We start from the raw sequence: 115343 nt of genomic DNA, 5'->3' as shown, positions 1-115343 counted from the left end.
GGCCTTCATCGAGCGCCCGGTGCGCTGGCTGGAGTTGCTCGGCGACCACAACGCGAGCTGGAGCGCCGCCCCGAACTTCGCGTTCCACTACGCCGCGAGCCGGGTGCGCGAGGAGGACCGCGCCAAGCTCCGCCTCGACCGCGTCGCCGCGATCGTCAACGGCGCCGAGCCGATCAACCCTGGAGTGCTCGACCGGTTCCATGACACTTTCGCCGAGGTCGGGTACACCCCGGACAAGACGCGGCCCGCATACGGGCTCGCCGAGGCGACCGTCTTCGTCACCACCGGCCCCGGCGTCCCCCCGCGGGTCACCACGTTCGACCGCGTCGCGCTGGGTGCGGGAACGGCACGGCAGGCGGACGACGGGCTCCGGCTCGTCGCCTGCGGTGTCCCGGTGGGGCAGCACGTCGCGCTGGTCGAACCGGAAACCGGCGTCGCGCTGGAAGACGGCGCGGTCGGCGAGATCTGGGTCCACGGCCCCAACGTCGGCACCGGCTACTGGCAGAAACCCTTGGAGAGCACCGAAACCTTCGGCGCCCGGCTGACCGGCGACCACGGGGACCTGCCCGCGGGTCCGTGGCTGCGCACCGGCGACCTCGGCGTCCGGTACGACGGTGAGGTCTACATCGCGGGACGGATCAAGGATCTGCTCATCGTCGACGGCCGCAACCATTACCCGCAGGACGTCGAAGCGACCGCGGCCTCGGCCGACCGCGACATCCGCCCCGGCAGTGTCGCCGCGTTCGCCATCGAAGGCACCGACACCGAATCCGCGGTGGTCGTCGCCGAGCACCGCGGTCACACCGCGCTGACGACGGAGGACGAACGGGCGCTCGAAGCATCGATCCGGCGGCTGGTCTCCGACGCGCACGGCCTCGCTCTGCGTGACGTCGTGCTCGTTCCGGCGGGCCTGGTCCCGCGGACCTCCAGCGGCAAGATCGCGCGGAGCGCCTGCCGCGACCGCTACCTCGCCGGCGACTACGGAAAGGCCTTGGTGCGATGAGAAACCCGACGTTCGACGCCCCGGCGCTGCGCCGCTGGCTGCTCGACACCGTCGCCGGGCACACCGGCGTCGACGCGGCCCGGCTCGAAGCCGACCGCCCGCTCAGCGACTATGGCCTGTCCTCCCGCCAGGCCGTCGGTATCGCCGCCGATCTCGAAGATCTGCTCGGCACCCCGCTTCCGGCCACCCTGCTGTGGGAAAGCCCGACCATCGAGCATCTGGCGCGCTCCCTCACCGGCGGCACGGAGCCCGAACCGGAGCAGACGGGTACGGACCGTCGCCGGACCGACCCGGTCGCCGTCGTCGGCCTCGGCTGCCGCTGGCCGGGCGCGGACGGCCTCGACGAGTTCTGGGAGCTGCTGCGCAGCGGACGGGACGCCGTCCGGATCGCGCCGCCGGGCCGGTGGGACGCCGACGCGGCACCGATCGTCGGCGGGTTCCTCGACGACGTGGCCGGGTTCGACGCCGACCACTTCGGCATCACGCCGCGCGAGGCGTCCACAATGGACCCACAACAGCGCATGCTGCTGGAGGTCGCCTGGGCCGCGCTGGAACACGCCGGGATCGCCCCGGCCTCCCTGCGCGGCAGCCGGACCGGCGTGTTCACCGGGATCTCGACCCACGACTACGGGCATCTCACGATGTCGCGCGGTGGCGTCGATCTCTGGACCGCGACCGGTGCCGCCGGGAGTATCGCCGCCAACCGGCTCTCCTACGTCTACGATCTGCGCGGGCCGAGCATGGCGGTGGACACCGCCTGCTCCTCGTCGCTGGTCGCGGTGCACCACGCGGTGCGCGCGCTGCGCGACGGCGAGGCGGATCTGGCGTTGGCGGGCGGCGTGAACCTCATGCTGCTGCCCGGTCCGACCGCCGCGTTCGCCGCCGCCGGCCTGCTCGCCGGGGACGGCCGGTGCAAGACGTTCGCCGCGGACGCCGACGGTATCGCGCGTGCCGAGGGCTGCGGCGTCGTCGTGCTCAAGCGGCTGGCGGACGCCGAGTACGACGGTGACCGGGTGCTGGCGGTGATCCGCTCCACCGCGGTCAACTCCGACGGCCGGTCACAGGGTATGGCGGCACCGAATCCCGCGGCCCAGCAAGACATGTTGCGCACGGCGTACCACAGCGCCCGGCTCGATCCGTCTACTGTGGACTACGTCGAGGCGCACGGCACCGGCACGTTGCTCGGTGACCCGATCGAGGCCCGCTCGCTCGGCGCCGTGCTCGGCAAGGACCGCCCCGCCGACGCCCCGCTGCTGATCGGCTCGGTGAAGACCAACATCGCGCACGCGGAGGCGGCCGCGGGGATCGCCGGGCTGATCAAGGTCGTCCTCGCGATGACCAGGGACGAACTGCCGCCACAGCTGCACTTCACCGACCCCAATCCGCATATCCCGTTCGACGACCTGCGCCTGAAGGTGGTCACCGAGCCGACGCGATGGCCACGCCGCTCCGGCCGCGCCACGGCGGGAGTGTCCGCGTTCGGGTTCGGCGGGACCAACGCGCACGTCGTCCTCGAACAGGCGCCGGCGCTGGAACCGTCGCCGGATCGCGCCGACGTCCGGATCGGGCTGCTGTCCGCCCGCACCCGCGACCGCCTCACCGAACGGGCGACGCAGCTGGCGGACTGGCTGGAATCCACGTCGTCGCTTTCCCTCGCCGACGTCACCCACACGTTGTCCCGGCGTGACAACGGCGGACCGCACCGTGCCGCCGTCGTGGCGGGCGACACCGCCGAACTGGCGGTCCTGCTGCGCGCCGTCGGCTCCGGCGCCGATCCGCTGCCCGCGGGCGCCGTCACCGGCACCGCCGGAAGCACCGATGGCCCGGTCTTCGTGTTCTCCGGTCACGGCTCGCAGTGGCCGGGGATGGGGCAGGGGCTGTTGCGCGCCGAACCCGCGTTCGCCGCGCAGGTCGACAAGCTGCACGACCTGTTCACCGAGCACACCGGCCGCTCGTTGCGCGCGCTGCTCACCAGCGCGGATCCCCTGTCTTTGCCCGAAACCCAGACGGCCATCTTCGGGACGCAGGTCGCGCTGGCCGCCCAGTGGGAGGCGCTCGGGGTCCGGCCCTCGGCCGTCGTCGGGCACTCGCTCGGCTCCGCGGCCGCCGCCGTGGTGAGCGGCGTGCTCACCCCCGACGAGGCCGTCCACCTGGTCGCGACCCGCGCCCGGCTCCTGGGCACCCTCGGCCCGGGCGGCGCGATGGCGGCGGTCGAACTGGCGCCGGAGGAACTGGATCTGTACCCCGACATCGAACTCGCCGTCGAATCCGCGCCGGGGCAGCTGACCGTGGCCGGGGACGCGACCGTGCTCGACCTGCTCGTCGCGGAACTCGAAGCCGCCGGGCTGACCGCGCGACGGCTGCCGGTCGAGGTCGCCGGGCATTCCGCCCGCGTCGACCCGGTGCTGCCCGCGCTCCGGGAGGCACTCGTCGAACTGGGCGGCCGCCGCCCGACGGTGCCTTGGTACGACACGGTTCTGGCCGATCCCCGGGAATTGCCGGACTTCGACGCCGGGTACTGGGCCGCGCATCTGCGCCGTCCGGTGCGGTTCCGGCAGGCCGTGGCGGCCGCCGCCGCGGACGGGCACCGCGTCTTCCTCGAGGTGTCGCCGCATCCGATCCTGCGGGGCTCGGTGTCGAGGACGCTCGAAGCCGAGGGCGTCCACGACGCCGTCGTCACCGGAACCCTGCGCCGGGGCCAGGACGAGGTCCGCACTCTGGGCGCCGCCGCGGCCGAGTTGTACTGCGCCGGCACCCGGATCACGACCTCCGATCCGGACGACGGCGCCCGGCTGGTCGACGTCCCGCCGATGCCGTGGCGGCACGAACGCCACTGGTACACCGCCACCGAAGAAGCCCCGGCGTTCGCGGCACGCACACCGGAACCCGAACCGGCGCGGACCGCCGGAGGCGACCGGCTGACGGAGATCGTCGCCGCCGTCATGGGGCTGCGTCCCGAGCGCCTCGACGCCGACGTCCCGCTGGTGGAACTCGGGCTGGATTCCCTGATGGCGAACCGGATCAAGGAGGCTGTCCGCCGGGAGTTCGGGACGGAACCCGACGCCGTCAGCGTGCTCCGCGGCGCCACACTCGCCGATCTCAGCCGCGATCTCGCACCCCGTGAGGACGAGGAACCGCTGCCGTCCCGAGGCCGAGCCTGGGACGCGGCGGATCGTCTGGTCCTGCGGCTGTGGCAGGAACATACCGGGATCGAAGCGACCGGCACGCAGGTTCGGCTGACCGAAACCGGTACGCCGGACCGGCTGGCCGAACTGCTCGCCGAAGCGCTCAGCATCGAACTCGACACGCCTGTCACCGCCGCCGAACTCCGGCGGCACGACTCGCTCGCCGCCATCGCCGACGTCGCCCGCGCCGTCCTCGACACGCGGGAGGAGCGAGGTCCGGTGCACGTCCTCGCTCCCGGCGAAGCGGGAGTGGCGCCACTGCTGCTATTCCACCCCGGCGGCAGCACCTGCACCGTGTACCGGCCGCTACTGGACCGGCTGCCCACCTCGGTGCCGTGCGTCGGGTTCGAACGCGTTCCCGGGGTCAGCATCGAAGACCGCGTCGAGCAGTTGCTGCCGTTGGTACGGGAACAGCGTCGCGACCGGCCGTACCGGCTCGCGGGCTGGTCGTTCGGCGGGGCGCTGGCCTACGGCGTCGCCGCGCGGCTCGCCGAAGAAGGCGAAGAGGTCGAGTTCGTCGTGCTGATCGACACCATGCTCCCGCTCCCGGAGCCGGACCTCGACCCGCGGGCGTCGTCCGCCCGGCGGTTCCTGCGGTTCACCGGCTATGTCGAGGGAACCTACGGCCGCGAAGTGCGACTCGGTCACGAAGAACTGGCCCCGCTGCCCGAAGAGGAGCAGATCGAACTGACCATGCGGCGCGTCGCCGAGGCGGGCTTGCTCAGCCCCGGCGTGCTCCGGCACCAGCGTCAGTCCTTTTTGGACACGCTGGCGGCCGAACGCGGTACGCCCCGCCGTTACGACGGACGGGTCGTGCTCTACCGGGCGACCGAGCAGTACGCGGCCGGACTGGCGATGGAACCGCGGTATTCCCGCACCGATCTCGCGGCGGGCTGGGCGGAGTTGTGTCCTGGGCTGGAGATCGTGCCGGTCGAGGCGCATCACCTGTCGGTCGTCGACCCGCCCCACGTCGATGTGGTGGCGAGGCATCTGACGGGACTTCTGTGACCACGGCCCGGGCCGAGCGAGCGGTCGACCGCGCCTGGCCGCTGCTGGCGGTACTCGGCGCCGGGCTCTTCCTCGTGGCGGTCGACGCGACCGTGCTGCACGTCGCGTTGCCCGACCTCGTCCGGCAGTTGCGGCCCGGCGCGGCGGCTCAGGTGTGGATCGTGGCGATCTACCCGCTGACCGCCGCGCCGCTGCTGCTGCCGTTCGGCACCCTCGGCGACCGGTACGGACGGCGACGAGTGCTGATCACCGGGTATGTCGTGTTCGGGATCGCGTCGCTGGGCTGCGCGTTCGCGCCGAACGTCCCGGCGCTGCTGGCGTTCCGCGCCGTGCTCGGCGTTGGCGGCGCGATGATCATGCCGGTCACGATGTCGCTGCTCCGGGAACTGTTCCCGGACCAGCGGCGTCGCCGCACGGCGATCGCGGTGTGCAGCGGGATCGCGGGCACCGGATCGGTGTTCGGGCCGATCCTCGGCGGAGTGCTCGTCGAGGCATGGGGCTGGCGGGCGACGTTCCTGCTGAATCCGCCGGTGATCTTGACTGCGGTCGTCCTGGCGCTGCGGTGGCTCCCCCGCGCTCGGCCGGGCCGACGGCCGTGGGACGCGACCAGCGCCGCACTCGCCGCGGGCGGTGTCCTCGGGATCGCTTTCGCCGTCGGACATCCGGGCGCGTGGCCCACGGCCGTCGCCTCCGGCGCGACCGGCTGTGTCCTCATCGGACTGTTCCTGCGCCGCCAGCGCCGGACCGATCCGCCGCTGCTGGACCTCACCCTCTTCCGGCGGCCGGGAGTGCGTGCCGCGGTGGGCGGGGTCCTGCTGGTGATGAGCACACTCGTCGGGCTCGGCTTGCTGTTCGCCCAGTACCTCCAGGTGGTGCTCGGGCTTTCGCCCACCGCGGCGGCTGGTCGGCTGCTCCTGGTGCTGGGCGCTTCGGCGGTCGGCAGTGTCGTGACCCCGTCGCTGCTGGGACGCTTCGGCAACGCCCGGGTCCGCACGGCCGGATTCGCCGTGGCGGCGGTGTCGTTGCTGGTCCCGGCGGCGGGGTCGGCCGCGCTGACGTCACCGATACTGCTGGGCGCCGGGCTGACCGGGCTGGGCCTGGGGATGGCGCTCGCACTCACGTCGAGCACCGACACCCTGCTTTCGGCGACCTCGGCGGACCAGGCGGGCGGCGCCGCCGCGGTGGAGAAGACGGGCTACGAACTGGGCGCCGGTTTCGGGACGACGGTGTTCGGCTCCCTGGCCGCCGCGGTGTACGCGGGACACCTGGCCGTCCCGGCCGGCGTACCGGAACCGGCGCGGCAACTCGCCTTGTCGGGGCCCGCCCAAGCCGAAGCGGCCACGTCCGGTCTCACTTCGCGTTTAGCCGGCGAAGTGCTCGATGCCGCCAAGGTCGCCTGCACGACTGGGTTGCAGGTGTCGGCGGCAGTCGCCTGTGGACTGTTCGTGGTGGCGGTCGTCGTCAGCGCGGGAGCGCCTCGTCGGTGAACTGCTCGGCGAACTCCCCGGTCGGCGGGATCTCCTGGATCACGTCGATCAGCACGCCGTTGGGGTCGGCGACGATGAAGTGCCGCTGCCCGAAGTCCTCGCTGCGCAGGGAAAGCGCCTCGGGGAGCCCCGCCTCCACGACCAGCCGCCGGTGCTCGGCGTCGACGTCTTCGACCTCGAAGTTCAGCAACAGTCCCTGCACGGCTTTCCCGGCTCCGGCGGGAATGGTGTCGTGCCCCGGGGCGAGGATCGCGAGCTCCCATTCGCCGCGTTTGAGGCTGACGTACCAGCCGGCCTCAAAGGTGAGCTCGAAGCCGAAGTGGTCGCGGTAGAAGTCCCGGGTCTCGGCGATCTTCCCGGTCATGAGAACGGGATAGAAACTGGTCAGACGCATGATGCCACCTTGCTCACGAACAATACCGACCGTCGGTTTGTTTCTTCGAAGTTAGCCAACCGACGGTCGGTATGTCAAGATTCCGATCATGGCCCGCACGAAGCAGCAGCAACGCGAAGAGACGATGGAGGCGTTGACCGCCACCGCCCGGCGGCTGTTCGCCGAGCACGGGTACGGGAAGGTCGGACTGGAGACCATCGCGCAGACCGCGGGCGTGAGCAAAGGCGCGCTCTACCACCACTTCAGCAGCAAGGCGGAGCTGTTCCGGCACGTACTCGGCGTCGTGCAGCACGACGTCGGCGAACAGATCGCGCGGGCCGCAGACGCCGCGCCGAACTCGTGGGCCGGGCTGCTCGCCGGCTGCCGCGCGTTCCTCGCCGCGGCGACCGATCCGGAAACCCAGCAGATCATGCTGCTGGACGGCCCTTCGGTGGTCGGCTGGCAGGACTGGCGCGAACTGGACGCGGAGTCGTCCGCCCGGCACCTCGCCGAAGCGCTGACCGAGCTGATGACCGAGGGCGTCCTGGCGAAGCGCCCCGTCGAACCGTTGGTACGCCTGCTTTCCGGCGCGATGAACGAGGCCGCCGTCTGGCTCGCCCACTCCCCCGACCCGAAGGCCGACCTCGCCGCGACCATGGACACGCTGACGCCGATGATCGAGGTGCTACGGTCCCCGGCCGCGCTCACCCGAAGTACATGAAGGCCCCCTTCCTGTACCTAGGCGCAAGGAAGGGGGCCTTCATGTACTTGGGGGTCCTGCTGCCCGGCACCCCGGCCGCGCCCTCCAAGGCCCATCGCGCCGCTCTGGCTCACGAGACGCAAAAAGGCCCCACCCTCGCCGGGTGGGGCCTTCACTGCGGTGGGCGATACTGGGATCGAACCAGTGACCTCTTCGGTGTGAACGAAGCGCTCTCCCCCTGAGCTAATCGCCCGCGGTACGAACTCCGGTTCGCCGGGGAAGCGAACCTGGTGCGCGATACTGGGATTGAACCAGTGACCTCTTCCGTGTCAGGGAAGCGCTCTCCCGCTGAGCTAAACGCGCGTGGTGTGTCGTTCGTACTGACGATAGCTTAGCGGACCCCGTTTCCGGGCCGTCACAGGGGTTCCCCCTATCCGCGAAGCTCAAGGTTTCGGCAGCCGAGAGGCCACCGAGCCCGCGATCTCCTTCGCCCGGTCGCACGGGCTTCCGCTACCCTCGCGCGCCAGCAGCCGGACGGCGACGTGTTCGGCTTCGCGGTCCGGCAGCGGGCGATGCTGCCAGGTGATGGCACAGTTCGAGTCGCCGAACTCCCGCATGTCGCCGCTGACACCGCTGCCGAGGTCGACCGGCGAACCCTCCGGCGCGTAGGCACCGCGCTGCAACTCGACGGTCAGCGTGTCCCCGCCGCCCACCCATTCGCAGATCCGCAACGTCCGCGGGGCGGGCTGCGCGTTGGGCATGGTCTTGCCGAGCACCGCCGGATCGGCGATCGTGCACGGGTCGAGCGGGAGAAGGCTCGCCGGTTCACCCGTGCGGTCGACCTCGTGCGTGCGCAGCCGGGTGAGCGCGGCGGTCAGCATGTCGTCGGCGGCCTTGCACGGGTTACCTTCCCGGCCCGGATGGGAGACGACGACACCGAGCCGCCGGTCCGCCGGCAACTGGGCGACCGAGTCGCATCCGCCGCTGATGGTGCTGCGCAGCAACGGAAACCCTTCCGCCGTGCGATCGGTTCGTTCGAGACTGCTGGCGGACACACCTTCGCCGAGCCGCAACTCGAAGCTGACGCCCTTGAGGCCGGTGTACTTGCAGCGAGCCGGGTAGATCGGGCCCGTCTCCGGTTTCAGGGTGCCGAACTCCTGCACGAACCGGCCCGCGAGCACCTTGCACGGATCCACCAGGCGAAGGCGTTCCGCGCCGAGCGCGTCGGTCGCCGACAGCGACGTCGTTCCCGGGTTCTCCGGCTTGGCGTGGTCGGCGATGCTCAGGCCGAGCGCGACCATCCCCGAAACGACGAGCAGGACGACGGCGGCGAGCGAGCCGAACAGGATCTTCTTCGTCCGCGGCGCCATCTTCTTGGGCGGCGGACGCCAGATCGGCAGCGGCAGGGCCAGCACCGAGCGGACTTCCGTGTCCTGCTGCTGGATCCGGGCGTGCACGGCGAGCGGCCAGGGCGCCTTGCCCGGCGGCACGGGGCCGAGGAAGTCCAGGATCTGTTCCGGAGTCGGCCGCCGCGCGGGATCCTTGGCAAGGCAGGGCTCGGCGATCCGCCGGATCTCGTCCGGGACGGCGCTGAAATCCGCCGCGGCGTGCACGACGTTATACAGAGTCTGCGGCGCGGTCGGGCCGGTGAAGGGGCCGCGGCCGGTCGCGGCCATGACCAGGATCGCGCCGAGGGAGAACACGTCGCTCGCCCCGGTGATCTGGCCGCTGCCCGCCTGTTCCGGGGACATGAACGCGGGCGATCCGATGATCGCGCCGGTCCCGGTGAGATCCTGCGCGTCCTCCGCCACCCGCGCGATGCCGAAGTCGATCACCCTGGGGCCGTCACTCGTCAGGATGATGTTGCTGGGCTTGAGATCCCGGTGGATCAGCCCGGCACGGTGAATTTCGGTCAGCGCCGCGGCGAGCCCGGACGCCAGCAGCCGCACCGACTCGACGGGCAGCGGTCCCGCACCGTCGACAGCCTCCTTCAAGGACGGTCCGGTGACGAAGACCGAGGCCAGCCACGGGGTTTCCGCTTCCGCGTCGGCGTCCATGACGGCGGCCGTGTAGGCGCCGGAGACCAGCCGCGACGTGGCGACCTCGCGCCGGAACCGTTCGCGGAAGCGTGGATCGTGCGCGAACTGGGCGTGCAGCTGTTTGACGGCGACGAGCCTGCCGTCCGGGGCGAGGCCGAGCACGACGCGGCCCATCCCGCCCTCACCGAGTTCGGCGATGATCCGGTACGGGCCGATCTGCCGGGGTTCGCCGGGGTTCAACGGTTTCACTGGTCAGCCCTAGGGTTTCGGAAGTTTCGGCAGCAGCGCCCCGGCGAAGCCCTTCACCTTTTCGCAGGCTTCGTCGGCGGTCATCTTGGTACCACTGGTCCCGACCGTCAGCTCGACGTTCTCCCCGTCGCGGTCGCTGACGGACCGGTGCTGCCAGGTCAGCGAGCAGGTGGAGCGCGCGATGCCGTCGTCGACCTTGGCCAGGTACACCTTGGCGCCGCCGAGATCCAGGGTGGCGGTCGCCGTGTAGTACGAGTCCTTCGATTGCGTCGGCGGGTACGCGCGCACGAAGCTCAGGCGGACGTTGCCCACCGCGTCGTACCGGCATTGGTGCAGATGTTCGCGAATCGTTTCGACGACCGGGCCGATCAGCCGGTCCGTGGTCGCGGGGCCGAGCAGCGCGCACGGGTCCAGCGGAGCCAGTGTGCCCGCCGGGAGCTCGCGTTCGTGGCCTCCGGCGCGGATCCGTTTGACCGCGTCGGCGAGCGCGGCCTTCACGACCGAACACGCTTCATCCTTTGTGGACATCGAGTTGACGTCGACGCTGAGTTTGGTGTTCGGCAGGCCGCTGACCGGGACGGCGACCGCGCACGCGTCGTCGGAGCCCTTGATGCGCAGCGGAAGCCCTTCCAGCTCGCCGCCGGCTTCGCCTTCGATCAGGTCGCCGCCGACGGACAGCTCCAGCCATTTGCCCGCCGGCGAGGAGTACGTGCACGAGTCGAACTGCATGTCGATCTCCGTGCTCAGCTTGCCGAACCCCGGCACGTCGCGGCCCGCGAGCACCTTGCACAGATCGACCCGGCGGAGGTTGTCCGGGCCGAGCGGATCCTGGTTGACCGGGGTGGCGACCGGTTCGTCCGGCCGCGGTGACGAACTCGGCGCGATGGCGGCCGGCGGCGGGTCGTCCCCGGACAGCGAGATCGCCGCGATGGTGCCACCGGCCAGCAGCACCACGGCGGCCGCGGCCAGTCCCGCGTACAGGCCACGGCGGGATCGTTTCGGCGGTGGCGGGTTCAGCAACAGCCGGACCTCGGCCTGCTGTGTCTCGATGAGATGCGACACCACGGGCGGCCACGGGCTGGCCGTCGGCGGGATCGGACCGAGCCGCTCCAGCACCCACGCGGGTGACGGCCGGTCCGCCGGGTTCTTCGCCAGGCACGGTTCGACGATCTGCCGCAGCTCCGGCGCCACCTGCCGCAGGTCGGGCTGGAGGTGCACGACGTTGTACAAGGTGTGCGGAGTGGACGTCCCGGTGAAGGGGCCGCGGCCGGTCGCGGCCATCACCAGCAGCGCGCCGAACGAGAACATGTCGCTCGCCGGGGTGAGCGGTTTCCCCTCGGCCTGTTCCGGGGACATGAACCCGGGCGAACCGATGACCGCGCCGGTGTGCGTGAGTTCCGAGTCGCCTTCGACGGCGCGGGCGATCCCGAAGTCGATCACCCGGGGACCGTCGCCGGTGAGGATGACGTTGCTGGGCTTCAGATCGCGGTGGATCAGCCCGGCACGGTGGATGTCGCCCAGCGCCAGCGCGAGCCCGGCGGCGAGATGCCGGACCGCCATCGGCGGCAGCGGACCGCCGGCGGAGACCGCCTCCGACAGCGCCGGTCCGGGCACGAACACCGACGCCAGCCACGGTGTCGGCGCGTTCGGGTCGGCGTCCATGACCGGCGCGGTGTACGCGCCGGACACCAGACGGGACGTTTCGACCTCCCGCCGGAACCGCTCGCGGAAGCCGGGATCCTGCGCGAAACCAGGGTGGACCTGCTTGATCGCGACCAGACGTCCGTCGGCGGAGATCCCGAGCAGCACCCGGCCCATCCCGCCCTCACCGAGCGCGGCGAACACCCGGTAGCGCCCCACGCCGGTGGGTTCGCCGGTGTTCAACGGCTTCACGAAGGCCCCCCTTGTCCCGAGGGGCGATGGTACAAAACCACCCGCAAGTGTCACGCGGCGCGTCGGTCCGCCCGGCCGAAGTCCTTGAGCCGGAGGCTGTTGGACACGACGAGCACCGAGGACAGCGACATCGCCGCCCCGGCGATCAGCGGGTTCAGCAGCCCGAGCGCGGCCAGCGGGATCGCGGCGACGTTGTACCCGAACGCCCAGGCCAGGTTGCCCCGGATGATCCGCAGGGTGCGGTCGGCGAGCCGGATGGCGTCGGGGACCACGCGCAGGTCTTCGCGGACGAGCACCATGTCGGCCGAGCGCACCGCGATGTCGCTGCCCCGCGCCATCGCCATGCCGAGATCCGCGGTGGCCAGTGCCGGGCCGTCGTTGATCCCATCGCCGACCATCGCGACCCGCGCTCCCCCGGCCCGCAGTTCCTCGATGACCGCAGCCTTCTCCGCGGGCAGCACTCCGGCACGCACGTCGGAGACGCCGATCTCGTCCGCGACCACGCGGGCGGCGGCTTCGTTGTCACCGGTCAGCAGCACGGTCCGCAGGCCGAGCGCGTGCAGAGCGGCGACGGCGGCCCGTGCCGACGGCTTCACGACGTCGCGGATCGCCAGCTGCCCGGCGACCCGGCCGTCCACCGCGACGAGGATCGCCGTGGTGCCGTCCACCGACGTGAAGTCGTCGGGGACGGCGATCCCGCGGTCGACGAACAAGCGCGCGTTGCCGACGAGGACCTCGTGCCCCTCGACCTCGCCCTTCGCGCCAAGCCCGGGCAACGCGCCGAACCCCTCGACCGGGGGTAGATCCGGCAGTTCCGCCCGCGCCGCGGTCACCACGGCCGCCGCGATCGCGTGCTCCGAACCGGCCTCCACGGCCCCGGCGAACCGCAGCAACTCGCCGAGGGTGAACCCGTCGGCGGGACGGCACGCGGTGACGGTCATCTTCCCGGTGGTGACGGTGCCGGTCTTGTCCAGTACGACGGTGTCCACCGTGCGGCTCGCCTCGAGCGCGTCCGGCCCCTTGATGAGGATGCCGAGCTGAGCGCCGCGGCCGACCCCGGCCATCAGCGCGGTCGGTGTCGCCAGTCCGAGCGCGCACGGGCAGGCGATGATGAGGACGGCGACGGCCGCCTCGAACCCCTCGCGGGCGGGTGCCCCGCCGAGCAGCCAGGCCGCGAGCGTCAGCACGGCCACGCCGAGCACGGCGGGGACGAACACCGCGCAGATCCGGTCGACCAGCCGTTGCACCGCGGCCTTGCGGGCCTGCGCGCGTTCGGCCAGCGCGGTCATCTGGGCCAGCTGCGTATGCGCGCCGACCGCGGTCGCGCGGACGACGAGCCTGCCGTCCCGGTTCACCGAAGCGCCGACGACCCGGTCCCCGGTGGCGACTTCCGCGGGCACCGGCTCGCCGGTCACCGCACTGACATCCACAGTGGACAGTCCGTTGTAGACGACTCCGTCGGCGGCGATCGACTCCCCCGGCTTGACCACGAACAGGTCGCCGACGGCCAGCTCCCCGACCGGGACCATGCGCTCGACGCCGCCCCGCAGCACCCGGACGTCCTTGGCGGCCAAGGCGTCCAGCGCGGCCAGGAGGCCGGCGGCACTCCGCCTGGACCGGCTCTCGAAGTACCGGCCAGCCAGCAGGAAGGTGGTCACGCCGGCGGCGACGTCGAGGTAGATCGCGTCGGCGCCGGCCGCCGTCGGGCCGAAGCCGATCCAGTACCCGGGTTCCGTGCCGCCCGCGAAGGCGGACCACGCCGACCACGCGAACGACGAGAGCACGCCCAGTGACACCAAAGTGTCCATACTGGACGATCGATGGCGGAGGTTCCGCAGCGTGGCACGGTGGAACGGCAGCGCGGACCAGAACACCACGGGAACGGCCAAGGCGAGGCACAGCAGTTCCCACCCGGGGAACCGCAGCCGCGGCACCAGCGCGAGGGTGATCGAGAGGTTCCCCAGCGGGATCGCCAGCAGTGCCGCGACGACCGACCGTCGCCGGAGGTCCCGGACCCGGGCGAAGCCGACGTCCGGATCCTCTTCGCCGCGAAGCTCCGCCGTGTAGCCGGCTTTGCGGACCCGCTCGATGAGCACGTCGTCGGCCAGCGCTTCGGGCACCTGCACGGTGGCGCGCTCGGTCGCGTAGTTCACCGACGCGCGCACCCCGTCCAGCTTGTTCAGCGTGCGTTCCACCCGCGCCGAACAAGCGGCGCAGGTCATCCCCGACACGGTCAGTTCCACCGTGCGGACGGCGGACTCCGGCGCGGAAATCGTCATTTCGTGGCACTCCCAGGATTCACCAGTGGTTCCTCGGTGGTGGAACAGGTGTCCGGGTGGTGTCGCGAGGGAGATTACCGCCGCCGGGAACCGGAGCCGCCGTCGGCCCGACTACTGCGGTGGTGGTGGAAACAGGTGCCGGGGTGGTGTGGGTGTTCGGGTGCCGGTGCGCCGGCGACGGTTTCGCGGGCCTGGATGGACGACACACGTGATTGGACGGACGACTCGCGGCGAAACCTCTGCGTGATGGCCTCTTCCCAGTACATGAAGGACCCCTTCCTGTACCTAGGCGCAAGGAAGGGGGCCTTCATGTACTCGGGAAGGTGTGAAGGTCGAGTTTCTTCGGCTGAGTCGAGAGAAGGGGTCCTTCGCGCGCGGCCGCTGTGCCTGCTGTGGCCACTGGTGTACCTGGGCCGAGAGCAGCGGACCTGCCTCTGAGACGCTCTTGGCCAGAACCCGAACCTCCACTCACGACCACTAGGCCTGGCGCGGGGTCAGCGCGAGTTCGAAGGTGTTGCCGTCCCCCTGGACGAGCGTGCTCACGTAGGAGGTGAAGGCGCCGCAGCCGGTCAGCGGCGCCAGCGAGTAGGTACCGCTGAGCGAGCCACCCTTCGCCATGGTGAAACCGTCGCCGGTGCGCAGTTCCGCCGTCGACGGGGCCGACGTCCGGCAGCCAGGGCCGGTGCTGACCGGCATGCCGACGAGCGTCACCAGCGGGAGGACGGTGGTGAACCGGGGTCGCGCGACGAAACCGGTCCCGGCGAGGTCGCCGCCCTGCGGTCCTTCGGCGACGAACTCCAGATCGGCCGAGCCCGGCAGAAAGCCGAACAGCCGGAAGTCGGCGTGTGCCTTGTCGAACACCGGACCGCCGCTGAACACCGTCGCCGCGGTCGGGCTCAGCGCGAAGGTGCCGGTCAGCGGCGCGTCGGCACCGAGTGCCTTGACCCCGGTCTTCCCGGCGATCGCGAATCGGTGCCCCGCGGGCTTCTCGCCGAGTTCGAAGGAGAGCAGGACCGGGGTCCTGGCCGGGGTCGAGCGTGCAGTCCGAGGTGAAGGAGCCGAGCCCGGTGAAGGAGCCATCGGCCTTCTTCGGCGTGAGGCGGGTGGTGAAGTCGCCGACGGTCAGGGTCGTCTTGCCCGGTTTCGCCAGCGTGATGGTGGGCACGGAGCCGGTCGCCACCGGGCTGAAGGTGCCGGACGGCGGAATATCGGTCTTGGCGACGTTCAGCGGGAGGCGCACCGGCAGCGGGTTCGCGTCGCCGTTGACCAGGGTCACGCCTGCCGCCGCGGTGCCTTCGATGGTGGTGGCGCCGACGAGGTTGAGCCCGCGCGCCGCCTTGTCCGGCACGGTCACGGTGATCGTCAGCCCGGAAGTGGTGAGCGTGCCGCCGGGCGCCGCCGGCACCTCGAAGTCGGCTTTGATGTTCACGTCGAGCTTCTGCAGCCCGATCAGCGGGAACGGGCAGGTGAACGAAAGTTTCTTGTCGACGGGAGTACCGGCCGCCGCGCTGCGGACGGCGACGAACAGCAGGCAGCCCGCCGTGAGCAGGACGATGAGGCCCGCCGCGAGCAGCATCCGGACGTTGATGCGAAGGGGCATGGTCGCCTTCCTGGACGGCACGGAAACGGCACCGGTCCCCGTCACGGAACGCGACGGGGACCGGCTGCCTGACTTACTTCTTGGTGAGGTTCAGATCGAGCGTGTTGCCGTCGCTCTTGGCGAACGCGCTGACCCAGTCGTTCAGCTGACCGCAGTTCTGCAGGGCCGACAGCGAGTAGGTGCCGGTGAGCTTCCCGCCCTTGAGCAGGTCGAAGTCCGGACCGGTGGTCATCTCGCTGGTGGACGGGCTGACCGTGCCGCACTTCGGGTCGCTGCTGATCGGGATCCCGAAGACCTGCACGCTCGGCAGGAACACGTTGAACTTGATGTGCGCCTTGAACCCGGTGCCGACGAGCTCACCGGTCTGCTTGCCGACCTGCTCGACCTTGATCTCGGAACGGCCGTCGATGAACCCGAACAGCTTGAACTGGGTGGACGACGGGTCGAGCTTCAGGTCACCGGTGAACGTCTTCGACGCGAGGTCCACGTCCGCGTCGAAACCACCGTTGATCGCCGCCGTGCTGCCGAGCGACTTCAGCGCGGTCTGTCCCTTGATGCCGAACGCGTACTTGATCCCGCCGCCACCGGGGGTGGTGGTAGTGGGCGGGGTCGTCGGCGTGGTCGGGGTGGTCGGCGTCGTAGGAGTGGTGGGCGTGGTCGGGGTGGTGGGCGTGGTGGTGCCGCCACCGCCGTCACCGATCTTGATCGTGGCCAGCGTGTTGTTCTGGCCGGGATCCTGCTTGCACGGCGCGTCGATCGTGCCGTCCGGCGTGATGCCGGTGACCGAACCGTCGGCCTTGCGCGGGGTGACCTTCAGCCGCAGGTCACCCACGGTGATCTTCGCTTCGCCGGGCTGGTTGAAGGTCAGCGACGGCGTCTTGCCCGCCGCGTTGATCGTCATCTCGCCCGAGGTGGGGATGTTCTGCTTGGCGATGTCGTTCGGGACGTTGACCGGGAGGTTGAGCCCCGGTGCCGCCACGGTCGCCGCCGCGACGGCCTGTCCTTCCAGCGTGGTCGCACCGATCAGGTTGAGCCCGCTGACCGTGTCCGCGTTGATCGTGGAAACGGCCTTGATGTCGAACGTGCCGGTCGGCTGACCGGTCTTGACCGACAGCGGAAGATCGGTGTTGATCACCACCTTCAGCGACTGCGACCCCACGAGCGGCAGGTCGCAGTGGTAGTTGAGCGGGAGCGAGATCGGATCGGCGACACTGGACTGCGCCCCGACCACGAGTACCGCGGCGGCAAGGCCCACGGCACCGGCAGCGGCGGCGGCGACCGCCTTCTTTGTTCCTCTACGGTGACTCACGATCGTCCTTCCGTGGTATCAACGATGATACGAAACGGCGTACAATTCCCCAGAGCAATGAATATCGGCCCGAGAGAATTCTCCGGGTAGCGACGATGTCTGACGGATCGCAACCGAACAGTAAACTAACGACGCGTCCACACCGCTATCAAGTGCTTCACCGGAAAACTTCACCAGCCGCGGGTAAATTGTCACGCAGGCACGGTACGACCGGCTGGTTCCTAGTAGCGACACATGGGTTTCCCCAGTTCAGAGCCAGGTCAGACTGCCAGCGGAACCGCTGACGCGAGTGACAATCGCACCACAGGAAACTATCTCACGCGTGCCAATCAGCCTTTTCGGGGTCACCGCCGCCTTGCCTGCCGGAATCTTTCGTGAGTAACCTCGCGGTTCAGCAAGCCGGTCACCGCCGACCAGCGCGGAATCCCGCTCGTCGCGCCGAGGCAGGCCCTCTTTCGCCGAATTCGACGGGGAAACCATGAAAAGAATACGCCGCACGGCGGCGCGAATCGCGTTCGCCGCCGTCTCCACGACCGCCGCGGCGGTCCTGCTGAGCGCCTGCGGGTCCGACAAACCCGCCGACGCCGGCAGGCACGCCGACCCGGCCGCGCTCGCCTGGGTGGACAAGGTGTGCTCGGGCGTCGCGACGGGCTCGGCGAAGCTGTCCAAGCCTCCCGCCTTCGACCCCGCCGACCCGCAGGGGACCAAGACCGCCATGGTGGGTTTCCTGAATTCGCTGTCCGCCGCGCTCGACGACATGGCGGGCGGGATCCGGAACGCCGGTGTGCCGCCGGTCCCGGATGGACAGTCCGCCGTGGACAAGGCCACCACCACGCTCGGCGAGACCAAGTCGAAGGTGTCCGCCACCCTGACACGGATGCAGGACGCGAAGGTCACCGACCAGGCGAGCCTGCAGAAGGTGGTCGCCGACGCCGACAGCTCGATGAGCGGGTTGAGCGAGCCGGAAGGCCCCATCAAGCATCTGCGCGCCAACCCCGAACTGGAGCTCGCGTTCGCCGAATCCCCGACCTGCCGACAGGTCTACGGCGGCAACGCCTGAGCGCACCTGCCCCTCACCCAGCCCATCCGCCCTGGAGGCCCGGCCGTGCCGACCCCGTTCCCCCGCCCGTCCCGCCGGACGCTCGCCGTCGCACTGGCGATCGTCCTGTCCGCCGGTCTCCTGACCGTGCTGAGCGGGAGCCCGGCGAGTTCCGCCGCCCCGGTGGCGTCCGACGACTCGTTCTACACCCCGCCGTCCCCGCTCCCGGCGGGCAAACCGGGTGACATCATCCGGTCGCGTGTGTCGAAAGCCGGTCCGCGTAAGGATTCCGTCAACGCGTGGCAGGTGATGTACCTGTCGACCGACGCCCTCGGACGGCCGGACGCGGTGACCGGGACCGTGCTGGTCCCGAAGAACGTGGACCCGGCGAAGGCGCCGATCGTCTCGTTCGGCGCCGGTACGCACGGTCCGGCGTTCCACTGCACGCCGTCGAAGATGATCGACATCGGCGCCTTCTACGAGCAGTCCGGCCTCGACGACGCGCTCGACGCCGGATTCGCCGTCGCGCTCACCGACTACGAGGGCTATCGCCAGGACCCGAAGACGACGTACGTGGTCGGGCGTTCGGAAGGACCGGCGATGATCGACGCGGTCCGCGCCGCGCAACGTCTGCCGGAGGCGAACCTGTCCACCGACGCCAAGGTGCTCTTCCGCGGGTACTCGCAGGGCGGTGGGGCGGCAGCCTGGGCGGGCGAACTGCAACCGGCCTACGCGCCGGAGCTGAACCTCGTCGGCGTCGCCGCCGGCGGTGTGCCCGCGGACCTCGTCCAGGTCACCCTGCAACTCGACGGGAAGTCCGGTTTCGGCGTCTTCGCCTACGCCCTGATCGGCCTCGACCTTGCCTACCCCGAGCTGAAACTGGACTCGTTCCTCAGCGACAACGGCCGCGTGAAACTGGCGGAGATGCAGAAGAGCGCGTGCACGTTCGAGCTGCTCACCACCTACGCGAACCAGAAGATCGCCGATTACACGACCAGCGCCGGGTATGTGCGGCCGGAATGGGTGAAGCGGCTCAACGAGAACAAGCTCGGCGGCACTCCGCCGAAGGTCCCGGTGTTCCTCTATCACGCCACCCAGGACCAACTCGTGCAGTTCGCGCAGGCCGAGGCGCTGCACAAGGCCTACTGCACCGCCGGAGTCAAGACGACCTGGAAGACCTTCGACACCGACCACATCACCGCGGTCTACACCGGCAACGCCGACGTGCTCGCCTTCCTCAAGGATCGGGTCGCGGGCGCCCCGGCGACGTCGAACTGCTGACCTTTGTGGACGACGGCGCGCGAGCTGATCCGGCTCGCGCGCCGTCACACGTCGGCTGGGCGCAGCCGCTCCGCACGCAGCGCCAGTTCGATCCGCAGCCGCTGATCCGGATCTTCCAGCCGTTCGCCGAACAGCTCCGTGAGCCGCCGCAGCCGCGCCCGCACCGTCTGCGGATGCACGGCGAGCCTGCGGGCGATCTCGGGTGCGCTCCCCCGCGTCTGCACCTGGGTGAGCAGGGTCGCCGCCAGTTCGTCGTGCTGGCGCGGCGCCAGCCCCGACAACGGTTCGAGCGCCTCTCCGGCCAGCCGGTCGAGCAGGAACTCGTCGGCGAGCAAGAGCAATGTGGTGATGTGTTCCTCGCACCACAGCACCGGGCCGACCGTCGTGATCATGCCCCGCTGGGTGAGTTCGGACGCGCGCCGCGCGATCCGGAACGACTCGGCGGCCTGCGCGACCGGGACGGACACCCCGACCGTCGCCGACCAGCCGGACGGCAGTTCCCGCAGGCCGCCGAGGTCGGCTTCCGGACAGGCCACGAGCGCGCCGGGCGCGTCGGAGACCAGATCCACCGGAACCCCCGAGGGCAACAGGCCCGGCGGGAACGAGGGCGCACCGGGCGCCGCGGTGAAGACGACCGCGGTGATCCGTTCGGGGATCCGCCAGCCGATGGCGACGGCGAGCGCGCCGGCGTCGGCCTGGCTGTACCCGGAGCCACCGGTCAGCAGCCGGAACAGCCTGGCCCGCTGCTCCGCGGGCCCCGTCGCCTCGGCTTGGGCGGCGTTGTACCCGTCCGTCAGCGCCATCGTCACCTCGACGACGTCACCGAACAGGCATTCCGCCGCGCCATAGAGGACGTCGCCGGGCAGCTGGAGCTGGCGGCCGATCGCGGCGATCGAACGCCACAGCACCCGGCTCGAGACCCGGAACGCCGCCTGCGCGGCCTCCCGGCTGAGTCCTTGCTGGAACGCGATCCGGCCCTGCGCGCGGAAATCCGCCAGGAGGTCGTTCTGCAGGAGTTCGGGGACACCGACCCGGTCGATGGCGCGTTCGATACCGCGCCTGGTCAGCTCGACGGCCGCGGCACGGGCCTCGCCGTCGCTGAACACTTCGGCGCATTCGCCCACCTCGGACACCACGCCTTCGACACAGTGCCGGGCGATGGCCGGGATCCGCGGACGGATGGCGTCACCGAGTTCCCTCGGCAGGCGTTCCCACAACACGCCAACGGGCTGCCAGCTCACGTGTGCGATCCCCCGCTGTGAAGTAGGCCGACGATTTCGGGCACCCATTCCCTTTCGTCCGCGCGCCACCGGCGCACTCGAATGCACGGAGCGTAGAACCGCCGACACATCCGTGTCAAAAGACGTCACATCGAAACACCCGCTCGTTGTCACCTCGCTGAGCACCGCGACTTTTCGTCGCAAATTCAACGTCACATTCGGGGTACAGGCCGTCCGCCGATCCAGTACAAACGGCCCCGCACCGTTCCCGTCGATCCGGCGTGGTTACGCAAACGGATTCATGTTTTCCTTCCCTGGTTCGAGAAAAATCAAAGGGTGGTCTTGGTGGTCGAGTACCGCGGTTTCGGCATGCTGGCGGCGCTGCCGCGTTCGCTCGGCGAAGAACTGCGTCCGTATACCGGTCACGCCGCGGCCGCCATGGTCAAGCAGGTGCAGCGTTCGGTCACCGCGTATGCGCAGCCGCTGCGCGGGGTCTTCGGCCGCGTCCTGGTCGTCTCCTGCGAACGGGCGGTGCGGCACTACGTCGAGTGCATCGGCGATCCGGACGTGTCCCACGACCGCTGGATCGACTTCTACCGCATGCGCGGGCGGATCGAATTCACCGAGGGGCGCAGCCTGGAACCGTTGCACGACAGCGTGACCATCGGCGCGCGGGCGGCATGGCGGGCGATGCGGCCCATCGTGCGCGGGCTCGGCGTCGGTCTCGACGTCATCGCGCTCGCGGCCGAATCCGTCTTCGTCTACGTCGACGAACTGTGCGCCACGACGATCGAGGGGTACCAGGAGGCGGAAGCCAGGGCGGCGGGCGCGATCCCGCTCCGGCGACGACGTCTGCTCGAATTGATCTCTCAGGCGCCGGAAGGGTCCTCGTGCAGCATCACCAGCCTGGCCGACGGCGCCGGCTGGCGGGTTCCGGGGGCCGCGGCCATGGTCGCGCTCCAGCGCGCTCCCGGCGCGCCCGCCTTCCCCGTCCATCTCCTGGACACCACCGTGCTGGCCGACGTCGACACGGCCGAGCCGTACCTGCTCACCGCGGATCCGGACACCGATCTCGCCCCGCTGAAGGACGCGCTGGACGGCTGGCGGGTGGCGGTCTCCCCCGTCGTACCGCTCGTCGACGCTCCGGCCGCCCTCCGCACCGCCCGCCGCGCGCTACTGCTGAACAGCGAGGACGCGCACGGCCCGATCATCTGGTGCCGGGATCACCTCGCCACGCTATGGCTGCTCGCCGAGGACTTTCTCGGTGCCGAACTCGCCAAGCAGAGCCTCGACCCGTTCACCTCGCTGAGCGGGAAGCAGCAGGAGCGGCTCAGTGAAACCCTGCTGGCGTGGCTGGAAACGCGCGGCGGCGCGCCGGAGATCGCCCAGCGGCTCGGCGTGCATCCGCAGACCGTGCGGAACCGCCTCCGTCAACTGGAGGACCTGTTCGGCGACCGCCTCAAGGACGCCGACGACCGGCTGAACATGCAACTCGCGCTCCGCGCGCAGCGGCTCATGCGCGCCCACCGCCGCGACGAAGGGACGCCAAAGAGCTGACGCGCCGGACCCGCCGTTCCGGTGGCCGCACGGTGGGGAGCACCCAGCGGAGGCCGCGGCGGGCACGCTTCGCCCTCGGCTGATCGACGTGGAAGTCCGCCCGGCAGGCCATCGCGCTCTCCGTCGTTACGGGTGTTTACCGACGCTTTCCTGAATACCGGGACGGTGGGAAAATGTCGATGCGCAATTGCCTCGCCCGCACGGTTTTGGCATCCGCCTCGGGGTCGGCACCGGAATTCTTGTCACCCGGGTCGCAATTGCCGGACGTGTCCGGCGACACGCTGACGGACGCGGCGTTCTCCACGTTATTTTGACGCCTGACAACGGAAAGGCGGGACATGGCCCTCGAAGCGCGCACACTGACCCTGCACGGTCGGGAAATCCGGCTACGGGAATACGTTCCGTCCACAAAGGACACCACAGGAGAACCGCTCGTCCTGCTGCACGGTATCTCGGGCAGCAGCGAGACCTGGGTCCCGCTGCTCGACCACTTCGAGCGGACCGGGTTCGGGCGCCACGTCCTCGCTCCCGATCTGCCGGGCCACGGTGATTCGGCCGCACCTCGGGCCGACTACGGCCTCGGCGCGATGGCCAGCGTGGTCCGCGACGTCCTCGCGTTGACCCGGAACCGGCACGCGACCATCGTCGGGCACTCCCTCGGCGGCGGGATCGCGATGCAGTTCGCCTACCAGTTCCCCGAGATGTGCGCCCGGCTGGTGCTCGTGGACAGCGGCGGGCTCGGCCCGCAGGTGTCCCCGGTACTGCGCGCGACGGCGCTGCCGGGGGCCAACGCGACACTCACCCTCGCGGTCAACCCGGCCACCGTCGCGATCGCCCGCGGGATCGCCGCCGCCTGCCGCTCGTTCGGTGGAAAGCTCTCTCCCGAGACCCGGGAGCTGATCCGTCACTTCGCGTCACTGGCCGCCCCGGGCAGGCGGCGGGCATTCTTATCCATCGCGCGCAGCCTGATCGACCTCAGGGGTCAGCGCGCGAGCGCGATCGACAAGCTCTATCTCGCCCGGGAGGTGCCCACCCTCGTCGTCTGGGGCGCGCGCGACCCGCTCATCCCGGTCGCCCACGGCCGCGCGACCGCCGAAGTGCTGCCGGCCAGCCGATTGACGGTGTTCGAAAATGTGAAACACTTTCCACATGTGGCCGACCCGGCCCGGTTCGGTGACGAGCTCGAACGCTTCCTCACCGGGACCGCGCCGGCCCGGTTGACCCTGGACGAGGTCGTCGAGGTGCTCATCCGCGCCAGCGAGGCGGCGGAAGCGCCCGAAAACGTCCCGGAAAAATTGTCATCCGGACGCCATCTCAGGCCTGCCTAAATGTCACTCACCATCGGATCGGACCACCCGTTCGGGTGTAGTCCATCCAGGTGGCCGATCAAGCCCCCGCCAGCCGTTGACAGTCCTCTCGGCCGGATTTTATGTTGCGTGAGCCACAAAATCTGGATCGGCTTCACCGTTGAAGAGGCTGATTTTGTTGCTAACAAGGATAAAAACATGACCGACTTGGATACCGGATTCTCGCGGCACGATCTGCGGACCGCACGGCCCGAACCCGGCGTGCGTCACCCCGCCACCCCGCTCCGCCAGCCACCGGGTCCGGTCCAGCGACCGCGCGCCTTCACGCCGACACCGAGAACCCCAGTGGAGAACCGACCTGTGCGCAGCACCGGTGCGAATGGACTGTGGGCGTCACTGCCCAGAGACCTTGGCGAGCGGTTCCGGCCGCGGGCCGACCCCTTGGCACGAGCCATCCTTCAGGAGGTGCAACGAGCCGTCCCCGAGTACGCGCAGCCGTTGGAAGGCGCGTTCGGACAGATCATCACGCAGGGTATCCGGCAGGCGATCCTGCACTGCCTCGACACCATCGGTCAGGGGACGACGGCGCTCGACAAATGGTCGGCGGTGTTCCGGAACCTCGGCAAGGTCGAATTCAACGAGGGCCGCAGCCTCGACTGTCTCCAGACGGCCTACCGGGTCGGCGGCCGCGTCGCGTGGCGTCATGTTTCGGAATTCGGGCAGGCGATCGGAGCGGACGCCGATCTCCTGTGCACCGCGGCCGAAGCGATTTTCGCTTACGTGGACGAGATTTCCGCACTGTCCATCGAGGGCTACACGGCCGCGCAGGAGCGGGCTGCGGGCACCAGGGCCAGACGCAGGCGCAGGCTGCTCGAACTGATGCTCTCCGATCCCCCGTCCTCACCGCAGTCCATCGCGTCCCACGCCGCCAACGCGCAGTGGGCGCTGCCCACCGAGATCACGGTCGTCGCACTGGAGCGACGGCTCGGCCCGCTGGACCCCGACAGCGCCGACCTGGACGCCGACGTCCTCGTCGACTTCGAAGGCCCCAAACCCTGCCTGGTCACCGGCGACCCGGACAAGCACCTGAAGGATCTCGCCGAACGGCTCCCCGGCTGGCGCGCGGTGATCGGCCCGGCCGTGCGGCTCACCGAAGCGCCGCGTTCCCTGATGTGGGCCCGCCGCACGCTGCGGCTGGTCCAGCGTGGTGTTCTTCCGGACAATCCGGTCACGCGGTACAGCGATCACCTCTCCACCCTGTGGCTGCTCGCGGACGAGTTCCTGGTCCGTGAACTGTGCACGCGCAGCCTCGCCCCGTTCGACGACCTCACCCCCAAACAGCGGGCGCGGCTCGGCGAAACGTTGCTGATCTGGCTGCAATCCCGGGGCAGCGCTCCGGAGATCGCGAAGAAACTCAAGGTCCACCCCCAGACCGTCCGGTACCGCATGCACCAGCTCATCGATCTCTTCGGCGACCGGTTGAACAACGCCGACGACCGGCTCGACATGGAGATCGCCCTGCGCGCGGAGGCCTTGCTCGCGGAGGACTGACAGATCAGCGTTTCCCACTCACAACGAGGTGACGAGGTGACCCGACCGCAGGACGCCCGCAGCGGGGTCGAGGCGACGTACGGTCCGCTGCTCACGCCCGCCCGGCCGGGTGGGTCGAGCGGGCGCCCGGTCCAGCTCTGGGCGCTGTTGCCGAGAGAGCTGGCGGCCGTGTTCCGGCCAGGGCTGGCCGATACGGCCGGGGAGGTGGTCCGGGAGATCCAGCGGACCATCCCCGAGTACGCGCGGCCACTGGACGGCGCGTTCGGGAAGGCGCTCAAGACCGGCGTACAGATGGCGTTCGTGCAATTCCTCGAGCGCCTCGGAAACCCCGAGGCCCCGGCGGAGGACCGGCGGAGCGTGTTCGTCAGCCTGGGTGTCCAGGAGTTCCATCAGGGCCGCAACGTCGACGTCCTCCAGGCGGCCTACCGAGTGGGCGCCAGGGTGACCTGGCGCCGGATGGCCGAGATCGGGCGTCGCGCGGGGGTGCCTTCCGCGACGCTGTGCCTGCTCGCGGAAGCCATCTTCGCCTACATCGACGAATTGTCGGCGCTCTCGGTCGAGGGTCACGCGGAGGCACGGGAAAAGGCCGCCGGCGCACTGGAGCGCCGGCGGCACCGCTTGATGGAACTCCTGCTCGCCGAGCCGCCGTCGCCGCCCGAGGTCGTCAAACACGCCGCCGACCTTGCCCGCTGGCAACTACCGGAGCTGCTCGTCGCCGTCGCTCTCGACCGGCCGTCGGACGAAGCACCGACAGCCGCGCCGAGCGCGCTGGCCGACTTCGAGAGCACCTCCCCCTGTCTCCTGCTCCCTGCCCCGGAACCGGACGAACGAGACCGATTCGCCGAGGAACTGACCGGCTGGCGGGCCGCGATCGGCCCCGCCGTCCCGCCCGTTTTCGCGGCACGTTCGCTGCGGGCCGCACGCGAGGCATTGCGGCTCGTCGACTCCGGCGCGCTCGCCGACGAACCCGTGACGTGGTGCGTCGACCATCTTTCGCGTCTGTGGCTGCTCAAGGAACCGTTCCTGGCCGCCGAACTCGTCCGGGAACGCCTCGGGCCGCTGTCCGGGTTGACCGGGAAGCAGCATTCGCGGCTGGCGGGGACTTTGCTGGCGTGGCTGGAGACCTGCGGGAACGTCCGCGAGGTGGCGGAACGGCTGGCGGTGCACCCGCAGACCGTCCGATCCCGCGCCCAGGAACTCGAGGCGCTGTTCTCGGACGGGCTGCGGGATCCCGAGCGGCGGTTCGAGATGATCCTGGCCCTGCGGGCCGCCCCTTCTTGAGGCTTTGCGCGTGAAGGCCCCCTTCCCTCGGCTGAGCCGAGGGAAGGGGGCCTTCACGCGCGACCGGGGCCTTAGGAGCGCGCGGGTGGTGTCGCGAAAGCCACTTTCGGGACATCAGACGTCGCGAAAGTGGCTTTCGCGACATGGTCGCCGGACTGTCGTGGGCCCGGCCGCGGCCGACGTTGCGAAAGCCACTTTCGCAACGTTGAAGGTTGCGAAAGTGGCTTTCGCAACCCCTCCGGCAGGCCCGGCACCCAACAGGACCCGAAGTACATGAAGGCCCCCTTCCTTGCGCCTGGCGCAAGGAAGGGGGCCTTCATGTACTTCCGAACCAAGTCAGGCAGCCGCCAGGGCGGTCACCCGCCACCTACCCTCGGAACGTTCGGCGCTGACGCTCAGCTGAGCCGCACCCGTACTGCGTTGCCCGTCCCCGCGCACGCCGGTCTGGTCCAGGAACACCAACAGCGACGCCCGGTCCCCGTCGAGGACCTTCACCCCCGAGACCACCGCGGTCGAGGTCACGACCAACTTCTGCTCCGCCGCGAGCCCACGGACCTGCGCGAACAGCTGGTCGTACTGCCCCAGCGCCAGCCCGGTGAGGACCTCTTTCGCGGCTTTCTCGCTCTTGGCGGGGTCGTCGTAGCGGTAGGAGAAGACCGTGCCGAGCGCCTTGCCGATCTGGTCGCTCACCTCCGCGGTGGTGGCGACGTCGGTCAGCGCCGTGTTGTGCGCCAGCACCGCCGTGGCGTCCCGCGCCTCGATGGCGAACCACCCCGCAAGGCCCGCCATCACCAGCGCGACCGCGCCGAACACCAGCGCACCCCGCCGCCGCACCGGAGCGACGACGGGAGCATCGACCGGGGCCTCCTCCGAGACTTCCGCGGGTTCGAGAACCTTTGTGCCGCCGCCCATCTTCCCGGCGACCTTCACCGCACGCCGTGCCGGTTTGACGGCTCGTTTCGTGGTCATCCCGTCCTCCGTCAGGGCTTTCCGGTGTCGGTCACCGGCACCTGGCCGAGCGACGTGACCCGCCACCCGTCCGGTGTCCGGTTCAGGCCGGCGCGGAACCGGTTGTGCTTGGTCACCGCTTCCCCGCCTTCGGGCCGCACCTCGAGTTCGACCGAAGCGATCACCTCGGCCGTTCCACCGCCACTGTCCACTTCGGTCACCGCGGCGTCGACGACCCGGCCGGTGGTGACGGTCTTCGCCTGGCCGATCCGGCCGAGCCCGCCTTCCCGGTCGCGTGCCAGTTCTTCGTGCAACGCGCCGCCGGACAGGTTCAGCCAGTTCTGGTAGCCCTGCTCCGCCTGCCGGTAGTCCAAAGTGGTCAGAGCGGCGACGGCCTGCCTTCCCACCTGCAAGGCCTCCTCGCGGACCGTCGCGCGTGCGACGCCGTCGTCGTGGCTCGCGTCCCACCATGAATAACCGAACCAAGCCGCCGCAGCCGTGGCGACCGCGGCGAGGAACGCGGCGATTCGAGTCATGGCCTTCACCTTCCCGGCACGTTCTGCGAGCCGCGCACGTTCGTGGGGTTGCCCTTGGGCAGGGCACAGCGCGCCGCGGTGTTCAGCGGACGCGGCGACGTGTCGAGTCCGTCGCGGTAAGCGGTCCCGTAACCGGTGACGCACGGAGGCGGATCGAAGAACGTCAGCGAGAGGCCGACGCGCGCGCCGTCCGGTCCCATGATCGCGTGCCCCGCGGCGACCGCTTTCGGCGCCGTGACCAGCAGCTGCTCGATGCCGTCCTGACGCGTTTCCAGTACGTCCGCGGTGGTCAGCAGGTTGGCCAGCAGGATGCCGAGACTCGGGCCGCTCTCCCGCAGGAGGGTGCTGACCTCGTTCGCGGCCGCGGGGACGGCCGGGATCAACCGCCGCAGATCGCCGTCGGAGCTCTTCAACGTCGCGGCGAGCAGTTTGGCGTTGGCACCGAATGAGCGGATCGCGTCCGCTTGCGAGACTTGGGTGTCGAGCACGGTCTGCGCGTCGGTCACCAACCTGGTCAACGGGCCGACATGCGCGCTCGCCTCCTGCACGAACTCGATCCCCCGCCCGACGAGCTGGTCCAGCGCCGGGCCTGCGTCGGACGTCGCCTTGTACAACTCGTCGACCACGGTCCGCAGGGCGGGCTTCGGCACCGAATTGGCGAAAGAGTCCACACTGGACAGGACGATGTCCACCGGCAGCGGGATCTTCGTGTCCGCCTCGCTGATCACCGAACCGTCCTGCAGCATGGCGCCGTCGCCGCGCCGGGGCCGCAGATCGACGTACTGCTCGCCGACGGCGGATCGGTTGGCGACCACGGCTTCGGTGTCCGCGGGCACTTCCGGGCCACCTGGCTCGAGTTCGAGGTCGGCCTCCATCCCGGAGGCCGTCAGCCGTAGTTCGCCGACCCGGCCGATCGGCACGCCGCGATAGGTGACTTCGGCGTTGCTGAAGATGCCGCCGCCGGTGGCGAGCCGCACTTTGACGGTGTACCCGCGATCGAGCACCAGCTTGTCCAGGCCCGCGTACGTGGCGCCGACATACGCGACGCCGAGGACCGCGATGGTCACGAAGACCACCAGCTGCACTCGGACGAACTTGGTCAGCATCAGCGGCCACCACTGTTCTTGAAGGTCAGGAACGTGTTCAGGTAGTCCCCGCGGATGGCCTCGAGCGCGGCGTCGGGGAACGGGAAGGTGAAGATCATCTCCATCGCCTTCGGCAGCTTGTCCCCGGAATCGGCCAGTTTCCGCAGCAGTGGTTCGAGCGCCTTGAGGTCGGCGACGAGATCGTCCTTGCTGCGGTTCACCGTGTCGACCGCGACCGAGGTGAGCCCGTCCAGCGACTTGAGCATCCCGACCAGGGCCTGACGCTGCTGGTTCAGCACTTCGATCCCGGGGGTGAGCCCGTTCAGCGTCGCCTTGATCTCCTCGGTGTTCGCGTTCAGCGTCGCCGCGAGCTTGTTGACGCTCTCGATGGCGCGGGTGATCTCGGCCTTGTGCTCGTCCAGTCCGCGCACGAACTTGTCCAAATTGGACAGAAGACTGCGTGCCGCGCTCTCCTTGCCGCCGAGCGCGTCGTTGAGTTCACGGGTGATGTTCTGCACCTGCGCGACTCCACCACCGTTGAGCAGCAGGGACAGCGCGCCGAACACCTCCTCGATCTCCGGGGTCAGCGAAGAACTGGCCAGCGGGATCACCGCGCCGTCGACCAGCCGCCCGCTCGGCGTCCCCTCGGGCGGCGGCGCGAGCTCGACGAACTTCTCGCCGAGGATGCTCGCCTGCCGCAGCCGCGCGACGGAGTTGGCGGGCAGGTTCACGTCCCCGTTGACGAGCAGGCCGACCACCGCGCTGCGGCCGTCCGGCGCCAGCTCGACGGTCCGCACCTGGCCGACCGGGACGTCGTTGACCTTCACCCCGGACTGCGGCACGAGATCCAGCACGTTCGTGAAGCTCGCCGTCACGTGGATCGGGCGCTCGCCCAGCGCGGCCCCGCCAGGCAGCGGGATGTCGTAGACGTCGACACCGCCGCTGCAACCGGTGGCGGCCAGCACTAGGACCAGGACGGCAGCAAGCCGGGTTTTCATTTCGCCCCCGAGAATTCGGTGAGGTTCCCGCGGCCGTCCAGCGTTCCCGCGCCCTGGTTGTACGCGCCGAGCACGTTCGCCAGCGCGTTCGGCGCGGCGTCGAGCGCTTCGCTCAGCGACGCCTTCTGCTGACTGAGCATCTTGGTGATCTCGGCGAGTTTGTCCACATCGGACTTCACCTTGCCCCGGTTGTCCTTGATAAAGCCCTGCACCACGCTGAGCGCTTCGGTGAGTTCGGTCATCGCGCCGGAGAACTGGTCCCGCTGATCGGCCAGGATCTTGCTGAGCGAGGAGATCTGCTGGATCGCCTGTTTCACCTTGTCGTCGTTCGACGCGAGCATCGCGGTGAACTTGCTGATGTTGTCGACCGAGGTGAACAGGTCGTCCTTGGAATCGCTCGCGGTCCTGGCGAACTCGCCGAGGTTCTTGATCGCCTCGCCGAGTTTGCCGCCGTTGCCGTCGAGGTAGGCCGCGGCCTTGGTCAGGACGTCGCTGACCGCGCCGTCCCGGTTGGCGCCCTTCGGCCCCAGCGCGGTCATCAGCTGGTTGAGGCTGCCCAGGAGTTCGTCGACCTCCACCGGGGTGACGGTGCGCTCGGGCGGGATCCGCCCGTCGGCGCCCAGTTCCGGCCCGCCGACATACACCGGGGTGAGCTGCACGTACCGGTCGGCGACCAGGCTCGGCGTGATCACGACGGCGCCGACGTCGGCGGGCAGCTTGACGTCGGGCCGGACCGTCATGGTCACCTCGACGTTCGTGCCGCGCGGTTCGACCTTGGTCACCGAGCCGATCGGGACGCCGAGCACCCGCACCTCGGTGTTCGGGTACACCCCGACGGTCGCGGTGAAGAACCCGGTCAGGACGCGGTCGGCCTGCCTGGTCACCAGCGGCCAGGCCGCCGTCACGAGCAGCCCGGCGACGACGGCGAGCGCGAGCCGCCGCACCCAGGCCCGCCGCCGGGCCTGCCCGCCGAGATCGGCCAGCGTGAAGTGGCGCCCCATCAGCGTCCTCCCTTCCTCGAAGGCATGCAGCTGCCCGGCGTGCCGCCGGTCGGGACGAGCCCGCAGATGTAGGTGTCGATCCAGCGGCCGTTGCCGACCGCGTTGCCGAGCAGGCGGTAGAAGGGCCCGGCCAGCCGCAGGCTCTCGTTGAGCTTGTCCTGGTTCCGCAGCAGCACGGTGGCGACGCGATCGAGCTGGTCGAGCGCCGGGCCGAGCGTCTTCTGGTTGTCCGCCACCAGTCCCTTGAGCTGGATCGACAGGTTCTTCACCCCGCTGAACAGCTTCGCGATGGCGTCCTTGCGCGCGTTCAGCTCCGTGAGGAGCGTGTTGCCGTCGCGGATCAACGCCTCGATCTGCTGAGAGCGGTCCCCGAGCGTCTTCGACACCTTGTTCGTGTTCTCGAACAGCTTCACCAGCTCCTGGTCACGGGAAGCGAGCGTCTTCGACAGCGCGGTGATGCCGTCGAACGCGGTCCGGACCTCCTGCGGGGTGGAGGCGCCGAGCGTTTCCGACAGGGTTCCGAAGGCCTTCGCCAGCTGGTCGGTGTCGATCGCGCCCACCGTGTTCGCGAGATCGTTGAACACCGTGGTGACGTCGTAGGGGGAACTCGTGCGCTGCACCGGGATCGGCTCGTCCGGATCCAGTTCCGCGTTGCCGACCGGGTCGAGGACCAGGTTCTTCTGCCCCAGCAGGGTCTTGATCTTGATCGCGGCGGTCGTGCGGTTGCCGATCCAGGTGTCGTTGACCCGGAACAGGACCTTGACCCGGCCACCGTCCAGCAGGACGTCGGAGACCTCGCCGACCTTGACCCCGGCCACGCGGACCTCGTCGTTGCGTTTGAGACCGGCGGCTTCGGTGAACTCGGCCGCGTACGTGGTCCCGCCGCCGACCAGCGGGAGATCGTCGGAGAAGAAGGTCGCCGAGCCCGCCACCGCCATCAGCAGCGCCGTGACGGCGCCGACGACGATCGGGTTGCGGCTGCGGAACGGTTTGATCCTCGGCGCTTTCACCGGCACCGTCCCTGGGTCAGCGGGATACCGACCGGTGGGCCGCCCGGGGCCGGTGGCGCGTCCGATTTCACCGAACACAGGTAGAAGTTGAACCACGAGCCGTACGAGACCATCGAGCCGATGCGATCCAGCTTCTTCGGCAGGTTCGCCAGGAACTGCTCGAACACCGGGGTGTTGTCGGCGAGGTTCTTCGACAGGTCGCCGAGGGTGTTGATGCTATCCTTCAACGGCGCGCGGCCGTCCTGGAGGAGATCCGCGGTGGCGGTGGTGAGCTCGCCGAGCCCGCCGATCGCCTGACCGATGGGTTTCGCGTCGCCGGCGAGCCCGGAGACCAGCTGCGCGGTGACGTCGACGAGTTTGTCGAACTGGTCGCCCTGGGAGTTGAGCGTGTCGAGCACCGTGTTGAGGTTCCCGACCACCTGGCCGATCACCTCGTCCTTGCCCGCCAGGGTGTTCGTGAGGGACGCGGTGTGTTCGAGCAGGCTGTCGATGGTGCTCCCCTCGCCCTGCAGCACCTGGACGATCTCGAACGACAACTGGTTGACGTCGCTCGGCGAAAGCGCCTGGAACAACGGCTTGAACCCGTTGAACAACGCCGTCAGATCCAATGCGGGCTGTGTCCGTTCCGGCGGGATCAACGCGCCCTCGTCGAGTACCGCCGGCCCGTCCGGGCCGGGATCGATCGAGAGATAGCGCTGGCCGACGAGGTTGCGGTACCTGATGGTGACCGTGGCCCCGGCGGTGAGGCGGCGTTTGTTCTCGACCGAGAACCGCACGTCCGCCAGCCGCCGCTCGACCACGCCGACCGAATCCACCTGGCCGATGCGGACACCGGACATCCGGACCTCGTCGCCGGGGTTGACCGACGTGGCGTCGGTGAACCTGGCGGTGTACCCGACCGTCGTGCCGACCCCGGAATTGGCGATGGTGATGGCCAGGATCCCGGTCGCCACCACGGTGATCACGAAGAAGGCCAGGCCTTTGATCGCCGGCCCCGCGACACCCCTCATCGGACGGTCACCTCCGTACCGCGCAAGGCCGGGCCCACGAGCACGCTGCTCCAGTCCGGGACCTCGGCCGGCTTCATCCCGAGCGACGGCGCCAGCAGCTCGGCGACCAGCCCCCGCTCCCCCTTCGAATTGGCCGGGCCGAGGTCCCCATCGGCGGCGAACGCCACCGCCGCCGAAGTCCCGCCGCCGCCGTAGCAGCGCGGCCCGCCCTTCTGGTCGAACCGCGGATCGTCCCGGCCCGGCACGTACTTGTCGCGCGGATCGTGGACGGACAACGTCACGTGCAGCCCCGGCTCCCCCGTGCCCTTGCCCAACGCCTTCTCCATCACCGGCTTGAGCCGGTTCACCGCGTCGAACAGGCAAGGGAACTCTGGTGAGTAGCGCGAAAGCAGCTCGAGCGTCGGCCTGCTCTTCACGCTGACGCCGATGATGTTGTCCTTGTTCTGCACCAGGAACTTGTTCATGTCGCCGCTCGCGGTGGTGACGCTGGCGTACAACTTGTCGAGGTCCGCGCGAGTGTCCACAATGGTCTTCGCGGTGGTGGAAAGATCCGAGAGCGCCTTGAGGATGTCCGGCGCGGCACCGGTGTACAGGTCCGCCACGTCGGCGAGACCGGTGATGTCGGCCTTGAACTGCGGCATCAGCGGGTTCACCTGGTCGAGCAGGTCGTTGAGCTGGACGATGCTGTCCCCCAAGGACTTTCCGCGGTTGTCGAGCGCGAGCGAGATCGCGCCCAGCGAGCTGTTCAGCTTCTGCGGCTGCACCGCCCGCAACAGGGGCAGCAGATCGCCGAGGACGCGTTCGAGCTCGATCGCGTTGGAAGACCGGTCCTGGCCGATGACGTCGCCGTCGCGCAGCGAGCCTCCCGCGGGCCGGTCCGGGAGCACGAGGTTGACGTAGCGCTCGCCGAACACCGTCTTCGGCAGCAACCGCGCCGAGACGTTGCGCGGCAGCTGATCGATCTTCGCCGGGTCGATGGCGAGATCGATCTCGGCGCCTTCCGAGGTGCCCCGCACCGCCCTGACCTCGCCGAACGGAACGCCGCGGACCTTGACTTCGGCGGGCGGGGCCAGCTGGTTGCCGACCCGGTCGGTCTTGAGCGTGACCACTTCCGCGCGGTCGAAGTCCTTGTTGAAGATGGCGACGGCGAGCCAGCCGAGCAGCACCAGGATGACGAGGAAGACCACCCCCGCCGCCTGTGTCCGTGCGCGCGTGCTCATCCGGACACCTTCACGGTCGTGGTGGCGCCCCAGATCGCCAGGCTGAGGAAGAGATCCAGCACGCTGATCAGCACGATCGACGTCCGCACGGCGCGGCCGACCGCGACCCCGACGCCCGCCGGGCCGCCCGCGGCGCGATAGCCGTAGAAGCAGTGCGTGAGGATCACGCCGACGCTGAAGACGAGCACCTTGCCGAACGACCACAGCACGTCTTCAGGCGGTAAGAACAGCGAGAAGTAGTGGTCGTAGGTCCCGCCGGACTGTCCGAAGAAGACGACCGTCGTCACCCGGGAGCCGAGGTAGGAGATCAGCAGGCCGATCACGTAGAGCGGGATGATCGCGATGAATCCGGCCACGATCCGGGTGGTGACGAGGTACGGCATGCTGCGCACGGCCATCACTTCGAGCGCGTCGATCTCTTCGGAGATCCGCATGGCGCCCAGCTGCGCGGTGAACCCGGCGCCGACCGTCGCGGACAACGCGAGCCCCGCCGAGAGCGGTGCGATCTCACGGGTGTTGAAGTACGCGGTGAGGAAACCGGTCATCGCGGAGATGTTGATCTGGTTCAACGCGCTGAAACCCTGCAGCCCCACCGTGATCCCGGTGAACACGCACAGGCCGACCATCACGCCGACGGTGCCGCCGATCACCGCGAGGGCCCCGCTGCCGAAGGTCACTTCGGCGAGCAGGCGCACCACTTCCCGGAAGTAGCGGGTGACCGCCATCGGGATCGCCGCGAGCGCGCGGATGTAGAACAGCAACTGGTCGCCCAGCTCGAAAAGACTGTTGCCGGGGCGTTTGAACGCCTCGCGGGCCCGTTCGGGGACGCTGGTCACGGGATCAGGTTCCCTTCGCGGGGATGAGCTGCAGGTACAGCGCGGTCAGGATCGTGTTGACGAAGAACAGGAGCAGGAACGTGATCACCACCGACTGGTTGACGACGTCGCCCACGCCTTTGGGGCCGCCCTTGGGGTTCAGGCCCCGGTAGGCGGCGACGACGCCGGCGAGGAAACCGAAGATGAACGCCTTGATCGAGCTGACCACGAGGTCGGGCAGCTGGGCCAGCGCGTTGAAGCTCGCGAGGTACGCGCCCGGCGTCCCGCCCTGCACGATCACGTTGAAGAAGTAGCCGCCGAGCACGCCGACGACGCTGACCAAACCGTTCAGCAGCACCGAAACGCCGATGGCCGCCTGCACACGGGGCACGATCAGGCGGTGGATCGGCGAGACACCGAGCACCTCCATCGCGTCGATCTCCTCGCGGATCGAGCGGGCGCCCAGATCCGCGCAGATCGCCGAACCGCCCGCTCCCGCGATGATCAGCGTGGTCACGATCGGGCTGGCCTGCTGCACCACGGCGAGGACACTCGCGGCGCCGTTGAACTGCTGTGCGCCGATCTGGCTCGTGAGCGAACCCAGTTGCAGCGAGATGACCGCGCCGAACGGGATCGACACGAGGATCGCGGGCGTGATCGAAACGCTGGCGATGAACCAGAACTGCTGGATGAACTCTCGGACCTGCACCGGGCGGCGGAACATCGCGAGGACGACGTCGATCCCCATGGCGCACATGCGGCCGAACTCGCGCAGGCCCGCGGCGGCCTTCTCCGGCGCGCGGGCGAGCAGGGCGACTGGATTGGCCATCGTCAGGCTCCACATCCGTTGGGGGGCGGGCCATCGCCGACGCATCGCAGCCTGAGGTTGGTGACCAGGGTGTTTCCCGGACCGGACACCAGGCCGGTCAGCAACGGGCTCAGATCCTCACGCACCCCGCAGCCGGTGAACCCGGGTGTCGTGAAGGTGCTCGTGACCTTCACCGGCGGGGCGGGGACCGCGAGCGGCACCAAGGCTTTGATGTTCACCGCGACCGACTGCGCGGTCCGGCAGTTCGGGCCGACGTCGAGGACCTTTCCGTCCACTTTGACGTTCGAGAGCTTGATGAACACCTTGTTCGTGACATCGGTGTGCGCGCAGATGTTGGTGCCGACCTCCTTGCAGTCGCCTGTGGCGCCGGTGTCCACGTCGACCACACCGGTCGCGTCGCCGTCCGGGATGAGCGCGACATCGCCGGTGGCGGGCATGAACCGGAAGGACACGAAATAACTCGAAGTCGGCGGGATGGCGAGCTTGCCGGTGATCGGCGAGGTGTCGCTGAAACCGAGGATCTTGCCGTCGAACCGGCCCTGCGGGAAGGTGATGTCCGAACCGAGTTTCGCGACGCGGCTGGTCGTGGGCTGTTGTTCGTCGCCGACGTAGAAACCGAACGTCAATCCGGCTTGCGCGACGGCGGGTTCCTGCGCGAAGGCTTCCGGTGTCTGCTGTGTCCTGGCGGGATCTGCGGAGGCGGAAGCCAAGGAAAGCGCCCCCAGCCCCAGCACCGCCGGGAGCAGGAAGGCGCGCAGAACGCGCCCGGTCAGCACTGACATACGGGCTTCCTCATTTCGACTTGTCCGGCCGAACGGCCAACTGGTGCTGCACGCTACTGACGGAATGCCGGAGGGACAAGTAATGCGTGAATGGCGGGTCAGTGGAGGCAAAAGGTTGTTATGCGCGTAACTGTTTTGCGTTGGGTCTCGTGAGTGGTAATGACGGTTCTAACCGTCCTTGCCACTCACGAGGCCTTAGGCATTGCGGCCGCACCGGAAACCCCGCTACGTTCGGCGAATGGAGCAGGCTGCCATCGAAGTGACCGGCCTCGCCAAGCACTACGGTGAAGTGACGGCCCTCGCCGGCGTCAGTCTCCGGGTCGGCCGCGGCACCGTGCTCGCGGTGCTCGGCCACAACGGCGCGGGCAAGACGACGTTGATCGACATCCTGAGCACGCGCGTCAAACCGGACGGAGGCAGCGCCAAGGTCTGCGGTTTCGACGTCGTGCGCGCCGGCCATCACGTCCGGCGACGGATCGGGGTCACCGGCCAGTTCGCGGCGGTCGACGACGCGCTCTCCGGTCGCGGCAATCTCGAACTCGTCGCCAGGCTTCTGGGCGCGAACCGGCGTCAGGCCAGGGCCCGCGCGGCCGAGCTGCTCGCCATGTTCGGTCTCGACGACGCGGCCGACCGGCCCGCGCGGACGTACTCCGGCGGTATGCGGCGGCGGCTCGACCTGGCCGCCGGGCTCGTCGGCTCCCCCGACGTCCTCTTCCTCGACGAACCGACGACCGGCCTCGACCCACTCAGCCGCGCGGGGCTCTGGGACGGCGTCGAACGGCTCGCCGCACGCGGGACCACCGTCGTGCTCACCACGCAGTACCTCGAGGAGGCGGACAGACTGGCGGACCACGTCATCGTGCTGGGGCTGGGGCACGTCACCGTTTCCGGGCGCCCGTCGGAGCTGAAGGCCCGGCTCGGGGAACGGACCGCGACCTTGACCTTCGGCACCGACCTCGCCGCCCGCCGGGCACTGGCCGCGGTGCACCGGCTCGGCATGAGCTGCACGACGTCGGCCTCCGGGCTGGTGCTCGGTGTCGCGCTGTCCGGGCCCTCCGACATCACGGTGCTGGTGCGCGCGCTCGACGCGGCGGGCGCACCGATGCGGGACCTCACCGTCGCCGAGCCGACGCTCGACGACGTCTACCTTTCCCTGCACCGGAATCCGGCGGTCGTGCCATGACCGAGGCACGGCATCGCGCGCCGTCGCCGCCGGTGCTGGGTGACCCGTCGACCTGGCCGCCGAGCACGTTCGCCACCCAGGTCCGGGTGCTCGCCGCCCGCTCGCTGAAGACCGCGTTCGGTGACCGGCGGCTGGTGTTCTTCGGGCTGCTGCAACCGATCGTGCTCCTCCTGCTGTTCAGCCAGGTGTTCAACGGGGTCAGCACGCTGCCCGGTGTGGCGGCTTACCAGGGCTACGTGAACTTCCTCGTCCCGGCGACGTTGGTCAACATCGCGATGACGACGGCGATGAGTTCGGGAGCCGGCCTGCTCGCGGAGATCTACAGTGGATTCACCGGACGTCTCCGCTGTATGCCCATCAGCCTTTCGGCCGTCCTGGTGGCGCGCACCATCTCGGATTCCGCCCGGCTCGCCGTGCAACTGCTGGTGACCGCGCTCGCCAGCGTGGTCCTGCTGGGTTTCCGGCCGACCGGCGGCGTTTTCGGCGTCACCGCGGCCCTTTTGCTCACGCTCGTCGTCGGTTGGTGCCTGAGCTGGATCTTCGTCGCCATCACGACCTGGCTGCGCAAGGCCGAAACGCTGCAGATGGCGTCGTTCGTGGTCATGTTCCCGCTGATGTTCTCGTCCAGCGCGTACATGCCGCTGGAGACGATGCCGGCGTGGCTGCGGGTGGTCTCGGCGCTCAACCCGCTGACCTACGCGATCGACGCGACCCGCGCGCTCGCCCTCGGACGTCCTTCCGGCTGGTCGGTCCCCATTTCGCTCGCGATCGCCGCCCTGGCGGCCGCGGCAGGCGGATGGATCGCGGCGAGGACGTTCCGGTCGCCGCGAGGCGTCACCCCGGTGGCCTGAACTGCGCACTCGCGTGATTGAAGGCGTAACACGCGTGATTGAAGGCGTATCTGCGAGTTACGCCTTCAATCACGCGAGTTACGCCTAGCGCGACAAGGCTTCCAGGTGGTCCGCGGCCGCCACGACTCCCCCGGCGGCCGCGAACGAGGCCCGTACCCGGGCGGCCGCGGCGGCGTAGGCGGGATCGGTCAGCACTTCGGTGACCGTGTCGCGGATGTCGGGGGCCTTCACCCGGTCGAAGCGCAGCCGCAACCCGGCGCCGGCGGCCTTGACCTGCTGCGCCAGCATCGACTGGTCGTCCCGGATCGGCGCGATCACCAGTGGCAGTCCCGAAGCGAGGGTCTCGCTGACGGTGTTGTGCCCGCCGTGGCAGATCACCGCCGCCGCCTTCCGCACGACTTCCGCCTGCGGGATCCGTTTGACCACGAGCACTTCGTCGCTGAGCAGTTCCCCGGTGGGATCGACGACGAGACCCTGGACCTCCGGCATCCCGGCGAGGGCGTCGACGCATTCGGACAGGAAGCGGCGGCCGAGAGCGGCGTTGGCGGTGCCGAGGGTGGCGAGGACGAGCGGACGGCCGTCGAGCCGGTCCCACGAGAAGCCCACCGGGGGCGCGGGAGCCAGCGCCGGGCCGACGAACCGGACCGCGCCCACGTCGGCGATCGGGCCGGTCAGGGACACGGTGGTGAAGGCCAGGATGAGCTCCGGCGAGAAACGCAGGTCCCCGCAGGACACTTTGTGCCGCGCGCGCAGGCCTTCCTGAAGCTCGTCGACCCAGGCGGCGACCTTCGGCAGGGCGCCCAGCGGGTCCCCGAGTTCGGTCGACGTCGACGCCGACGTCACCCACGGCAGGGCCCGACGGCTCGCCACGAGGGCGCCCGCGAACGCCTGCTGGTCGGCAAGCACGACGTCGGGCCGGAACGCGGCCACCGCCTTCTCGACCCCGGGCACCATCGCGTCCGCGAGCGGGACCAGATACTGCTCCCAAAGGTATTTCAGCGCCGCGAACCCGCGCAGTCCCTCGGGACGGCGCTCGACGGCGAACTCCAGCGCGTCCCCGGCCGCGTACACCCGGCCCGCCCGGGTCAGCTCGGACGTCGTGGGTTCCGGACCGCACCAGGCGACGTCGTGGCCACGCCCCACCAGTTCGGCGGCCACCGCGCGCAACGGCGCCACGTGCCCGGTGAGCGGCGGGACGACCAGCAGGAACTTCATCCGCGTGGCCTCCCGTGCCGCGAGATCCAGTCGATCAGCAGTTCCCGGACTTCCCGGTGCTGCTCGACGAGCACCGAATGGCCCTGGCCCTCGAACACGTGCAGTTCGCCGCGGGGCAGCAAGGACGTCAACGCGGTGAGGTCGTCGGCCTGGTAGCCGTGACTGCCCAAAATGGACAGTACCGGGCAGCCGATCCCCGCCACCTGGTCCATGGTCAGCAGCGGGCCGAGCGGGACCTCCTCGGCCATCGACGTGGACATGATCCGCTCGGCCGCCATCCGCGCCAGCCGCCGGTGATGGGCGCTGTAGTTGGCCTCGATCCAGTCGAAGCTTTCCTCGACCTTCAAGAAGCGCACGGTGTGTTCGAGGATCTGCGCCATCTTGCCCGCCCACAGTTCCGTGGCGGGCTCCGACTCGATGCACACGATGCTGCGCACCCGTTCCGGTTTCGCCACGGCGTAGCTGTAGGCGAGGGTGCCGCCGAAACTGTTGCCCACCAGGTGAACGGGCCGGTCGAGGTCGAGCTGGTCGAGCAGGTCGTCGAGGTCGTCGACGAAGTCCCCGATCGTGTACCCGCGTTCGGGGCGTTCGGTCTTGCCGTGGCCGCGCAGGTCGTAACTGATCACGTCCACCCCGGCGGCGGCGACCGGCGGCGCGAGCGTGAGGTAGAAGCTCGCGAGGCTGTCGGTGCCCATACCGTGCAGGAACACCACGGTCTCCGTGCCCCCGCCGGGCACGAGCTGCACGTTGGTGCGCAGCCCGTTGACGGTCATCGTCGGCATCGCCCTACGCCCGTTCGCCGAGGCGGGCGGCCACGTAGTCGGCGATGTCGCCGACCCGGAGCCCGATCACGTCGTCGAGGTCCTTCTCCGCCAGGAACTCCGCGAGGTTGACGTCCGCGCCGAAGAACTCGGCGAGGATGCTCGCGAAGGTCACCAGGTCGATGCTCTCCAGCTGGAGATCCTCGTGGAAGGTGGTCTGCGGGGTGATCTCGATGCCGAGGACGTCGGTGTCCCCGACCAGTTCCTTCAGCAACTCGGCCACGGTGCCGAAGACCGACGCCGGGCTCTGCTGTTCGATCGTCATGCTCTCGCTCCTTGCTCTTACCCGCGGTTCCAGGCCACCACGTGCCCCGGGATTCCGGCGAATTCCGCCCCGATACCGATCTTCTCGGCGAGCCCGGCCAGCTCGCCTTCCGCCCGGATCGCGATCCTGGGTGGCATCGCGCCCGGTTCGCGGACGAGGGCGACCGCGACCTCTCCCGTCGTCGCGACGGCCACCTCCAGCGGCGGCACCGTCCGGCCGTGGAGCCCGGTCACGCTGGTCCCGTCGGCGCTCACGCGGAGTTCCGCCGGGTACACGCCGTCCAGGCCGAGTTTCGCGCGGACCGCGTCCTTGATCGCGATCCGTTCCAGCAGCCAGCCCCGCTGCCGCCTGGGCGCGCAGGCAGCGAACTCGGCCCGTTCCGCCGTGCCGAGGTAGATGCCGGCGTAGATGTCCCGCGCGGCCGGGCTCGGCCACCGGTCGGTGACCAGCGTCCAGCCGCCGTGGTGGTCTTCGGAAAGCCGGTTCCGGTCCGGGAAGGCGTAGACCCGGTGGGCGGGCCGGTCGCACGGGAACCGGATGTCCCGCCACTGCTCGATCCTGGCCAGCACGGCGCCGTCCAGCACGAGTTCCGCGTCCATCTCCAGCACGTCCGGCCGGGGCAGCCGGACCCGCACCACGCAGCGCAACCGGGTGCCCGGCGCCGGTTCCGGCGCGTACCAGGTGATCCGGCCCATCGACGTCGGGAACGCCAGCAGCGCGTCCGCCTTGGTGGCCATCAGCCAGCAGCCCAGCAGCTGGCCGACGTTGTCCAGCAGCGCGCCGGGCGCCGTCGGCACGACGAGGTCGCCGCGGATATGCCGTTCACCGAGCCCGATGAGCTTGTCGAGCCCTTGGTACGCGGGGCCGTGGAACATCTCGCGGCGGGTGTAGATCTCGGCGGCGCTCAGCGGCGGCGCGGTTTCCGGCCCCGGCGGCGGGGACGGCCGGGGAGTCGTCGGATACCGCTGCGCCAGATGGACGTCCATACTGGCGTGCGGTCCTATTTGGACACTGATCCGGTCACCCTCGCGGGTCATCGAAAGCGGCACGCGGGCGGCCGGGGCGGCGATCAGCCACCGGGAGAACGCCGCGTTGCTCACGCCGGTCGCGACCGTACCCGGCCAGGCCCGTTCCGCTTCCCGGCAGGCCAGGTCGACCAGCGTCGTCGCCGGGACGGTGGGACGGAAGTCGGCTTCGTCGGGCCAGTCCTCGCGCTGACGGAAGAACCGGTGGTCCACCAGGTACGGCATCGTCGCCAGCGACACGTCCACAGTGGACTCGAACGTACGCCGTGCCGCGGCGTTGGCGACACTGGCGGCGGCCTCCCTGGTCTCGGCGAGCAACGCGGTGAACTCCGCGACGATCGCGTCCGGCACGCCGTGGACCAGCTCGGGAACCGTGCCGTCGAACATGCCTTTGACGTCACCCTCGACCGAAAGCAGTGAACCCGCGGTGTCGATCCGGGTGCGGCGCGGCTCCAGCGCCTCAAACGCGGGCCGCCCGCCCTCCACCCAGACCGCGGTGGCGACCCTGCGCAACTGCGCGAGGCCGGGCCTCGTACCGGACGACGCCGGGATGACCAGATGCGGCCGCGAGCCCAGCGTGTCCGACACGAACGAACCGAGCTGACCGGCACCCGCCTGCACGAAGACCCGCGCGCCGTCGGCGTAGAGCGCGTCGACGAGTTCCCGGAACCGGACCTTGCGCACCAGATGCGCCAGGTACAGCTCACGGACCTCCACCGGATCCGCGGGATACGGCCGCGCGGTGGTAGCCGACCAGACCGGGATCCGCGGCGGCTTCAGGTCCAGTTCCGCCGCGAGCCGCGTGAACGGGCCCAGCCGGGACCGCATCAGCGGGGTGTGGAACCCGGACCGGAACGGCAGTGTCCTGGCGACGATGCCGTGCTGCGTGCACAGCTTGGCGAGCCGGGCCGCGGCGGCCGGGTCACCGCAGACGATCGTCTGCCGAGGCGCGTTCTCGTGCGAGATCATCAGCTCCGGTTCGGCCGCGAGCAGCGCCTCGGCCCGCTCCGAGGAGCAGCCGAGGACGAGGAATTCCGCGTCGGGCAGCGTGAACCCCTGCGGCCAGTACCGATCCAACATGTCCTCTGTGGACTGTCCTGGGTACATGCCCGCCGCCTGCATCGCGGTCCATTCGCCGACGCTGTGCCCGGCGAGCAGATCCGGCTTGATGGCGAGCCGCCTCAGCGCGGCGTCGAGAAGCAACCCGACCTGGGACACGCTCGAAGCGCGCGAAAGCACACTCGTCGTCGACCACTCCGGCCGGTCCAGGCCGAAATGCCTGGCGACGTCGGCACAGCGTGGTTCCGCGTCCGCCTCCAGTCCCGGGTAGACGAACGCGGTCTTCGCCCCGGCCTGGTCCAGCAGGGGCGCGGTCGTGCACCAGATGTCGTTGGGGCCGTGCCAGGACCCGCCTTCGGCCGCAACCTTGACGAGTACCCTCCGCGCGACTTCGAGCCGCTTTTCGTCGGGCCGGACGATCCCGATCCGGCACGGACCGTGCCCACCGGATTCCGGCTCCGGGCGGTCGAGCAGGACGCGCAGGTCCCCGGGGGTCGGCGCCGCGAGCAGCAGGACGCGCTCGGGTTCCGCGGTCACCTTGGCCCGGCGCGGCCGCGCGGGCGCCGGGTCCGCCTCCTCCAGCACCACGTGCGCGTTGACGCCGCCGAAACCGAAGGCGTTGACCGCCGCCCGGCGCGGGACATCGCCCGAACTCCAGCGCTCGGCGTTGGTCAAGGTACGGAATCGTGTCTTGTCCAGGAGAGGGCTCGGATCGGCGCAGTTCAGGGTCGGCGGCAGGATCGCGTGGTGCAGGGCGAGCGCCGCCTTGACCAGCCCGGCGGCCCCGGCGGTCGGCATCGTGTGGCCGATCATCGCCTTCACCGCGCCGATCGCGGCGCGGGGACCGTCCGGTGGGCCGAACACCTCGGCGAGGGTGGCCAGTTCGGCCGCGTCCCCGGCAGGTGTCGCGGTTCCGTGTGCCTCCAGCAGGCCGAGCGCGCCGGGCGCGGTGGGATCGAGACCCGCCGACGCCCAGGCACGGCGCAGTGCCAGCGTCTGACCGGCGACGGCCGGGCTGAGCAGGCTCGCGCCCTTCCCGTCGCTCGACGTCCCCGAACCGCGCAACACCGCGTAGACCCGGTCGCCGTCGCGGCGTGCGTCGTAAAACCGCTTCAGCACGACGATCGCGGTGCCTTCGCCGATCAGCAGGCCGTCCGCGTCCCGCGAGAACGGGCTGATCCGCTGGCTCGGCGAGAGGGCGCCGAGCTGGGTGAACATCGACCAGAGGGTGTCGTCGTGGCAGTGGTGCACGCCGCCGGCCAGCACGACGTCGCAGCGGCGCCGGGCGAGTTCGCCGATCGCCTGGTCCACGGCGAGCAGCGAGGACGCGCAGGCGGCGTCCACCGTGTACGCGGGGCCGCCGAGGTCCAGGCGGTTGGCGACCCGCGACGCGGCGAGGTTCGGCACCAGCCCGATCGCGGTGTCCGGCCGGAACTCGCCGAGCGGTTCCAGCAGCGCGTCGCGGAGCCGGTCGAGCATCTCCGGCCGCGCCGACGGCAGCAACTCCCGGACGGCGCCGGTGATCTGGCGGACCGACCGGACCCGCTGGTCGAACCGCTGGAGCCCGGGTGAGAGGTAGCCGCCCCTGCCCAGGATCACGCCCACGCGTTCGAGGTCCCCGAGCCGTCGCAGGCCACCGGCGTCGTCGACCGCGGAAGCCGCCACGGCCAGTGCGACGAGCTGGTCCGGCTCCATCCCGGCGACGCTGCTGGGGGCGATGCCGAGCGCCGTCGCGTCGAAGTCCAGGCTGTCGGCGACGAACCCGCCGCGCCTGCCGTAGGTGCGATCCGGGGTTCGGCCGTCTCCGTCGTGGAAACTCGGATCCCAGCGGTGCGGCGGGATCTCGGTGATCGCGTCGGTGCCCGACTCGATGTTCCGCCAATATTCGTCCACAGTGGACGCGCCGGGAAGGAACACGCCCATCCCGACGATCGCGACCGGCTCCTGGTTCACCACAGCGACGCCGTGTACAGCACCGAGCGGACGTCGGCCGGGCCGTAGGCCAGCTCGCGCAGGAGCGCGGCGGTGCCTTCGTCCGGGTCGATCAGCGCCACCTCGCGGCGCTCGTACTCGCGCGCCAGCTCGGGCGAGACCATGCCCGCGTGGTCGTCCGAGGGCGCCCACGGTCCCCAGTGGACGGTCAGCGCCCGGCAGCCGGTGCGTTCCGCCCACTGCTCGCCGAGGGTTTCGAGGGCGTCGTTCGCCGCCGCGTAGTCGGTCTGCCCCCGGTTTCCCAGCACCGCGGCGATACTGCCGAAAAAGGTCACGAACGCAGGCCGCACACCGAAATGCTCCAGTGCGTCGAGCAACGCCCGCGCACCGTCCACTTTGGTCCCATAGACCGTGCGGAACGACTGCTCGTCCTTGTCGGCCATCAGTTTGTCGTCGATCACCCCGGCCGCGTGGACGACACCGTCGATCCGGCCGTAACGCGTGTGCAGATCCTTGACCACCTGCCGGACGGCCGCGGCGTCGCGCACGTCGAGCGACCGGTAGGCGGCGATACCGCCCGCCGCGCGGATCTGGTCGAGCGTCCGCGCGATCTCACGCTGGGCCAGCACGGTGCGCACCCGCCGTTCGATGTCCGCCAGCGAACCCCCGCGCGCGGCCAGTGCCGAGCGCATCCCCGGCGCGTCACCGGGAAGGTCCTCGTCGCCGGGTTCCGCCGGCCACGGGGTACGGCCCGCCAGTTCGATCCGGCATCCGCTCGCCGCCAGCGCGACCGCCGCCCGCGCGGTGATCCCGCGGGCGCCGCCGATCAGCAACAGCACCGAATCCGCGTCGAGGCCGAGCGCCTTGACCTCTCCCCCGCCGGGACCGGCGCCCGCGTACGCGATCGAACCGAGCGAGCCCGCGGAAGGTTCGAACGCCGCGCGTCCCGCGGTGTCGTACCGAACGGCCACCGGCCCGTCGGCGATCACCTCTTCCAGTACTATCCGCGCGAGGTCCACTGTGGACTCCAGCTCGACCAGCCTGGTCGGCTCGCTCCGCTCCCGCGCCGCCGCCCGGACGAGACCGCGCAGTCCGGCGGTGTGTCCGGTACCCGGCCTCGCCACCACGAGCACCGCACCCTTGGCGCTCTTGAGCAGGCCGAACACCTGCGCCGCGACGGGTTCCTCGGCGTCCGACAACGGATTCAACACGACGACGACGTCGGCCTCGTCCCGCTCCCCCGGCCGCGCACCCGCGTCGGCGAACACCGCGCGGACCGATTCGGCCAGTTCCTCCTGGCCGGGCTCGAAGCTCACCGCGACCGATTTTCCGTTCACCTCGGTGAGGTCGGGCGTGCCGAGCGGCGCGGAAACGCGGTCGAGCAGGTATCGCCCGGGCGCGGTTCCGGCCGGTGTCTCGGCGGGAACCGGGGTCGCGGCGACCGGCGCCGCCGGTTCGAGCCACTTCCGCAGCCGTGCGGCCAGCGCGCTCGCCGTCCGGTCGCGGCTGAGCTGATCCTGGGCGTCGTCGTGCACCCGGCCGGTGAGGCCGAGCTTCGCGAGCAGCGAGCCCGCGATCTCGGTGCGTTTGATCGAGTCGATGGAAAGATCCGCTTCCAGATCGAGATCGGCGTCGATCATCTCGGCCGGATAGCCGGTGCGTTCGCTGATCGCGCCGATCACGGTGGCCAGGACGTCCGTGACCGCGGCCTCCGCGACCGGTTCCGGCTCGGGCACGACGACCGGTGCTTCGACCGGCGGCAGCAACGCGGGCACGGCGGGGACCTGCACCGAGGCCGGGGCGAGCGGCGTGGTGCCGAGGTACCCCAGCATCACGTCCCGTTGCGCCGCCAGCAGTTCGCGGCTGGTGCGGAGGAATTCGACGACGGCCTGGTCACGTCCGGGCGCGGGCTGGTTCATGGTCGTCCTCGGGATGCGTCGGGCGGGCACGAGCCCATGGGCGGGGACCTCGCCGCCGGGCGCGCGGACGGTCTGGCCGTCCACGGTCCAGGCGGGCGCGGGAAGCGGGCCGACACGGACACGGCCGCGGAAAAGCCGTTCGGTGCGCACCTCGACACCGGTGAGGGCCAGGCGCGCGAGCGCGGTGAGGAATCCGCGCAGCCCCGGCCCGCCGGGGTCGCACGCGATCACGGTATGCGGCCGGTCGCCGAGGATGTCCTTGGCCAGCCGGGAAAGCACCTGTCCGGGGCCCGCCTCCACGAACGTGCGCGCGCCCGCCGCGTACATGTCCTCGATCAGTTCGACGAAGCGCACCGGCGAGCCGATCTGCGCCGCGAGCTCGGAACGGACCGCCCCGGCTTCGTACGGGCGGGCGGTGCGGTTCGACCACACCGGCGGCCCCGGCTCGCCGATCTCGGCGTTGTCGAGGTCGACGGCGAACACGTCGCTCGCCCCGGCGACCAGCGGACTGTGGAAGGCGCAGGCGACCGGGATCCGCTTCGCGCCGATTCCCTGTGCCCGCAGTTCGCGGACCGCCTCTTCGATGGCGGCCGTCGGTCCGGAAAGGACGGTCTGCCCCGGCGCGTTGTGATTGGCCAGAACGACTTCCGGATGATCGAGGGCGGCGGCCAGTTCTTCGCTGGACGCTTTCACCGCGGCCATCGCGCCGGGGTCCGTGCCCGCGACTTCGGCGATCGAGCGGGCCCTGGCCCGGCTGAGCGCCACCAAGGTCGGCGTGTCGAACGCGCCCGCGACCGACAGCGCGGTCAGTTCGCCGTAGCTGTGCCCCGCCAGCAGATCCGGCCGGACGCCGAGGTCGGCGAGCAACCGGCAGACGGCCGACTCGACGAGCCCGAGCGCGGGCTGGGCGACCCGCGTGTCCTTGAGCGCTTCGTCCTGTGCGGCCCGGACGTCTTCGGTGAACGCGCGCGGCGGGAACGTCGTCGCGGCGACGTCGGGAGCGAGTCTGAGCACGTCGGCCAGCTCGGGGAAGTGCACGAACAGGTCCGCCAGCATTCCCGTCCGCTGGCTGCCTTGGCCGGGGAACAGGAACGCGACCGCACCGTGTTCGGTGGCCTCCGCGACGAGACCTCCACCGTTCTCGGCGGCCTCGCGCAATTCCGCGACATCACTCGCGATGACCGCGAGCCGCACCGGCTTCGATCCGCCCTGTTCCGCGATGAGGGCGGCGATCTCCCGCAGCGGACGGCCTTCGTTGGCCGCCAGCAGAGCCCGCAGAGTGGCACGGGCGGCGTCGACGTCGGTGCCGCGGAGCAGGACCAGCTCGGCGTCCCAGTCGCGCGGGCCGTGCCGCCGCCCCGGCGGGACTCCCGGGGCGGCGAGCACCGCGTGGAAGTTGGTCCCACCGAACCCGAACGCGCTCACTCCGGCGAACTCGCGTCCGCGCGGAACCGGCATCGGCCGGGCGCCGGTGGAGAAGGTGAAGGGACTGCTCTCGGCATCCCAGGCGGGGTTCGGCCTGCTCAGGTGGAGTGTGGGCGGCACGACCTCGTGCCACAGTGCCAGCGCCGCCTTCATCAGGCCCGCCAGCCCCGCGGCGCATTTCGTGTGCCCGATCTGGCTTTTCACCGAGCCCAGCGCGCACGTGCCCGGTTCGGCACCCGCGGCGAGGAAGAACTCGGTGAGCGTGGTCAGTTCGGTGGCGTCGCCGACGACCGTGCCCGTCCCGTGCGCCTCGACCAGCGAGACGTCCGCCGGGGACACGCCGGCGTCGCTGTACGCGCGGGCGAGGGCTCGTCGCTGCCCCTCGGGACGCGGCGCGGTGAGGCCGAGCGCCTTGCCGTCGCTGGCGGCGCCGACGCCCTTGACCACGGCGTAGACGCGGTCACCGTCGCGTTCGGCGTCGGACCGCCGCTTGAGCACGAGACACGCGACGCCCTCGCCGAGCGCGATCCCGTCCGCCGCCGCGTCGAACGGACGGCACCGGCCGGTCGGCGACAGGGCACCCGCCGAGGTGAACATGAGGTAGTCGTTGACGCCGTTGTGCAGATCGACCGCGCCGCACAGGACCATCGAACTCGTCCCCGCCCGCAGTTCCTTCACCGCGAGGTCCAGCGCGGCCAGCGAGGAGCCACACGCGGCGTCCACGGTGTAGTTGGCGCCGCCGAGGTCGAGCCGGTTGGCGATCCGGCCGGAGATGACGTTGGCGAGCGTGCCGGGGAACGAGTCCTCGGTCAGTTCCGGAAGCTGGGCGAGAAGTTCCTCCGGGACGTCCTCGAGGTAGCTGGGGAGCAGCGCGCGCAGGACTCCTGCGTTCGCCAGGTCTCCCCCGGCTTCCGCGCCGAAGATGACGCTGGTGCGCTCGCGGTCGAAGCCACCTTCGCCGTAACCGGCGTCTTCGAGGGCGCGGCGCGCGGTTTGCAGGGACACGAGCTGGGCCGGGTCGATGCTGCCCATCGATTTGGGCGGGATGCCGTAGGCGAGCGGATCGAAGTCCACCGGAGGCAGGAAACCGCCCCATTTCGACGTCGACTGGTCCGCGTAGACGTCGGTGTCCCAGCGCTGATCCGGCACCTCGGTGACAGCGTCCGCACCGTGCAGGACGTTGGACCAGAAGGCCGGGAGGTCGGGCGCTCCCGGGAACACACAGGCCATCCCGACGATCGCGATGTCACCGTCCACAATGGACTCCTCGGCGGGAGCGCGGGCGGCGAGAAGTTCCGCCGCGCCTTCGGTGACTTCCCGGTGCAGGGCGGCGATGTCGGTACGCCGCTCGCGCAGAACCGTCACCTGGCCCGCCATGTACATCCCCTCGGCGAGCTGGCCGAGGGTGTCGACCTCGACGAGCGCGTCGCCTTCCCGCCGGATGCCCTTGCTCGCGATCCGCAGCCGTCCGGTGTTCAGCTCTTCGAGCCGCTGCCAGGCCTCCTGCGGTGGGACGCCGTCCGCGCGGAGCCCGGCCTTCAACGCGGCGAACTCGTCGGTGTACGGGCTGGGCAGGCAGCGGGTCAGATGTCCGGGCGCGGTCTCCAGGGTGACCGTGGATCCGGCGTCGAGCACCCGGTCCTGGAAGGTCCCGGTGATGGCGCCGTGGGTCACGGCCTCCTCGGTGAACAGGTACGCGGTGCCCATCAGGACACCGATGCCCGAGAGCGGCTCCGCCATCGCCGACACCATCGCGGCGGACCGGGCGTCGTGGATCCCGCCCGCGAATAGGACCTCGACGTCATCGGCGCCGTGTTCGCGCAGGACGTCCAGCTGCTGTTCCCACAGCACGAAGCTCGACCGCGGGCCGATATGCCCACCGCATTCGGCGCCCTCGAAGACGAACCGGCGGATCCCGGCGTCGAGGAACTGCCGGAGGAGGATCGGCGACGGCACGTGGAGGAAGGTCGCGATGCCGTCGGCCTCCAACGTCTTGGCCTGCGCGGGTTTCCCGCCCGCGATCAGCACGCACCGCGGGCGGGCCGCGCGGATCGCCGCGAGCTGTTCGCCGCGCAGGGCCTCCGGGACGAAGCCGAGGATGCCCGCTCCCCAGGGTCGGTTGCCGAGGGCTTCGGCGGTGCGGCCGAGCAGTTCGGTGGTCTTGGGGCCGTTCGCGGTGGCGACCGCGACGAACGGGAAGCCGTCGTTCGCGGCCACGGCGGCGGCGAAACCGGGCTGGTCGCTCACTCGCGTCATCGGGCCCTGCACGACCGGCAGGCGGGTTCCCAACGTGCGGCACAACCGTTCACCCTGGTTCGCGGGGATCGCCGTCGGCACCGCGAGCAACCGCACGACCGAGCGGACAGCGCTTTCGGCGTCCTCGAAGCGATTCGCGAACAGCGCGGTGAGCCCGTCGTCGGCCCTGGCCAGTTCGGTCCGCTCCGCTGCGGGCACGTCGGCCTCCGGGAACAGGCCGAGCCCGTCGAGCACCACGCCCGCGGCGCCGCCCGCGATCGCGGCCACCGCCGTCCTCGGCCCGATGCCCCCGTACGCCCACACCGGGACACCGTCGCCGAACCGCGCCAGCAACCGCTGCAGCAGGACGAACGTGGTGAGGTCCGAGCCGCCCGCTTCGGCTCCCCTCGCCACCAGACCGGAGGCGCCGGCGTCGAGCATCCGGACGGCCTGCTCGACGCCGGTCACCTCGGCCAGCACGGGGAGGCCGGCCCTGCCCCGCCAGACCGCCCCCTCGGCCAGCAGCACGAGCCCCGCGCCGCTTTCCCGCACCTCTTCGTCCCGCACGTGCCGTCCCGCGGGGATCCGGACGCCGAACGGAAAGCCGTAGTCCGATATGGACACAGTGGACCCGATGTCCACGATCCCGAGACCGCCGCCCCTGGCGACGGCGGCCGCCAGCCCCGGATCGGGACGTCCGAGCGGATTGACGCCGAGTACCCGCGTGCGCGCCGTCGCATGACTCACCGGCGGACCTCCTGTTCGGCTGGGCTGGTCGAACCTCGCCGGGTTCGGCGATCTTTCAGCGGGATTCCCAAGAAATAACCTACTTGCCGCAGAGAGCGCAATAGTCTCGTGCGAAAACTCGGAAAACAAGGGAACGCGTGCTAAAGTCCGGCGCCGGAAACAAATATGTCGACACCGACAGAACAGGCCGCTGACCTGCACTTTTATCACGTGCATCGCATATTTCGACAACGCATTGCTCACCGGCGTCACAAAACAGAAGAATTGTTACCGAAAGCAGAATCGATAACCATGGAGCGCATGTGGAAGTAACAGGACGAGTCGTCGTGCTGACCGGCGCGGCACACGGTATCGGCGCCGCCATGGCCAGGCGGTTCGCCGCCGAGGGCGCCGCCGGGGTGGTGGTCTCCGATCTGGATCTGGACGCCGCGAAGGAGGTCGTCGCCGGCATCACCGCCGCGGGCGGCGCCGCGATCGCGCGCCACGCCGACGCGTCGTCCAAAGAGGACTTGAAGATGCTGGTGACCGACGCCCGCTCGGCGTTCGGCGCGGTGGACCTCTTCTGCTCCAACGCCGGCGCCGCGTTCGGGACCGGCGTGCACGCCGCGGACGAACAGTGGACCCGCTCGTGGGCGATCAACGTCATGCAGCACGTGCACGCCGCACAGGTCGCGCTCCCCGCGATGTTGAGCCGCGGCCACGGATACCTGCTGATCACGGCGTCGGGCGCGGGCCTGCTGGGCACCCCGGGCGACGCACCGTATTCGGTGACCAAGCACGCGGCCGTCGGGCTCGCCGAATGGCTGGCCATCACCTACCGTCCGCGCGGGGTACGGGTCAGCGCGCTGTGCCCGCTCGGCGTGCGGACCGCGCTGCTGGAACCCGGGATCGCGGCCGGACACCCCGCCGCGCTCGCGATCGCCGCCGCCGCGCCCCTGCTGGAACCGGAGGACGTCGCGGAGTCGGTCGTGCACGGGCTGGCGTCGGAGGAGTTCCTGATCCTGCCGCACGAATCGGTACGGGAGACCTACGCCCGCAAGGCGGCAGGCCTCGACGAATGGATCGACCGCACCATCCTCGAAACCGGCGCGCGGAAGAGGTGACCATGGAGTACCGCAGGCTCGGCGCGAGCGGACTGTCCGTCAGCGAGATCTCCTACGGCAACTGGCTCACCCACCACGACGGCGCGGAATGCGTGCAGGCCGCGCTCGACGCGGGCGTCACGACCTTCCACACCGCCGCGGCCTGGGACGGCGGCGCCGCCGAGGAGAACCTCGCCGCGGCACTGAGCCATGCCCGCCGCGACGATCTCGTCCTGTGCACCGGCGTCTTCTGGCCGGAAGGCCCGGGCGTCAACGACGCGGGCCTCAGCCGCAAACACCTGGTCACGTCGCTGCACGGCTCGCTCCGGCGGCTGCGCACCGACTACATCGACGTCTACCAGCTGCTGCGGTTCGACTACCGCACGCCGCTGGAAGAGACGTTCCTCGCGCTGTCGGATCTGGTGCGGCAGGGGAAGATCCTCTACGCGGGCACCGCGGAATGGACGGCGGACCAGCTGCTGGAGGCGCGGCCGATCGCCGAGCGGCACGGTGTCCCGCTCATCGCGAACCAGCCGCACTACTCGATGCTGTGGCGGGTCGCCGAAGCGCAGGTGATGCCGGTGTGCGAACGCTCCGGAATCGGGCAGTTCGCGTCGGTCCCTCTCGCGCAGGGCGTGCTGACCGGCAAGTACCGGCCGGGCGAGATCCCGCCGGGCTCCCGGGCCGCGAAGTCGGTCGAGGCGCGGCCGTTGCTCCTGCCGGACCTCCTCGAACGCGTCGGCATGCTGCGCGGCGTCGCCGACGAGGCCGGGCTGACCATGGCTCAGCTGGCGCTCGCGTGGACGTTGCAGCACAACACCGTCGCTTCCGTGGTGACCGGCGCGAGCACCGCCGCCCAGGTGTCCGAGAACGCGAAGGCGGCAGGCGTCGTGCTGGACCTCGACGCGCTGACGCGGATCGATCACCTGCTGGGCAGTTTCGTGCAGACGGATCCGCGGCTGACCTGGTCACCACCCGCGACCACCTGAGGCGCCCAGAAGTCCGTGAAGGCCTCCTTCCCTACCCTGAGAGTAGTGAAGGAGGCCTTCACGGACGATCGGATCATGAGGGCAAGGCGGTCCGCAGGATGGCCTCGAACCGTTCCGCCGTCGGCGGCTCGTCGCGCAGCAATCCCTGCAGCAGTACCCCGTCCACCAGCGCGACCAGCATCTCGACCCGCACCGGATCGGCGGTGTGGCGGCGGGCGAAGTCCGCCAGGGCCGCCATCCAGCGATCAGTCGACTCGCGGAGCTTCGGCTCCCTCGCCGCCAAGAGGTACAACTCGTACTCCGCCAGCAGATGCCCCGGCTTGGCGACGACTTCGGCCATCAAAGCGGCGAACCTCCGCAGTGCGTCCTCGCCCCCGTCGGCCTCGGCGGCGAGGAGCCGCATCCGTTCGGAGTCCTCGTCCATGCACTGGGTGAGCGCGGCGGTCAGCAGGTCTTCGATCCCCCGGAAGTGGTACGCGGCCGCTGTCGCGGGCAAACCCGCCTCGCGCGCGACGGTGCGGTGACTCACCCCCGACACCCCGTCCCTCGCGACGACGCGCAACGTGGCCTCGATCAGTTCCCGTTTGCGTTGCTCGCCTTTGGCGAGACGGCCGTCGGTGGTCGGCTCGTTCACCGTGCCGCCTCCTCTGTGATCGCGGTCTTCCGGCTCAGCAGAGGATACGAGAGCAGGGCGATCAGGATGATCAAGCCACCGGCGACGACCGCCACGGCGAACCCGCCGTCCGGCCCGAGGCGGTCGACGACCTCACCCGACACCGCGGCGCCGAGCGCGACACCGATGCTGAGTCCGGTGATCGCCCACGTCATCCCCTCGGTCAGCTTCTCCGCCGGGACCACCTTCTCGATCATCCCCATGACGACGATCATCGTGGGAGAGAAGAACAATCCGGCGACGAACACCACCGCGCACAGACTCACGACGCCGTCCACGACCAGCAACGGCAGCACGCTCGCGGCCGTGCCCGCGGTGCCGACGAGGAGCAGTCGAGGCGGTGTCATGGCCGGTTTGAGCGTCCCGAAGACCAGGCCCGAGATCGCGGAGCCCACCGCGTAGACCGAAACGACGACGCCCGCGGCCGACGGCGACCCGACGTGCCGGGCGAACGCCACGCTGACGACGTCGACCGTGCCGACGATGACGCCGCCCGCCACCAGCGTCAGCACCAGCACCCGCACCGCGCCCAGCCGGATCGCCGAACTCCCGGCCGATCCGCTCGGTGGCAGCACGGGCGGTTCCGTCTCGCGCTGCGCGACGAACAGCAGCACTCCGACAGCGAGGAACACCACGGCGACCAGCGGCCCGGCTTCGGGGAAGACGGTGGTGCACAGCGCCACCGACAGCGCGGGCCCGATGACGAAGGTCAGTTCGTCGACCACCGATTCCAGCGCGAAGGCGGTGTGCAGCCGGGGCGAGCCGCGGTACAGCTGTGACCACCGCGCCCGGACCATCGCCGCCATACTGGGCATGAACCCGCCGACGATCGCGGACACGTACAGCGTCCAGACCGGCGCCCCGAAGCGTGCGCAGAGCAGGAGCGCGCCGAGCGCCATCACGCTGATCCCCGTTACAGGCAACAGGATCCGGCTCTGTCCCCGGCGATCCACCAGCCTCGATACCTGCGGCCCGAGCAGCGCCATCGACAGCGTGAACGCCGCCGAGACCAGACCGGCGAGCCCGTAGTCGCCCCGCGTCTGCGCCAGCATCGTGATGATCCCGATGCCCATCATCGGGACGGGGATCCTCGCGACCAGTCCGGCGGCGGAGAAGGCGAGAGAGCCTTTCGCGGCGAACAGCTCTCGATAGTGGCCTGGCACGGCATCCCCCACAACTTGAACGCGCGTTACATTTTGAACGGTCGTTTCACTTTATACACGCGTCCCGCAACGAAGGCGAGCGCTTCGGCCAGTCCAGCCGTCTCGCCGTCCGGCGCGGCCCAAGCGACGTAGCCGTCCGGCCGCATCAAGAAGGCCTGGTCAGAGTCCGCCTCGACCAGCCGCACCCGGCCCTTCACGGCGGCACGAACCTCGTCGCCGCGCGCCACCAGGAGCGCGCGACCGTCCTCGGACACCAGCGGCAGCGGAGCGAATCGGCCGACCAGCGGATGCGTGGCGTCCGGCGCGTAGTCGATGTCGGCGCCGTTGCCCATCGCGATGAAGTGCCGCTTGGCCGCCGGAATCTCCAGTGCCTCCGCCAGCACCTCACGGAGCGCGGCGACCTGCGGGCCTGGGCGCAGCAACGCGACCTGAGCCCGGGTGTTACGCAGTACGCGCTCCCCCACCGGACGCCGCTCCGCGGTGTAAGTGTCCAATAAGGACTCCGGCGCCAGCCCTCGGACGACCAGGCCCAGTTTCCAGCCGAGGTTCATCGCGTCCTGGAGCCCCAGGTTCAGCCCCTGCCCGCCGATCGGCGAATGCACGTGGGCGGCGTCGCCCGCCAGAAGGACGCGCCCCTGCCGATAGGTCGCGGCCAGCCGCGTGTTGTCGCCGAAGCGGATTCCACCTTCGAAACGGACGACCTCGACATCGACGCCGGCGACACGGCTGATGCTGGCCTGCATCTCCTCGGCCGTCAGCGGCGCGTCCCGGTCACCCGGTCCCCCGTCGAACTCCATGGTGGAGATCTCGCCCGGGACCAGTGACGTTTGCACCATCCCGCCGGGTCCGTGCATGGTCGACCGCACCGCATCGGGATCGGCGAGTTCCGCCAGGGCCACCCGCCCGGTCATCGTCGCGTCCGTACCGGGGAACGCGATCCCGGCCCGTTTCCGCACGACACTGCGTCCTCCGTCGCAGCCCACCAGATAGGCGGCCCGCTCGGACCGTCCGTCGGCGAGCACGGCGCGGACCGCCGAATCCTCCTGGACGAGGTCGACGACTTCGCAGCCCGTCCGGACACGGACACCGAGACCGATCGCCCATGCGGCGAGGATCCGTTCCAGCACATGCTGCTTGAGTACGAACCCGCCGGCCGCCCCCGACGGGACCTCGTCCTCGACAAGAGGCAGGCCCGCGAAGTGCCCCCTGGCGCGATTCCCCTTCAGCAGCCGCGAAACGCCGGATACCTCCTTCTGCGCCCTCGAGAACTCCTCCGTCAGGCCGCGCAGCCGCAAGGACTGCGAAGTGCGGCCGTTGATCCCGCGCAACCCGAAGCTCCGGCTCCGGCGGACCGCTCCGTCGGACGCCTCCAGAACGAGCGGATCGGCTCCGGCCAACCTGAGTTCACCCGCCAGCAGCAGGCCGACCGGACCCCCGCCCACGATGATCACGTCGTTCACGACACCCCCGTATTTACAGTGTACATTTACGCTGTAAATATGATAGATACACCGTAAACCTGTCAAGCGAAGGGCGCGGGATGACGCGGAGAGAACCGTTGAACCGGGAGAAGGTCCTGGACGCGGCGCTCGCCTTGGCCGCCGCGGAAGGCCTCAAGGGGCTGTCGATGCGCAAGCTCGCTAAGACGCTCGGCGTCGAAGCGATGGCGCTGTACAACCACGTCAAGAACAAGACGGACATCCTCGACGGCATCGCGGAACGCGTCTACAGCGGAATCGAAGCGGCCGATCCGGAAGCGCCGTGGCCGGAACGGGTGCGGAGCACCGTACTCAACCTCTATCGCGCGCTCGCCCGGCATCCGGTGGTGCCGATGGCACTGGCCACCGACGAGGCCAATCCGAACTCGTTGCGAGCACTGCGGCCGGTCGAGGATCTCGTCGGCGCGCTCTACGAAGCCGGTTTCGAGGACGACGGGATCCGTCAGACGCTGGGCGCGCTGAACAGCCTCGTCTTCGGCTCACTTTTGTTGACGACCGCCGGTTTCACCACGACACGCCGTGACGATGCCGGGCAAGACCCTTACCTGCGGCGGATCGACCCGGCGGCTTTGCCGAACTTCAGCCGCGCGCTGCCCGCGCTGGGAGCACCCGACCCCGAGCGGGACTTCACACGCGCGCTGGATCTGCTGATCAGCGGCCTCGTCGCGGCCGCGCCACAGTGACCCACTCGGTACCGGCGCCCTCTGCTCGCTTGAAGTACATGAAGGCCCCCTTCCTTGCGCCTGGCGCAAGGAAGGGGGCCTTCATGTACTTCGCAAGGTGTAAAGGTCGAGTTTCTCGGCTGAGCCGCGGGAAGGGGTCCTTCACCACCTGAGCCACGATCAACCGCAGCCGGGCCGGCCGCTCACCCCGCGCCTCCACCGACGTTGCGAAAGTGGCTTTCGCATCACGCCGCGCTGGGACCCCTCGCGACGAGATCAGTTCAGACTCGAGCAAGGCCTCGCGTCAGGGTCCTGCGCTCCCTTGGGCACCCATCGCACGTTCGCGAACGAAGCGGAGAACTTGCCGTCGGTGTACACCAGGAACGGCGTGTTGACGTTCTCCAGATCCAGCCCGTTAGCGAAACAGGAAACCGGGATCTTCACCGTCGACTTCGGCGCGCCCGCCAGGTCGGTGAACAGCTTGGTCGCGTTCACCTCCGAGAAGCACGGGTAGACGCAGTGCATGCTGATCACCGTCCGGTTGGCAGGCGCCTCGTGCACCACGGTGTCGAATTCCAGCGCCGCGTCGGCGTTCAGGTAACCCCGCAGATCGTTGGTACCGGCCGGGTTCTGGAAGTAGAGCTGCGCCGGCCCGGTGCCGGTCCAGGTCGCCTTGAGCCCGTCCTGCTGGACGTTCACATCGGACTGGACGACGCCGATCTCAGCGTGCGAAGCGGTGCCGTCGGGGCCGATCTCCGTACCGCCCCAGTTCTCCGCCGAGCCGATGAATCCCTTGTACGGCGCGACATCGGTGCGGTTGAACACCTCGAGATCCTCGGTCGCCGTGCCGCCGCCACCGGTCGAGCCACAGGTCACCGGACCGGCCGTCTCGTCCAGCTGACCGACGGTGACGCGCTGGCCGGTTTTGAGGCCGTAGCCGAGTTTGAACAGCGGGTCGTAGCCGGCCGAGCCCGCGTTCAGCGGCGTCTGGCACGCGCTCTTCGGCCACGAATACGGCAACTTGCCTTTGAAGCCGCCCTTGAGCAGGACGTCGGCGACGCCCCCGCCTTCGGTGCCGGGCAGCCAGGCCGCGACGAACGCGTCGGAGCGGTTGATCTCCTTGTTCATGTACAGCGGGCGGCCGCCGACGTAGACGGTGACGACGGGAGCGCCCTTCCCGCGAACCTTGTCCAGCACGGCCAGATCCTCGGGGTAGAGCTTCGAAGCCTCCAGCGTCTTCCGGGTCAGGTCGCCGACGCCTTCCGCGTACGGGGTCTCGCCGATGACGGCGATGACCGCGTCGTAGCCCTTCGGGTCCGTGTCGCCCTTCTCGTCGAAGGTGACGTTGACGTCGCCGAGCTGCTGCTTGAGCCCGCCGAGGATCGACGTGGCGTTCGGGAAGTCTGCGTTGGTGTTGCCGGTCCCCTGCCAGCTCAGCGTCCAGCCACCGGTCTGGTTCTGGATGCTGTCCGCGCTCTTGCCGACCACGAGGACCTTCGACTTCGGCTTCAGCGGCAGCACGTTGCCGTTGTTCTTCAGCAAAGTCTGCGACGAGCGGACGGCGTCGCGCGCCAGCCAGGTCTCCTTCAGCGCCTCGTCGGAATTGGCGTAGGAGCGGTCCGACGGCTTCTGCGACTCGTACAGCCCCGAGCGCAGCTTGACGCGCAGGATCCGGGTCACCGCGTCGTCGATGCGCGAAAGCGGGATCTGGCCACCGGTGACCTGGGCGACGGTGTTGGCGATGAACGCCTTCCAGTCGTTCGGCACCATCACGATGTCGATGCCGGCGTTGATCGCCTGCGGACAGGAAGCGTTGGTACAGCCGGGAACCTGGCCGATACCGTTCCAGTCGGACACGACGAGGCCGTCGAAGCCCATCTTGCCCTTGAGGATCTGGTTCAGCGCCTTGTCGCTGCCGTGCAGCTTGCCCTCGTCGATGCCGAGTTCGGCGTTGGTCCAGCTGTTGAACGACACCATCACGGTCTGGGAGCCCGCCGCGAGCGCGCCGTAGTAGCCCTGGCCGTGGACGTTGATCATCTCGGCTTCGGACGACGGGTTGACGCCCTGGTCCTGGCCCTTGAGGGTGCCGCCGTCACCGATGAAGTGCTTGGCGGTGCCGATCACGCCGTTGTAGCCGATGCGTTTGGTCGAGCCGTCCTGGAGACCGTTGATCGCCTCGTAGCCGTAGGCCCTGGTGATCCGCGGGTCCTCGGAGAACCCTTCGTAGGTGCGGCCCCAACGGTCGTCCTTCACGACGGCCAGCGTCGGCGCGAAGGCCCAGTCCTGGCCGGTGGCGCGGATCTGCCGGGCCGTCGCCGCGGAGATGTCGCGCACCAGGCACGGGTCCTGCGCCGCGCCGAGCCCGATGTTGTGCGGGAAGACGGTGGCGCCGTACACGTTGTTGTTGCCGTGCACGGCGTCGATGCCCCAGATGACCGGGATCTTCGTCCGGCTGCCCTTCGCGGCTTCCCAGTAGGCGTCCGCGAGCTTGAGCCAGTCCTGCTGGGAGGCGTGCTTGTCCTTGTTCGGCCACGAACCGCCGCCGTTGAGGACCGAGCCGATCGAGTACTGCCGGACCTCGTCGGGGGTGATCGCCGCGATCTCGGGCTGTGTCATCTGCCCGACCTTCTCCTCCAGGGTCATCCCCTCGAGGATCCGGGCGATCCGCTGCTCGTCACCGCCCTTGCCCTTGAACCGGCTCTCGACCTTCGGCCAGTCGGCGAGCGTCGGCAGGCTCTTCTCGATCCGGGCGCAACCGTCCCGGTCGAACGCGGGCTTCCCGATCACGGGTTGTTCCGCCGCGACGGCGGCGGGAGTGGCCACCAGGGCCCCGCCGAGCAGCGCGAGACTCATCAAGGCGATCAGCGGACTTCGGCGCGCACGGGCACGTCTTGCCATGGTCTGGTCCATTCTGCGGGAGGCGGGGACCGGCCGATCCTCACCGGCCCCGGCGGCCGCGTCAAGAGTTTCCGGCCGGTATGCCGAGTGTTAATTTTTGCCATGAACTAAGACTCGACGGGTCACCCGGCCACGCGTCCCCGGTTCCGCCGCTTGGCGGTATACGGCAGCGCGAACAGGTAGAGACCGCTGAACATCAGCAGGAAGAGCGGCGGCAGTGGTGTGTAGAGCACCCACTGGGCCGGGTCGCCCAGCGCCACGACCACGAAGCACACGATGACGGTGGCGACGAAGACGAGCGACGTCCACCGGTGGAACGTCCGGATCCGCTTGCTCACGAGAACCTCCTGGAGTCGTTTTGCCTGTGGCGAAGACGCTAGGGATCCCGTGGGCATCGAAGCTTCTCGATTCCTGATCGGTCCGCTTGACCTCCACATTACTTGAGCTTTTACGGTCACGGAAAACGAAGGGAATCATCCATGACCGTCTTGGTAACCGGAGCCACCGGGAACACCGGCCGCCACGTGGTGGCCGAACTCGTCCGCCGCGGGGAACGCGTGCGGGCGCTCACCCGGAACCCCTCCGCGGCAAAGCTTCCGGCGGGCGTCGAACTGGTGGAAGGCACGCACACCGCGCCGGAAACGCTCACCGACGCCTTCGAGGGCGTCACCCGGCTGCACATCACCGTGACGGCGGGGCTCGCCGACGTCGGCGCCGACCTGGTCGAACGCGCCGTGGACGCCGGGGTGCGGCGCATGACCATCGTCTGGGGCGGCTACGTCGGGCCGACGGAACAGGCTATGGCCGAGTCCGGGGTGGAGTGGACGCGGCTCGAGCCACAGGAGTTCATGTCCAACGCCCTGACCTGGACCGACTCCGTCCGCACCGGGAAGGTGGTCCGTGAGCCGTTCGACCTCCCGAGCGCGGTGGTGCACGAGGGCGACATCGGCGCCGTCGCGGCCACCGCGCTCGTGGAGGACGGCCACTCAGGCAAGGTCTACAACCTCACCGGCCCGGAAGCGCTGACCACGAGCGAACGGATCGCGATCCTGTCCTCCGCGCTCGGCCACGACATCGCGCTGGAGCGGATCACCCGGCAGCAGGCGATCGACCGGCTGCTGGCCGAAGGCGTCTCGGTCGCGGACGCCGAATACGTCGTCGGCTGGCACGGCGATCCGCCGGTCGAGGCGCGCACCGTGGTCGACACGATCGAGAAGGTGACCGGCCGCCCTGCCCGCACCTTCGCGCAGTGGGTCGCCGAGCACGCCGACCGGTTCAAGCCGTGAGCGGGCCGACCGCCTTCACGATCTCCAGCACCGGCGCGGTGTGCACCGTGTGGATCGCACGCAGCGCGCCCAGCCGGTGCGTGAGGTAGTGGTGTAGCGCGGCGGGATCCGGGCACAGCGCCTGCGCGGCCAGGTTGGTGGGCCCGGTCGTGGCGACGACGACGGCGAGCTCCTCGTGAGTGGCCAGCGTCGTCGCCACCTCGTCGAGATCCGCCGGCGCGACGGCCATCCACAGGAACGCCTGGGTGGTCACGCCGTACAGGGCCGCGCTGATCTCGACGTCGAAGAAGAGCGCGCCCCGTGCGCGCAGATCCGCCAGGCGGCGGGTCGCGGTCGCCGGGGCCAGCCCCGCCGCCGCGGCGAGATCTGCGATACTCGCTCGGCCGTCGTGCCGGAGGGCGGCGATCAGCGCGTGGTCCGCCGCGGTCAGCGGGGGCTCGTCGGCGACCGATTCCGGCGGCCGCAACGCCTCCTGCTGTTCCTCCGTCAGCGCGGCGACCCGCCCGCGCCACGCCGTCGGCCCGCCGAGGTAGGTGTGCAGGATGAAATGCGCGGACACCGCGGTGACGCTCGCGGTGCGCGGGATGTCGTGCAGCAGCATGGCGCTCTGCTCGTGTCTCGGCGTATGCGCGATCGTCACGATCTCCGTGCCGCCCGAGGTGAGCTTGACCCAGGACGTGTCCGGCCGCCTCGCCAGCGAGCGGGCGAGCGTCCGCGCGGTGGCGGGCTGCGCGCTGAGCCGGACGAGCCATTGCGTCAGGCCCGTCCGATCGGGATCGGGCAAGCCGACCACGCGCAACCCGGATTCGGCGCGGAGCCGCTGGTAGCGCCGGGCCACGGTCTGGGTCGAGACACCGAGCACCGCCCCGATCCGGCTGAACGGCGCGCGGGCGTCGATCTGCAGGGCATGGATCAAAGCACGGTCGATGTCGTCGAGCATGGAAGATTTCGTCCATCCGGTCCGGGTTTCATGGAACGAAAGTCATCTTCACCGCAGGCTCTCGATCATGCAACTGACGAAGACCCGATCGGTTCCGCTCGCCACGCTGCTCGCGGCCGAGGCGATGAACGTGCTGGACTCGACGATCACCCAGGTCGCCGGTCCGGCGATCCACGCGGACCTCGGCGGATCCGCCTCCGCCATCCCATGGTTCGGCGCCGCCTATACCCTCCCGTTCGCGGTGCTCCTCATCACCGGCGGCCGACTCGGTGACCTGCTGGGCCGCCGCCGCGTGTTCCTGTCCGGCGTCGCGGTGTTCGCCTTGGCCTCACTGTGCTGCGCGCTCGCGCCGGGCACCGGTGTGCTGATCGGCGCGCGAGCGGTGCAGGGCATCGCGGCGGCGCTGGTGATCCCGCAGACGTTCGGCTTGATCAAGGTCCTGTTCTCCGGTCCGGCGCTGGCGGCGGCGCTGGGCTGGAACGGGCCGGTGGTCGGCCTGTCGGCCGTGAGCGGGCCGCTGCTCGGTGCCCTGCTGACGGATCTGGTTTCGTGGCGGGCGGCGTTCCTGGTCAACGTGCCGATCTCGATCGTGGTGCTCGTGGCCGGGCGGCTGCTGCCGGAAGACCGCGCGGAGCATCCCGTCCGGCTGGACGTGCCGGGTACCGTGCTCGCCTCGCTCGGCATCGGGCTCGTGGTGTACCCGCTGATCGACAGGTGGAGCTGGAGTCTCTTCGCCACCGGCGCCGCCGTGCTGGTGCTGTTCGGATTCCACCAGCGGAACCGACGTCATCCCCTGGTCGAGCCGAGCCTGTTCGCCCACCGCGGTTTCCCCGCGGCGCTGGCGGCGTCGACCCTGTTCTTCGCCGTGATGAACGGCGTGATGCTCGTGGTGGTCCTGCACCAGCAACTCGACGAGGGTCGCGGCGTACTCGCGTCCGGGCTGACGCTGCTGCCGTGGTCGGGCGGGCTGGCGATTTCTTCTTGGTTGGCGGGTAAATGGCTGGTGCCCTGGTACGGATCACGGGTCGCCTTCGCCGGTCTGACACTGCTCCTCGCGGGACTCCTGCTGGCGATCGCGGGCCCGCTGCCGCTCGCGCTCGGGATCGGCGGACTCGGCCTCGGACTGTTCACGGTGCCGTTCTTCACCGCGGCACTGTCCGTCGTCCGTCCACATGAGACAGGATCGGCGGCGGGACTGCTGAACGCGGTGCAGCAAGTGGGCGCGACGCTGGGCATCGCGGTGTTCGGCACCGTTTTCCTGCACGGCCACTCGTCGGTGCGGGCGTTCTCGCTCGCGGCGGTGCTGGCGGTGGCGACCATGGTCGCGACCGCACTGATGCCCGCTACCCCTCGGCGGCCTTGAACCACGCGCCGATCCCGGCTAGCGCGCCCGGACCGTAGTCGCCCCTGACGTCGTCGGCCAGATCCGCGATGGTGACGGCCCGCAACGCCGCCCGCCACTGGACCTCGGCGTTCGCCATCGCGCGGCTGATGGCGCACGGCGCCGTGCACGCCTCGGGCGGCGTCGCCATCGGGCCGCGCTGCCGGATCTCGGTACAGAGGAAGGCCGGGCCGGGCCCGTCGATGGCCTCGACGACGTCGAGCACCGTGATCTCCGAAGGCGGCCGGGTGAGGACGTAGCCGCCGGCCTTCCCTTGCACCGACCGGATGAGGCCTGCCCGGGAAAGCGCCTGGAGCTGCTTCGCGAGGTAACTCGGCGAGACGTCGTGCAGCTGCGCCAGGCGCGCGGCGGGCGCGGGTTCGTCGACCGAGGTCAACACGACACAGCAGTGCAGGGCCCACTCGACCCCACCGGACATCTTCACCCGGATGACTCTAACCCGCCTCTTGACTCGGACACAATATGTCCGAGTATTATCTCGGACATGAGGAGTCCGGGTTAACCGGCACCATCGACGAAGGGCACAGGGTCATGAAATTCGCGGTCATCGGCGGGACCGGGCTGATCGGTTCGCAGGTCGTGCGCAACCTGAACGAAGCGGGGCACGAGGCGGTGCCGCATTCGCCGTCCACCGGGGTCGACCTGCTCACCGGGCAGGGGCTGGACAGCGCGCTCGACGGCGCCGACGTGGTCGTCAACCTCACGAACTCGCCGACCTTCGACGACGCCTCCCCTGCGTTCTTCCGCACGTCGATGGACAACCTCGTCGAAGCCGCGAAGAAGGCGGGCACCGGCCACTTCGTGATCCTGTCGATCGTCGGCGTCGACCAGGTGCCCGAGCTCGACTACTACCGGGCGAAGACGCTGCAGGAGGACATTCTCAAGGAGAGCGGCATCCCCTACTCGATCGTCCGCGCCACCCAGTTCATGGAATTCGTCGACGCGGTCCTGTCCTGGACCTCCGACGAGACCGCCGTCCGCCTGCCCAGCACGCCGATCCAGCCGATCGCCGCGGCGGACGTCGCCGCGACCGTTTCCGAGGTGTCGGCCGGAAAGCCGCTGAACGGCACCCTCGACGTGGGCGGCCCGGACGTCTACCCGCTCGACGAACTGGGCGGGATCACCTTGTCCGCCAAGGGAGACACGCGTCCGGTGACCGTCGACGAGACCGCGGGCATGTTCGCCGCCGTCAAGGGCGACGTCCTCACCACGAAGGACGGCGCCCGGATCGCCGAGACCCGCTACCTCGACTGGCTCAAGTAGCCGGGCTGAAGGGAACCATGCCCGCATGCGACGCGACGAAAGGGCCCTTCGCCGCGTCGCACGCGGTGAAGGGCCCCTTCAGCCCACGTCAGCTGGGCAGCAGCGCCGGAGCCGCGAGACGGCTGGCGTTGGCCGCTTCGTCGTCCGGCTGGGCCTGGGCGGAGCGCTCCGCCTCGACCCGCGCGAGGTAGTTGGCGACCTCGCGCTCCCGCTTGTGCGAGTCCCAGCCCAGCAGCGGCGCCATCAGCTCCGCCACCACCGGCGCCGCCGTCACCCCGCGGTCCCGCTCCTCGATGGAGATGCGGGTGCGCCGCGTCAGGACGTCCTCCAGGTGCAGCGCGCCCTCGTGCGAGACCGCGTAGACGACCTCCGCCTTCAGGTACTCCGCCGTCCCCGGGATCGCTTCGCCCAGTTCGGGACATTCCGAGATCGACTCCAGGATGTCCTCGATCGCCGTGCCGTAGCGCTGGAGCAGGTGCTCGATGCGGGCGATCGGCAGCCCCGTGCGCTGCACGAGCGAGTGCCGCGCACCCCACATCTCGTGGTAGCCCGTCGCGCCGACGATCGGCAGCCGCTCGGTCCACGACGACGGCGCGGGACGGCCGAGGTCCTCCACCGCTACGTCGACGGCGTCCGCGGCCATCACGCGGTACGTCGTGTACTTGCCGCCGGCCACGATCACCAGACCCTGCACCGGATGCGCCACGGCGTGCTCCCGCGAGAGCTTCGTCGTCGACGTCGCCTTCGCGGCCAGCAGCGGCCGAAGCCCCGCGTACACGCCTTCGATGTCGTCGGCGGTGAGCGGCGTGCGCAGGACCGCGTTGAGGTGGTCGAGCACGTAGTCGACGTCCGCCTGGCTGGCCGCCGGGTGTTCGCGGTCGAGGTCCCATTCGGTGTCGGTGGTGCCGACGATCCAGTGCCGTCCCCACGGGATGACGAACAGCACGCTCTTCTCGGTGCGCAGGATCAGCCCGGTGTCGAGGTCGATCTTCTCGCGCGGCACCACCAGGTGGATGCCCTTCGACGCGCGCACGGTGAACGGCGCGGGGATGCCCGCCGCTTCCGCCATGTCGTCGCTCCACACACCGGTGGCCGCGACGACCGTCTTCGCCCGGACCTCGATCTCCGCGCCGCTCTCGCGGTCGACGACCTTGGCGCCGACGACGCGTTCGCCGTCACGGATCAACGACGTCACGCGGGCGCGGGTGAGCACGGAGGCACCTTGTTCCGCCGCGGTCCGCGCGATCGTCATCGTGTGGCGCGCGTCGTCGACCTGCGCGTCGTAGTACTGGATGGCGCCGATCAGGGCGTCGTCCGCGAGGCCGGGAGCGACCTTGCCCGCGCCGCGTTTGGACAGGTGCCGGTGCCGCGGCAAGGCCCGCGCTCCGCCGAGGGTGTCGTAGAGCGTGACACCCGCGCCGATGTAGCCGCGTTCCCAGACACGGTGCTTGAGCGGCACGAGGAACTTCACCGGCCGGACCAGATGCGGCGCCAGCGTCTGCAGCAGCAGGCTCCGTTCCTTCAGCGCCTCACGGACCAGTTTGAAGTCCAGGTTCTCCAGGTAACGCAGCCCGCCGTGGATCAGCTTGGACGACCGGCTGGACGTGCCCGCGGCGAAGTCACGGGCCTCGACGAGCGCGACGGAGAGCCCGCGCGACGCCGCGTCGAGCGCGACGCCGGCACCGGTCACTCCCCCGCCGACGACGAGCACGTCGATCTCCTCGCGAGCGAGCTTGCGCAGCGTCTCGGCACGGTAGACCGGGGAAAGCGGTACGGGTGTCACTCTGTTCCTCCTGTTCATCGGGCTCACTCGACCTCGACCCAGTCGAGCGTGCGGCCGACGGCCTTCTGCCAGCCCGCGTAGCCCTCGGCGCGCTGTTCTTCCGTCCACGACGGCTCCCAGCGCTTGTCCTCGTTCCAGTTCTGTTCCAGCTCGTCGGTGCTCTTCCAGAACCCGACGGCGAGCCCGGCCGCGTAGGCGGCACCGAGGGCGGTGGTCTCCGCGACGACCGGCTTCGACACCGGCACACCGAGGATGTCCGCCTGCAGCTGCATGCAGAGTTCGTTCGCGGTCACGCCACCGTCCACACGCACCACGTCGAGCGTGACGCCCGAGTCGTTCTGCATGGCCTCGACGACGTCGCGGGTCTGGTAGCAGATCGCTTCGAGGGTCGCCCGCGCCAGATGCGCGTTGGTGGTGGCCCTGGTGAGGCCGACGATCGCCCCGCGCGCGTCGGATCGCCAGTACGGCGCGAAAAGCCCGGAGAACGCGGGGACGAAGTAGACACCGCCGTTGTCCTCGACCTGGCGGGCGAGGCTCTCGCTCTGGGACGCGCCGCTGATGATGCCCAGCTGGTCGCGCAGCCACTGCACAGCGGAACCCGTGACGGCGATCGAGCCCTCCAGCGCGTACACCGGCTTCTCGTCGCCGAACTGGTAGGCCAGCGTCGTGAGCAGGCCGTGCTTCGACCGCACGACCTCGTGCCCGGTGTTGAGCAGCAGGAAGTTGCCGGTGCCGTAGGTGTTCTTGGCCTCGCCGGGGCGGAAGCAGACCTGGCCGACGGTCGCCGCCTGCTGGTCGCCGAGCACGCCGGTGATGGCGACCTCGCCGCCGAGCGGGCCGTCCGCGCGGGTGACGCCGAAGCGGCCGTTGTTCGAAGACGGCGCGATCGACGGCAGCATCTGCTTGGGGATGTCGAAGAACGACAGCAGTTCGTCGTCCCACTCCAGCGTTTCCAGGTCCATGAGCATGGTGCGCGACGCGTTGGTCGGGTCGGTCACGTGCACGCCGCCGTCGGGCCCGCCGGTGAGGTTCCAGATGAGCCAGGAATCGGTGGTGCCGAAGAGCGCGTCGCCCTTTTCGGCGTCTTCGCGGACGCCGTCGACGTTCTCCAGGATCCACTGCAGCTTGCCGCCGGAGAAGTAGGTGGCGGGCGGCAGTCCGGCCTTGCGGCGGATGACGTCGCCCTTGCCCTCGCGTTCGAGCGCCGAGGCGATCCGGTCGGTGCGGGTGTCCTGCCACACGATGGCGTTGCAGTACGGGCGCCCGGTCCGGCGGTTCCACACCACGGTGGTCTCACGCTGGTTGGTGATGCCGAGCGACGCGAGGTCGGCGGCGGTCAGCTTCGCCTTGTTGAGCGCGGTGGCGATGACCGAGCGGGTCCGCTCCCAGATCTCGGTCGCGTCGTGCTCGACCCAGCCCGGCTTCGGCAGGATCTGCTCGTGTTCGAGCTGGTGGCGGGCGATCTCGTTACCGCCGTGGTCGAAGATCATGAAGCGCGTGCTGGTGGTGCCCTGGTCGACGGCGCCGATGTAGTCAGGCATGGTGTCTCTCCTTCAGGAAACGCGCTCGATGTCCTTGGCGGGCAAGGCTTCCGGTGCCGGGTCGGCGGGCAGGTAACGCTCGATGAAGAACTTGTAGATCGCACCGCCGATGACCGCGCCGACGATCGGCGCGACGATGGGGATCCACCAGTACGGATAGCCGTATTGATCGGTGAACGCGGTGTCGTACCCGGTGAGCCAGGACATCAGTCGCGGGCCGAAGTCGCGGGCCGGGTTGATCGCGTAGCCGGCGTTGGTGCCCCAGGCCATGCCGATCGCGACCACGAGGAAGCCGACGACGACCGGGGCGAGGTTCGCGGCGGGCGCGGTGTTGCGGAGGTCGGTGATGGCGAAGATCACCAGTGCCAGGATCGCGGTCCCGATGATCTGGTCGCGGAACGCGCCCCAGTCACCCACCGGCAGGGTTCCGTTACCCGGAAGGGTGGAGAAGACACCCTGGGTCTTGATCGTCAGGCCGGGGTCGGCGGCGTTGAGCACCTCGGTGTAGTTCCAGCGCACCAGCAGCGCGCCCAGGAACGCGCCGGCGGTCTGCGCCAGGGCGTACGGGGCGACCTTGCGCCACGAGAAGCCCTTGAACACCGCGAGCGCCACGGTGACAGCGGGGTTCAGATGCGCGCCGCTGATCCGTGAAGCCACGTAGATACCGAGCGTGACACCGATACCCCACGCCCACGCGATGCTGTCGTGGTCCCCGATGCCCGCGGCGACGACTTGAGCCACCACCCCGCAGCCGAACAGGATGAGGATCATCGTCCCGACGAACTCCGCCGCCAGTTCGCCCGCCAGTCCGCGAGCTTTGAGGTTTCGCACCATTGCTTCCTCCACAAAGGACACCGTTGCCCTGTTGAGGCCGAAGTTAAGTTCGCGGAAACCCGGGGTCAACGGACACCGGTCGGCATTGTCGAACGCCCGAAGACGATGTTCGACATTGTCGAATCAGGGCCGGTCGGGCTACGGTTGTGCCGTGCCCGGTCCGATCCAGTCCATCGAGCGCGCCGCCGCGATCCTGCGGTTGCTGGCGCGCGGTTCCGGCCGTCTCGGGGTCGGCGAGATCGCCGATTCCCTCGAGCTCGCCAAGGGAACGGCGCACGGGATCCTGCGCACCCTGCAAGGGGTCGGCTTTGTCGAACAAGACCGCGACACCGGGAAATACCAACTGGGCGCGGCGCTCCTGCACCTCGGCACGAGCTACCTCGACGTCAACGAACTCCGGTCCCGCGCGATCAACTGGGCCGACGCCCTGGCCGCGCGCAGCGGCGAGGCCGTCCGGATCGGCGCGCCGCTGGAAGGCCGGGTTCTGGTGGTACACCACGTTTTCCGCCCCGACGACAGCCTGCAGACCCTCGACGTCGGCACGCTCCTGCCGTTGCACGCGACGGCGCTCGGAAAAGTACTTCTGGCCTACGACACCGGTCTCGTGGCATCGTTGCGCACCGGCGAGCCGGAGGCCTACACCCGCCGGACCCTGGTCACCCAGACCGCGATCAAACGCGCCTGCGGCAAGGTGCGCGAAGCGGGCTGGGCGAGCGAGAACGGCGAGATGATCACCGGCGAGGCCGGGATCGCGGCGCCGATCCGCGGCCACGGCGGCATCGTGGTCGGCGCGATCGGGGTGTCCGGCGCGACGGAACGGATCTGTGAAGCCGACGGCAGCCCGATCCCGCGGCTGCTCGGCCACGTGCGCGACGCGGCACGGGCGGTCTCCCGCGATCTCGGCGCGTCCCGATGGTGATGGAGGTGCTCGCGTGGTCCAGCGCTACGTGATGTCGATCGACCAGGGCACCACCTCGACGCGGTGCATCCTGTTCGACGCGCGCGGCAGGCTGGTGTCGGTCGCGCAGCGCGAACACCAGCAGCACTTCCCCCGGCCAGGCTGGGTCGAGCACGACGCGACGGAGATCTGGCGCAACGTCGGCCGGATCGTGCCGCAGGCGCTGGCCGACGCCGGCGTCGAACCGGCGCAGGTGGCCGGCCTCGGCATCGCGAACCAGCGCGAGACGACGGTGCTGTGGGACCGGCACACCGGCAACCCCGTCGGCCGCGCGATCGTCTGGCAGGACACCCGCACCGACGCGATGCTCGAACAACTCGCCCGCGAGCCGGGCGCGGACCGCGTACGACGCCTGTGCGGGCTGCCGCTGGCCACGTACTTCTCCGCACCGCGGATCCGGTGGATGCTGGAAAGGTCCCCTGGCCTGCGGGAACGCGCCGAACGTGGCGACGTGCTGTTCGGAACGGTCGAGAGCTGGCTGATCTGGAACCTGACCGGCGGGCCCGACGGCGGCGTGCACGTCACCGACGTCACCAACGCCTCGCGCACCATGTTGATGAACCTGCGGACGCTGTCGTGGGACGACGAACTGCTGGAGTTCTTCGACGTCCCGCGCGCGATGCTGCCGCGGATCCGGCCGTCGACCGAGGTGTACGGGACGACGTCACGGGTGGTCCCGGGGATCCGGATCGCGGCGGCGCTCGGCGACCAGCAGGCGGCGTTGTTCGGCCAGACCTGCTTCGCGCCCGGCGAGGCGAAGTGCACGTACGGCACGGGCAGCTTCCTGCTGCTCAACACCGGTCCGACGCCCGTGCTTTCGACCCACGGCATGCTGACCACCGTCGGGTTCAAGATCGGCGACGAGCCCGCCGTGTACGCCCTCGAAGGGTCGATCGCCGTCACCGGATCGCTGGTGCAGTGGTTCCGCGACGGGCTCGAACTGATCGGCAGCGCGCCCGAGATCGAGACGCTCGCGCGGACGGTCGAGGACAACGGCGGCTGCTACATCGTGCCCGCCTTCTCAGGTCTGTTCGCGCCGCACTGGCACAGCGAGGCGCGTGGTGTGATCGCCGGGCTGACCTCGTACATCACCAAGGGACACCTGGCCAGGGCCGTGCTGGAGGCGACGGGCTGGCAGACCCGTGAGGTCGTCGACGCGATGAACGCCGATTCGGGGCTCGCGCTGTCGACGCTCAAGGTGGACGGCGGGATGACCGCCGACAACCTGCTGATGCAGTTCGTCGCCGACGTCCTCGACGTGCCGGTGGTGCGTCCGATGGTCGCCGAGACGGTTTCCCTGGGCGCGGCGTACGCGGCCGGATTGTCGGTCGGGTACTGGCCGGATCTGGAGGGTCTGCGGCGGAACTGGCACCGCGCCGGACAGTGGCTGCCGACGATGGACCCGGCCCGCCGCGACAGCGAATACTCGCACTGGCGCCAGGCCGTGGAACTGACGTTCGGCTGGATGCGCCCGGGTCCGACGGCCGCTCCCCCGGGCTCCGACCTGGTCGAGGTCGTCCTGGCCGATCACCGCCGGATCGAACAGTTGTTCCGTGACCTCCGCAACGACGAGGCCGACCGTCCGGCACTGATCGCGGAACTCTCGGCGGCACTGGTCGCCCATGCGACCGCGACCGAACGCATCGTCCGTCCCGATGCGACGGAGAGCGGGCTCGCGGACGAACTGCTGGCCGTACTGGAAGCCGCCGACCCCGAGAAGGCCTTGGTGGCGCTGGAGAATTCGGTGGACGCCCATATCCGCGCGGAGGAACGCGGGTTGCTGAACGACCTCCGGCGCACACTGTCCACTTCGGACCGCACCGGCCTCGGCCGGGCGTTCGTGGCCGAACGGCAGCGGCAGCTGGACCTCGACTGCGGCTCCGCCGCGCACGTCCGCGAACAAGGGGCCCGGCTGCGGCTCTCGTGACGTGCTAGCCTGTCGCCGTGCGCCGCTGGACTCGACTCCGCTTTACCCGACTCGTAGTCAAGCGCGCCGGCTGAACCAGGTCGCCGGCGCGCATTCCGGCGACCCCTCGATACGGGGCATCTCCCGGGACCTGGCCCTCCATGGCCTGCACGTTTCCCGCCTTTGGAGTCCACGATGTCCACAGTTTCGTTCCAGATCCCCGCACCTCGTTCGTCCATGCTGGTCCGCCGCCGGATCGCGACCTACTTCGTCGGCGGCGTCGAGCAGATCCCCGGCCTGGTCGAGGCGCTCGGCTGCCTGGTCCACGACCTGTCCGTCGACGTCCGCGACGGAGTCCGCGAAAGCACCATGACCTGCGCCGTCCTGATCGACGCCGACGAGGTCGAGCCGCTGCTGGAGCGGCTGCGCGGGCTGTCCTCGGTCGTCTCCTCGGAACCGGTCTGACCGTCGGGCGCGTAACTCGCGTGATTGAACGCGTATCTCACGAGTTACGCCTCCAATCACGCGAGTTGCGTCTCCAATCACGCGAGACCCGCGCTGCACGGTGTCACCGCCGACCTGGCTCCCCGTCTGCGAAAGTGACTTCGGCCGCGTTCTCCACGGTCGTTCTGAAAGCGCTTACCAGGAGCTCGGCGAAACAGGCCGAGAGAGCGCCCGACACACCACCGGTCTGGGCTTTGAGCGCGGCCAGTTGCTCGCCCGCCAGCGGCGCGACCCGGTCCATGAACTGCCCGAGGAACCGCAGGACGGCGGCGGGCGGCACCCCGGCTCCGGCGAGTTCCGCCACCGCGCGCGAAACCGACGGGCGCACGACGGACGGCGCTCCCGTGTCGTCCCGTCCGAGCACGCCGTGCCGCTCCAGGCAGCGGACGACGGCGGGCTGGTCACGGGCGATGTCGGCCATCGCCGCGTCCAGCCGCTCGGCGCCGTCCACTGTGGTCGTTCCGAGCATCGCGGCGATGGACACCAGGTTGAAGCCCTGTTTCTGCAGCATCGTGATCCGCCGCAGACGCCGCAGGTGGGCCGGGCCGTAGTAGGCGGACCTGCCGTGCCGCACCGGCGGGGCGAGCAGGCCCCTGGTCTGGTGGGCCCGGATATTGCGCGCCGACATGCCGACGATCGTGGAGAGTTCTTCGATCGTGTATCCGGCCGGTCTCGGCGAAAAGGGCTTCACACCGACCAGCTTAACCAATGGTCGGATGGGTACACCATGAAGCCGGTGCAATGGCACCACCACTGTCAACCGGCTGAATCAACTGGTAGCCATAAGTTGATCGGTTCGCACAGCCGGTTTACCTGATTTCCTGCCAAGTAATGCCGGTTTTGGGGCGTTCCACGCCTTTCGATTGCTCCAGTCAGGCGATCTTGATGGGCCACGGACCCCCTTGCCGTTTAAATGCACCTGAGACATCCGATGTCTCGACTCTGTCGACACCTGCGGAGCGCCGCTGAACCCGACGGTCGGTCGTCAAAGTTTCAACCTTTTCCCAGGAGGTCTCATGTTCTGGAAACGGATCGCGGTCGCGGCCGTGGCCGCGACCGGTCTGGCCACGGCGCTGGTGGTGTCCCATCAGGACAGTCCCGCCGCCGCGGTGGAACCGGCCACGGCGGGCGTGCCCGCGTTCGACCACATCGTCCTCGTGATGTTCGAAAACAAGGACTACAAGGAGATCAGCGGCAGCTCGAAGGCACCGTACTTCAACCAGCTCGCCTCGCAGGGGGCCAAGTTCACGAAGGCGTACGGGACAACGCACCCGAGCCAGCCGAACTACATCGCCCAGTTCGCGGGCTCGACGCACGGGGTCGACAGCAACAAATGCCAGGATCTCGGGAACAAGGAGAACATCGCTTCCCAGCTGGCGGGGATCGGCAAGAAGTTCGTCGGCTACGCGGAGAGCATGCCTTCGGACGGCTACACCGGCTGCACGAAGGGAAAATACGCCCGTAAGCACAACAGCTGGGTCAGCTTCGGCAATGTCCCGTCGTCGGCGAACAAAAGGTTCTCGTCGTTCCCGACCGACTTCACCAAGCTGCCGCACGTCGCTTTCGTGACCCCGGACCTGTGCAGCGACATGCACGACTGTTCCGTCGACACCGGTGACAAATGGCTGAAGAAGAACCTCGACGCCTACGCGCAGTGGGCCAAGACGCACAACAGCCTGCTGATCGTCAATTTCGACGAGGACAGCGGGACATCCGTGAACCAGATCTTCACCACGTTCGTCGGTGCCCAGGTGAAGCCGGGCAGCTACGGCGAAGCGATCAACCATTACTCGATCCTCCGCACGATCGAGGCGGCGTTCGGCCTGCCGGGCATCGCCAACGCGGCGAACAAGCCGCCGATCACCAGCGTGTGGCAGTGACCGGGTGAACTCCGCGGGCGTGTCCACTGTGGACGCGCCCGCGGGCCGTCTTCGTTCTTCGGATCCCCGCAGGAAGGCACGACCGTGAATACCCGCACCCGCGTCCTGATCGCCCTCGCCGGAACACTCACCCTGGCCGCGGCCGCCGTGATCTACGTCGGGGCGGCGGGCGCGCGCAACCAGGGCACCGCGTCCGCGGGCACCAGCGACGCCGTCACCCTCGAAGGCCCGCGGTTGCTGTTCCGCAGCACCGCCGACGCCGACCGCGGGCACGTGTCCAGTGTCAGCGCGGCCGACCCCGGCGGGACGCGTGCGGTGTCGACCCTGTCGTGCAGCCGGGTCCACGCGGCCGGCGGCACCGGGATCTGCCTGCGGCCGGAAGCCGGGCTGACCACCTATCAGCTGGCCGTACTCGACCGCCGTCTCGCGGTGACGCAGGAGATCCCGCTGGTCGGGGTGCCCAACCGGGCGCGGGTCTCGGCGGACGGGAAGCGGCTGGCTTGGACGGTGTTCGTCACCGGCGACTCCTACAACGGCGGCCGGTTCTCCACCCGCGCCGGCACCCTCGATCTCGCCACCGGCGACGTCGAGGGCACGCTCGAGGACTTCGCCGTGACCGTGGACGGCAAGCCGTACAAGGCGGCCGACGTCAACTTCTGGGGCGTCACCTTCACCCGGCAGCCGAACCGGTTCTACGCCACCATGTCGACCGGTTCCCACCGGTACCTCGTCGAAGGCGACTCGGCGGCCCGGACCGTGCAGACGCTGCGGGACAACGTCGAGTGCCCGTCCCTCTCCCCCGACGAGACCCGCGTCGCCTACAAGGCCGCCATCGACGGCGATCCCGCGAAGGGCTGGCGGATCTCGGTACTCGACCTCGCGAGCGGCACGGTGACCGCGCTGGCCGAGACCCGGAGCGTCGACGACCAGCCCGCCTGGCTCGACGGCCGCACCGTCGGCTACGCCCTCCCCCGCACGCAAGGACACTCCGACGTCTGGGCCGTTCCCGCCGACGGCGCCGGAACGCCGCGGCTGCTCATCCCGGAGGCCGAGTCGCCCGCCGCGCTGCCCTAGGCTGCCGCGTATGAGGGCCGCGCTGCTGATCGTCGACATGCAGGAAATGCTCGTTCCCCTGGTCTGGCGCGGCGAGGAACTGGCGACCCGGATCGCCGGGCTCGCCCGGCAAGCCCGCGAGAACGGCGTTCCGGTGATCGCGCTGCGGCAGATCGGCGCCCCCGGCACGGACTTCGATCCCGCGTCGCCGGGCACCCGGGTCAGTGCGCTGCTCGGTCTCGAACCGATCGACGTGGTGGTCGACAAGACGGCGACCGACTCCTTCTACCGCACCGGACTGGCCGGGCTCCTGGCCGACCGGGGCGTCGACACCGTGGTGCTGACCGGGCTGGCCACCGACTACTGCGTCGACGCGACCGCCCGGGCCGCGCAGAGCCACGGGCTGGACGTGGTGCTGGTCGCCGACGGCCACGCGCCTTCCGCCGACGGAGACCCCACCACCGGCCTGACGGCCGAACAGGTCATCGCCCGGCACAACCTGCTTCTGAGCACGGCGATCCACCCCGGCGGACGGGTGCGCGTGGTGCCGTCGGCGGAGGTCGGGTTCACCGGCTCGTAGGATCGGCCCGCCATGATCACGAACTTCCTGCTCGACCACTCCGCCCTCGTGCCGGTGGCGATCCTGCTGGTCGCGCTCGTCTGCGCCGGCCTGGGCCGCCTGTTCGCGGGCAGGCGGCGGATCCTGTGGGCACTCGCCGCGGTGTCCCTGCTCCCGGTCTTCGCCCTGACCTTGGTGCCGACCGCGCACACGATCGACGAGGTCGTCTGCACGGCCCAGTTCTTCTTGCCCACGCTCGGCTCGGTGGAACTCCTGGCCAACATCGCGCTGTTCCTGCCCCCGGTGTACTTCGCCGCGCTGGCGTCCCGCCGGCCGGTGACGATGCTCGCCGCGGGTTCGGCCCTGTCCGCCGCGATCGAGGCGTTGCAGGCGTTCGTCCCCGCCATCGGCCGCGCCTGCGACACCAGCGACTGGCTGATGAACACCATCGGCGCCCTCATCGCGGCGGGCATGGCGTGGTTGGTGGACCGCCGCGCTCAGTCGGGCAGTTCGACGGGCGCGATCTCGTCGTAGACGTCACCCGGTCCGGGGTTCGCCGGGTCCGTCTGGCCACCGAAGTGGTGCAGGACGCCCCACACCGCGTTGAGCGCGGTCTGGACGGCGCCTTCGGCCCAGCCCGCCGTCCACGAGACGTCGTCGCCCGCCAGAAAGAGACCGCGGTGGCGCTCCTCCAGCCGGTCCTGCTTGAAGTGGGTGAACAGCCGGTGCTGGTAGCGGTAGTGGCCGGGCAGGTTGGCCTTGAACGCGCCCATGAAATGCGGTTCGGCCTCCCAGGACACGGTCACCGGGTCACCGATGATGTGCCGCCGGACGTCGACGCCCGGGTAGATCTCCTTCAGCGACTGCAACATCACCTCGACCCGCTCGGACACCGAGAGCGGCAGCCACTTCAGCGAATCGTCGGCCCAGGTGTAGGACAGGCAGATCACCGCGGGCGCGTCCGGATCGTCGCCGAGCAGGTACGTGCCGCGCGGCATGCGGTCGGTCAGTGTCATGCTCATCGTGTCGCGGCCGGTCTCCGGGTCCTTGTCCAGCCAGAACGGCCGGTCGACCGGGACGAAGACCTTCGAGGACTCCATGTAGTGCGTGCGCTCGATCGCCGTCCAGTGGTCGATCGGGAACAGCGCCTCGTCGCAGGCGATCTTCGACAGCAGCATCCAGCTCTGCGCGGTGAACACCGCCGCCGGATAGGTGCGGATGCGGCCCTCGGTGTCGGTCACCGTGATGTTGTTCGGCGCGGTGCGGTGCAGCCTGGCGACGCCGGGGTTCGGGCTTCCGCCGTGGAGCGAGCTCAAACTCGTTCCCGCGGGCCAGAAAGCGATGTCCTCGGGCGCGTGGTCCCACAACCGCAACGGAAGCTGCCTGCTGCCGCCGACGATGTTGCGGTGCTCGTCGTCGGCGCCGGTGTAGACCACCCGCAGGATCTCCAGGATCGAGTTCGGGAAGTCGGTGTCCCAGCCGCCGGTCCCGAAGCCGACCTGTCCGAAGATCTCGCGGTCGCGGAACGAGGCGAACGCGGGAGAGTCGCAGAGGAAGCCGTAGAACGTCTGGTTGTCCAGGCGCGGCACGAGTTCGTTCCACAGCCGCTTGATCGTCTTCACGTCGCGTTCGCGGATCGCCTTCTGCATCTCGGCGAACGCGGCCTGCTCGGACAGCGTGCTGTCCCAGGCGGCCGCGACCTTGCCGAAGACGGCGGGAAGTTCGTCCGCCGTGCGCGCGTAGTGGCTCTCCCCCTTGAGGTCGACGACGGTGCTCGGCGTTCCCTCCGCGAGCGGGTTCGGGAACGGTGTCGTCTGGAGGCCGACCTTGTCGATGTAGTGGAAGAGCGCGGTCGACGACGGCGGGAAGCGCATCGCGCCCATCTCCGCGACGACGTCGTCCGGGCAGCCGGGGAAGTTCACCGTGCGCAGGCGGCCGCCGATCTCGGCGATCTCGTACACGACCGGGCGCAGGCCGAGTTTCATCAGCTCGTACGCGGTGACGATGCCGGAGAGGCCGCCGCCGATCACCGCCACCTCGGTGCCGTGGCGTTCTGCGGGGAGCGAGCCGAGCCCGGCGGGGTGGGCGAGGAAATCGTCGTAGGCGAACGGGAAGTCGGGGCCGAACATGGTGATCGGGCGGCCGGCCGGTTCGTCGTGGTGGACCGCGGTCGGGAGGGCGGAGGTCATGCGGAAAGTCCTCGGTACAGATCGGGCCGTCGATCGGCCAGGTGGGTGTTCTCCAGACGCGACGCGGCGAGCGCGTCACGGGTGACTTCGGCGCTGATCAGCTCCGGACCGGCGCCGGCGCGGGCGAGCACTTCGCCGGTCGGGGCGACGACGCAGGAGCGGCCGCAGTAGGTCAGTTCCCGTTCGGTGTCGCAACGATTCGCGTAGGCGACGAACAGCTGGCTCTCGTAGGCGCGGGCGGGCACCAGCGTGTCGGCGACCAGTTCGTACGGGCTCATCAGCGCGGTCGGCACCACGAGCAGTTCGGTCCCCGCCAGCGCGTGCGCGCGCACCAGTTCGGGGAACTCGACGTCGTAGCAGATCAGCAAGCCGATCCGGAGACCGTCGAGCTCGGCCTGCACGACCGCCTCGGTGCCCGGTTCGAACCAGTCACGGTCGATGTCTCCGAACAGATGTGTCTTGCGGTAGTTCGCCAGACGCTGTCCGCCGGGGCCGATCAGCTGGACGCTGTTGTACACGCGGCCGTCGGCGGACTCGGGGTACCCGTAAGCCAGTGCGGCACCGGTTTCCCTTGCCAGCGCGGATATCCGGGCCGCTGTCGGACCGTCGCCCGGTTCGGCGAGCTCGTGGGAACGGGCGCCGATGTGGTAGCCGGTGGTGATCATCTCGGCGGCGATCACGAGATCGGCGCCCGACGCCGCGACGGCGGACGGCAGCTCGGCGTACGAGCCCTGATGGACGGCGACCTTCATGCCGACGACGATATCCGCCGTTTCGGTGCACCGATAAGGGCTGATCGTTGCACAAAGTATTGACCGACTGTCGAATCAGTGCAGTATCGCGCAATTCACCGGCGATTTGTTGTCTGGATCACCCGCCCGCCGGCGGTTCCTCCGCGTGATCGTCCGCCCAGCCGAGCGCCTCGGTGATCGCCTTCTCCGCGATGGCCGACATCGTCGACATGTAGGTACCGCTGACGTGGTTGTCGTCGAGGTAGACGAGCACGTTGCCGATCACCGGCGGGCAGACGTCGGCCGTGCAGAAGTAGTCGCTGAAGTCGACGAACCGCACGTTCGGCGGCAGATCCGGCAAGGCCTCGTACGGCGGCTCCGCCGCATAGAGGTCGTAGCGCGGCGTGGCGCACTCGGGCGCGTTCACGCCACGGCTCTCGACACACGCCGACGGCGACTGGCCGAAGCGCGGGTTGTCCCGCACCGCCAGCACCGGGATGCCCGCCTCGTCGACCTTGCGCCACTGCGCGACGTAGCCGGCGGGAACCCGTTCCTCGACGCCGATCTTCACGTCCCTGGTGCCGATCGTCATCACCGCGTCGGGGCGGGTGGTGACGATCTCGTCCACCACAGCGGTGTTCCAGTCGATGCAGGACTGGTCCCCCGGCACCGTGTCCGAGTCGGTGGAGAACGGGCAGCCGCCGCGGAGGATCGACGTGACCTCCCAGTTCTTCTTTTCGGCGATCGGGAGGAGGGCGCCGAGGAACTGCCCGGCGTGGGAGTCGCCGGTGACGACGATCCGGCGAGTGGGATGTCCGGAGGTCTGCGAGGTGCAGACCTCGAGATCGGCGTTGCGCGGCGAAGTGCCGCAGCGGGCGGGATCGATCCCCGCCCAGTCTTCGGACACCGCGACGAACGACGGGACGAGCGCGGCGTCGGAGGCACCCCAGTAGGTGAATCCTTCGGTGTGCGCCAGCGCGCCGGGATGGTCGGGATCGTCGACCGCGATCGAGTAGCTGTCCGCCTGGCTCACGCTCACCCACTGCCAGGCGCCGGCCGCGGCGAGCACGGCCGCGAGCGTCACGACGCCGAATCGGTAAGCGCCCCAACGGGTCACGGTCCCGATCGCGGACACGCGGACCGGTTTTTCGACCAGGTGGTGGGTGAGCACGGCGAGGACGAAGGCCAGCGCGATGATCACCGCGCCGCCGCGCAGGCCCACCTCCTCACGGTCACGGGCGACGAGGTAGAACACCAGGACCGGCCAGTGCCAGAGGTAGAGCGCGTAGCTCAGGTCGCCCAGGTACTTCAGCGGGCGGCTGGACAGGAAACGATCCGCGCCGCCGGTGAACGCGGTGTCGCCCGCGAGGATCACCAGCGCGGCGGAAAGGGTCGGCCAGAGCGCGAGGTACCCGGGAAAGACCGTGCCGACCTGGAGCACCAGGCCGCAGGAAACGAGCCCGGCGACCCCGGCCCAGCCGAACACGACCCGCGCCGGCCGGGGCACCGAAACCCGGTCGAGCACCAGCGCGAGCAAGCCGCCGAGCGCGAACTCCCACACCCGCGTCAGCGAATCGAAGTACGCCAGCGGCTGATCGACCGCGGTCAACCACACCGAGTACGCCAGCGAGGCCGCGAACACCGTGCCGAGTACGCCGAGGAGCATCGGCCGGACGTTGCGGCGTGCTCGCCTGGCGACCAGCAGCACCAGGCCGACCAGCAACGGCCAGACCACGTAGAACTGCCCCTGGATCGACAGCGACCAGAAATGCTGGACCACACTGGCCGAGTCGTGCTGCGCGAAGTAGTCGGTGGAATCCGCCGCCAGCTGCCAGTTCTCCAGGTACAGCGCGGAGGCGACGACCTCCTTGATCGTCTGGAACCAGCGGTTCTGCGGCAGCAGCACCATGCTCGCCGCGACGACCAGCAGCAGCACGGTGAGCGCGGCAGGGAACAGCCGCTTGATCATCCGGCCCCACATCGGCCGGTACTCGATCCTCCCGCGCACCGCGGCGCGGTAGAGCTGGCCGGTGACGAGGAACCCGGAGATCAGGAAGAACGCGTCGACGCCGCCGGAGATCCGGCCGAGCCACACGTGATAGACGACCACCAGAACGCACGCGAGTGCCCGTAGTCCCTGGATTTCCGGGCGAAACCGCCGTTCCGTCTCCCGCACACAACCACCACCAAGATCACCGGTCGCCGACGGGCGGGGACCCTACGGCAGGAAGCTGTGAGCGAGCTATGCCCCCTCGTGCGCGGTGGGCGGTCACCTTGGGGCTGGGCGGCGAAGGCGGCAGGTTGCGAAAGCCACTTTCGCAACCCTCAACGATGCGAAAGTGGCTTTCGCAACGTCGGTGGGCGGGTAGCGCAAGCGCCCTGCCTCCGGGCTGCAGCGAAGGCGCGGGGTGTCGCGAAAGCCACTTTCGGGACGTGTGATGTCCCGAAAGTGGCTTTCGCGACACGATCGCACGAACGGTCAGGTCGACTTCTGGCCGTCGATGCTCTCCCGCAGGATGTCGGCGTGGCCGGCGTGCTGCGCGGTCTCGGCGATGACGTGCGTCAGCACGCGGCGCACGCTCCGCACCGCGCCCGGCGGGTTCCAGGGCGCCTCCGGCAGCGGGTGCGTCGCGGAAAGGTCCGGAATCGACGAGACGATCTCCTTCGTCCGCGCGGCCACCTGTTCGTAGCGCGCGAGGATCCCCGCGAGCGTGTCGCCGGGCAGCATCCTGAAGTTGTTCTGGTGGTCGATCGCCCACTGCGGGAACTCGCGGGCGGTCCCGGCGCCGAGGTCGGCCCAGGTGACGCCTTCCGGCAGGTCGTAGGTCATCGCGGACGGGCCTTCGACCGCGAAGCGCAGCCACAGCTCCTCGATCGAGGCGACGTGTTTGATCAGGCCGCCGAGGCTCAGTTCGCTGACCGTCGGATGCGCGTCGAGTTGCTCGTCCGTGAGCCCCTGGACGGTGGTGGTCAGTGCGGCGCGGACGGTGTCGAGGGCTTCGAGCAGGTCGGCGCGCTCGGCGTCGAGGATGGTGGCGGTCATCGGGCCCTCCGGGTTGTCGTTTTCTGGCACACGACGACTCTCTCAGGGGTAGAGGACAGGTTGTGGCCGCTACTCGGGGCATCATGGAAAACATGCCGAAGACCTCCGCGCGCCTGCTGTCGATGCTGTCGTTGCTGCAGGCCCGCCGCGACTGGCCGGGAGCGCTGCTGGCCGAGCGACTGGACATCAGCCCGCGCACCGTACGGCGCGACGTCGACAGGCTGCGCGAGCTCGGCTACCCCATCGCGACCATCAAGGGACCCGACGGCGGGTACCGGCTCGACGCCGGGTCCGAACTGCCGCCGCTGTTGTTCGACGACGACCAGGCGGTCGCACTGGCCGTCGCGCTCCAGATCGCCACCACCAGTGGCGCGGGGATCGAGGAAGCGGCGATGCGCGCGCTGCACACCGTCCGGCAGGTGATGCCGTCCCGGCTGCGGCGCCGGATCGACACCCTGCGGGTCACCGCCGTCGAATCCCCCGCGAGCCGGTCGGAACCCCGCGTCGACGGCGACGTCCTGCTCGCGCTCGGCGCGGCCGTGCACGCCCGCGAGATCCTGCGGTTCGACTACGCGGACGCGCCGCGCCGGGCGGAACCGCACCACCTCGTCACCTGGCACGGCCGCTGGTATCTCGTCGCCTGGGACATCGATCGCGCGGACTGGCGCACCTTCCGGGCCGACCGGATCTCCCCGCGCACCCCGGCCGGCCCACGGTTCACGCCCCGTGAACTGCCGGCCCCCGATGTCGCCACCTTCGTCGCGAGCCGCTTCCGTGGTGCGTCCGAGTCCGGCGAATGGCCGTGCCGCGGGGAGGTCATCCTCGACCTTCCCGCGGACACGGTGTCCCACTACGTCCGCGACGGTGTCGTGGAAGAACTCGGGCCGGATCGGTGCCGCCTGACGCTGGGATCGTGGTCGTGGGCCGGACTCGCGGCGAGTATCGGCCGGTTCGACGCCGACATCGAGGTCGTCGGGCCTCCCGAACTCCAGGAGGCCTTCGCCGTCCTGGCCCGCCGTTACGCGAAGGCGGCCCGCTGAACATGGATACGACGCCGGGAACCGCCCAGGGTCTGGGGGCGGTTCCCGGCGTCGTCGACCGCCCAAGGTCCGGAGGCGGCGCCCTCCGGTACCGGACCGCCCGGGATCCGGTACCGAAGCCTCTAGGCGTTCACGACCTGTGGTGCACCTCCTGGAGGCCGTACACCGGCGTCGGGATGCCCTCGTAACGCGCTTTCAGTTGCAGCGCCAGGTAAAGCGAGTAGTGGCGCGACTGGTGCAGGTTCCCGCCGTGGAACCACAGGCCTTCCTTTCGCGTGGGCTTCCACATGTTGCGCTGCTCCCCCTCCCACGGGCCGGGGTCCTTCGTGGTCCCGGAGCCGAGGCCCCAGCATTTGCCGACCAGGTCCGCGGTCTCCTGCCCGACCAGATCGGCGACCCACCCGTTCATCGAGCCGTAGCCGGTGGCGTAGACGACGAGATCCGCCTTCAGTTCCGTGCCGTCGGACAGCACCACCGCGTCCCGGGTCAGGTGGTCGACCTGTCCGTGGGCCAGCTTGATCTTCCCGTCGGCGACCAGTTCCGACGCGCCGACGTCGATGTAGTAGCCCGAACCTCGGCGCAGGTACTTCAGGAACAGGCCGGATCCGTCGTCGCCCCAGTCGTGCTGGAACCCGGCCGCTTCCAGCCGCGCGTAGAAGTCCTTGTCCCGCTCACGGATCGCGTCGTACACCGGGATCTGGAACTGCGGCATGATCCGGTACGGGATCGACGCGAAGATCATGTCCGCCTTGTCGGTGGTGATCCCCGACCGCACCGCGCGTTCCGAGTACAGGTCACTGAGTCCCAGCTCCATCAACGAATCCGACTTCACCACGTGGGTGGAGGACCGCTGCACCATGGTGACGTCGGCGCCGTGTTCCCACAGTGCCGCGCAGATGTCGTGCGCGGAGTTGTTGGACCCGACCACGACGGCCTTCTTGCCCGCGTAGGAATCCGGGCCGGGGTGCTGCGACGAGTGGTGCTGATCGCCCTCGAACACGTCCATCCCGGGGAACGACGGGAGATTCGGCTTGCCCGACATCCCGGTCGCGAACACGACGTGCCGTGGCGTGAGCACCAGTTCCTCACCCTCGCGGACCACGGTCACCAGCCACTGCTGCTTTTCCTCGTCCCAGGACGCCGAAGTGACCTCGGTGCTGGTCCAGTACGGCACTTCCATGAGCCGCGTGTACATCTCGAGCCAGTCGGCGATCTTGTCCTTGGGCGCGAACACCGGCCAGTTGTCCGGGAACGGCAGGTAGGGCAGGTGGTCGTACCAGACCGGGTCGTGCAGGCAGAGGTTCTTGTACCGCTTGCGCCACGAATCGCCAGGCCGTTCGTTGCGTTCCAGGACCAACGTCGGCACGTCGAGCTGCCGCAGCCTGGCGCCGAGCGCGATCCCGCCCTGCCCACCACCGATGACGACGACGTACGGCTGCTGCTCGTAGCCGAGCCGGGTCTGTTCCTCCTCGCGCTTCTCGGCCCAGGACTTCCGGCCGCGTACGACGCCGTGCTCGACCCCCTTCGGCCGCTGCTCATTGCGACGTTCCTCGAAACCCTTGAGCTCGCGCAGACTCGTCAGCAGCGTCCAGGCGCCTTCGTCCTTCAGCCTCAAGTGCCCCTTCGCGCGTCCGGTCGCGGTTTCGAACTCGAGCCACGCTTCGGTCACACCATCGGCTTCGGTCGGCGTCTCGGTCGTCCGGAACCCGGACGGGTCGATCCGGTCGAGGCACGCGCCGAGCATGCCGGCCACCTCGTCACGCCCTTCGACCGTCTTGATCGTCCAGGTGAAGGCGACCAGGTCACGCCAGTAACTGTCGACGGCGAAAAGCGCGGCGGCGGCTTCGACATCGCGGGCGGCGAGGGCCGATTCGAACCGGCTCAGCCAGGCGTCCACCCGAGCCTGCGGCGAGCCCGTCGCCTCGATCCGGTCCACCGTCTGTGTCATGGCCACTCCTGAACGTCGGCGTTCGGCTGTTACCCCGATCACACGCCTCAGGCGGGTACCGGGGCAAAGGTTGCAGCGTGTTGCACCTCCGGCGCCTTGGCGCGCCTCGGCGGGCGGTCCTATGCTGGTCAGTCGACGCGATGGTGCGGAGGTGGCCTGTGAGCTTGCACAGCTCGGTCCCGCCCGGCGCCGACCTGCCGATGCACGCCCGGGACCTGATCCGCATGCACGAAGCCGTGATCGGCGGCGGCCGTCCGCGGGTCCGGCCGCGCCCGCTGGTGTCGCGGTCGTGGTCACGGATGCTGAGCCTCGGGCTCGCCGCCGACGGGGTGAACACCCGGGATTCGGTGCCGCTCGACGAGGTCACCCGCCGTCGCCGCGCCTCCCCGCTGCGGCTGGTGGTGGAGGACCTCGGCCAAGTGGTCGGCGCGACGGCCGACACCGCGAACATGCTGCTGGTGGTGACCGACGCCGACGGCATCATCCTCTGGCGGGTGGGATCGCCCGCCGTGCGGCGCCGGGCCGACACCCTGGGCTTCACCGAAGGCGCCGTCTGGACCGAGACCAGGGTCGGCACCAACGCGATCGGCACCGCGCTCGCCGAGGCCGCGCCCGTGGAACTGCTCGCGGGGGAACACTTCGAACAGGGCCAGCATCCCTGGTACTGCACCGCCTCTCCGGTGCACGATCCGCGCACCGGCGAACTGCTCGGCGTGATCGACGTCAGCGGTCCCGCGCTGACGCTGCACCCGGCGATCGGCGCGTTGGTGGAGACCGGGCGGCGCCTGGTCGAATCCGAACTCTGGCGGCACCACCAGCAGGGTCTCGACCGGTTGCGCCGGACCGCCGAACCGGTGGTGACCGGCGTGGGCGGCCCGGTGCTGCTGGTGGACGACGACGGCTGGGTGGCCCACTCCGCCGGGGTCGCCTCCGGCGCGCGGATCGCCGCGCCCGCGGAAGGCCAGATCCTCGCCGTGCCGGGACTCGGCGCCTGCCTGCCCGAACGGCTGGCCGAAGGCTGGCTCGTCCGCCCCGCCGACACCGCGCGCCGCGTCCGGCTGGATCTCGAACTCGGCCACGCGCCGATGCTGCGGATGGCGTCGGGCGACGTCGGCTGGGTCCGTACCGTGACGCCCCGCCACGCGGAGATCCTGGTGCACCTCAACACGGCGGGCACGGCCGGGCTTTCGGCCGAGGCGCTCAGCCGGGCACTCTACGGCGACGCCGAACACCTCGTCACCGTCCGCGCCGAGGTCTCCCGCCTGCGACGGCTGCTCGGAGCCATTGTGGACACGCGGCCGTACCGGCTGGCCGCGGGCGTCACCCTGACAGTCCACAGAGGACTTGAAGTGGGCGGCTGAAGCCCGCCCGGTTGCCGGACGAGCGGCCTGGGTACTCCGCGCGAATGGAGATCTTGCTCGCCGGGGCAGGCGTTCTGGCGCTGTGTGCCGCCGTGCTGCCGAACCTGTTGCACGAACGCGCGCTTTCGATGCCGTTGGTCCTCTTGGTGGGCGGGCTCGTTTTCGGACTGCTCCCCTTCGGACATCCCTATGGTCAGGGTGTGCTCGACCCGCGGTCGCACGTCGGCGCCGTCGAAGTGATCACCGAACTCGGCGTGCTGGTGTCGCTGGTCGGCGCGGGGCTGAAATCCGACCGGCTCTTCGGCTGGCGGTCGTGGAACTCGACCTGGCGGCTGCTGGCGATCACCCTGCCGCTGTCGGTCTGCGCGGTCGCCCTGCTCGGCTGGTGGGCGCTAGTCCTCTCCCCCGCCGCCGCGCTGCTGCTGGGAGCCGTGCTGTCGCCGACCGACCCGGTGCTGGCGAGCGACGTCCAGGTGCCCGCGCCGCATACCGACGACGGCCGGGGTTCGGACAACGAGATCAGGTTCACGCTGACCTCGGAAGCCGGGCTGAACGACGGCCTGGCGATGCCGTTCGTGCTGCTGGCCCTCGTGCTGGCCGGAACGGCGAGCCCGTCGCCCGTGCCCTGGCTGCTGACCGAGGTGGTCGTCCCGCTCGCGGTCGCCGTGCTGGTCGGTTTCGCCTGTGGCCGGTTGCTGTCCTGGCTGATGTTCCGGGTGCGGCACGAAAGGCTGCGCCTTGGCGAATACTCCGACGGCCTGGTGGTGCTGGCCATCGCGTTCCTCCCCTTCGCGCTCTGCGAAGCGCTGGGCGGCATCGGCTTCGTCGCGGTGTTCACCGCGGCCGCGACGATCCGCGCCAGCGAGCGCTCGCACGAGTACCACGGAGTGCTGCACGAATTCGGCGATCAGCTGGAACGGCTCTTCGTGGCGCTGGCCTTGCTCGGTCTCGGCGTCGCGCTGGGCGACGGGCTACTGGACGGGCTGAGACTCGTCGAAGTCCTGGTGGCGGTGGCGGCCGTGGGCATCGTCCGCCCGTTGTTCGGCGGCCTGGCCCTGCTCGGCGGAGCCACCACCCGTCCGGCGGCGACGGCGATCGCGTTCTTCGGTATCCGCGGGATCGGCAGTCTCTACTACCTTTCCTACGCGCTGGGGCACGGCGACTTCCCGATGGCCGACTCGCTGTGGCGGGTGACGGCGCTGACGATCGCGGTTTCGGTGCTCGTGCACGGACTGCTGTCCGGCCCGGTGATGCGCAAACTGGAGAACCGGGGAATGCAGAACTTCGAGGGTGGGTGACAGAAGGTCTCGCCGGGCGGGCCAGGCTGGCGCACCGGTACCGACTGGCTCCCGGCCGCTGTTGATCCCGGGTCCGGCAGTACATGAAGGCCCCCTTCCTTGCGCCTGGCGCAAGGAAGGGGGCCTTCATGTACTCAGGTGAGCAAGAAACCCGGTACCGAGTGGGTCGGGCCTCGTGACCGATCGGACGACACGCGTGATTGGACGGACGACACGACCTCGACCGGGGCTCCGCCGCGAGTCGTCCGCACGATCACGCGTGTCGTCCGTCCAAGCACGCGAAACCGCCATCCGTGCACTCGCAGTAGGTACTCAAGACCCGGTTACCCCTAACCTCATCACCACTCACGCTCCGTCAGCGGTGCCATTCCCGGCCCTCGAGCCGGGCCTTCACCCGCTCCAAGGTGGCGGCGATGTTGGCCCGGTTGGTCCCGGCTCGATCCGGCTCGCCGGTGATGAGGATGGCGATCGGGATGAACCACCGCGGCACCCGCAGCCAGTTCTTGACGACGAGACGGGTGCCCTCGCCGTCGGGGGCGATTTCGTACTCCCACCGGGAAATCGGCACGAAGAACGGCGTGCGCACCCGGTAGGCGAACCGATGGGCGGGCTCGGCCTCGACGATCTCGGCGTGGGTCACCCAGCGCCGCCATCCGTTGCGGTTGCTGCCGGCGAACCAGTTCCCGACGCGTGCCTCGGTCGCGCCGCGGATCCACCGTGCCTTGCGGAGTTCTTCGGTGCACTCAGACATCGCGACCGGGTCGCTGACGAGCCGGTACACCTGCTCGGGTGCGGTGTCGATCGTGACCTCCCCGGTCGCGATCGGTTCGCTGTAGGTCAGGCTGTCCCTCGGCTTCGTCACCATCGCGCCTCCCAGTCGACTTCGCCAGCCCACCAGCAGGAGCCCACCTGGTCAAGACCGGCGGGGTGAGCTCCGCACGGACGCGGAATCCTCAAGGGGTCAGGTGGCCGGTTCCGCCGCGAAGGTGACTTGGAAGCCCAGCCCCCGCAGCAGCTGCGTGAGCATCGCCTTGGTGTTGTTCTTGGCGCGCTCGAGCAGGCCGGAGTGTTGCGCGGCCTCACCGATGCGTTTCTCCGCGGCGAGGTAGAACGGCCGCTGGTCCTGCACGGAAACCAGCGCGCCGAGCCGATCGATCAGGCCGCGCTCCTGGCCGAAGACGTAGCTGCGTTCGTTGTCCAGATTGGGTTTCGCCAGCTTCGGCTCGGGCAGCCGGACCTCGACCGATCGCCGGTCTTCGGACACGGTCAGCGAATTCTCCACCAATGGCCCGAAGTCGACGTACGCGTCGACAGAGCCCACCGCGACGAACAGGGTGCGTTCCCCGGCGATGCTCGCGGGCACCCACTGGACGTCCTTCTCGATGTCGACCACGACCTGGTAGTCACCGACCGCGGCGTGATACTGGCTCAGGTCACGGACCGCCTGGAGCACTGCGGGCTGCGAGCGGTCCACAGTGGACGTTCCGAACGGATCGAGCTTCGGCAGCAGCCCGGTGATCTGCAGCGCCGCCGCGACGATCAGGAGCCCGGCCAGGCCGAACGCCCCGAGACGTACCCAGCGTTTCTTCACGCCCACCACCGCCTCTCCAGCGCGTGGGGTACCCGGTGGACGCGGCCCCGAAGCGTCCCGGCCGGTTTACCGTGCGATCGGCGGAACCGGATTTCGCACTTGGAGTAGTTTGGCCGCATGCAGAACGTCTTGCCCGCGCCGGAGAAGACCGGGCTGAACATCTCGGCGTTGCACTGGGCGGGTTTCCTCGGAATCGCCGTGCTGGTGCTGGTCACGTCCGGGATCGGCCTGCCCTCGGTGCTGGTGGTGGCGCTGGGCGTCACCGGGATGGCCACCCTGGTGCTGTCCTGGCTCGGCATCGGACGGCTCGCCGCCGGGTTGCCCGAACGGCGGCTGTACTGGATCGCGGTCTCGTGGTGCGCACCGCTGCTGGTCGCGCGCCCGCTGTTCAGCGGCGACATCAACAGCTATCTGGCACAGGGCCTGATCGCGGCCAAGGGATTCGACACCTATCTCGTGGGGCCCGCCGAGGCACTCGGCGCCGATTCGCCGGTGACGATGGCGGTCAGCCACTACTGGCGGGACACGCCCGCACCCTACGGCCCCGCGTTCGTCGCGCTGGCCCGCACGATCGCCCACGTCGCCGGGGACGCCTTCGTGCCGACGGTACTGCTGCACCGGCTGCTGGGGCTGATCGGGATCGTGCTGATGGCGTGGGCGCTCCCCCGGCTCGCCCGCCGCGTCGGGGTCTCGCCGTCGATCGCGCTGTGGCTGGCGCTGCTCAACCCGCTCGTGCTGTGGCATGTCGTGGCGGGTGTGCACAACGACGGGCTCATGGTCGGCCTGATGGTCGCCGGGCTGGAACTCGTCCTCATGGGCGCGGCGAAGACCGGCGCGGCCCGGCCCGCGCTGATCGCCGCCGGCGTGGTCGCGGTGAGCGCCGCCGCGAACATCAAGATCGTGGCGGTCGCCGGCCTGCTGTTCGTCGGCGTCGATCTGTTCCGCCGGGCGACTCCCGCCGGTCGGGCGATGGTGGCGCTCGGGCTGCCCGCCGGATTCGCCGCAGTCACGGTGGCGATCTCACTCGGCAGCGGGCTCGGTTTCGGCTGGGTTCGGGTGCTTTCCGGCGTTTCCGGCCAGGTCCACAGCTGGATGGCGCCCACCAACGAACTCGGCTTCCTCGTCGGCGGGCTGGGCAAGATCTTCGGGGCCGACCTGACCGACGGCGCGATCGAGGTGTTCTCCCTGATCGGCGCTCTCCTCGGCCTCGCCGTGGGCGCCAGGCTGCTGTGGCTCACCTACCGCGAGAAGCTGCACCCGCTCCACGCCGCGGGACTGACCTTCGCCGCGATGCTGGTCCTCGGGCCGGTCGTCCAGCCCTGGTATCTCTTGTGGACGGTCGCCCTGCTGGCCGTGAGCCTGACGACCGACCGCGGCCGCTGGATCCTTGCCGTCGTCAGCGCGGTGTTCGGTGTTCTGCTCCCGCCCGCGAACGGCGGCGCCGTGTCCTTGGCGCTCGGTTACTTGATCGCCGTCGTGCTCATCGGCGGCACTTTGTTCGTACTCAAGCGAAAGGGCCTCTTGCCGGAGATCAGGCTCCGCAAGAGCCGGACGTAAAGGCTCCATCGCGCGGGCTTCTCGACCGTGCCGGTGAGTTCACGCTCGGCACGGTCGAGGCAGTCTTCCAGCAGCGCGTCGTGCATCGGCCGCCACAGCAGCGGATAGGTGAACCACGCCGGATGCCGAAGCCGCAGCACCATGAGGTGCGCGAGTTCGGTCTCCCCGGTTTCCGTCGCGCGCAGGGTGAATTCGTGGAATCCGTCGAAGCCGCGAGGAGCGCTGAACCTGAACCGCACGGACCTTCCGGGTTCGTAGGACTCCACGTGGTAGCGCACCGGTCCGTGTCCGCCGTCGGCCCCCACCCCGAGCGGCCGGTCGAACCGCAACGGCGGCCACGCGTCGACGGGCCAGAGCCGGTCGCCGTCCGCGGACAGAGTGTCGATCAGCGCGCCGGCCCGCTCCTGTGCCACGCCGACGATCCGGTGATGCCTGTTCCACACGCGCATCGCGCCTCCCAGTTCTAGAGACCTTCCCCTAAAACCATAATAGAGGATAGTCTCTGAAAATGGGACGGCCACCGCGACACACCGCCGACGACTTCCTCGACGCCGCCGTGCGGATCTTCGCCACCGAAGGGGTCGCCGGGGTGACCATGTCGGCCGTCGCCCGCGAGGTCGGCGCGCCGAGCGGGTCGATCTACCACCGCTTCCCCGGACGTCCGGCGCTGCTCGCCGCCGTCTGGCTCCGCACGGTGACCCGCTTCCAGCAGGGCTACCTCGAAGCACTCGAGCAGGAACCGGTCACCGAAGCCGCCGTCGAGGCCGCCGCGCAGGTCGTCCGCTGGTGCCGCGCCCATCCCGCCGAGGGGAAGCTGCTCTACGGCGGTGACAGCGCGCTCGGCGTCGACGACTGGAGCGCCGAAGACCGCGCCCGCGTCGACGACGCGAACCGCCGCCTCGACGTGGCGATCACCAAGGTCCTGCGGCGGCTGCGCCCGCTGACCGGCCGGAGCACCGACGAGCTGATGCTCGCCTTGGTGGACCTCCCCTACGCGGCGGTGCGGCGGCATCTCGACCGCGGCGAGGCGCCGCCGCCGCGCACCGTCGACCTGGTGGCGAGGACGACTCGCACGCTGCTGGCGGGCTGAACCTGGCGCCGCTCCCCGGGTGGTGACTCTCGTCAAACCCGCGGGCACCCCGCGCGGCGGTGTGCCATCCTGGTCGTGGAACCTCGTGATCGAGGTCCCCGGACGAGTGGGTGCCGTACCCGGCCAGCGACAAGACGGCACTCTGGGAGCGCGTCATGTCGTGGCTTGTCCTGATCGTTTCGGGTGTGCTGGAAGCCGTGTGGGCCACCGCCCTCGGCAAATCCGAAGGGCTGTCGCGGCCGGTACCGTCGGTGATCTTCGGCGTGACCCTGGTCGCCAGCATGGTGGGTCTCGCGTACGCGATGAAGGATCTCCCCGTCGGCACCGCCTACGCGGTCTGGGTCGGGATCGGGGCTTCTCTCACCGTCGCGTACGGCATGTGGTCGGGCGCGGAAACCGTTTCGCTGGCCCGGATCCTGCTGATCGTGGGGATCGTGGCCTGCGTCGTGGGCCTGAAAGTCCTGCACTGACCCCGTAACTCGCATGATCACGCGAGTTACGCCTTCAATCACGCGAGTTGCGTCTCCGATCACGCGAATTCCGCGTCCCGTCACGCGACTGACGCCGCGAAGAGGGACCGCCCCCGACGCACGGACGACGTCGGGGGCGGTCGGTCCGGGCGCACCCCTGCGTGTGGCCCGGACGGCTAGGCGGTCAGGCGCGCGCCCAAAGCGCTGGGACGTTCGGCGGCTCCCAACCTGCCTGTGCGGTGTGGCCCTGCAGGGCCCGGTAGGTGGCACCGCCGTAAGTCACCGTCGCGCCGACGGCGTAGGTGGTGCCCGCCGCCCAGGTTCCACCGGGCGGGTTGTTCGACGTCGTGGTGGTCGGCGTCGTGCTGGAGGGCGGGTTCGAACCCGAGGTCACCAGGCGCAGGTTGTAGACGCTCAGGATCTCCGAGATCGGCTGGAAGTAGAACGTGCCGCCCGAGCTGCAGTTGCCGGAGCCACCGGAGGTGACGCCCTGCGCCTGGTCGCCCGCGAGCCACGAACCACCGGAGTCGCCCGGCTCGGCGCAGGCGTTGGTCCGGGTGAGGCCGGAAACGGTGCCCTGCGGGTAATTCACCGACGCGTTCTTCTGCTGGATGGTGCCGCAGTGCCAGCCCGTCGTGGAACCGGAACGGCAGACCGACGCGCCGATCGCGGCCTCCTGCGAACCCGCCACCGGAACGGTGCCCGGGTAGCGGTTGACCAGCGGACGCGGGGTGTTGCCCGCGTCCACGCGGACCCACCCGTAGTCGTTGCCGGGGAAGCTGGAGCCCGCGACGCTTCCGCTCGGGTTCGAGGTCCGCGTTCCCGTGGTTCCGCAGTGTCCCGCGGTCACGAAGCCGCCTTCGACCGAGAAACCGATCGAGCACCGGCCCGAGCCGAAGGTGTAGGCGTTGCCGCCGATGACGTCGATCAGCGGAACCGGGCTTTCGGCGCTGGTCTCGACCCGCACCGCGTCGGCACCCACGCCCGCCGCGGTCGCCCACGATTTCGCGGCCGCCTCGCCACCGGCGTTGGCCAGCACCACGATCGAGTTCGTGGTGGCGTCGACGTACCAGCCGGGCACGGTCTTCGGAGCGGCGGTTCCCTTGGCGTCCAACGACAGCTTCGCCGCGTCGAGCTGCGCGGCACTCCGCGCGACCGTCTTCGGGGTCGCGCCCGCCGCACGGACGACACCCTCCAGCGCCGCGTCGGTGACCGCGACGGTCAGCGTGGTCCCGGCCGCGTCCAGCCAGGATCCGGCGTAGGACGAGCCGAGGCGGGACTTGAGGTCGCTGTCGGCGCGAGCCGCCTTCTGCTCGCCGTCGAGGCGGTTCTTCGCCTGATCCGGGCTGATCTTCAGGTCGCGCGCCAAAGCGGCGACGATCTCCGACCGGGCCTGGTCGGCGGCAGGCACGTTCTGGCCGGCGCTGGCGCTCGGCGTCAGCGCGATGGCCGTGACCAGGCCCGCGCCGGTCAGGGCCGCCGCGGCGGCCGCTACGATCTTTCGGTTCATTTCAGGCGTTTCCTCACCGCGTTCCGGAAGAAGATCTCGTCCAGACCGTACGAGGCACCTGCTGCAAATGGTACATACCATTTAGGTCATATCCACCCAGTGGACTGGACCTATCGATCGTTTCCGCGCAGGTCAGCGCATCCCGGCGTCCGTGTAGTCCACGCCGTACCCCGGGTTCAACTCCAGATACTTCGAGTAGGTCGGCCGCCGGTCGATCAGCTCGCCGTACACCGCGCGGGACAGGGCGATCATCTCCGCGGCGAAGGGACCCATCTCTCCGCGCTCCGACCAGCCGACGAGATTCCGCCAGCTCAGCGGATTCCCCGCGATCGGGACCGCGACGATGCCCGGGATCTCGTGGAACAGCGGCTGGCACAGCACCACCGCGTGTCCCGATTCGACCATCTCGATGCAGGTCAGCACATCGGTTTCGTACAACGAGCGCGGCGTGAACCCCGATCTCGCGCAGGCCGAGGCGAAACAGTCGCCGAAACATCCGTCACCCGGCGTCGCGCACCACCGTTCGTTCGCGAGCGCGGAGAGTTCGACTTCGGGCCGCTGCGCACGCTCGTCCCGCGCCGACATCAGCACGAACACCGGATGATGCGCGAGCGTCCGCCAGCGGAGGCCGGGCTCCGGCGGTGGCGCGGCGTCACCGCAGACGCCGACGAAGGCGAAGTCCAGCGCGCCTTCGGCGGTCATGTCCGCGAGTTTGTTGGCCGACCAAGACGTATGCGTGGCGACATGGATGTCGGGATGAGTGGTGCCGAGGCGCTGCAGGAGCGCCCCCAGCATCGGCCCCGTCGCCGAGCCTAGCCGCAGGGTCACCGGCTCACCGGTGCCGGCGTGCTGGGCGAGCCGCGCCGCCTCGTCGTGCAGCGACGACACGGCGGGGAGCACCATCTTCGCCCGGTCGAGGACGAGGAGGCCGAGCGCGGTCGGCCGGGTGCCCGTGTGGTCGCGCAGGAACAGCTTCCCGCCGAGGGTCCGTTCGATGCGCTTCAGTTGTGCTGTCAGTGCAGGCTGCGCCATTCCGAGCGTGTTCGCCGCCTTGGTGATACTCCCGAGTTCGGCGATCGCGCACATGATGCGCAGGTGGCGCAGTTCCAGCTCCATCCCTCTACGTTAGTAGACATAACTGGACTGGACCAGACAAACGATTGAGCCAAATGGCTTCGTATCGCTTGGTTCGGCGATGCCATCGATGTCAGGAATCCAGGACACGCCAGGGCTCCGGCCGATATCGTCACCTCGGAACCGACGACGAGGGGGTTCAGTGGCGGAGCGTGGACGGATCCGGCGATCGCTGGCGCGCGTGATCACCGACGACAACCTGGATCTGTACGTACTGGGCACCGTCGCACTGGCGTTCACCGTCCTGGGCGCGACCGGGATCTCGGACGTCAAAACGCTTTCGTCCGTGGTGACGGCGCTGCTGGCACTGCTCGCCTTCTCCCAGATCCGCTCGCGACGGCTGACCGAACAGGTCCGCGACTCCAACCGGGGCGGTCCGGCGTCGTTCTTCGAACCGGAATTCCCCGCGGATCTCATCTCCCGGCGTGCGGCGGCGTTCGACATCCTGCTCATCGGCCATTCGATGACCAGGACCGTGCAGGGGATGCGCAGCGACATCCGGTCGATCCTCGAATCGGGCGGACGGATCCGGGTGCTGGTGCTGGATCCGACCGACGAAGAGCTCGTCGCCATCGCCGATCGCCGGATCTCCCAGAGTCTCGGGCAGGGGCGGCTGCGGCAGCGGATCCTGGCGACCCTGGACGAGCTGACCTCCTTGAAGGGCAGGACCGGCGGCAGGCTGGAGATCCGGGTGTCGTCGCGGATCTCGTCCGCGGGTTTCAACTGCCTCGACGTCTCCGGCAAACGGGGCCTGATCTGCGTGCAGCACTACGAATACCGGCCGAGCGGTGAAGCCGCGCCGGTGTTCACAGTGGAACCGAAGGACGCTCCCTGGTACCGGCACTTCGCCGACGAGGCGGAACGGCTGTGGGAGGACGGCACACCCTGGCCGCTGTCCCCCGCGGACCAGGTCGCGCGGGCGCGCCGCCCGGTGTTCAGCGAGGACTTCGGCCCCGCGCTCGCCGAGGCGATCGATGGCACGGACGAACTCCTGGTCACCGGGATGGCCCGCAACACCCTGGTGAACAACAGTTACGGCAGACTCGAAGAACGATTGCGGGCCGGCGCCAAGATCCGGTTCGTGCTGATCGACCCGCATTCGCCCGCGATCGACACCGCGGCCTCCCGCTATCACGCCGTGCGGTCACCGGAAAGCGCGCGGGATCGGGTCCTCCACACGCTGCGGGTGCTGGCCGAACTGAAACGCTCGACCGGTGGCGACCTCACGGTCCGGCTCGTCGCGCACCCCGTCGCCACGGGAGTGATCGTCACCGGCTCGGCACTGTTCGCCGAGTACTACACCTATCAGGCCGCGGGTGAGCCGAAGTTCGTGCTGCAGCCCGCGGACGGCGCGGCGTACCGGACCTTTCTCGGCGAGGCGGAGGCGTTGTGGACCAGTGCCGCACCGCACGATCTGACCGTGGACGACGTGGAGACGGCGGGCGGCTGAGCCGATAACGGTTCGGAAACGGCGGCCACTTCTCCCGATTCCGCTCTTCTAGAGTGCCTTCTTTCGCGCCCAGGGGAGGGTTCGTGCACATCCACGCCAGACGTCGTTCCATCAGCTTCAGCGGCCGGACGATCACGATCAAGGCCGCGCTGAAAGGGCTCAACGACAAGAAACACACGTTCACCGTCGAGAAGATCAGCGGGATCAAGAACATCCCGCCGACGGCGTTCAAGCCGGGAATGCTCGTCTTCGACGTGAACGGGGCGTCCAAGGCGATCGTCGAAGACGTACCCATGTACGCCGACAAGGTCGACATGAACACCTTCACGTACGGCGGCATGAATTCCAAGCACGTGAAGGAACTCGAAGCGGCCATCAGGAAGGCGATGAGCGGCTGACCGTGGTCACGTCCTCTTCGACTTGCGGTTCAGGAACGCGGAGGCCCCGAAACCGTGCGCGGCGACGCTCAGCAGCACGGTCACCGCCATGACGCTCAACGCGACGTCCGCCGCGTCCCCGTCGAGTGAGTTGAAGGCGAGCAGGCCGAACACGATCGACGCCGCGCCGCGCGGGGCCAGCAGGCCGATGGTCATCCGGTCCCGCCACCGGAAGTCCGTCCGCAGCAAGGTGAGCAGCACCGGGATCAGCCGCGCGACGGTCAGCGCCACGACACTGACGAGCACGATGCCCCAGGTGAGGCCGAAGGACAGCACCAGCACCGCGGTACTGCCGAAGACGAACCACATCAGCAGCCCGCACAGCGAACTGACGTCCTCGGCGAGCCCGACTTCGTCTTCGCCGGGATGCCGCGCGGTCTTGTAGGCGATCCCGCAGATGAACGCGGCGACGAAGCCGTTGCCGCCGATCGCGACGGCGGCGGTGTAGGTCAGCAGCGGCAGGGCGACGGCCGCGACCCGCGCGGAATGCCGGGTCGACCAGCCGTGCTTGGCCGTCACGTTCATCGCCACCGCGGCCACCGCGCCGATCACGGAGCCCGCCAGCACGGCCAGCAGCGCCGCCGGGATCGCGGTCTGCAGCGCCTCGCCCGGCGTGTTCGCCTGGTGGTGACTCCCCGCGAGGGTGAGCGCGAAGATGAACACCGGGGCGACGACGCCGTCGTTGTAGCCGCTTTCGACGTTCAGCAGATGCCGCACGCGTTCGGGCACCCGGACGTCGTGCACCACGGACGTCGCCGGCGCGAAGTCCGTCGGGGCGATGATGCAGGCGATCAGCAGGACCGCCGCCCAGCCGAGGCCCGGCAGCGCCAGCAGGCCGACACCCATGACGATCAGGATCGTCAGCGGCAGCGCGATCAGCAGCAGCCGCACCGCGGTCTTGGCGTCGTGGCCGAGATAGCCGCCCTTGACCGCGGTGGCGTCCACGAACAGCAGCAGCGCGAGGATCAGTTCCGCCGCGTTGAGCGCGATCTCGGTGTTGAGCCCGTTGCCGAGGTCGTTGCGGGTGCTGAACCCGATCGCCAGCCCGGCCGCCACCATCGCCATCGGCGCGGTGATCTGCCACCGCTCCAGCCTGGCCGCGGTCATCGTCCAGGCCAGCACGACGACCGCGCCGACGAGCACGCTCTGGATCATCTCCCCGCCCCTCGTTCCCGGTGGACTCCCCTGCCACCGGGAACGAGCTTAGAGGCCGGACCGAGCGCGGCGGTCCACAAAGGAACGTCGATCACACCACCGCGCCGTTGTCGTCCCGCTGTCGTGTGGGCGACGCCTTCCGGACGGGACGCCCGGCCCCTGGCCACCGCTTGTCGAGCAGGATCGCGACGGGACCGGCAGTGGCCACTGTGGACACAGTGCCCGCGACGAGGCCGAGCAGGAGCGCGAGGGCGAAGTCGGCCAGCGATCCGTCCCCGAGGAACAGCAGCGCCCCGAGGACGAACAGCACCCCGATCCCGGTGTTGATCGTCCGCGGCAGCGTCTGCAGGACCGCCGTGCCGACGACCCGCGAGAACGGCTCCTTGCGGCGTTGCCCTCGTACCTCCCGCACCCGGTCGAAGACCACAACCGAGTCGTTGACCGAGTAACCGATCACCGTCAGCAGTGCGGCGAGGAAGACACCGTCCATGGACTTGCCCAGCCAGGCGAAGATCCCGACGATGATCAAGACGTCCTGCGCGAGCGCGGCCACCGTGGCCACGCCGAGCCGCCAGTCGAACCGCACCGCCAGGTAGATCAGCTGCGCCAGCACCGCGAGGCCGAGCGCGAGCATCGCCTTGGAGCGCAGTTCGGCGCCGAGGCTCGGGCCGATCTGCTCGTCGCGGATCTCGGTGGCGTCGCCCGCGACCCCGGCGACGGCGGTCCGGATCCGTTCGGTGGCGTCCTCGTCGATCGGCTCGGTGCGGACGGAGATGTCCTTCTCCCCGGACGTCTGCACGACGGCGCGGGGGAATCCGGCGTCGGAGACCGCGTCCCGGACCCGTTCGACGTCGGCGGGCGCCGAGGTGCTGTATTCGATGACCCGGCCACCGGTGAACTCGACGCCGAGGTTCGGTCCCGCCACGAACAGTCCCGCGATCGCGGCGATGACGACCGCGCCCGCGACCATCAGCCAGCGCCGCGGTTTCCCGAGGAATCCGGGATCACGGCGGTTCACCCACCGCCGGACCCGGCCCTCGTGGGTGAGCCCGGACAGCCGCGGTTTGCGCGCGACCACGCCCCGCATCGTGAGGTGCAGCAGCAGACGCGTGAGCACGAGCGAGATGAACAACGCCACGACGACACCGATGGACAGCGTCACCCCGAATCCGCGTACCGGGCCGGACGCCAGCCAGAACAACAGTCCCGCGGCGAGCAGGGTGGTCACGTTCGAATCGACGATCGCCGACAACGCCCCGCTGAACCCGCGGCTGACCGACCGCGGCAGGGAACCTCCCCGTTTGACGGAGTGTTCTTCTCTCGCCCTTTCGAAGACGAGCACGGTCGCGTCGACGGCCATGCCGATCGCCAGCACGAACCCGGCGAGACCCGGCAAGGTCAGTGTCGCGCCGACGGCGAGCAGCGCGGCATAGGACACGGCAGCGTACGCCACGAGTGCGCCGACGGCGATCAGCCCGGCCAGGCGATACACCGCGAGAAGGAACAGCGCGGTCAGTGCCAGGCCGATCACGGCGGCACGGGCGCTGGCGTCGATGGCGGCCGCGCCGAGGGTGGGCCCGACGGTCCGCTGCTCGATGATCTCGACCGGCGTCGGCAACGCGCCCGCGTTGATCAGCAGCGCCAGATCCTTGGCTTCGGCGGGCGAGAACTGCCCGGTGATCTGCGTGCTCCCGCCGACGATCCCGACCCCGCAGGCGACCTGCGGGCTCACCTGCGGCGACGAGATCACCTTGTCGTCGAGCGCGATCGCCACCCGGCGGGCGGGATCACCCGGCGGCGAGCACGCGGCCTGCCCGGTCAGCCGCTCCCAGGAGCGACCGGCGTCCCCCTTGAAGTCGACCGAAACGAGCCACCCGCCGCCGCCCTGCGAATCGACCGACGAGAGTGCCTCGTCGACGCCTTCACCGGTCAGCGCGGCGGGGCCCAGCGTGATCGGCTGCCCGCTCTCGTCGTTGAGGACGCGGGAGTCGGCGGGGGCGGCGCCGGCGGCGAGCACGGGATGGAAGGACAGCTGCGCGGTGCGTCCGATCACCTCGACGGCCTCGCGCGGATCCCGCACGCCGGGCAGTTCGACGATGATCCGGTTGTCGCCGGAGCGGGCCAGCATCGGCTCGGCGACGCCCAGCGCGTCGACCCGGCGGCGCAGCACCTCGAGCGTCCGGTCGGTGGTCTGGGCGTCGGCGGTGACGGTGGGCGAATCCTTGGTCTCCAGCACGATCTGCGTGCCACCACGCAGATCGAGCCCCAGGCGCGGGGCGGTGGTCAGCAACAGGTACACGGTCGCGGCGAGGACGACCAGCGAGACGACGGCTCGCCCGGTCATGCCTCGCCGCGCGGTTTCGCGCGGCACGAAGTCTTCTCCTCGAAGGGTTTCCCGGTTCGGGCGCGCGGACGCGCGCCTGTCAGCGTCAGACGGCTGCCGGGAGAGGAGGAGCGCGATCCCCCAGCGCGAGGCGGTTCGCCGCGCGCGAGGGAGGGGTGACGTCGTCGTGGAGTTCGCTGAGGCGGAGCAGCGTCGTGGACGCCGGCCCGTGCGGGACGGTGCCGAAGAGAGGCAGGTCACCGTGACCGTGCACACCCAGGAGCGCCGGTTCGGCGGCGAGCCTGCCCGCGGCGCGCACCGGCGCGACGGCGTTGGAGGCCGAGGAGCCGACTGTGGTGTCCGACCCGCTCGGCTCGTCCGCCGAAGCGGAACCGCCCGTGTGGAGCGCGAGGAACAGGCCGAGCGCGGTCAGCACGGCGGCGAGCAGCGCCGGCACGGCCTGCCTTGCCGTCCGGTACCTCCGGCTCTCCACCTTCATCGACACACTCCCGGGTCTCGCCGACACCCTACTGGGATCCGGCCCGCCGCCACAGGCGCGTGATCCCGGCGCGGACGCGGTCCTCCCCCAGTTCCGGCAGCAACGCGGTCAGATGTTCGGCCGCGAGCGGGGCCAGCAGGGCGTGCGCGGCGTGCTCGGGGTCGGGTGTGCCGTCGAGCAGGAGCGCGACGTGCCGGTGCCAGAACCGGTAGGCCCCGATGCGGTAGCGCGCCCCCGGCGCGGCGGTCTCCGACATCCGCACCAGCGGCAGATGTTCGAGCACGTAATCGACGTACGCGTCGGCGAAGGCGACGAGCCGTTCGACCGGCGGCGCGCCGGGGCCCAGTGGAGGCGGGCCGTGCAGGATTCCCTCCTGGAGCAGGCGTTCCCGCGCGTCCAGCAGCGCGACGGCCAGCCCCGCCTTGTCACCGAAGCGGCGGAAGAGCGTGCCCTTGCCCACGCCCGCGGCCGCAGCCACCTGATCCATCGACACCGCTTCGACGCCGTGCTCGGCGAACAGTGCCGCCGCCGCGTCCAGGATCGCGGCCCGGTTGCGGGCGGCGTCGGCGCGCTCCTTGGGCGGCGGAGTGCGCAGGAGTTCCAGGGAGGTTGCAGAAGCGGACTGCGGTCCGTTATGGTCGCGAGGCACATCCGGACTATAGTCCGATTAACTGGAGGTAGCGACATGACCGCACTCATCACCCGTGACGAATTGAAGGCCGCGATCGACGCGAAGACCGTGACGGTGGTCGACGCACTGGGTGGCGAGTACTACGCCAAGCAGCATCTGCCCGGCGCCGTTCCTCTGGTCCTCGCCGACGTCGACGCGCACGCCGCGACCGTGCTGCCCGATCGCGGCGCCGCCATCGTCACCTACTGCTCGAACCCCGCCTGCCCGAACAGCGGCCAGGTCGCCGACCGGCTCACCGCCCTCGGCTACACCGACGTCCGCAAGTACCGGGAAGGCATCGAGGACTGGGCCGGCGCGGGCCTGCCCCTCGAGTCTCAGTCCTGAGAAAGGACACGCTCCCTCAGGATCGGGACCCCGTCGCCGCCGAGTTCGTCGAGGTAGGCCGCCCGTCCGGTCATGGCCATGATCAGCGCCAAGGTCGTGCCCGAGACGAGCGGACCGGTCCCGGTGTCGAAGGGGCCATCGGTGGCTCGCAACCGCAGCCCGCCGATGCGCCCCTTCGCCACCACCACCAGGTCCGACCCCTGGTAGTACTCGGCCAGCGCGGTGACGACGTCGATCGGGTGATCACGGCGGATGCCGAGCGGACGACGGATGTCCTCGCCGTGCACGATCGTCTCGCCGAGCATCGCCGGCTTCGGCAAGGGCGGTTTCGTCGTACTGGTGACGACGCCGCGGAACCGCTCCAGCGTCTCGGCGCCGTCGTCGCCCATCTGCTCGGCCAGCCGCATGGCGACCTGCTTGTCGAAGTCCCACCGGCAGCGGATCACGCCCGCCAGCCACCGCAGCGGCGTGAGGGTCGCGGCCGAGGTGAGATGCGCGAGCACCTCGCGCACCGAAAGCCCCGCGCACAGCGACGGTGTTCTCCACTGCTCCTCGGTGAGCACCGCCAGGTCGTCCGCCAGCGCCGCCCGCTCGGCGTGGATCAGCGGCCAGAGCTCGGTCTTCGTTCCTGAATCCGTCATCCGGAGTCCCTCCAGTCGTCGTTGTCAGGAGGTGAGACTCCCGCCGCGGCCCGGAATCATCGGTACTTTGGAGGCGATTTCCTTGGTTGACGAGAGGGGACCGATGATCCAGCGCTGGAATCCGGAGACCGTGGCGGCGCCGATCGGCCCGTACAGCCATCTGGTCCGCGTTCCCGGCGATCACGAGCTCGTCGTCGTGTCCGGCCAGATCGGCGTCGGACCCGACGGCGAACTCGCCGGGCCCGACGCCGAGTCCCAGACCCGGGCGTTGCTCGCCAACCTCGAGCGGCTTCTCGAAGCCGCGGGCGCCGGACCGGAACACCTGGTCAAGGTGTTCAGCATGCTTTCCGGCACCGAGCACCTCGCCGGGTTCCGCACGGCGATGCGCGAGACCTTCACCCGCTGGTACCCGGAAGCGGACTGGCCCGCCCAGTCGCTGATCGTGGTGGCGGCGCTGGCGAAGCCGGAACTGGTCGTCGAGGTCGAAGCGCTGATCGCGGTGCCCGGGCACTGAGAAGAAGGGCAAACGTGTCGTGTTCGTGGGTGAGGCTGGTGGTGGGGTGAAGGCTCCCTTCGCCGCGTCCGATGCGACGAAGGGAGGCTTCGGCTCAGCCGAGGAAACTCGACCTTCACACCAACCCGGACTCAGGCCGGGCACCGCGGCTCGATCAGGACTCCCGGCGCCTCCGTCCGGCGAGGAGCAACAGCGCGCCGATGGCCAGCATTCCCAGCGCCAGCACCGTCATCGTCTTCACCGGTGAGCCGGTCACGGCCAGCCCGGGCGGACGCGGGGTGTTCGGCGGCTGCGGGTTCGGCTTGTCCGGCGGCTGCGGCGTCGGAGGCTCCGGCGGCACCCGGGTGTCGGTGCCGCAGTCGGGGTTCGCCGAACCCGGCGGGCAGTTGCCGCCCGGGGTGTCCGACGTGACGACGTTGCGGAGGCGGTGGTCACCGGTCGCCGGCTTCCGCACGGTGACGGCGTAGGTGACGGTGGCCTTCTCCCCCGGCTTGAGCACGCCCTTCCACGTGAGCTTCGGCGCGGAGTAAGTGACCGCTCCCGTGCTGGCCTTCGCCGTGCCGTCGAAGGTGGCGTCGTCCAGCACCTGGGTCAGATCGTCGGTGAACGTCGCGTCGTCCACTGTGGCCTGTCCGGTGTTCTCCACCGTGACGGTGTAGGTCACGACCTCGCCCGGTTTCGCCTCCGCCTTGTCCACGGTCTTCTTGATCTTCAGGCTAGACAGCGGTGTCGTCGTGCCGCACTTCGGGTCCTTGCTGCCCGGCGGGCAGTTACCACCCGGAGTGTCGGTGGTGATGACGTTGGTCAGCTTGCCGTCGCCGTCGGTCTTGGTCACCTTGACGCTGTAGGTGACCGTCGCCGTCTGGCCGATCTCCAGATCGCCGGTCCAGGTCAGCTTCGGTTCCTCGTAGGTCACCGAACCGATCGTCGCCGTACCGTCCTTCTGGAACACGGCGTCGTCGAGCACCTCGGTGAGGTCGTCGGTGAACGTCGCACCGGTCAGCTTCGTCTTGCCGGTGTTGCGCACCGTCACCGTGTACTTCACGACGTCGCCCGGGTTCGCCGTGGCCTTGTCCGCCTTCTTCTCCAGGGAGATGCCGGGAACGGGAGTGACGGTCGAGCACGCGGGATCGTCGGACTGCGGCGGGCAGGTGCCCGGCGTGTTGGTGCTGACGGTGTTCCGCAGTTCGTGGTCGCCGGTCACGGGGTTCTTCACCTTCACCGAATACTTCAGCGTGGTCGAAGCACCCACCGGGAGATCGCCCGCCCACACCAGGTTCGGCGCGGTGAAGGCGAACTTCCCGGCGACCGGGGCCGCCGTGGCGTCGTCGGCGTAGTCGGCGTCGTCGAGCACCTCGGACAGGTCGTCCGTGACCCGTGCGGCGTCTTCGCCGACCAGGTCGACCTTGCCGGTGTTGGTGACGACGACGGTGTAGGTGACGACATCACCCGGGTTCGCGGTCTGCTTGTCCGACGTCTTCTTGACCGTCAGCTCGCGGGACGGCACGTCCGCGACACAGTTCGGGTCGGTCGAATCCGGCGGGCAGTTGTTGCCCGGTGTCTCCGAAGTGACCACATTGGACAGTTTCTTGTCGCCGGGGTTCGGGTTCTTGATCTTGACCGTGTACGTGACGGTCGAGGTCTGCCCGATCTCCAGCGAGCCGGTCCACGTCAGCTTCGGCGCCGCGTACGTGACGCCGCCGATGGTCGCCGCACCGTCGTTCTGGTAGTCGGCGTCGTCCAGGACTTCGGTCATGTCGTCGGTGAAGGTGGCGCCGTCCTGTTTGGTCTGCCCGGTGTTGGTGACGGTGATCGTGTACTTCACCGTGTCGCCGGGGTCGACCGACTTCTTGTCGGCGGTCTTCTTGATGAGCAGCCCGGAGATCGGGGTGGTCGTGCCGCAGTCCGGATCGGTCGAGCCCGGCGGGCAGTTCCCGCCCGGGGTCTCGGACGTGACGGCGTTGACGAGCTTCTTGTCGCCGTCGCCCGGATTCTTCACCTGGACCGTGTAAGTGACCGTGGCGGTCTGCCCGATCTCCAGCGAGCCGGTCCACGTCAGCTTCGGCGCCGCGTACGTGACATCGCCGATCGTCGCCGCTCCGTCGTTCCGGTAAACGGCGTCGTCGAGCACCTGGATCAGGTCGTCGGTGAAGGTGGCACCGGTCAGCTTCGTCTGGCCGGTGTTCTTGACCGTCACCGTGTACTTCACGACATCGCCCGGATTCGCCGACTGCTTGTCGACCGTCTTCTTGATCTCCAGGCCCGAAACCGGGGTTTCCGTGCCGCAGTCCGGATCCGTGGAGCCCGGCGGGCAGTTCCCGCCCGGCGTCTCCGACGTCACCACGTTCTTGAGCCGGTTGTCGCCGGTGTTCGGGTTCTTGACCTTGACCGTGTAGGTCACCTTGGCCGTCTCACCGACGCCGAGGTCACCGGTCCAGGTCAACTTCGGTGCCGTATACGTGACACCACCGACCGTCGCCGCACCATCGTTCTGGTAGTCCGCGTCGTCGAGAACCTGCGTGAGGTCGTCGGTGAACGTCGCACCCGTCAGCTTCGTCTGGCCGGTGTTGGTGACGGTCACCGTGTACTTCACGACATCGCCCGGATTCGCCGACTGCTTGTCCACGGACTTCTCGATCAGCAGACCGGACACCGGCGTGGTGGTCCCGCACTTCGGATCGGCCGAACCCGGCGGGCAGTTCCCGCCCGGTGTCTCCGACGTGACCGTGTTGATGAGTTTCTTGTCGCCCGGGGCGGGATTCTTGACCTTCACCGTGTACGTCACCACCGACGTGGCACCGATTTCGAGGTCACCGGTCCACGTCAGCTTCGGCGCCGCATAGGTGACGCCACCGATCGTCGCGGCACCGTCGTTCTGATAGTCCGCGTCGTCCAGCACCTGCGTGAGATCGTCCGTGAACGTCGCACCGGAAAGCTTCGTCTGACCGGTGTTCCGCACCGTGACCGTGTACTTCACTACATCGCCCGGATTCGCCGACTGCTTGTCGACCGACTTCTCGATCAGCAGACCCGACACCGGCGTCGTCGTGCCACACTTCGGATCCGTCGAACCCGGCGGGCAGTTCCCGCCTGGCGTCTCCGACGACACCGCGTTCTTGAGCACATTGTCGCCGGTGTTCGGATTCTTGACCTTCACGGTGTACGTGATTGTCGACGTGGCGCCGATTTCGAGGTCACCGGTCCACGTCAACTTCGGCGCCGCATACTCCACACCGCCGATCGTCGCCGCACCATCGTTCTGATAGTCGGCGTCGTCCAGCACCTGCGTCAGGTCGTCGGTGAAGGTGGCACCGGTCAGCTTCGTCTGACCGGTGTTCTTGACCGTCACCGTGTACTTCACGACATCGCCCGGATTCGCCGACTGCTTGTCCACGGTCTTCTCGATCACCAGACCCGACACCGGCGTCGTGGTCCCACACTTCGGATCCGTCGAACCCGGCGGGCAATTTCCACCAGGAGTCTCCGACGTGACCACATTGGACAGTTTCTTGTCACCGGGGTTGGGGTTCTTGACCTTCACCGTGTACGTGACCGTCGCCGTGGCACCGATTTCGAGGTCACCGGTCCACGTCAACTTCGGTGCCGCATACGACACGCCACCGACCGTCGCCGCACCGTCGTTCTGATAGTCCGCGTCGTCCAGCACCTGCGTGAGATCGTCCGTGAACGTCGCACCGGAAAGCTTCGTCTGCCCCGTGTTCCGCACCGTGACCGTGTACTTCACTACATCGCCCGGATTCGCCGACTGCTTGTCGACCGACTTCTCGATCAGCAGACCCGACACCGGCGTCGTCGTGCCACACTTCGGATCCGTCGAACCCGGCGGACAGTTACCACCGGGCGTCTCCGACGACACCACGTTCTTGAGCACATTGTCGCCCGTGTTCGGACTCTTGACCTTCACCGTGTACGTGACGGTCGCCGTGGCGCCGATTTCGAGGTCACCGGTCCACGTCAACTTCGGCGCCGCATACTCCACACCGCCGATCGTCGCCGCACCATCGTTCTGATAGTCCGCGTCGTCCAGCACCTGCGTGAGATCGTCCGTGAACGTCGCACCGGAAAGCTTCGTCTGTCCCGTGTTCCGCACGGTCACCGTGTACTTCACGACATCGCCCGGATTCGCCGACTGCTTGTCCACGGTCTTCTCGATCAGCAGACCCGATACGGGAGTCGTGGTCCCGCACTTCGGATCCGTCGAACCCGGCGGGCAATTTCCACCCGGGGTCTCCGTCGTCACCACGTTCTTCAGCCGGTTGTCACCGCTGTTCGGGCTCTTGACCTTGACCGTGTAGGTGAACTCCGCGCTCATCCCCGCGGCGAGCGTCCCGGTCCAGGTCAGTTTCGGGTCCACATAGGACACCGCACCGGGCGACGCGGTGGCGTCGTTCTGGTAGACCGCGTCGTCCAGCACGCCGGTCAGGTCGTCGACGACCTTGAGGTCCGCCGCGGTCACCTTTCCGGTGTTCGCGACAGTGACCTTGTAGCGCACGACGTCACCGGGGTTCGCGGATTCCTTGTCCGCGGTCTTCGTCACCGTGTACGACGGTGACGGCACCTTGGTCTTCGCGCACGCGGCGGCGGGATCGTCCGGGCAGCGGTTGTCCGGCGGAACGACCGGTGGCGGCCCGATCGGGACGTTCGCGCGGTTCACCAGTTCCTTGCCGATGGCGGACTCTTCGACCTTCACCCGCACCGTCAACGTGGCCGTCTCCCCGACGGCGAGGCCGTTCACGGCCCACTCGATCGGCCCGGTACCGGACGCGGTGCCCTTCGAAGGAGTGGACGAAACGTAGGTCGTCCTCGGCGGCAAGGTGTCGCGCACCGTGAACGCGGGCACGGGGATCACGCCGGTGTTCCGCACGGTCACCTGATAGGTCAGGGTGTCGCCCGGGATCGCCTCGGCGAGGTCGACCGTTTTCGTCAGCTGGTATCCCGGCGAGGCGACCGTGTTCCGCACCGTGTTCGACGTGCGGTCCTGCGGCCGTCCGGTGTCCTCGCCGCGGAAGGTCACTTTGCCTGTGTTGTCGAGTTTGGTGCCGTCCGGCACCGAGGCGCCGACCTTGACCTTGAAGTCCACTTTCTGCGCTTGCCCCGGCCTCAGGTTCCGCAGGGTGCACGTGACCAGCTGACCGGCGGCCGAACAGTTCGGATTGGACCCGGCCACGAACGTGACGCCGTCGGGCAGGGTGTCGGTGAGCACCACGTTCGTCGCGGTGTCGAGATCGGTGACACTGCCGTCGGCGTGGCGGTTGGCGACGTCGAAGCTGTAGGTGATCTCGCCGCCCTTGGCGACGTAGCCCGGCGGGTTGTCGTCGGTGTTGCCGACCGGGTCGTTGGCCTTGGTGATCTGGAGGTCGGGTTCGAGCGCGTCGGTGACGAGCCAGATCGTCTGCGGGTACAACGCGTCGCCGACGGTGCCGATCTTCACTTCGAGCGCGGTGGTCCCCGCGGGGACCTTGCCGGTGATGTCGATGCTGCGGGCGTCGTAGCCGACGTTGTTCACCGGATTGGGCTCGCGCGAGGTGACGTTCGTGCCCGACCCGGTGGCCGTGACCCTGTCGATGCGGCTGCTGAACGCGTTGTTGGTCGCCACGCCGCCCGGCGCGGGCATCGCGATGGTCTGCAGGCCGGCCGCGTTCGGGCCGACCTGCAGGTAGTCGCCGGTGATGGGCGCGTCGCCGTCACCCGCGACGATGCCGAGTTCGACGTTGGGCTGGCGCGAGGTCGGCGCCTTGATGCCGCTCAGCGCGATGGTCGCCGAACTCGGCGTGCTACCGCCGGCGACGCGCTGCAAACCGTCCCACACCTGCAGGTAGCGCAGCGGCTCGCTGGGCAGTTCGTAGGCGACCACCAGTGACCAGCCACCCCAGCAGCCGAGGTTCGTCCCGCTGATCGACTGGCCCTGGCAGGCCTGGATGTCGGCGACCGTGTACTGCCCGGTCCCGGCGGCGGTCACGAGGTTCGTGACGTCGGCGGCGCCACCATAGGCGTACAGGGTCGGGAAACCGCCCGTGGTGGTCGCGGGGAACCAGTCGTAGGTTTCGGCGGTGATCCGCTGGTAGGTGGCGGAACCCGGGGTCTTCATCGAGACCTGGTTGCCCCGGTTCCCGTCGCCGGAGGTGCCGCTGCTGGCGACCGGGTTGAACTGCCAGTACAGCCGGGCGTTGAGCACCTTCGCGCCGGCCGGGACGTTCAGGCTCGCCGCGGAGGCGGTGTTCCCCGGCGCGGCCGGGTCGGTCTTGATCCACGACACCGGGCTCGCGTTGCTCGTGGACTCGTTGCAGACCACGCCGACGCCGCATTGCACGACGGAGTTGGCGGCCATCGTGATGCCACCGTGCGCCAGCCCGGAATACACCGGTTCCGGCCCGATCGGCCGTTCCGTACCCGCACCGCGTGGCCGGATCTGGGCGTTCGCGGGCAGCGGGGCACTCATCAGCAAGGCCACGACGGCCACCGTGAGCACCGCGATGCCCCGGCGCCACCGATTCCGCCCACGACGTTCCGCCATGCCGCCTCCGCCTCACCCCTCGCTTCCGTCGGCCCAGGTCAGGACGGCGGGGACAGCGAGCCCAAGTGGTCATCCTGGGTCGGCGAGATCGTCGAGGGCAACCGGGACCGGCGGTGTCGCCTGGATAAAACCCGTTGAGTGGCCCCGAAACCCCCGGACGGGTGATGAATGCACTGTCCACAACGGACCCAGCAGGGGGTGGCGTTTTCGCGCGAAAACTGCCATCGTCGAACATGTGATCGACATCCCTTATCGTGGCTCCGGCCCTTATTGCTACGCCCATTCCCTCGCGATGATGCTCGGCGCCGCGGCTCCGGGCGCCGACGTGCTCGAAACCGTGACCGGCAGCCCCTTCGGCATGCAGCTGATCGGCGGTTCGCTGCCGTTCTTCGACGCCTTCGGCTGGGATCCCGATCTCGGTATCGGCGAGGCCCTCGACGTCCTCGGCTGGCGCGCGGAAACGACGAGCGAGCCGGATCCGGACGTCGCCTTCTCGCGGCTCCTCGAAAGCCTCGCCGACGGCCCGGTCCTGCTCGGTCCGGTCGAAATGGGGCATCTGCGCCATCAACCGGGCATGACCGGCCCGATCGGCGCCGACCATTTCCTGGTCGCGCTCGCCGCGGACGCCGGGTCCGTCACCGCCCACGACCCGCAGGGATACCCGTACGCGCGGATCCCGCGGGCGGATTTCGCCGCCGCCTGGCGCGCCGAAACGGTCGCCTACGGCAAACCGCACACGATGCGGACGAAATTCGTGCGGCACACCGCCGTCGACGACGAAGCCGCGATCGTGGCATCGCTCCCCCGGGCGATCAGGCGGCTCAGCGGTGAGAACGACGGCGGGCTCCCGCCCGGCACGCTCGGCAACGGCGACGCGGCACTCGCGCTCGCCGACCGGATCGCCTCCGGCGGCGACCCGGAACTGCGGGGATTGCTCATCCATTTCGTCGTGCGCCTCGGCGCCCGCCGGACGGCCGACGCCGCGGCGTGCCTTCGCCGGGTCGGCCGCGACGAGGCCGCCGCCGTCCTCACCACTCAGGCGCGGCTGATCGGCTCGGTGCAGTACGACCTCGTCGTCGAGGACTACGCGCGCGCCGCCGCGACCCTCCGGACGCTCGCCCCGACCTACGAAGAACTCAGGCGGGCGCTGACGTCATCCTGACGATTTCGCGGACGATCACCTCGGGCTCGGTCAACGGGACGTAGTGGCCGGACCGCTCCGCGATGACGTGCCTGCCGCCGGGCGAGAGGCTCACCCGGTGAGCGTGGGAGGCGTTCGCCCGAGCCCTCATGGCGGCGGAGAATCCGCCTCCGCCGAGTCCGCCGGACACCACGGTGACCGGGATGTCGCCGAGCACCGGCGGATCCTGCCGCCAGAGGACCAGTTCGTCGAGGAAGGTGCGGGCCTGCTCCCGCTGGGTCCGCACCGTCCCGACGGTGAACGCCTCCCGTTCGACGTCGTGGCGGACGTCGTCCGGGATCCCCCGCAGCAGGCCGCGGAAGAGGGCCTTGAGCAGGCCCAGCCGCGCGAGCACGGCGCCGAGCAGCAGCATGGCGCGTTCACCGGTGCGGAAGGCGCGGCCGAAGAGGACGTCCGCCGCTTCGTCGGTCGGATCGACCAGCACCAGCCCGGCGATCCGCTCCGGACGGCGGGCGGCGGCCTGCCGCACGATCGGCCCGCCGGCACTGTGCCCGGCGAGGACGTACGGCCCCTCGCCGAAATGGTCGAGGACGTCGTTGAGGTCGTCGGCCATCCGTCGCAGCGTGCGGCCGCCGGGGTCGGGGGCACTGCGGCCGAGCCCGGACCGGTCGTAGACGATCGCGCGGGCGTGCCGGGCGACCTCCGGCTGGACCGCCGCCCACGACGACCGGGTGGCGGCGGCTCCCCCCTCGAACACGACCGTCGGTCCGGTGGCGCCCTCCGGCCCCGGGTGCACCATCGCGTGGAGCCGTCGGCCGTCGCGGGTGACGACCCATTCCGGCTCGCCTTGGGTGTAGGTCATCTCGCGGTGATCCTCCAGCCGGTGGCGTCGATCTGCCGCCGCCAGAACTCGGCGAAACGTCCTTGCCCGGCAAGGAGTTCTTCGACGGTGCCGTCCTCGGCGATCCGCCCGTCCTCCAGGAAGAGCACCCGGTCGGCGTGCCGGATCCCGGCGATCCGGTGGGTGACGATCACTCGCGTCCGAGGCACCGGATCGTCGCTGAGCGAGCGGACCACGGCGTCCTCGTTGTCGGTGTCCAGCGCGCTGGTGCCCTCGTCGACCAGCAGCACCGGCGCCGGTTTGAGCAACGCGCGGGCGATGGACACCCGCTGCCGCTCACCGCCGGAGAGCGCACCGCCCGCCTCGCCGACGGCCGTGTGCTCCAGCAGTTCACCCACCCTGGCGAGCCCGGCGACCTCGGCGACCCTCTCGTCGTTCGCCGAGGGATTCCCGGCGAGCACGTTGTCGCGCACCGAACCGTCGAAGAGGTACGGCTGCTGGAAAACGACGGTGACGAGATCCCGCCGACCGGCCGCGGACAACTCGGCGAGGTCGGTACCGTCGGCGAGCACCCGCCCGCTGGTGGGCTGGTGCAGGCCGGCGAGCAGCGCGAGGACGGTGCTCTTGCCCGATCCGGACGGTCCGACGATCGCCGTCGTCGTCCCCGGTTCGAGGGTGAGGTCGAAGTCCTCCAGCACGTTCTCGGTGCCGGGCGCGTAGCGGAACCCGACTTTCTCGAACCGGATCAGCGGGGCCTCGGCCGGTGCCGTGGCGTCCCCCGACGGGGTGATCGGTGCGGTGAGCACCGTACGGATGCGGCCGAGTGTGGTGGCGGCGGTTTCGATACCGGGCGCGAGATCGCCGAGCGCGGTGAACGGTTCCAGGTACCGGGCGATCACGACGATCAGCGCGATGGCCTCGGGCACGCTCAAATCGCCTTGCGCGGCAAGGAGAACGGTCGTCCCGGCGAGCAGGACCAGCGCCAGCTGACCGGCGACGCCGAACAGCACCTGCCCCGGGATCTGCAGGCGCAGCAGCCGGACTGTCGCGCCGTGGTGCGCGGCGAGCGCGGCACCGGCGTGGCTGCGCGCGGGTTCCACGCGGCGGGCGGCGCGCAACGTCTGCTGGGTACGGGCGAACTCGACGATCCGCTCCGTCAGTGTGGTGTTCGTGTCGGCCGCCGCGCGGTCGGCGCGCCGGGTGATCCGGCCGGTCGCCCACAGCGCGCCCAGCAGCACCGGGACCCCGGCCAGCGCCGCGACGCCGAGCGGCCAGGCGATCGGCAGCAGGGCCAGCGCGATCGCGATCGGCAGGAGGACCGCGCCGATGAGCGGGGTGAGCAGGTACCCGACCAGGCCGACGAGATCGGGGCCGGTGGCGGCGATGGCCTGCCGGGCGGTCTGGGTGTGTTCACTGTCCAACCAGGACAGACGGACGTTCGTCAGCCGCTCGGCGACGTCGTGCTGGGCGTGGTCCAGCACGCCGAACCCGAGCTCGAACCCGAGCCGCCCCACGGCGGCGTCGACGGCCCAGCCCGCCGCGGTGGCGGCCGCGAGCGCGCCCAGCCAGGGCAGCGCGTCCGAAGGTTCAGTGCCGAACAAGGCACCCACCAACGGCACCAGCAGCACGACACCGGCGGCGCGCAGCAGCACCGACAGCACGGCGAGCACGGCATAACGCCGGAACGCCGCGCGTTTCGTGCCGGGGATCAGGCCCAGCAGTGTGCGGATCACGCGGTCACCCCCGCACCGGCGCCGGCCTGCCACAAGCGGGCGTACCGCCCTTCCGCAACGAGAAGTTCTTCGTGGGTCCCGCTTTCGGCGATCCGCCCGCGGTCGAGCACCACGATCCGGTCGGCGCCGGTGACGGTGTGCAGCCGATGGGCGATGACCAGGACGGTCCGGCCAGCGGTGAGCCGGTCGAGTGCTTGTTGCACGAGGTACTCCGACTCGGGATCGGCGAAGGCGGTCGCCTCGTCGAGGACGAGGACGGGAGCGTCGGCGAGGATCGCGCGGGCGATGGCCACGCGCTGGCGTTCACCGCCCGACAGCTGGGAACCGACGTCGAGGACGGTGTCGTATCCCTGGGGCAGCCGCAGGATCCGCTCGTGGATCTGCGCGTCGCGGGCCGCGGTGACGACCTGGTCTTCGGTAGCGCCGGGGACGGCGAGGGCGATGTTCTCCCGCACGGTGCCCTGGACGAGTTGCGGATCCTGCAGTACGAAGCCCACCCGGCCGTAGAGTTCGTCGGCGGCGAAGGAGCGGACGTCCCGGCCGCCGACCCGGATCGCGCCCTCGGTGACGTCGTGGAACCGCGCGACCAGCGCGGCGAGCGTCGACTTCCCCGCTCCTGACGGGCCGACCAGCGCGGTCACCGTGCCGGGGCGCAAGGTCAGGGAGACGTCCTCCAGCACGGGAACGCCGGTGCGGTAGGCGAAACCCACGCGGTCCAGTTCCACCGTGCCCGGCTCGACACCGTCCTGGCCCGCAAGTTCCACTGTGGACAGTTCCGGCTCGTCGAGCACGACCTGGACGCGGCGGGCGGCCAGCATCCCTTCACGGACGCCACCGAGGCCGTACCCGATGCCCAGCAGCCGCGCGCCGAACGTGGTGCCCAGCACCAGGAACGGGATCAGGGTCACCGGTTCCATGCCGCCACCCGAGATCATCAGCGTGCCGGCGCCGGTGATCAGGAGCAGGAAGGTCGCGGGCCTGGTGGCGAAGTCCAGCATGGTCTTCTTGCCGGTGAACGGCCGCTGCCAGTCGCCGAGGAAACCGAGGTACTCGTCGAGCCGCCGCCGGAACGACGAAGCCGCGGCGCCGCCGAACACGCGGATCACCGGCTGCCCCTCCAGGTACGCGCCCGCCTCGCCCGCCATCCGTTCCGCCCAGCGCATCGCCTGGCCGGTCTTGGGTCCCGACTGGACGACCATGATCGACGTGGTGACGAGGTAGACGAGGATCGGGACGAGCAGGACGAGCGCGAGCCGCCAGTCCACCGCGAACAGGTAGGCCAGCACCGCGACCGGCGCGACGACGGCCGCCACCGCGTCGGGAACGGCGTGCGTGACCAGGTAGTGCAGCGAAAGCGTGTCGCCCTGCACGAGTTTCGCGACCGTGCCCGAGCCGCGCGCGGTGAACCAGCCCAGCGGCAGCCGCGCGAGCTTGCCCAGCAGCCGCTGCCGCAGTTCGCGGGCGAACCGCGCGTCGGCCGCGTGCAGCCAGAGCACGACCGCGGATTCGAGCAGTGTCCCCACACCCAGCAGCACCAGCGCCGCGATGCCGAGCGCCCACAGCGATTCGCCACCCGCGAGCAGCCGCCGGACCAGCTCCACCAGCAGCACGAACGGCGCGAGCCCGATCAGCGTCACGACGGCTTGCAGGAGCCCGGCGAAGATCAGCGTCCGCCGCACCGGCGCGAGCAGGCGTCCGGCCGCCTGTGCCCGCCATGCCCCCTTCGGCGCCTCCTTGACGGGCTCGGGTGCTTCAGCGGCCGGTTCCTCCTTCTCCCCGCGGAAAGCGCCCATAGCCCGGCCGTAGTACCAGTACGCCCGGCCGTACACCTCGGACTTCGGAAAGCCGAACGTGTCGCGCAACCGGGTCTTGAGATGTTTGAACGAACCGGCTTCCGTCGCGATCCAGGCCTTCCAGTCCGACCAGTCGCGCGTCTCGATCGCCGCGGCC

89 protein-coding genes, 2 tRNA genes and 1 riboswitch (2 of these 92 only partly in view) are annotated in these 115343 nt (G+C 69.7%); of the genes, 36 read left to right on the top strand and 55 right to left on the bottom strand.

Features of this window, described 5'->3' with window-relative positions; translation table 11 throughout:
* The 3 genes in view from DMH01_RS35690 to DMH01_RS35680 are tightly spaced (each overlapping or abutting the next) and all read left to right on the top strand, a layout consistent with a single transcriptional unit that may run on beyond the window.
* On the top strand, positions 1-1003 hold the 3' portion of the coding sequence (locus tag DMH01_RS35690) for a fatty acyl-AMP ligase (RefSeq protein WP_199745748.1). Its footprint begins 737 nt before the window's first position; 1003 of the gene's 1740 nt are visible here — the last part of the coding sequence; its start codon lies beyond the left edge, outside the window; the stop codon is at positions 1001-1003.
* Positions 1000-5196, top strand: coding sequence for a type I polyketide synthase (locus DMH01_RS35685; RefSeq protein WP_125682748.1), 4197 nt, complete (start codon positions 1000-1002; stop codon positions 5194-5196). Before DMH01_RS35690 ends, DMH01_RS35685 begins: the two co-directional genes overlap by 4 nt.
* A complete protein-coding gene (locus DMH01_RS35680) occupies positions 5193-6683 on the top strand; it encodes an MFS transporter (RefSeq protein WP_125682746.1) in 1491 nt (496 codons plus the stop codon). The genes DMH01_RS35685 and DMH01_RS35680 overlap by 4 nt, the downstream gene beginning before the upstream one ends.
* Here the strand turns inward: DMH01_RS35680 and DMH01_RS35675 are convergent.
* Positions 6658-7077: a VOC family protein gene (locus DMH01_RS35675; protein WP_125682744.1), complete on the bottom strand. Its 420-nt coding sequence runs from the start codon at positions 7075-7077 to the stop codon at positions 6658-6660. The genes DMH01_RS35680 and DMH01_RS35675 overlap by 26 nt on opposite strands.
* Before the next feature lie 88 nt (positions 7078-7165).
* On the opposite strand from DMH01_RS35675, the gene DMH01_RS35670 reads away from it, so the two are divergent.
* Positions 7166-7777 (top strand): TetR/AcrR family transcriptional regulator, encoded by a 612-nt coding sequence (locus DMH01_RS35670; protein ID WP_125682742.1) that lies wholly within the window; start codon positions 7166-7168, stop codon positions 7775-7777.
* A gap of 160 nt (positions 7778-7937) precedes the next feature.
* On the opposite strand, the gene DMH01_RS35665 is transcribed toward DMH01_RS35670, so the two are convergent.
* From DMH01_RS35665 to DMH01_RS35635, 7 genes are all read right to left on the bottom strand, one after another.
* Positions 7938-8009, bottom strand: a tRNA-Val gene (locus DMH01_RS35665).
* Positions 8010-8044: 35 nt separating this feature from the next.
* Positions 8045-8119 (bottom strand) — tRNA-Val (locus tag DMH01_RS35660).
* 80 nt (positions 8120-8199) lie between these two features.
* Positions 8200-10044: a serine/threonine-protein kinase gene (locus DMH01_RS35655; protein WP_125682740.1), complete on the bottom strand. Its 1845-nt coding sequence runs from the start codon at positions 10042-10044 to the stop codon at positions 8200-8202.
* A 9-nt stretch (positions 10045-10053) separates the two neighbouring features.
* A complete protein-coding gene (locus DMH01_RS35650; protein ID WP_125682738.1) occupies positions 10054-11937 on the bottom strand; it encodes a serine/threonine-protein kinase in 1884 nt (627 codons plus the stop codon).
* A gap of 50 nt (positions 11938-11987) precedes the next feature.
* Positions 11988-14216, bottom strand: a complete 2229-nt coding sequence (locus DMH01_RS35645; protein WP_125682735.1) for a cation-translocating P-type ATPase — start codon at positions 14214-14216, stop codon at positions 11988-11990.
* Between the two features lie 307 nt (positions 14217-14523).
* Positions 14524-15792: a DUF6801 domain-containing protein gene (locus tag DMH01_RS43745; protein WP_370323589.1), complete on the bottom strand. Its 1269-nt coding sequence runs from the start codon at positions 15790-15792 to the stop codon at positions 14524-14526.
* A gap of 97 nt (positions 15793-15889) precedes the next feature.
* Positions 15890-17125 carry a DUF6801 domain-containing protein gene (locus DMH01_RS35635; RefSeq protein WP_125682733.1) on the bottom strand — a complete coding sequence of 412 codons (1236 nt, stop codon included), beginning with the start codon at positions 17123-17125 and terminating at the stop codon, positions 15890-15892.
* Positions 17126-17603: 478 nt separating this feature from the next.
* On the opposite strand from DMH01_RS35635, the gene DMH01_RS35630 reads away from it, so the two are divergent.
* Positions 17604-18185 carry a hypothetical protein gene (locus DMH01_RS35630; RefSeq protein ID WP_233621791.1) on the top strand — a complete coding sequence of 194 codons (582 nt, stop codon included), beginning with the start codon at positions 17604-17606 and terminating at the stop codon, positions 18183-18185.
* 45 nt (positions 18186-18230) lie between these two features.
* Positions 18231-19445: a lipase family protein gene (locus tag DMH01_RS35625; RefSeq protein ID WP_125682731.1), complete on the top strand. Its 1215-nt coding sequence runs from the start codon at positions 18231-18233 to the stop codon at positions 19443-19445.
* Positions 19446-19489: 44 nt separating this feature from the next.
* Here DMH01_RS35625 and DMH01_RS35620 read toward each other — a convergent pair whose 3' ends face one another.
* A complete protein-coding gene (locus DMH01_RS35620) occupies positions 19490-20686 on the bottom strand; it encodes a helix-turn-helix domain-containing protein (protein WP_125682729.1) in 1197 nt (398 codons plus the stop codon).
* Between the two features lie 315 nt (positions 20687-21001).
* Here DMH01_RS35620 and DMH01_RS35615 point away from each other — a divergent pair, with 315 nt between their 5' ends.
* The 4 genes from DMH01_RS35615 (at position 21002) to DMH01_RS35600 (ending at position 26361) form a co-directional block, all read left to right on the top strand.
* The gene (locus DMH01_RS35615; RefSeq protein WP_125682727.1) at positions 21002-22222 is read left to right on the top strand and encodes a helix-turn-helix domain-containing protein; all 1221 of its coding nucleotides are present in this window, start codon (positions 21002-21004) and stop codon (positions 22220-22222) included.
* Positions 22223-22560: 338 nt separating this feature from the next.
* Complete coding sequence (locus DMH01_RS35610) at positions 22561-23550, top strand: alpha/beta fold hydrolase (RefSeq protein WP_125682725.1); 990 nt, start codon at positions 22561-22563, stop codon at positions 23548-23550.
* Positions 23551-23889: 339 nt separating this feature from the next.
* Positions 23890-25080 carry a helix-turn-helix domain-containing protein gene (locus DMH01_RS35605; RefSeq protein ID WP_199745766.1) on the top strand — a complete coding sequence of 397 codons (1191 nt, stop codon included), beginning with the start codon at positions 23890-23892 and terminating at the stop codon, positions 25078-25080.
* A gap of 36 nt (positions 25081-25116) precedes the next feature.
* Positions 25117-26361, top strand: coding sequence for a CdaR family transcriptional regulator (locus tag DMH01_RS35600; RefSeq protein ID WP_125682722.1), 1245 nt, complete (start codon positions 25117-25119; stop codon positions 26359-26361).
* A 336-nt stretch (positions 26362-26697) separates the two neighbouring features.
* Here the strand turns inward: DMH01_RS35600 and DMH01_RS35595 are convergent, their stop codons facing one another.
* From DMH01_RS35595 to DMH01_RS35545, 11 genes are read right to left on the bottom strand one after another with little or no spacing between them, the layout of a single operon-like run.
* Positions 26698-27330, bottom strand: coding sequence for a hypothetical protein (locus DMH01_RS35595; RefSeq protein WP_125682720.1), 633 nt, complete (start codon positions 27328-27330; stop codon positions 26698-26700).
* Between the two features lie 11 nt (positions 27331-27341).
* A complete protein-coding gene (locus tag DMH01_RS35590; RefSeq protein WP_125682718.1) occupies positions 27342-27845 on the bottom strand; it encodes a hypothetical protein in 504 nt (167 codons plus the stop codon).
* 5 nt (positions 27846-27850) lie between these two features.
* On the bottom strand, positions 27851-28951 hold the full coding sequence (locus DMH01_RS35585; protein ID WP_125682716.1) for an MCE family protein: 1101 nt from the start codon (positions 28949-28951) through the stop codon (positions 27851-27853).
* Complete coding sequence (locus DMH01_RS35580) at positions 28951-29928, bottom strand: MCE family protein (protein WP_125682715.1); 978 nt, start codon at positions 29926-29928, stop codon at positions 28951-28953. The genes DMH01_RS35585 and DMH01_RS35580 overlap by 1 nt, the downstream gene beginning before the upstream one ends.
* A complete protein-coding gene (locus DMH01_RS35575; RefSeq protein ID WP_125682713.1) occupies positions 29925-30929 on the bottom strand; it encodes an MCE family protein in 1005 nt (334 codons plus the stop codon). The genes DMH01_RS35580 and DMH01_RS35575 overlap by 4 nt, the downstream gene beginning before the upstream one ends.
* Positions 30929-31939: an MCE family protein gene (locus DMH01_RS35570; RefSeq protein WP_233621790.1), complete on the bottom strand. Its 1011-nt coding sequence runs from the start codon at positions 31937-31939 to the stop codon at positions 30929-30931. The genes DMH01_RS35575 and DMH01_RS35570 overlap by 1 nt, the downstream gene beginning before the upstream one ends.
* Positions 31936-32949 carry an MCE family protein gene (locus tag DMH01_RS35565; RefSeq protein ID WP_125682711.1) on the bottom strand — a complete coding sequence of 338 codons (1014 nt, stop codon included), beginning with the start codon at positions 32947-32949 and terminating at the stop codon, positions 31936-31938. The genes DMH01_RS35570 and DMH01_RS35565 overlap by 4 nt, the downstream gene beginning before the upstream one ends.
* Positions 32946-34169, bottom strand: coding sequence for an MCE family protein (locus tag DMH01_RS35560; RefSeq protein ID WP_125682709.1), 1224 nt, complete (start codon positions 34167-34169; stop codon positions 32946-32948). Before DMH01_RS35560 ends, DMH01_RS35565 begins: the two co-directional genes overlap by 4 nt.
* The gene (locus DMH01_RS35555) at positions 34166-35005 is read right to left on the bottom strand and encodes an ABC transporter permease (protein ID WP_007033208.1); all 840 of its coding nucleotides are present in this window, start codon (positions 35003-35005) and stop codon (positions 34166-34168) included. Before DMH01_RS35555 ends, DMH01_RS35560 begins: the two co-directional genes overlap by 4 nt.
* A gap of 4 nt (positions 35006-35009) precedes the next feature.
* Positions 35010-35813, bottom strand: coding sequence for an ABC transporter permease (locus tag DMH01_RS35550; protein ID WP_034315133.1), 804 nt, complete (start codon positions 35811-35813; stop codon positions 35010-35012).
* Between the two features lie 2 nt (positions 35814-35815).
* Positions 35816-36595: a hypothetical protein gene (locus tag DMH01_RS35545; RefSeq protein ID WP_125682707.1), complete on the bottom strand. Its 780-nt coding sequence runs from the start codon at positions 36593-36595 to the stop codon at positions 35816-35818.
* 238 nt (positions 36596-36833) lie between these two features.
* Here DMH01_RS35545 and DMH01_RS35540 point away from each other — a divergent pair, with 238 nt between their 5' ends.
* The gene (locus DMH01_RS35540; RefSeq protein WP_125682705.1) at positions 36834-37778 is read left to right on the top strand and encodes an ATP-binding cassette domain-containing protein; all 945 of its coding nucleotides are present in this window, start codon (positions 36834-36836) and stop codon (positions 37776-37778) included.
* Entirely contained in the window at positions 37775-38629 is an 855-nt protein-coding gene (locus tag DMH01_RS35535; protein WP_125682703.1) for an ABC transporter permease, read from the top strand. Before DMH01_RS35540 ends, DMH01_RS35535 begins: the two co-directional genes overlap by 4 nt.
* Positions 38630-38713: 84 nt before the next feature.
* Here DMH01_RS35535 and DMH01_RS35530 read toward each other — a convergent pair whose 3' ends face one another.
* Genes DMH01_RS35530 through DMH01_RS35510 form a run of 5 tightly spaced genes read right to left on the bottom strand, consistent with a single transcriptional unit; the run spans position 38714 to position 51272 of the window.
* Positions 38714-39844: a glycosyltransferase gene (locus tag DMH01_RS35530; protein ID WP_125682701.1), complete on the bottom strand. Its 1131-nt coding sequence runs from the start codon at positions 39842-39844 to the stop codon at positions 38714-38716.
* Positions 39841-40626 (bottom strand): alpha/beta fold hydrolase, encoded by a 786-nt coding sequence (locus DMH01_RS35525; protein ID WP_034316627.1) that lies wholly within the window; start codon positions 40624-40626, stop codon positions 39841-39843. Before DMH01_RS35525 ends, DMH01_RS35530 begins: the two co-directional genes overlap by 4 nt.
* Before the next feature lie 4 nt (positions 40627-40630).
* Positions 40631-40930, bottom strand: a complete 300-nt coding sequence (locus DMH01_RS35520; protein WP_034316630.1) for a phosphopantetheine-binding protein — start codon at positions 40928-40930, stop codon at positions 40631-40633.
* 17 nt (positions 40931-40947) lie between these two features.
* Positions 40948-44970, bottom strand: a complete 4023-nt coding sequence (locus DMH01_RS35515) for a beta-ketoacyl synthase N-terminal-like domain-containing protein (protein WP_125682699.1) — start codon at positions 44968-44970, stop codon at positions 40948-40950.
* Positions 44964-51272: a type I polyketide synthase gene (locus DMH01_RS35510; protein ID WP_125682697.1), complete on the bottom strand. Its 6309-nt coding sequence runs from the start codon at positions 51270-51272 to the stop codon at positions 44964-44966. Before DMH01_RS35510 ends, DMH01_RS35515 begins: the two co-directional genes overlap by 7 nt.
* Before the next feature lie 302 nt (positions 51273-51574).
* On the opposite strand from DMH01_RS35510, the gene DMH01_RS35505 reads away from it, so the two are divergent.
* A complete protein-coding gene (locus DMH01_RS35505) occupies positions 51575-52375 on the top strand; it encodes an SDR family oxidoreductase (RefSeq protein WP_125682695.1) in 801 nt (266 codons plus the stop codon).
* A 2-nt stretch (positions 52376-52377) separates the two neighbouring features.
* Entirely contained in the window at positions 52378-53343 is a 966-nt protein-coding gene (locus tag DMH01_RS35500; protein WP_125682693.1) for an aldo/keto reductase, read from the top strand.
* Between the two features lie 73 nt (positions 53344-53416).
* On the opposite strand, the gene DMH01_RS35495 is transcribed toward DMH01_RS35500, so the two are convergent.
* The 3 genes from DMH01_RS35495 to DMH01_RS35485 are packed head-to-tail and all read right to left on the bottom strand — an operon-like array spanning position 53417 to position 56639.
* The gene (locus DMH01_RS35495) at positions 53417-53977 is read right to left on the bottom strand and encodes a TetR/AcrR family transcriptional regulator (RefSeq protein WP_125682691.1); all 561 of its coding nucleotides are present in this window, start codon (positions 53975-53977) and stop codon (positions 53417-53419) included.
* Entirely contained in the window at positions 53974-55179 is a 1206-nt protein-coding gene (locus tag DMH01_RS35490; RefSeq protein ID WP_125682689.1) for an MFS transporter, read from the bottom strand. Before DMH01_RS35490 ends, DMH01_RS35495 begins: the two co-directional genes overlap by 4 nt.
* Positions 55180-55205: 26 nt before the next feature.
* The gene (locus DMH01_RS35485) at positions 55206-56639 is read right to left on the bottom strand and encodes an FAD-dependent monooxygenase (RefSeq protein WP_125682687.1); all 1434 of its coding nucleotides are present in this window, start codon (positions 56637-56639) and stop codon (positions 55206-55208) included.
* Between the two features lie 80 nt (positions 56640-56719).
* Between DMH01_RS35485 and DMH01_RS35480 the strand changes: the two genes are divergently transcribed.
* A complete protein-coding gene (locus DMH01_RS35480; protein WP_125682685.1) occupies positions 56720-57361 on the top strand; it encodes a TetR/AcrR family transcriptional regulator C-terminal domain-containing protein in 642 nt (213 codons plus the stop codon).
* Positions 57362-57616: 255 nt separating this feature from the next.
* Here DMH01_RS35480 and DMH01_RS35475 read toward each other — a convergent pair whose 3' ends face one another.
* Entirely contained in the window at positions 57617-60193 is a 2577-nt protein-coding gene (locus DMH01_RS35475) for an exo 1,3/1,4-beta-D-glucan glucohydrolase (RefSeq protein ID WP_125683321.1), read from the bottom strand.
* A 167-nt stretch (positions 60194-60360) separates the two neighbouring features.
* Positions 60361-60576 (bottom strand): hypothetical protein, encoded by a 216-nt coding sequence (locus DMH01_RS35470; protein WP_125682683.1) that lies wholly within the window; start codon positions 60574-60576, stop codon positions 60361-60363.
* A 141-nt stretch (positions 60577-60717) separates the two neighbouring features.
* Here DMH01_RS35470 and DMH01_RS35465 point away from each other — a divergent pair, with 141 nt between their 5' ends.
* Positions 60718-61524 carry an NmrA family NAD(P)-binding protein gene (locus DMH01_RS35465; protein ID WP_125682681.1) on the top strand — a complete coding sequence of 269 codons (807 nt, stop codon included), beginning with the start codon at positions 60718-60720 and terminating at the stop codon, positions 61522-61524.
* Here DMH01_RS35465 and DMH01_RS35460 read toward each other — a convergent pair.
* Positions 61514-62464: an Lrp/AsnC family transcriptional regulator gene (locus tag DMH01_RS35460; protein WP_125682678.1), complete on the bottom strand. Its 951-nt coding sequence runs from the start codon at positions 62462-62464 to the stop codon at positions 61514-61516. The genes DMH01_RS35465 and DMH01_RS35460 overlap by 11 nt on opposite strands.
* A 67-nt stretch (positions 62465-62531) precedes the next feature.
* On the opposite strand from DMH01_RS35460, the gene DMH01_RS35455 reads away from it, so the two are divergent.
* Positions 62532-63827, top strand: a complete 1296-nt coding sequence (locus DMH01_RS35455) for an MFS transporter (RefSeq protein WP_125682676.1) — start codon at positions 62532-62534, stop codon at positions 63825-63827.
* On the opposite strand, the gene DMH01_RS35450 is transcribed toward DMH01_RS35455, so the two are convergent.
* Complete coding sequence (locus DMH01_RS35450) at positions 63808-64290, bottom strand: Rrf2 family transcriptional regulator (protein WP_370323588.1); 483 nt, start codon at positions 64288-64290, stop codon at positions 63808-63810. The genes DMH01_RS35455 and DMH01_RS35450 overlap by 20 nt on opposite strands.
* 107 nt (positions 64291-64397) lie before the next feature.
* Here DMH01_RS35450 and DMH01_RS35445 point away from each other — a divergent pair, with 107 nt between their 5' ends.
* Positions 64398-65129: an SDR family oxidoreductase gene (locus tag DMH01_RS35445; protein WP_125682674.1), complete on the top strand. Its 732-nt coding sequence runs from the start codon at positions 64398-64400 to the stop codon at positions 65127-65129.
* Positions 65130-65217: 88 nt separating this feature from the next.
* On the opposite strand, the gene glpD is transcribed toward DMH01_RS35445, so the two are convergent.
* From glpD to DMH01_RS35430, 3 genes are read right to left on the bottom strand one after another with little or no spacing between them, the layout of a single operon-like run.
* A complete protein-coding gene (glpD, locus tag DMH01_RS35440; protein ID WP_125682672.1) occupies positions 65218-66930 on the bottom strand; it encodes a glycerol-3-phosphate dehydrogenase in 1713 nt (570 codons plus the stop codon).
* Between the two features lie 5 nt (positions 66931-66935).
* Complete coding sequence (glpK, locus tag DMH01_RS35435) at positions 66936-68453, bottom strand: glycerol kinase GlpK (RefSeq protein ID WP_125682670.1); 1518 nt, start codon at positions 68451-68453, stop codon at positions 66936-66938.
* 12 nt (positions 68454-68465) lie between these two features.
* The gene (locus tag DMH01_RS35430) at positions 68466-69287 is read right to left on the bottom strand and encodes an MIP/aquaporin family protein (protein ID WP_125682669.1); all 822 of its coding nucleotides are present in this window, start codon (positions 69285-69287) and stop codon (positions 68466-68468) included.
* A gap of 151 nt (positions 69288-69438) precedes the next feature.
* Here DMH01_RS35430 and DMH01_RS35425 point away from each other — a divergent pair, with 151 nt between their 5' ends.
* The 3 genes from DMH01_RS35425 to DMH01_RS35415 all read left to right on the top strand — a co-directional run bounded on the left by DMH01_RS35425 (position 69439) and on the right by DMH01_RS35415 (position 72616).
* Positions 69439-70206 (top strand): IclR family transcriptional regulator, encoded by a 768-nt coding sequence (locus tag DMH01_RS35425; protein ID WP_007033228.1) that lies wholly within the window; start codon positions 69439-69441, stop codon positions 70204-70206.
* A 13-nt stretch (positions 70207-70219) separates the two neighbouring features.
* Complete coding sequence (gene glpK, locus DMH01_RS35420) at positions 70220-72172, top strand: glycerol kinase GlpK (protein ID WP_125682667.1); 1953 nt, start codon at positions 70220-70222, stop codon at positions 72170-72172.
* A gap of 174 nt (positions 72173-72346) precedes the next feature.
* Positions 72347-72616: a hypothetical protein gene (locus DMH01_RS35415; RefSeq protein WP_125682665.1), complete on the top strand. Its 270-nt coding sequence runs from the start codon at positions 72347-72349 to the stop codon at positions 72614-72616.
* Positions 72617-72719: 103 nt separating this feature from the next.
* Here the strand turns inward: DMH01_RS35415 and DMH01_RS35410 are convergent, their stop codons facing one another.
* Complete coding sequence (locus DMH01_RS35410; protein ID WP_125682663.1) at positions 72720-73346, bottom strand: MerR family transcriptional regulator; 627 nt, start codon at positions 73344-73346, stop codon at positions 72720-72722.
* Positions 73347-73671: 325 nt separating this feature from the next.
* On the opposite strand from DMH01_RS35410, the gene DMH01_RS35405 reads away from it, so the two are divergent.
* The 4 genes from DMH01_RS35405 (at position 73672) to DMH01_RS35390 (ending at position 76681) form a co-directional block, all read left to right on the top strand.
* Entirely contained in the window at positions 73672-74535 is an 864-nt protein-coding gene (locus tag DMH01_RS35405; RefSeq protein ID WP_125682661.1) for an alkaline phosphatase family protein, read from the top strand.
* An 84-nt stretch (positions 74536-74619) separates the two neighbouring features.
* Entirely contained in the window at positions 74620-75609 is a 990-nt protein-coding gene (locus tag DMH01_RS35400; protein ID WP_125682659.1) for a hypothetical protein, read from the top strand.
* 10 nt (positions 75610-75619) lie between these two features.
* Complete coding sequence (locus DMH01_RS35395; protein ID WP_125682657.1) at positions 75620-76168, top strand: isochorismatase family cysteine hydrolase; 549 nt, start codon at positions 75620-75622, stop codon at positions 76166-76168.
* A gap of 12 nt (positions 76169-76180) precedes the next feature.
* Positions 76181-76681, top strand: a complete 501-nt coding sequence (locus DMH01_RS35390; RefSeq protein WP_125682655.1) for a VanZ family protein — start codon at positions 76181-76183, stop codon at positions 76679-76681.
* Here the strand turns inward: DMH01_RS35390 and DMH01_RS35385 are convergent.
* The 4 genes from DMH01_RS35385 to DMH01_RS35370 form a co-directional block, all read right to left on the bottom strand.
* Positions 76645-78336 carry an NAD(P)/FAD-dependent oxidoreductase gene (locus DMH01_RS35385; RefSeq protein ID WP_125682653.1) on the bottom strand — a complete coding sequence of 564 codons (1692 nt, stop codon included), beginning with the start codon at positions 78334-78336 and terminating at the stop codon, positions 76645-76647. The genes DMH01_RS35390 and DMH01_RS35385 overlap by 37 nt on opposite strands.
* Positions 78333-79088 (bottom strand): carbon-nitrogen hydrolase family protein, encoded by a 756-nt coding sequence (locus DMH01_RS35380; RefSeq protein ID WP_125682651.1) that lies wholly within the window; start codon positions 79086-79088, stop codon positions 78333-78335. The genes DMH01_RS35385 and DMH01_RS35380 overlap by 4 nt, the downstream gene beginning before the upstream one ends.
* Before the next feature lie 118 nt (positions 79089-79206).
* Positions 79207-81243, bottom strand: a complete 2037-nt coding sequence (locus tag DMH01_RS35375; RefSeq protein ID WP_125682649.1) for an acyltransferase family protein — start codon at positions 81241-81243, stop codon at positions 79207-79209.
* Positions 81244-81546: 303 nt separating this feature from the next.
* Positions 81547-82110 carry a DinB family protein gene (locus tag DMH01_RS35370; protein WP_125682647.1) on the bottom strand — a complete coding sequence of 188 codons (564 nt, stop codon included), beginning with the start codon at positions 82108-82110 and terminating at the stop codon, positions 81547-81549.
* A gap of 92 nt (positions 82111-82202) precedes the next feature.
* Between DMH01_RS35370 and DMH01_RS35365 the strand changes: the two genes are divergently transcribed.
* Entirely contained in the window at positions 82203-83150 is a 948-nt protein-coding gene (locus DMH01_RS35365) for a YafY family protein (RefSeq protein ID WP_125682646.1), read from the top strand.
* 130 nt (positions 83151-83280) lie between these two features.
* Here the strand turns inward: DMH01_RS35365 and DMH01_RS35360 are convergent, their stop codons facing one another.
* Positions 83281-85098 carry an NAD(P)/FAD-dependent oxidoreductase gene (locus tag DMH01_RS35360; RefSeq protein ID WP_125682644.1) on the bottom strand — a complete coding sequence of 606 codons (1818 nt, stop codon included), beginning with the start codon at positions 85096-85098 and terminating at the stop codon, positions 83281-83283.
* A gap of 158 nt (positions 85099-85256) precedes the next feature.
* On the opposite strand from DMH01_RS35360, the gene DMH01_RS35355 reads away from it, so the two are divergent.
* Both DMH01_RS35355 and DMH01_RS35350 read left to right on the top strand, forming a co-directional pair.
* On the top strand, positions 85257-86459 hold the full coding sequence (locus DMH01_RS35355; protein ID WP_125682642.1) for a GAF domain-containing protein: 1203 nt from the start codon (positions 85257-85259) through the stop codon (positions 86457-86459).
* Positions 86460-86503: 44 nt separating this feature from the next.
* On the top strand, positions 86504-87757 hold the full coding sequence (locus DMH01_RS35350) for a sodium:proton antiporter (RefSeq protein WP_233621789.1): 1254 nt from the start codon (positions 86504-86506) through the stop codon (positions 87755-87757).
* 355 nt (positions 87758-88112) lie between these two features.
* Here DMH01_RS35350 and DMH01_RS35345 read toward each other — a convergent pair whose 3' ends face one another.
* Complete coding sequence (locus DMH01_RS35345; RefSeq protein ID WP_125682638.1) at positions 88113-88622, bottom strand: SRPBCC family protein; 510 nt, start codon at positions 88620-88622, stop codon at positions 88113-88115.
* 96 nt (positions 88623-88718) lie between these two features.
* Positions 88719-89354 carry a DUF4230 domain-containing protein gene (locus DMH01_RS35340; protein ID WP_125683317.1) on the bottom strand — a complete coding sequence of 212 codons (636 nt, stop codon included), beginning with the start codon at positions 89352-89354 and terminating at the stop codon, positions 88719-88721.
* 111 nt (positions 89355-89465) lie between these two features.
* Here DMH01_RS35340 and mptB point away from each other — a divergent pair, with 111 nt between their 5' ends.
* Entirely contained in the window at positions 89466-90905 is a 1440-nt protein-coding gene (gene mptB, locus DMH01_RS35335) for a polyprenol phosphomannose-dependent alpha 1,6 mannosyltransferase MptB (protein ID WP_125682636.1), read from the top strand.
* Here the strand turns inward: mptB and DMH01_RS42820 are convergent.
* Entirely contained in the window at positions 90809-91354 is a 546-nt protein-coding gene (locus DMH01_RS42820) for an SRPBCC family protein (RefSeq protein WP_158633278.1), read from the bottom strand. The genes mptB and DMH01_RS42820 overlap by 97 nt on opposite strands.
* Positions 91355-91413: 59 nt before the next feature.
* On the opposite strand from DMH01_RS42820, the gene DMH01_RS35325 reads away from it, so the two are divergent.
* Positions 91414-91995, top strand: a complete 582-nt coding sequence (locus DMH01_RS35325; protein WP_125682632.1) for a TetR/AcrR family transcriptional regulator — start codon at positions 91414-91416, stop codon at positions 91993-91995.
* Positions 91996-92070: 75 nt separating this feature from the next.
* Positions 92071-92139, top strand: a riboswitch (guanidine-III (ykkC-III) riboswitch).
* A gap of 11 nt (positions 92140-92150) precedes the next feature.
* Complete coding sequence (locus DMH01_RS35320; RefSeq protein ID WP_125682630.1) at positions 92151-92465, top strand: multidrug efflux SMR transporter; 315 nt, start codon at positions 92151-92153, stop codon at positions 92463-92465.
* A 184-nt stretch (positions 92466-92649) separates the two neighbouring features.
* Here the strand turns inward: DMH01_RS35320 and DMH01_RS35315 are convergent, their stop codons facing one another.
* A complete protein-coding gene (locus DMH01_RS35315) occupies positions 92650-93975 on the bottom strand; it encodes an alpha-lytic protease prodomain-containing protein (RefSeq protein ID WP_125682628.1) in 1326 nt (441 codons plus the stop codon).
* A gap of 132 nt (positions 93976-94107) precedes the next feature.
* Complete coding sequence (locus tag DMH01_RS35310; protein WP_125682626.1) at positions 94108-95091, bottom strand: LysR family transcriptional regulator; 984 nt, start codon at positions 95089-95091, stop codon at positions 94108-94110.
* Positions 95092-95251: 160 nt separating this feature from the next.
* On the opposite strand from DMH01_RS35310, the gene DMH01_RS43390 reads away from it, so the two are divergent.
* Both DMH01_RS43390 and DMH01_RS35300 read left to right on the top strand, forming a co-directional pair.
* Positions 95252-96559: a hypothetical protein gene (locus DMH01_RS43390; protein WP_233621788.1), complete on the top strand. Its 1308-nt coding sequence runs from the start codon at positions 95252-95254 to the stop codon at positions 96557-96559.
* Between the two features lie 83 nt (positions 96560-96642).
* Positions 96643-96957, top strand: a complete 315-nt coding sequence (locus tag DMH01_RS35300) for a hypothetical protein (protein ID WP_125682624.1) — start codon at positions 96643-96645, stop codon at positions 96955-96957.
* 6 nt (positions 96958-96963) lie between these two features.
* On the opposite strand, the gene DMH01_RS35295 is transcribed toward DMH01_RS35300, so the two are convergent.
* The 4 genes from DMH01_RS35295 to DMH01_RS35280 all read right to left on the bottom strand — a co-directional run bounded on the left by DMH01_RS35295 (position 96964) and on the right by DMH01_RS35280 (position 101577).
* The gene (locus tag DMH01_RS35295; protein ID WP_125682622.1) at positions 96964-98151 is read right to left on the bottom strand and encodes a sodium:proton antiporter; all 1188 of its coding nucleotides are present in this window, start codon (positions 98149-98151) and stop codon (positions 96964-96966) included.
* 91 nt (positions 98152-98242) lie between these two features.
* Positions 98243-100522 carry a protein translocase subunit SecD gene (secD, locus tag DMH01_RS35290; protein WP_125682620.1) on the bottom strand — a complete coding sequence of 760 codons (2280 nt, stop codon included), beginning with the start codon at positions 100520-100522 and terminating at the stop codon, positions 98243-98245.
* A 58-nt stretch (positions 100523-100580) separates the two neighbouring features.
* Positions 100581-100973: a hypothetical protein gene (locus DMH01_RS35285; RefSeq protein ID WP_233621787.1), complete on the bottom strand. Its 393-nt coding sequence runs from the start codon at positions 100971-100973 to the stop codon at positions 100581-100583.
* Between the two features lie 28 nt (positions 100974-101001).
* Positions 101002-101577 (bottom strand): TetR/AcrR family transcriptional regulator, encoded by a 576-nt coding sequence (locus DMH01_RS35280; RefSeq protein WP_125683313.1) that lies wholly within the window; start codon positions 101575-101577, stop codon positions 101002-101004.
* Positions 101578-101658: 81 nt separating this feature from the next.
* On the opposite strand from DMH01_RS35280, the gene DMH01_RS35275 reads away from it, so the two are divergent.
* A complete protein-coding gene (locus DMH01_RS35275; protein ID WP_125682618.1) occupies positions 101659-101988 on the top strand; it encodes a rhodanese-like domain-containing protein in 330 nt (109 codons plus the stop codon).
* Here DMH01_RS35275 and DMH01_RS35270 read toward each other — a convergent pair.
* On the bottom strand, positions 101979-102629 hold the full coding sequence (locus DMH01_RS35270; protein WP_125682616.1) for a maleylpyruvate isomerase family mycothiol-dependent enzyme: 651 nt from the start codon (positions 102627-102629) through the stop codon (positions 101979-101981). The two genes, DMH01_RS35275 and DMH01_RS35270, sit on opposite strands and share 10 nt — an antisense overlap.
* 103 nt (positions 102630-102732) lie before the next feature.
* Here DMH01_RS35270 and DMH01_RS35265 point away from each other — a divergent pair, with 103 nt between their 5' ends.
* A complete protein-coding gene (locus DMH01_RS35265) occupies positions 102733-103143 on the top strand; it encodes a RidA family protein (protein WP_125682614.1) in 411 nt (136 codons plus the stop codon).
* Between the two features lie 154 nt (positions 103144-103297).
* Here DMH01_RS35265 and DMH01_RS35260 read toward each other — a convergent pair whose 3' ends face one another.
* Positions 103298-109678 (bottom strand): DUF11 domain-containing protein, encoded by a 6381-nt coding sequence (locus DMH01_RS35260; RefSeq protein WP_125682612.1) that lies wholly within the window; start codon positions 109676-109678, stop codon positions 103298-103300.
* Between the two features lie 235 nt (positions 109679-109913).
* On the opposite strand from DMH01_RS35260, the gene DMH01_RS35255 reads away from it, so the two are divergent.
* Positions 109914-110840 carry a hypothetical protein gene (locus tag DMH01_RS35255; RefSeq protein ID WP_199745746.1) on the top strand — a complete coding sequence of 309 codons (927 nt, stop codon included), beginning with the start codon at positions 109914-109916 and terminating at the stop codon, positions 110838-110840.
* On the opposite strand, the gene DMH01_RS35250 is transcribed toward DMH01_RS35255, so the two are convergent.
* The 3 genes in view from DMH01_RS35250 to DMH01_RS35240 are tightly spaced (each overlapping or abutting the next) and all read right to left on the bottom strand, a layout consistent with a single transcriptional unit that may run on beyond the window.
* Entirely contained in the window at positions 110815-111681 is an 867-nt protein-coding gene (locus DMH01_RS35250; protein WP_125682610.1) for an alpha/beta fold hydrolase, read from the bottom strand. The genes DMH01_RS35255 and DMH01_RS35250 overlap by 26 nt on opposite strands.
* Positions 111678-113393: an ABC transporter ATP-binding protein gene (locus tag DMH01_RS35245; RefSeq protein ID WP_125682608.1), complete on the bottom strand. Its 1716-nt coding sequence runs from the start codon at positions 113391-113393 to the stop codon at positions 111678-111680. Before DMH01_RS35245 ends, DMH01_RS35250 begins: the two co-directional genes overlap by 4 nt.
* Positions 113390-115343 carry the 3' portion of an ABC transporter ATP-binding protein/permease gene (locus DMH01_RS35240; RefSeq protein WP_125682606.1) on the bottom strand. 569 nt of this gene lie beyond the right edge of the window, so the window shows 1954 of its 2523 coding nt (coding positions 570-2523); its start codon lies off the right edge, out of view — the gene reads right to left on this strand; it ends in the stop codon at positions 113390-113392. The genes DMH01_RS35245 and DMH01_RS35240 overlap by 4 nt, the downstream gene beginning before the upstream one ends.

Origin of the sequence: Amycolatopsis sp. WAC 04182, assembly GCF_003947465.1 — a bacterium.
Classification (GTDB): Bacteria; Actinomycetota; Actinomycetes; order Mycobacteriales; family Pseudonocardiaceae; genus Amycolatopsis.
Note: the sequence above shows the minus strand (reverse complement) of the source record. Positions and strands in the feature narration are given on the sequence as shown.

What these genes read in the sequence shown, in the direction of transcription:
- DMH01_RS35610 (WP_125682725.1), top strand. Translation starts at nt 22,561, where the DNA reads ATGGCCCTCGAAGCGCGCACACTGACCCTGCACGGTCGGGAAATCCGG.
- DMH01_RS35320 (WP_125682630.1), top strand. Translation starts at nt 92,151, where the DNA reads ATGTCGTGGCTTGTCCTGATCGTTTCGGGTGTGCTGGAAGCCGTGTGG.
- DMH01_RS35550 (WP_034315133.1), bottom strand. Translation starts at nt 35,813, where the DNA reads ATGGCCAATCCAGTCGCCCTGCTCGCCCGCGCGCCGGAGAAGGCCGCC.
- DMH01_RS35580 (WP_125682715.1), bottom strand. Translation starts at nt 29,928, where the DNA reads ATGAAAACCCGGCTTGCTGCCGTCCTGGTCCTAGTGCTGGCCGCCACC.
- DMH01_RS35315 (WP_125682628.1), bottom strand. Translation starts at nt 93,975, where the DNA reads ATGAACCGAAAGATCGTAGCGGCCGCCGCGGCGGCCCTGACCGGCGCG.
- DMH01_RS35535 (WP_125682703.1), top strand. Translation starts at nt 37,775, where the DNA reads ATGACCGAGGCACGGCATCGCGCGCCGTCGCCGCCGGTGCTGGGTGAC.
- DMH01_RS35445 (WP_125682674.1), top strand. Translation starts at nt 64,398, where the DNA reads ATGAAATTCGCGGTCATCGGCGGGACCGGGCTGATCGGTTCGCAGGTC.
- DMH01_RS35460 (WP_125682678.1), bottom strand. Translation starts at nt 62,464, where the DNA reads ATGCTCGACGACATCGACCGTGCTTTGATCCATGCCCTGCAGATCGAC.
- DMH01_RS35645 (WP_125682735.1), bottom strand. Translation starts at nt 14,216, where the DNA reads ATGACGATTTCCGCGCCGGAGTCCGCCGTCCGCACGGTGGAACTGACC.
- DMH01_RS35415 (WP_125682665.1), top strand. Translation starts at nt 72,347, where the DNA reads ATGTCCACAGTTTCGTTCCAGATCCCCGCACCTCGTTCGTCCATGCTG.
- DMH01_RS35670 (WP_125682742.1), top strand. Translation starts at nt 7,166, where the DNA reads ATGGCCCGCACGAAGCAGCAGCAACGCGAAGAGACGATGGAGGCGTTG.
- DMH01_RS35285 (WP_233621787.1), bottom strand. Translation starts at nt 100,973, where the DNA reads ATGAAGGTGGAGAGCCGGAGGTACCGGACGGCAAGGCAGGCCGTGCCG.
- DMH01_RS35525 (WP_034316627.1), bottom strand. Translation starts at nt 40,626, where the DNA reads ATGCCGACGATGACCGTCAACGGGCTGCGCACCAACGTGCAGCTCGTG.
- DMH01_RS35480 (WP_125682685.1), top strand. Translation starts at nt 56,720, where the DNA reads ATGACGCGGAGAGAACCGTTGAACCGGGAGAAGGTCCTGGACGCGGCG.
- DMH01_RS35395 (WP_125682657.1), top strand. Translation starts at nt 75,620, where the DNA reads ATGAGGGCCGCGCTGCTGATCGTCGACATGCAGGAAATGCTCGTTCCC.
- DMH01_RS43745 (WP_370323589.1), bottom strand. Translation starts at nt 15,792, where the DNA reads ATGCTGCTCGCGGCGGGCCTCATCGTCCTGCTCACGGCGGGCTGCCTG.
- DMH01_RS35370 (WP_125682647.1), bottom strand. Translation starts at nt 82,110, where the DNA reads ATGACCGCCACCATCCTCGACGCCGAGCGCGCCGACCTGCTCGAAGCC.
- DMH01_RS35310 (WP_125682626.1), bottom strand. Translation starts at nt 95,091, where the DNA reads ATGGAGCTGGAACTGCGCCACCTGCGCATCATGTGCGCGATCGCCGAA.
- DMH01_RS35475 (WP_125683321.1), bottom strand. Translation starts at nt 60,193, where the DNA reads ATGAGTCTCGCGCTGCTCGGCGGGGCCCTGGTGGCCACTCCCGCCGCC.
- DMH01_RS35325 (WP_125682632.1), top strand. Translation starts at nt 91,414, where the DNA reads ATGGGACGGCCACCGCGACACACCGCCGACGACTTCCTCGACGCCGCC.
- DMH01_RS35520 (WP_034316630.1), bottom strand. Translation starts at nt 40,930, where the DNA reads ATGACGATCGAACAGCAGAGCCCGGCGTCGGTCTTCGGCACCGTGGCC.
- DMH01_RS35345 (WP_125682638.1), bottom strand. Translation starts at nt 88,622, where the DNA reads ATGGTGACGAAGCCGAGGGACAGCCTGACCTACAGCGAACCGATCGCG.
- DMH01_RS35380 (WP_125682651.1), bottom strand. Translation starts at nt 79,088, where the DNA reads ATGAAGGTCGCCGTCCATCAGGGCTCGTACGCCGAGCTGCCGTCCGCC.
- glpK (WP_125682670.1), bottom strand. Translation starts at nt 68,453, where the DNA reads ATGCCTGACTACATCGGCGCCGTCGACCAGGGCACCACCAGCACGCGC.
- DMH01_RS35595 (WP_125682720.1), bottom strand. Translation starts at nt 27,330, where the DNA reads ATGACCACGAAACGAGCCGTCAAACCGGCACGGCGTGCGGTGAAGGTC.
- DMH01_RS35540 (WP_125682705.1), top strand. Translation starts at nt 36,834, where the DNA reads ATGGAGCAGGCTGCCATCGAAGTGACCGGCCTCGCCAAGCACTACGGT.
- mptB (WP_125682636.1), top strand. Translation starts at nt 89,466, where the DNA reads ATGCAGAACGTCTTGCCCGCGCCGGAGAAGACCGGGCTGAACATCTCG.
- DMH01_RS35260 (WP_125682612.1), bottom strand. Translation starts at nt 109,678, where the DNA reads ATGGCGGAACGTCGTGGGCGGAATCGGTGGCGCCGGGGCATCGCGGTG.
- DMH01_RS35530 (WP_125682701.1), bottom strand. Translation starts at nt 39,844, where the DNA reads ATGAAGTTCCTGCTGGTCGTCCCGCCGCTCACCGGGCACGTGGCGCCG.
- DMH01_RS35275 (WP_125682618.1), top strand. Translation starts at nt 101,659, where the DNA reads ATGACCGCACTCATCACCCGTGACGAATTGAAGGCCGCGATCGACGCG.
- glpD (WP_125682672.1), bottom strand. Translation starts at nt 66,930, where the DNA reads ATGAACAGGAGGAACAGAGTGACACCCGTACCGCTTTCCCCGGTCTAC.
- DMH01_RS35250 (WP_125682610.1), bottom strand. Translation starts at nt 111,681, where the DNA reads ATGACCTACACCCAAGGCGAGCCGGAATGGGTCGTCACCCGCGACGGC.
- DMH01_RS35270 (WP_125682616.1), bottom strand. Translation starts at nt 102,629, where the DNA reads ATGACGGATTCAGGAACGAAGACCGAGCTCTGGCCGCTGATCCACGCC.
- DMH01_RS35565 (WP_125682711.1), bottom strand. Translation starts at nt 32,949, where the DNA reads ATGAGGGGTGTCGCGGGGCCGGCGATCAAAGGCCTGGCCTTCTTCGTG.
- DMH01_RS35430 (WP_125682669.1), bottom strand. Translation starts at nt 69,287, where the DNA reads ATGGTGCGAAACCTCAAAGCTCGCGGACTGGCGGGCGAACTGGCGGCG.
- DMH01_RS42820 (WP_158633278.1), bottom strand. Translation starts at nt 91,354, where the DNA reads ATGCGCGTGTGGAACAGGCATCACCGGATCGTCGGCGTGGCACAGGAG.
- DMH01_RS35630 (WP_233621791.1), top strand. Translation starts at nt 17,604, where the DNA reads ATGAAAAGAATACGCCGCACGGCGGCGCGAATCGCGTTCGCCGCCGTC.
- DMH01_RS35350 (WP_233621789.1), top strand. Translation starts at nt 86,504, where the DNA reads ATGGAGATCTTGCTCGCCGGGGCAGGCGTTCTGGCGCTGTGTGCCGCC.
- DMH01_RS35590 (WP_125682718.1), bottom strand. Translation starts at nt 27,845, where the DNA reads ATGACTCGAATCGCCGCGTTCCTCGCCGCGGTCGCCACGGCTGCGGCG.
- DMH01_RS35360 (WP_125682644.1), bottom strand. Translation starts at nt 85,098, where the DNA reads ATGACACAGACGGTGGACCGGATCGAGGCGACGGGCTCGCCGCAGGCT.
- DMH01_RS35390 (WP_125682655.1), top strand. Translation starts at nt 76,181, where the DNA reads ATGATCACGAACTTCCTGCTCGACCACTCCGCCCTCGTGCCGGTGGCG.
- DMH01_RS35385 (WP_125682653.1), bottom strand. Translation starts at nt 78,336, where the DNA reads ATGACCTCCGCCCTCCCGACCGCGGTCCACCACGACGAACCGGCCGGC.
- DMH01_RS35295 (WP_125682622.1), bottom strand. Translation starts at nt 98,151, where the DNA reads ATGATCCAGAGCGTGCTCGTCGGCGCGGTCGTCGTGCTGGCCTGGACG.
- DMH01_RS35560 (WP_125682709.1), bottom strand. Translation starts at nt 34,169, where the DNA reads ATGAGCACGCGCGCACGGACACAGGCGGCGGGGGTGGTCTTCCTCGTC.
- DMH01_RS35585 (WP_125682716.1), bottom strand. Translation starts at nt 28,951, where the DNA reads ATGCTGACCAAGTTCGTCCGAGTGCAGCTGGTGGTCTTCGTGACCATC.
- DMH01_RS35545 (WP_125682707.1), bottom strand. Translation starts at nt 36,595, where the DNA reads ATGTCAGTGCTGACCGGGCGCGTTCTGCGCGCCTTCCTGCTCCCGGCG.
- DMH01_RS35365 (WP_125682646.1), top strand. Translation starts at nt 82,203, where the DNA reads ATGCCGAAGACCTCCGCGCGCCTGCTGTCGATGCTGTCGTTGCTGCAG.
- DMH01_RS35265 (WP_125682614.1), top strand. Translation starts at nt 102,733, where the DNA reads ATGATCCAGCGCTGGAATCCGGAGACCGTGGCGGCGCCGATCGGCCCG.
- DMH01_RS35675 (WP_125682744.1), bottom strand. Translation starts at nt 7,077, where the DNA reads ATGCGTCTGACCAGTTTCTATCCCGTTCTCATGACCGGGAAGATCGCC.
- DMH01_RS35575 (WP_125682713.1), bottom strand. Translation starts at nt 30,929, where the DNA reads ATGGGGCGCCACTTCACGCTGGCCGATCTCGGCGGGCAGGCCCGGCGG.
- DMH01_RS35405 (WP_125682661.1), top strand. Translation starts at nt 73,672, where the DNA reads ATGTTCTGGAAACGGATCGCGGTCGCGGCCGTGGCCGCGACCGGTCTG.
- DMH01_RS35455 (WP_125682676.1), top strand. Translation starts at nt 62,532, where the DNA reads ATGCAACTGACGAAGACCCGATCGGTTCCGCTCGCCACGCTGCTCGCG.
- DMH01_RS35465 (WP_125682681.1), top strand. Translation starts at nt 60,718, where the DNA reads ATGACCGTCTTGGTAACCGGAGCCACCGGGAACACCGGCCGCCACGTG.
- DMH01_RS35500 (WP_125682693.1), top strand. Translation starts at nt 52,378, where the DNA reads ATGGAGTACCGCAGGCTCGGCGCGAGCGGACTGTCCGTCAGCGAGATC.
- DMH01_RS35685 (WP_125682748.1), top strand. Translation starts at nt 1,000, where the DNA reads ATGAGAAACCCGACGTTCGACGCCCCGGCGCTGCGCCGCTGGCTGCTC.